The 113,826-nt window shown below is 68.9% G+C and carries 104 protein-coding genes, 1 pseudogene and 1 riboswitch (2 of these 106 running past the window's edge); of the genes and pseudogenes, 42 read left to right on the top strand and 63 right to left on the bottom strand.

The window, feature by feature from the left end; all coding sequences use genetic code 11:
- Positions 1-636 carry the 5' portion of an alpha-amylase family glycosyl hydrolase gene (locus J2Y58_RS07125; RefSeq protein ID WP_310100748.1) on the bottom strand. The gene continues 1,212 nt to the left of window position 1, outside the view, so only the first 636 of its 1,848 coding nucleotides appear in the window; its start codon is at positions 634-636; the stop codon falls past the left edge of the window.
- Positions 637-744: 108 nt separating this feature from the next.
- Between J2Y58_RS07125 and J2Y58_RS07130 the strand changes: the two genes are divergently transcribed.
- On the top strand, positions 745-1,776 hold the full coding sequence (locus J2Y58_RS07130) for a LacI family DNA-binding transcriptional regulator (RefSeq protein ID WP_310100750.1): 1,032 nt from the start codon (positions 745-747) through the stop codon (positions 1,774-1,776).
- 13 nt (positions 1,777-1,789) lie between these two features.
- On the opposite strand, the gene J2Y58_RS07135 is transcribed toward J2Y58_RS07130, so the two are convergent.
- The 5 genes from J2Y58_RS07135 to J2Y58_RS07155 all read right to left on the bottom strand — a co-directional run bounded on the left by J2Y58_RS07135 (position 1,790) and on the right by J2Y58_RS07155 (position 10,722).
- Entirely contained in the window at positions 1,790-4,711 is a 2,922-nt protein-coding gene (locus tag J2Y58_RS07135; RefSeq protein ID WP_310100752.1) for a TonB-dependent receptor, read from the bottom strand.
- Between the two features lie 153 nt (positions 4,712-4,864).
- Positions 4,865-7,606: a [protein-PII] uridylyltransferase gene (locus J2Y58_RS07140; protein WP_310100753.1), complete on the bottom strand. Its 2,742-nt coding sequence runs from the start codon at positions 7,604-7,606 to the stop codon at positions 4,865-4,867.
- 50 nt (positions 7,607-7,656) lie between these two features.
- Positions 7,657-10,233, bottom strand: a complete 2,577-nt coding sequence (gene mutS, locus J2Y58_RS07145) for a DNA mismatch repair protein MutS (protein ID WP_310101296.1) — start codon at positions 10,231-10,233, stop codon at positions 7,657-7,659.
- Positions 10,234-10,268: 35 nt separating this feature from the next.
- Positions 10,269-10,541: a type II toxin-antitoxin system RelE/ParE family toxin gene (locus tag J2Y58_RS07150; RefSeq protein ID WP_310100755.1), complete on the bottom strand. Its 273-nt coding sequence runs from the start codon at positions 10,539-10,541 to the stop codon at positions 10,269-10,271.
- Positions 10,534-10,722: an antitoxin gene (locus J2Y58_RS07155; protein WP_310100757.1), complete on the bottom strand. Its 189-nt coding sequence runs from the start codon at positions 10,720-10,722 to the stop codon at positions 10,534-10,536. Before J2Y58_RS07155 ends, J2Y58_RS07150 begins: the two co-directional genes overlap by 8 nt.
- A gap of 99 nt (positions 10,723-10,821) precedes the next feature.
- Between J2Y58_RS07155 and J2Y58_RS07160 the strand changes: the two genes are divergently transcribed.
- From J2Y58_RS07160 to J2Y58_RS07175, 4 genes are all read left to right on the top strand, one after another.
- The gene (locus J2Y58_RS07160; protein ID WP_310100759.1) at positions 10,822-11,298 is read left to right on the top strand and encodes a methylated-DNA--[protein]-cysteine S-methyltransferase; all 477 of its coding nucleotides are present in this window, start codon (positions 10,822-10,824) and stop codon (positions 11,296-11,298) included.
- Between the two features lie 43 nt (positions 11,299-11,341).
- Positions 11,342-13,615 (top strand): NADP-dependent malic enzyme, encoded by a 2,274-nt coding sequence (locus tag J2Y58_RS07165; protein ID WP_310100760.1) that lies wholly within the window; start codon positions 11,342-11,344, stop codon positions 13,613-13,615.
- Between the two features lie 46 nt (positions 13,616-13,661).
- Positions 13,662-13,934, top strand: coding sequence for a hypothetical protein (locus J2Y58_RS07170; RefSeq protein ID WP_310100762.1), 273 nt, complete (start codon positions 13,662-13,664; stop codon positions 13,932-13,934).
- An 82-nt stretch (positions 13,935-14,016) separates the two neighbouring features.
- Complete coding sequence (locus J2Y58_RS07175; protein ID WP_310101298.1) at positions 14,017-14,430, top strand: VOC family protein; 414 nt, start codon at positions 14,017-14,019, stop codon at positions 14,428-14,430.
- Positions 14,431-14,534: 104 nt separating this feature from the next.
- Here J2Y58_RS07175 and ruvC read toward each other — a convergent pair whose 3' ends face one another.
- The 3 genes from ruvC to J2Y58_RS07190 all read right to left on the bottom strand — a co-directional run bounded on the left by ruvC (position 14,535) and on the right by J2Y58_RS07190 (position 16,538).
- Positions 14,535-15,041: a crossover junction endodeoxyribonuclease RuvC gene (gene ruvC, locus J2Y58_RS07180; protein ID WP_310100764.1), complete on the bottom strand. Its 507-nt coding sequence runs from the start codon at positions 15,039-15,041 to the stop codon at positions 14,535-14,537.
- Positions 15,042-15,222: 181 nt separating this feature from the next.
- Complete coding sequence (locus tag J2Y58_RS07185; protein ID WP_310100766.1) at positions 15,223-15,966, bottom strand: YebC/PmpR family DNA-binding transcriptional regulator; 744 nt, start codon at positions 15,964-15,966, stop codon at positions 15,223-15,225.
- A gap of 29 nt (positions 15,967-15,995) precedes the next feature.
- Positions 15,996-16,538, bottom strand: coding sequence for a DUF1003 domain-containing protein (locus J2Y58_RS07190; RefSeq protein WP_310100768.1), 543 nt, complete (start codon positions 16,536-16,538; stop codon positions 15,996-15,998).
- A 95-nt stretch (positions 16,539-16,633) separates the two neighbouring features.
- On the opposite strand from J2Y58_RS07190, the gene J2Y58_RS07195 reads away from it, so the two are divergent.
- A complete protein-coding gene (locus J2Y58_RS07195) occupies positions 16,634-18,097 on the top strand; it encodes an ATP-binding protein (RefSeq protein WP_310100770.1) in 1,464 nt (487 codons plus the stop codon).
- Between the two features lie 12 nt (positions 18,098-18,109).
- On the opposite strand, the gene J2Y58_RS07200 is transcribed toward J2Y58_RS07195, so the two are convergent.
- The 3 genes from J2Y58_RS07200 to J2Y58_RS07210 form a co-directional block, all read right to left on the bottom strand.
- Positions 18,110-18,646, bottom strand: coding sequence for a PilZ domain-containing protein (locus tag J2Y58_RS07200; protein ID WP_310100772.1), 537 nt, complete (start codon positions 18,644-18,646; stop codon positions 18,110-18,112).
- Positions 18,647-18,752: 106 nt separating this feature from the next.
- Positions 18,753-19,019 (bottom strand): DUF2312 domain-containing protein, encoded by a 267-nt coding sequence (locus J2Y58_RS07205; RefSeq protein WP_184036625.1) that lies wholly within the window; start codon positions 19,017-19,019, stop codon positions 18,753-18,755.
- A 160-nt stretch (positions 19,020-19,179) separates the two neighbouring features.
- Positions 19,180-19,470, bottom strand: coding sequence for a DUF1244 domain-containing protein (locus J2Y58_RS07210; protein WP_310100773.1), 291 nt, complete (start codon positions 19,468-19,470; stop codon positions 19,180-19,182).
- Positions 19,471-19,536: 66 nt separating this feature from the next.
- Here J2Y58_RS07210 and pyk point away from each other — a divergent pair, with 66 nt between their 5' ends.
- Entirely contained in the window at positions 19,537-21,015 is a 1,479-nt protein-coding gene (gene pyk, locus J2Y58_RS07215) for a pyruvate kinase (RefSeq protein WP_310100774.1), read from the top strand.
- 217 nt (positions 21,016-21,232) lie between these two features.
- Positions 21,233-21,415, top strand: coding sequence for a hypothetical protein (locus J2Y58_RS07220; protein ID WP_310100776.1), 183 nt, complete (start codon positions 21,233-21,235; stop codon positions 21,413-21,415).
- 92 nt (positions 21,416-21,507) lie between these two features.
- Here J2Y58_RS07220 and J2Y58_RS07225 read toward each other — a convergent pair whose 3' ends face one another.
- The 3 genes from J2Y58_RS07225 to ykgO form a co-directional block, all read right to left on the bottom strand.
- Positions 21,508-21,882, bottom strand: coding sequence for a DUF4440 domain-containing protein (locus J2Y58_RS07225; protein WP_310100778.1), 375 nt, complete (start codon positions 21,880-21,882; stop codon positions 21,508-21,510).
- 64 nt (positions 21,883-21,946) lie between these two features.
- Positions 21,947-22,558 carry an HAD family phosphatase gene (locus J2Y58_RS07230; RefSeq protein ID WP_310100780.1) on the bottom strand — a complete coding sequence of 204 codons (612 nt, stop codon included), beginning with the start codon at positions 22,556-22,558 and terminating at the stop codon, positions 21,947-21,949.
- 8 nt (positions 22,559-22,566) lie between these two features.
- On the bottom strand, positions 22,567-22,692 hold the full coding sequence (gene ykgO, locus J2Y58_RS07235) for a type B 50S ribosomal protein L36 (protein ID WP_003046794.1): 126 nt from the start codon (positions 22,690-22,692) through the stop codon (positions 22,567-22,569).
- Positions 22,693-22,820: 128 nt separating this feature from the next.
- Between ykgO and J2Y58_RS07240 the strand changes: the two genes are divergently transcribed.
- Positions 22,821-23,423: a DUF4136 domain-containing protein gene (locus J2Y58_RS07240; RefSeq protein ID WP_310100783.1), complete on the top strand. Its 603-nt coding sequence runs from the start codon at positions 22,821-22,823 to the stop codon at positions 23,421-23,423.
- Positions 23,420-24,541, top strand: coding sequence for a M14-type cytosolic carboxypeptidase (locus J2Y58_RS07245; protein ID WP_310100785.1), 1,122 nt, complete (start codon positions 23,420-23,422; stop codon positions 24,539-24,541). The genes J2Y58_RS07240 and J2Y58_RS07245 overlap by 4 nt, the downstream gene beginning before the upstream one ends.
- 4 nt (positions 24,542-24,545) lie before the next feature.
- On the opposite strand, the gene J2Y58_RS07250 is transcribed toward J2Y58_RS07245, so the two are convergent.
- Complete coding sequence (locus J2Y58_RS07250) at positions 24,546-25,586, bottom strand: sodium:calcium antiporter (RefSeq protein WP_310100787.1); 1,041 nt, start codon at positions 25,584-25,586, stop codon at positions 24,546-24,548.
- 175 nt (positions 25,587-25,761) lie between these two features.
- Between J2Y58_RS07250 and J2Y58_RS07255 the strand changes: the two genes are divergently transcribed.
- Together J2Y58_RS07255 and J2Y58_RS07260 are read left to right on the top strand one after the other, a co-directional pair.
- The gene (locus tag J2Y58_RS07255) at positions 25,762-26,763 is read left to right on the top strand and encodes a beta-eliminating lyase-related protein (RefSeq protein ID WP_310100789.1); all 1,002 of its coding nucleotides are present in this window, start codon (positions 25,762-25,764) and stop codon (positions 26,761-26,763) included.
- Positions 26,763-27,704, top strand: a complete 942-nt coding sequence (locus J2Y58_RS07260) for an EamA family transporter (RefSeq protein WP_310100791.1) — start codon at positions 26,763-26,765, stop codon at positions 27,702-27,704. The genes J2Y58_RS07255 and J2Y58_RS07260 overlap by 1 nt, the downstream gene beginning before the upstream one ends.
- Here the strand turns inward: J2Y58_RS07260 and J2Y58_RS07265 are convergent.
- A complete protein-coding gene (locus tag J2Y58_RS07265) occupies positions 27,614-28,435 on the bottom strand; it encodes an NAD(P)-dependent oxidoreductase (RefSeq protein ID WP_310100793.1) in 822 nt (273 codons plus the stop codon). The two genes, J2Y58_RS07260 and J2Y58_RS07265, sit on opposite strands and share 91 nt — an antisense overlap.
- A gap of 144 nt (positions 28,436-28,579) precedes the next feature.
- Positions 28,580-31,189, bottom strand: a complete 2,610-nt coding sequence (locus J2Y58_RS07270; protein WP_310100795.1) for a glycosyl hydrolase — start codon at positions 31,187-31,189, stop codon at positions 28,580-28,582.
- A gap of 302 nt (positions 31,190-31,491) precedes the next feature.
- Here J2Y58_RS07270 and J2Y58_RS07275 point away from each other — a divergent pair, with 302 nt between their 5' ends.
- From J2Y58_RS07275 to katG, 3 genes are all read left to right on the top strand, one after another.
- The gene (locus tag J2Y58_RS07275; RefSeq protein ID WP_310100797.1) at positions 31,492-32,577 is read left to right on the top strand and encodes a glycosyltransferase family 1 protein; all 1,086 of its coding nucleotides are present in this window, start codon (positions 31,492-31,494) and stop codon (positions 32,575-32,577) included.
- Positions 32,574-33,782: a glycosyltransferase family 4 protein gene (locus tag J2Y58_RS07280; protein WP_310100798.1), complete on the top strand. Its 1,209-nt coding sequence runs from the start codon at positions 32,574-32,576 to the stop codon at positions 33,780-33,782. Before J2Y58_RS07275 ends, J2Y58_RS07280 begins: the two co-directional genes overlap by 4 nt.
- 157 nt (positions 33,783-33,939) lie before the next feature.
- Positions 33,940-36,162 (top strand): catalase/peroxidase HPI, encoded by a 2,223-nt coding sequence (gene katG, locus J2Y58_RS07285; protein ID WP_310100800.1) that lies wholly within the window; start codon positions 33,940-33,942, stop codon positions 36,160-36,162.
- A gap of 329 nt (positions 36,163-36,491) precedes the next feature.
- Here katG and J2Y58_RS07290 read toward each other — a convergent pair whose 3' ends face one another.
- The 3 genes from J2Y58_RS07290 to J2Y58_RS07300 are packed head-to-tail and all read right to left on the bottom strand — an operon-like array spanning position 36,492 to position 38,369.
- Positions 36,492-36,698 carry a hypothetical protein gene (locus J2Y58_RS07290; protein WP_310100802.1) on the bottom strand — a complete coding sequence of 69 codons (207 nt, stop codon included), beginning with the start codon at positions 36,696-36,698 and terminating at the stop codon, positions 36,492-36,494.
- A gap of 1 nt (position 36,699) precedes the next feature.
- The gene (gene tgt / locus J2Y58_RS07295) at positions 36,700-37,833 is read right to left on the bottom strand and encodes a tRNA guanosine(34) transglycosylase Tgt (RefSeq protein ID WP_310100804.1); all 1,134 of its coding nucleotides are present in this window, start codon (positions 37,831-37,833) and stop codon (positions 36,700-36,702) included.
- The gene (locus J2Y58_RS07300) at positions 37,830-38,369 is read right to left on the bottom strand and encodes an EF-hand domain-containing protein (protein WP_310100806.1); all 540 of its coding nucleotides are present in this window, start codon (positions 38,367-38,369) and stop codon (positions 37,830-37,832) included. The genes tgt and J2Y58_RS07300 overlap by 4 nt, the downstream gene beginning before the upstream one ends.
- A gap of 53 nt (positions 38,370-38,422) precedes the next feature.
- Here J2Y58_RS07300 and J2Y58_RS07305 point away from each other — a divergent pair, with 53 nt between their 5' ends.
- Positions 38,423-39,637 (top strand): carbohydrate porin, encoded by a 1,215-nt coding sequence (locus tag J2Y58_RS07305; RefSeq protein ID WP_310100808.1) that lies wholly within the window; start codon positions 38,423-38,425, stop codon positions 39,635-39,637.
- A gap of 5 nt (positions 39,638-39,642) precedes the next feature.
- On the opposite strand, the gene J2Y58_RS07310 is transcribed toward J2Y58_RS07305, so the two are convergent.
- The 3 genes from J2Y58_RS07310 to J2Y58_RS07320 all read right to left on the bottom strand — a co-directional run bounded on the left by J2Y58_RS07310 (position 39,643) and on the right by J2Y58_RS07320 (position 42,294).
- The gene (locus tag J2Y58_RS07310) at positions 39,643-40,152 is read right to left on the bottom strand and encodes a hypothetical protein (protein ID WP_310100810.1); all 510 of its coding nucleotides are present in this window, start codon (positions 40,150-40,152) and stop codon (positions 39,643-39,645) included.
- 100 nt (positions 40,153-40,252) lie between these two features.
- On the bottom strand, positions 40,253-41,281 hold the full coding sequence (locus J2Y58_RS07315) for a methionine synthase (RefSeq protein ID WP_310100812.1): 1,029 nt from the start codon (positions 41,279-41,281) through the stop codon (positions 40,253-40,255).
- Positions 41,282-41,310: 29 nt separating this feature from the next.
- The gene (locus J2Y58_RS07320) at positions 41,311-42,294 is read right to left on the bottom strand and encodes a DUF1852 domain-containing protein (RefSeq protein ID WP_310100814.1); all 984 of its coding nucleotides are present in this window, start codon (positions 42,292-42,294) and stop codon (positions 41,311-41,313) included.
- A 125-nt stretch (positions 42,295-42,419) separates the two neighbouring features.
- A riboswitch (cobalamin riboswitch) is annotated at positions 42,420-42,643 on the bottom strand.
- A 311-nt stretch (positions 42,644-42,954) separates the two neighbouring features.
- On the opposite strand from J2Y58_RS07320, the gene acnA reads away from it, so the two are divergent.
- Together acnA and J2Y58_RS07330 are read left to right on the top strand one after the other, a co-directional pair.
- The gene (gene acnA, locus J2Y58_RS07325; RefSeq protein WP_310100816.1) at positions 42,955-45,642 is read left to right on the top strand and encodes an aconitate hydratase AcnA; all 2,688 of its coding nucleotides are present in this window, start codon (positions 42,955-42,957) and stop codon (positions 45,640-45,642) included.
- 72 nt (positions 45,643-45,714) lie between these two features.
- Entirely contained in the window at positions 45,715-46,011 is a 297-nt protein-coding gene (locus J2Y58_RS07330) for a zinc ribbon domain-containing protein YjdM (protein WP_310100818.1), read from the top strand.
- A 119-nt stretch (positions 46,012-46,130) separates the two neighbouring features.
- On the opposite strand, the gene J2Y58_RS07335 is transcribed toward J2Y58_RS07330, so the two are convergent.
- The 4 genes from J2Y58_RS07335 to J2Y58_RS07350 form a co-directional block, all read right to left on the bottom strand.
- Entirely contained in the window at positions 46,131-47,522 is a 1,392-nt protein-coding gene (locus tag J2Y58_RS07335) for an amino acid permease (RefSeq protein ID WP_310100820.1), read from the bottom strand.
- Between the two features lie 163 nt (positions 47,523-47,685).
- Entirely contained in the window at positions 47,686-48,117 is a 432-nt protein-coding gene (locus tag J2Y58_RS07340; RefSeq protein WP_310100822.1) for a CoA-binding protein, read from the bottom strand.
- 46 nt (positions 48,118-48,163) lie between these two features.
- Positions 48,164-49,021, bottom strand: a complete 858-nt coding sequence (locus J2Y58_RS07345; RefSeq protein ID WP_310100824.1) for an oxygenase MpaB family protein — start codon at positions 49,019-49,021, stop codon at positions 48,164-48,166.
- 28 nt (positions 49,022-49,049) lie between these two features.
- Positions 49,050-49,562, bottom strand: coding sequence for a MucR family transcriptional regulator (locus J2Y58_RS07350; RefSeq protein ID WP_310100826.1), 513 nt, complete (start codon positions 49,560-49,562; stop codon positions 49,050-49,052).
- 224 nt (positions 49,563-49,786) lie between these two features.
- Between J2Y58_RS07350 and J2Y58_RS07355 the strand changes: the two genes are divergently transcribed.
- Both J2Y58_RS07355 and J2Y58_RS07360 read left to right on the top strand, forming a co-directional pair.
- On the top strand, positions 49,787-51,205 hold the full coding sequence (locus J2Y58_RS07355) for an amidohydrolase (protein ID WP_310100829.1): 1,419 nt from the start codon (positions 49,787-49,789) through the stop codon (positions 51,203-51,205).
- A complete protein-coding gene (locus J2Y58_RS07360) occupies positions 51,202-52,497 on the top strand; it encodes an amidohydrolase family protein (protein ID WP_310100832.1) in 1,296 nt (431 codons plus the stop codon). The genes J2Y58_RS07355 and J2Y58_RS07360 overlap by 4 nt, the downstream gene beginning before the upstream one ends.
- A 147-nt stretch (positions 52,498-52,644) precedes the next feature.
- Here J2Y58_RS07360 and J2Y58_RS07365 read toward each other — a convergent pair whose 3' ends face one another.
- A complete protein-coding gene (locus J2Y58_RS07365; protein ID WP_310100835.1) occupies positions 52,645-53,646 on the bottom strand; it encodes an NAD(P)H-quinone oxidoreductase in 1,002 nt (333 codons plus the stop codon).
- Positions 53,647-53,719: 73 nt separating this feature from the next.
- On the opposite strand from J2Y58_RS07365, the gene J2Y58_RS07370 reads away from it, so the two are divergent.
- The 5 genes from J2Y58_RS07370 to J2Y58_RS07390 all read left to right on the top strand — a co-directional run bounded on the left by J2Y58_RS07370 (position 53,720) and on the right by J2Y58_RS07390 (position 60,282).
- Positions 53,720-53,917: a DUF1192 domain-containing protein gene (locus tag J2Y58_RS07370; protein ID WP_310100838.1), complete on the top strand. Its 198-nt coding sequence runs from the start codon at positions 53,720-53,722 to the stop codon at positions 53,915-53,917.
- A 144-nt stretch (positions 53,918-54,061) separates the two neighbouring features.
- Positions 54,062-56,383 carry an ATP-dependent Clp protease ATP-binding subunit ClpA gene (clpA, locus tag J2Y58_RS07375; RefSeq protein ID WP_310100840.1) on the top strand — a complete coding sequence of 774 codons (2,322 nt, stop codon included), beginning with the start codon at positions 54,062-54,064 and terminating at the stop codon, positions 56,381-56,383.
- Positions 56,384-56,638: 255 nt separating this feature from the next.
- Positions 56,639-58,267 carry a diguanylate cyclase gene (locus tag J2Y58_RS07380; protein WP_310100843.1) on the top strand — a complete coding sequence of 543 codons (1,629 nt, stop codon included), beginning with the start codon at positions 56,639-56,641 and terminating at the stop codon, positions 58,265-58,267.
- Between the two features lie 38 nt (positions 58,268-58,305).
- Positions 58,306-58,533, top strand: coding sequence for a hypothetical protein (locus J2Y58_RS07385; RefSeq protein ID WP_310100846.1), 228 nt, complete (start codon positions 58,306-58,308; stop codon positions 58,531-58,533).
- 39 nt (positions 58,534-58,572) lie between these two features.
- Entirely contained in the window at positions 58,573-60,282 is a 1,710-nt protein-coding gene (locus J2Y58_RS07390; protein WP_310100849.1) for a long-chain fatty acid--CoA ligase, read from the top strand.
- 129 nt (positions 60,283-60,411) lie between these two features.
- Here J2Y58_RS07390 and pal read toward each other — a convergent pair whose 3' ends face one another.
- The 10 genes from pal to J2Y58_RS07440 all read right to left on the bottom strand — a co-directional run bounded on the left by pal (position 60,412) and on the right by J2Y58_RS07440 (position 70,520).
- Complete coding sequence (pal, locus tag J2Y58_RS07395) at positions 60,412-60,933, bottom strand: peptidoglycan-associated lipoprotein Pal (RefSeq protein ID WP_310100852.1); 522 nt, start codon at positions 60,931-60,933, stop codon at positions 60,412-60,414.
- 32 nt (positions 60,934-60,965) lie between these two features.
- Entirely contained in the window at positions 60,966-62,348 is a 1,383-nt protein-coding gene (gene tolB / locus J2Y58_RS07400) for a Tol-Pal system beta propeller repeat protein TolB (protein WP_310100855.1), read from the bottom strand.
- On the bottom strand, positions 62,348-63,322 hold the full coding sequence (locus J2Y58_RS07405; RefSeq protein WP_310100858.1) for a cell envelope biogenesis protein TolA: 975 nt from the start codon (positions 63,320-63,322) through the stop codon (positions 62,348-62,350). The genes tolB and J2Y58_RS07405 overlap by 1 nt, the downstream gene beginning before the upstream one ends.
- Positions 63,323-63,754 (bottom strand): protein TolR, encoded by a 432-nt coding sequence (gene tolR, locus J2Y58_RS07410; protein WP_310100861.1) that lies wholly within the window; start codon positions 63,752-63,754, stop codon positions 63,323-63,325.
- Complete coding sequence (gene tolQ / locus J2Y58_RS07415; RefSeq protein WP_310100864.1) at positions 63,754-64,446, bottom strand: protein TolQ; 693 nt, start codon at positions 64,444-64,446, stop codon at positions 63,754-63,756. Before tolQ ends, tolR begins: the two co-directional genes overlap by 1 nt.
- Entirely contained in the window at positions 64,443-64,904 is a 462-nt protein-coding gene (locus J2Y58_RS07420; protein WP_310100867.1) for a YbgC/FadM family acyl-CoA thioesterase, read from the bottom strand. The genes tolQ and J2Y58_RS07420 overlap by 4 nt, the downstream gene beginning before the upstream one ends.
- 71 nt (positions 64,905-64,975) lie before the next feature.
- Positions 64,976-65,458 carry an asparaginase domain-containing protein gene (locus tag J2Y58_RS07425; protein ID WP_310100869.1) on the bottom strand — a complete coding sequence of 161 codons (483 nt, stop codon included), beginning with the start codon at positions 65,456-65,458 and terminating at the stop codon, positions 64,976-64,978.
- Positions 65,455-67,491: a M3 family metallopeptidase gene (locus tag J2Y58_RS07430; RefSeq protein WP_310100873.1), complete on the bottom strand. Its 2,037-nt coding sequence runs from the start codon at positions 67,489-67,491 to the stop codon at positions 65,455-65,457. The genes J2Y58_RS07425 and J2Y58_RS07430 overlap by 4 nt, the downstream gene beginning before the upstream one ends.
- A gap of 177 nt (positions 67,492-67,668) precedes the next feature.
- Positions 67,669-68,955: an MFS transporter gene (locus tag J2Y58_RS07435; protein ID WP_310100875.1), complete on the bottom strand. Its 1,287-nt coding sequence runs from the start codon at positions 68,953-68,955 to the stop codon at positions 67,669-67,671.
- Between the two features lie 20 nt (positions 68,956-68,975).
- On the bottom strand, positions 68,976-70,520 hold the full coding sequence (locus J2Y58_RS07440; RefSeq protein ID WP_310100878.1) for an alginate export family protein: 1,545 nt from the start codon (positions 70,518-70,520) through the stop codon (positions 68,976-68,978).
- Positions 70,521-70,775: 255 nt separating this feature from the next.
- Between J2Y58_RS07440 and J2Y58_RS07445 the strand changes: the two genes are divergently transcribed.
- The gene (locus tag J2Y58_RS07445) at positions 70,776-71,732 is read left to right on the top strand and encodes a M48 family metallopeptidase (protein ID WP_310100881.1); all 957 of its coding nucleotides are present in this window, start codon (positions 70,776-70,778) and stop codon (positions 71,730-71,732) included.
- Positions 71,733-71,738: 6 nt separating this feature from the next.
- Here the strand turns inward: J2Y58_RS07445 and hemA are convergent, their stop codons facing one another.
- The gene (hemA, locus tag J2Y58_RS07450) at positions 71,739-72,983 is read right to left on the bottom strand and encodes a 5-aminolevulinate synthase (RefSeq protein ID WP_310100884.1); all 1,245 of its coding nucleotides are present in this window, start codon (positions 72,981-72,983) and stop codon (positions 71,739-71,741) included.
- Positions 72,984-73,077: 94 nt separating this feature from the next.
- Positions 73,078-73,908 (bottom strand): glutamate racemase, encoded by an 831-nt coding sequence (gene murI / locus J2Y58_RS07455; RefSeq protein ID WP_310100888.1) that lies wholly within the window; start codon positions 73,906-73,908, stop codon positions 73,078-73,080.
- A 137-nt stretch (positions 73,909-74,045) separates the two neighbouring features.
- Here murI and plsY point away from each other — a divergent pair, with 137 nt between their 5' ends.
- The 4 genes from plsY to topA are packed head-to-tail and all read left to right on the top strand — an operon-like array spanning position 74,046 to position 79,007.
- Positions 74,046-74,639: a glycerol-3-phosphate 1-O-acyltransferase PlsY gene (gene plsY, locus J2Y58_RS07460; protein ID WP_405053082.1), complete on the top strand. Its 594-nt coding sequence runs from the start codon at positions 74,046-74,048 to the stop codon at positions 74,637-74,639.
- Entirely contained in the window at positions 74,632-75,711 is a 1,080-nt protein-coding gene (gene dprA / locus J2Y58_RS07465; RefSeq protein ID WP_310100891.1) for a DNA-processing protein DprA, read from the top strand. The genes plsY and dprA overlap by 8 nt, the downstream gene beginning before the upstream one ends.
- On the top strand, positions 75,701-76,402 hold the full coding sequence (locus J2Y58_RS07470) for a hypothetical protein (RefSeq protein ID WP_310100895.1): 702 nt from the start codon (positions 75,701-75,703) through the stop codon (positions 76,400-76,402). The genes dprA and J2Y58_RS07470 overlap by 11 nt, the downstream gene beginning before the upstream one ends.
- Before the next feature lie 19 nt (positions 76,403-76,421).
- Positions 76,422-79,007 carry a type I DNA topoisomerase gene (gene topA / locus J2Y58_RS07475; protein WP_310100896.1) on the top strand — a complete coding sequence of 862 codons (2,586 nt, stop codon included), beginning with the start codon at positions 76,422-76,424 and terminating at the stop codon, positions 79,005-79,007.
- Between the two features lie 33 nt (positions 79,008-79,040).
- Here topA and queA read toward each other — a convergent pair whose 3' ends face one another.
- The 7 genes from queA to panC form a co-directional block, all read right to left on the bottom strand.
- Positions 79,041-80,066, bottom strand: a complete 1,026-nt coding sequence (queA, locus tag J2Y58_RS07480; protein ID WP_310100899.1) for a tRNA preQ1(34) S-adenosylmethionine ribosyltransferase-isomerase QueA — start codon at positions 80,064-80,066, stop codon at positions 79,041-79,043.
- Positions 80,067-80,084: 18 nt separating this feature from the next.
- Positions 80,085-80,756 carry a peptidylprolyl isomerase gene (locus J2Y58_RS07485; protein WP_310100902.1) on the bottom strand — a complete coding sequence of 224 codons (672 nt, stop codon included), beginning with the start codon at positions 80,754-80,756 and terminating at the stop codon, positions 80,085-80,087.
- A gap of 212 nt (positions 80,757-80,968) precedes the next feature.
- Positions 80,969-81,469, bottom strand: a complete 501-nt coding sequence (coaD, locus tag J2Y58_RS07490; protein WP_310100906.1) for a pantetheine-phosphate adenylyltransferase — start codon at positions 81,467-81,469, stop codon at positions 80,969-80,971.
- An 18-nt stretch (positions 81,470-81,487) separates the two neighbouring features.
- Positions 81,488-82,396: a farnesyl diphosphate synthase gene (locus tag J2Y58_RS07495; RefSeq protein ID WP_310100909.1), complete on the bottom strand. Its 909-nt coding sequence runs from the start codon at positions 82,394-82,396 to the stop codon at positions 81,488-81,490.
- Positions 82,393-82,632 carry an exodeoxyribonuclease VII small subunit gene (locus J2Y58_RS07500; RefSeq protein WP_310100912.1) on the bottom strand — a complete coding sequence of 80 codons (240 nt, stop codon included), beginning with the start codon at positions 82,630-82,632 and terminating at the stop codon, positions 82,393-82,395. Before J2Y58_RS07500 ends, J2Y58_RS07495 begins: the two co-directional genes overlap by 4 nt.
- 62 nt (positions 82,633-82,694) lie before the next feature.
- Positions 82,695-82,985, bottom strand: coding sequence for a hypothetical protein (locus tag J2Y58_RS07505; RefSeq protein WP_310100915.1), 291 nt, complete (start codon positions 82,983-82,985; stop codon positions 82,695-82,697).
- 123 nt (positions 82,986-83,108) lie between these two features.
- On the bottom strand, positions 83,109-83,951 hold the full coding sequence (gene panC, locus J2Y58_RS07510) for a pantoate--beta-alanine ligase (protein WP_310100916.1): 843 nt from the start codon (positions 83,949-83,951) through the stop codon (positions 83,109-83,111).
- Between the two features lie 74 nt (positions 83,952-84,025).
- On the opposite strand from panC, the gene J2Y58_RS07515 reads away from it, so the two are divergent.
- The 3 genes from J2Y58_RS07515 to pgmG are packed head-to-tail and all read left to right on the top strand — an operon-like array spanning position 84,026 to position 86,483.
- Positions 84,026-84,847 (top strand): division plane positioning ATPase MipZ, encoded by an 822-nt coding sequence (locus J2Y58_RS07515; RefSeq protein ID WP_310100919.1) that lies wholly within the window; start codon positions 84,026-84,028, stop codon positions 84,845-84,847.
- Between the two features lie 2 nt (positions 84,848-84,849).
- On the top strand, positions 84,850-85,116 hold the full coding sequence (locus tag J2Y58_RS07520; protein ID WP_310100922.1) for a DnaJ domain-containing protein: 267 nt from the start codon (positions 84,850-84,852) through the stop codon (positions 85,114-85,116).
- On the top strand, positions 85,113-86,483 hold the full coding sequence (gene pgmG / locus J2Y58_RS07525; protein WP_310100925.1) for a phosphoglucomutase/phosphomannomutase PgmG: 1,371 nt from the start codon (positions 85,113-85,115) through the stop codon (positions 86,481-86,483). The genes J2Y58_RS07520 and pgmG overlap by 4 nt, the downstream gene beginning before the upstream one ends.
- An 18-nt stretch (positions 86,484-86,501) precedes the next feature.
- On the opposite strand, the gene J2Y58_RS07530 is transcribed toward pgmG, so the two are convergent.
- Entirely contained in the window at positions 86,502-87,242 is a 741-nt protein-coding gene (locus tag J2Y58_RS07530) for a Crp/Fnr family transcriptional regulator (RefSeq protein ID WP_310100928.1), read from the bottom strand.
- Positions 87,243-87,372: 130 nt separating this feature from the next.
- Between J2Y58_RS07530 and murA the strand changes: the two genes are divergently transcribed.
- The 3 genes from murA to J2Y58_RS07545 all read left to right on the top strand — a co-directional run bounded on the left by murA (position 87,373) and on the right by J2Y58_RS07545 (position 89,519).
- Entirely contained in the window at positions 87,373-88,656 is a 1,284-nt protein-coding gene (gene murA, locus J2Y58_RS07535) for a UDP-N-acetylglucosamine 1-carboxyvinyltransferase (protein WP_310100931.1), read from the top strand.
- Between the two features lie 152 nt (positions 88,657-88,808).
- Complete coding sequence (locus J2Y58_RS07540; protein WP_310100933.1) at positions 88,809-89,027, top strand: hypothetical protein; 219 nt, start codon at positions 88,809-88,811, stop codon at positions 89,025-89,027.
- 162 nt (positions 89,028-89,189) lie between these two features.
- Positions 89,190-89,519 carry a hypothetical protein gene (locus J2Y58_RS07545; RefSeq protein WP_310100936.1) on the top strand — a complete coding sequence of 110 codons (330 nt, stop codon included), beginning with the start codon at positions 89,190-89,192 and terminating at the stop codon, positions 89,517-89,519.
- Positions 89,520-89,557: 38 nt separating this feature from the next.
- On the opposite strand, the gene J2Y58_RS07550 is transcribed toward J2Y58_RS07545, so the two are convergent.
- The 3 genes from J2Y58_RS07550 to J2Y58_RS07560 all read right to left on the bottom strand — a co-directional run bounded on the left by J2Y58_RS07550 (position 89,558) and on the right by J2Y58_RS07560 (position 92,956).
- Positions 89,558-90,784, bottom strand: a complete 1,227-nt coding sequence (locus J2Y58_RS07550; RefSeq protein WP_310100938.1) for a threonine synthase — start codon at positions 90,782-90,784, stop codon at positions 89,558-89,560.
- Between the two features lie 48 nt (positions 90,785-90,832).
- Positions 90,833-92,119 carry a homoserine dehydrogenase gene (locus J2Y58_RS07555; protein WP_310100941.1) on the bottom strand — a complete coding sequence of 429 codons (1,287 nt, stop codon included), beginning with the start codon at positions 92,117-92,119 and terminating at the stop codon, positions 90,833-90,835.
- A gap of 348 nt (positions 92,120-92,467) precedes the next feature.
- The gene (locus J2Y58_RS07560; protein WP_310100944.1) at positions 92,468-92,956 is read right to left on the bottom strand and encodes a GNAT family N-acetyltransferase; all 489 of its coding nucleotides are present in this window, start codon (positions 92,954-92,956) and stop codon (positions 92,468-92,470) included.
- Positions 92,957-93,068: 112 nt separating this feature from the next.
- Between J2Y58_RS07560 and J2Y58_RS07565 the strand changes: the two genes are divergently transcribed.
- The 5 genes and pseudogenes from J2Y58_RS07565 to J2Y58_RS07585 all read left to right on the top strand — a co-directional run bounded on the left by J2Y58_RS07565 (position 93,069) and on the right by J2Y58_RS07585 (position 98,096).
- The gene (locus J2Y58_RS07565; RefSeq protein WP_310100947.1) at positions 93,069-93,857 is read left to right on the top strand and encodes a DUF6454 family protein; all 789 of its coding nucleotides are present in this window, start codon (positions 93,069-93,071) and stop codon (positions 93,855-93,857) included.
- 77 nt (positions 93,858-93,934) lie between these two features.
- Entirely contained in the window at positions 93,935-95,869 is a 1,935-nt protein-coding gene (locus J2Y58_RS07570) for an OPT family oligopeptide transporter (protein WP_310100950.1), read from the top strand.
- Positions 95,866-96,231 (top strand): annotated as a pseudogene (locus J2Y58_RS07575) (OsmC family protein); the annotation flags it as partial. The gene J2Y58_RS07570 and the pseudogene J2Y58_RS07575, both read left to right, overlap by 4 nt.
- Positions 96,232-96,358: 127 nt before the next feature.
- Complete coding sequence (locus J2Y58_RS07580; RefSeq protein WP_310100955.1) at positions 96,359-96,742, top strand: hypothetical protein; 384 nt, start codon at positions 96,359-96,361, stop codon at positions 96,740-96,742.
- A 46-nt stretch (positions 96,743-96,788) separates the two neighbouring features.
- On the top strand, positions 96,789-98,096 hold the full coding sequence (locus J2Y58_RS07585; RefSeq protein WP_310100958.1) for a PepSY domain-containing protein: 1,308 nt from the start codon (positions 96,789-96,791) through the stop codon (positions 98,094-98,096).
- On the opposite strand, the gene J2Y58_RS07590 is transcribed toward J2Y58_RS07585, so the two are convergent.
- Both J2Y58_RS07590 and J2Y58_RS07595 read right to left on the bottom strand, forming a co-directional pair.
- On the bottom strand, positions 98,051-99,244 hold the full coding sequence (locus J2Y58_RS07590; protein WP_310101304.1) for a multidrug effflux MFS transporter: 1,194 nt from the start codon (positions 99,242-99,244) through the stop codon (positions 98,051-98,053). The genes J2Y58_RS07585 and J2Y58_RS07590 overlap by 46 nt on opposite strands.
- Positions 99,245-99,287: 43 nt before the next feature.
- On the bottom strand, positions 99,288-100,469 hold the full coding sequence (locus J2Y58_RS07595; RefSeq protein WP_310100961.1) for a Xaa-Pro peptidase family protein: 1,182 nt from the start codon (positions 100,467-100,469) through the stop codon (positions 99,288-99,290).
- Between the two features lie 127 nt (positions 100,470-100,596).
- On the opposite strand from J2Y58_RS07595, the gene J2Y58_RS07600 reads away from it, so the two are divergent.
- Positions 100,597-100,914, top strand: a complete 318-nt coding sequence (locus J2Y58_RS07600; protein WP_310100964.1) for a PilZ domain-containing protein — start codon at positions 100,597-100,599, stop codon at positions 100,912-100,914.
- 149 nt (positions 100,915-101,063) lie between these two features.
- Here the strand turns inward: J2Y58_RS07600 and J2Y58_RS07605 are convergent, their stop codons facing one another.
- The 9 genes from J2Y58_RS07605 to J2Y58_RS07645 all read right to left on the bottom strand — a co-directional run.
- The gene (locus tag J2Y58_RS07605) at positions 101,064-102,794 is read right to left on the bottom strand and encodes a glycogen debranching enzyme (RefSeq protein WP_310100966.1); all 1,731 of its coding nucleotides are present in this window, start codon (positions 102,792-102,794) and stop codon (positions 101,064-101,066) included.
- Positions 102,791-104,410, bottom strand: a complete 1,620-nt coding sequence (locus J2Y58_RS07610) for an alpha-D-glucose phosphate-specific phosphoglucomutase (protein ID WP_310100969.1) — start codon at positions 104,408-104,410, stop codon at positions 102,791-102,793. Before J2Y58_RS07610 ends, J2Y58_RS07605 begins: the two co-directional genes overlap by 4 nt.
- Positions 104,407-105,855, bottom strand: a complete 1,449-nt coding sequence (glgA, locus tag J2Y58_RS07615; RefSeq protein WP_310100972.1) for a glycogen synthase GlgA — start codon at positions 105,853-105,855, stop codon at positions 104,407-104,409. The genes J2Y58_RS07610 and glgA overlap by 4 nt, the downstream gene beginning before the upstream one ends.
- Positions 105,856-105,860: 5 nt before the next feature.
- Positions 105,861-107,123 carry a glucose-1-phosphate adenylyltransferase gene (gene glgC / locus J2Y58_RS07620; RefSeq protein WP_310100974.1) on the bottom strand — a complete coding sequence of 421 codons (1,263 nt, stop codon included), beginning with the start codon at positions 107,121-107,123 and terminating at the stop codon, positions 105,861-105,863.
- A 264-nt stretch (positions 107,124-107,387) separates the two neighbouring features.
- Entirely contained in the window at positions 107,388-109,559 is a 2,172-nt protein-coding gene (gene glgB, locus J2Y58_RS07625) for a 1,4-alpha-glucan branching protein GlgB (protein ID WP_310100977.1), read from the bottom strand.
- The gene (locus tag J2Y58_RS07630; protein WP_310100980.1) at positions 109,556-111,979 is read right to left on the bottom strand and encodes a glycogen/starch/alpha-glucan phosphorylase; all 2,424 of its coding nucleotides are present in this window, start codon (positions 111,977-111,979) and stop codon (positions 109,556-109,558) included. Before J2Y58_RS07630 ends, glgB begins: the two co-directional genes overlap by 4 nt.
- 30 nt (positions 111,980-112,009) lie before the next feature.
- The gene (locus tag J2Y58_RS07635; RefSeq protein WP_310100984.1) at positions 112,010-112,909 is read right to left on the bottom strand and encodes a YihY/virulence factor BrkB family protein; all 900 of its coding nucleotides are present in this window, start codon (positions 112,907-112,909) and stop codon (positions 112,010-112,012) included.
- Positions 112,910-113,010: 101 nt separating this feature from the next.
- Positions 113,011-113,364 carry an iron-sulfur cluster assembly accessory protein gene (locus J2Y58_RS07640; protein ID WP_310100987.1) on the bottom strand — a complete coding sequence of 118 codons (354 nt, stop codon included), beginning with the start codon at positions 113,362-113,364 and terminating at the stop codon, positions 113,011-113,013.
- Positions 113,364-113,826, bottom strand: partial view of an SUF system Fe-S cluster assembly protein gene (locus J2Y58_RS07645; RefSeq protein ID WP_310100991.1) — the 3' portion only. The gene runs 14 nt beyond the window's last position; only the last 463 of its 477 coding nucleotides appear in the window; the start codon falls outside the window, past its right edge; the stop codon is at positions 113,364-113,366. The genes J2Y58_RS07640 and J2Y58_RS07645 overlap by 1 nt, the downstream gene beginning before the upstream one ends.

Genomic DNA, 113,826 nt, shown 5'->3' on the forward strand with positions numbered 1-113,826 from the left:
GAAGCCAGGGTTGATTGCCTTCCCGTCCACCCCGCCGCGCCGCTGATAGGGATAATCGGCGCGCGACCGGTATGCGCAATCGCCGCATTCGCGGTAGCGGATCACGTCGGCGGTGTGGTTGACGATGATGTCCATATAGACCTTCATCCCCGCCGCATGCGCGGCCGAAACCAGCGCCGCGAAGTCGGCATCGGTCCCGAAATGTGGGTCGACATGCGCGAAGTCGGTGATCCAGTATCCGTGGTAACCGGCGCTTTCCTGCCCCTTCGGCCCTTGCACGGGCTTATTGCGGAAGATCGGCCCGACCCAGATCGCGGTCGCGCCGAGCGCCTTGATATAGCCGAGCCGGCGGAGCAGCCCCTTCAGGTCGCCGCCGTGGTAGAAGCCCTTGGCGGTCGGATCGTAGCCGGTGGTCAGCCGGTCGCCGGTGAGCCCGCCGCGATCGTTCGCCGGATCGCCGTTGTCGAACCGGTCGGGCAGCGCGAAGTAGATGACCTCGTCCTGCGGCAACCGTGCGCGGTAATCCTGCCCCGCCGCGGCGCGGTGATCCTGCCCCGCCGCGGCGCGGCGATCCTGCGCAGCGGCACTACCGGCCAGCATGGCCGCAACCAGCGCGCCCGCGATGATGCTTTTCATGGCGTCCCTCTCCCGTGGCGGCGTGATGCGCAGCAGCGCCCGGCTTTGCCAAGCGCGCAGCATACGTATTCACACGTCATGCGCTGCGCGGTAGGATGCTGGTTTCCGGTGAAAGCCCGCTCCCTGTCCGACCGCGTCACCTCCTTCGACATCGCCGCCGCCGCCGGCGTCTCGCAACCCACCGTTTCGCGCGCGCTGCGCGGCGACCGCACGGTCAGCGCCGCGACCCGGCTGCGCATCGCCGCGATCGCCGAGCAACTGGGCTACAAGGTCGACCGCGCCGCCTCCTCGCTGCGGCGCGGCGAGGCGAAGACGCTGGCGTTGCTCTTCTTCGAGGATCCGCTGCCCGACGCGACAGCGATCAACCCGTTCTTCCTCTCGATGCTCGGCTCCATCCTCAAGACGTGTGCGCTGCGCGGCTACGACCTGCTCACCTCGTTCCAGCAACTCTCGGCCGACTGGCACAAGGATTACGAGGACAGCCGCAAGGCCGACGGGCTGATCCTGCTCGGCTATGGCGACTGGGAGACGTACCGCGTGCGGTTGCAGCAGCTGGTCGGGCAGAAGACGCGCTATGTCCGCTGGGGGTCGGTCGAGCCGAACGGGCTCGGTTTGGTCCTGGGCTGCGACAATATCGGCGGCGGACGCGATGTGGCGCGACACCTGCTGTCGCGCGGACGACGGAGTGTCGCGTTCGTCGGCACCGCGAGCGACCATTACCCGGAATTCCGCGACCGCTATCGCGGATCGTGCGACGTCCTGCGCGCCGCCGCGCTGCCGATTGATCCCGGACTGCACGTCGACGCGCTCTCGTCGGAACAGGCCGGCTATGATGCGACGCGCCGATTGCTCGCGCGGGGCATCCCCTTCGACGCGCTGTTCGCCGCCTCGGATCTCATTGCTTTAGGGGCATTACGTGCGCTCGACGAGGCCGGGCGGCGGGTGCCCGACGACGTCGCGGTCGCCGGGTTCGACGACATACCCGCCGCCCGCCTCTCGCGCCCGCCGCTGACGACGGTGGCGCAGGATTATGCGCGTGCCGGCGCGTTGCTGGTCGACACCCTGGTACGCCAGATTGCGGGGGAGACGACCGAGAATGTCATGCTCCCCGCGACCCTTATGGTGCGCGCGTCGGCGTGAGGCGCGCCCGTTCTCAGAAGCGGTACGTCAGCCCGAGGTAATAGTCCGTCCCGTACCGCTGGTAGCGGCGCACCTGCCGCGGGTCGCCGTTGGTATATTGGAAGAACTCCTGATCGGTCAGGTTCTTGGCCTGCGCCAGGATCGTCAGCCCCTGCAACGCGCCGCTCTGGAATTCATAGCCGATCTGCGCGTCCAGGATCGTCTCGCCCTTGGCGGTGTTCAGCTCCGGGGTCGCCGAAAGCCCGCGCACCTCGGCCAGGAAGCTGGAGCGATAGCGGTACGTCGCGCGCGCCTGGAAGCCGTTCTTCTCGAAATAGGCGGTGCCGTTCAGCACCCATTTCGACAGCCCCGGCACCGTCTGCACCGTCGCCGGCGCACTGTCATACCGGACCGCGGAGTGCGTGTAGCTGCCGCTGCCGAACAGCCCGAACCCGTCGAGCGCGGCCGTGACCATCCGCAGCGGCAGCGACGCGGTCGCCTCCGCGCCCATGATCTCGCCGCGCCCCGAATTGGCCGGGTTCTTGAACAGCCCGAACTGCGCGTTCTGCGCGCGCACGATCGCCTGTTGCGCCGGGGTGAGCGACGTCAGCAGCGGCGAGAAGTCGTAGAGCACGTTGTTGTTCGGGTCGACGTAGTCGGTCAGGTGCTTGAAATAGCCGGACAAGGCGACATAGCCGCCGGCCGTGAAATATTTCTCCAGCGACAGGTCGATGTTGGTCGACTTGTACGGGCGCAGCTGCGCATTGCCGCCGTCCGACGAGAACGGGCTGCGAAGCGGGTCGGACCCCGCCCCGACGTTGCCCGGCGTGATCGCGACATTCTGCGACACGCGCTCCTGATCCAGCCGCGGGCGCACCATCGTCTGCGAGGCGCCCATCTTGATGAAACCGTTGGGGATCAGCTCGACCGAGAAGGTCGCGCTGGGCAGCACGTTGGTATATTTCGCGCCGCCGCTCACGTCCGACAGCGTCACGACGCCGCCGTTCAACCCTGCGATCCGCCCGTCCGACGATTGGTCGGTATGCACCACCTGCACGCCAAGCGAGCCCTTGATCGCCTTGCCGCCGGCCAGCCCGTCGATGACCAGCTTGGCATAGCCGGTCGTGACCTTCTCCTGTACGCTCCACACTTTCGCGAGCGATTCCGGACGGTTGTCGAATACCGGCGTCAGCAGCCCGAGCACGCCGCGCGGGTCGAGCGTCAGCATGCGCGGCACGCCCAGGAAGGCGAGCGACACCTGATCGTCGAGCACCACGTCGGCGGGCACCGCGATCGACTGCGGCGTGCCGCTGGCCACGGTGCATCCCGTGCCGCCGCCCGACGGGCAGTAGAAATAGGAGGTGAAGCGCGCCTTCTTCTCGCGTTGCGAATAATTGGCGCCGACTTCCCAGCCCTTGATGACGCCCAGCGCGCCCTGGAAGTCGCCGGTCAGGTTCGCGCGGAGCGACTTCAGGTCGTCGCTGAACTTCGGCCGGTTCTGGAAGCCGGCCTGCACCACGGCATTGGTGCCGTTATAGCCCCAGCCGCCCGGGTCGGTGATGCGGATGATGTCGGTGTTCGCATAGTCCAGCGTCGGCACGATCTGGTAGGTGCCGTTGTTCTGGCGCGTGATCGTGATCGTGTCGCGCTGCCCGGTGCCGCCATAGCCGGTGCCCGAATAGGTCTCGATCAGCTCGTCCTGCCGCGTCGCGCGCGACCAAGCGGCGTCGACGTTCAGCTGGATGACGTCGTTCAGCCGGACGTTGTTGTTCCAGCCGAGCGAGAACATGTCGGACTCGCGGTCGTTCAGGTCGTTGCGCTGCACGGTATATTGCGGCGAGAACGTCGCCTTGTCGACGAAGCCGTCGGTGACCGTGACGGTTCCCGCGGTGGGCGCGACGTTGTAGGCGAGCGGGAATTCGATCCCCCTCAGCCGCTGCGTCTCCTTGAAGTGCGTGTAGAGCGCGTCGAAGGTCGAGTGGAAATCGTCGCTCGGCGCCCATTCGATCGTGCCGACCCCGCCGTAGCGCTTGAGCATGTTCGACTGGACGTACGGCTTCGCGCCGCCCAGCACGCACGGCCCGGCGGCGTCGCCGGTGCAGTTCTGCGACAGGTTGGTGAGGCTGGGATAGCCCCACGCTTCGTAGCGGTCGTAGTTGGTCGGCGATTCCTGCGCCGCGACGCCGATCGCGATCCCGAGCGTGTCGTCGGCGAACTGGTCGACATAGGTGGCCGTCGCGCGATAGCCCCAGCGTTCGCCATCCGGGTTGCGCTTGCCGATGCCGTTCAGCTGCCCGCGGCCCGAGACGATGAACAGCCGCTCCTTGCGGTCGAGCGGGCGCAGCATGCGCAGGTCGACCGTGCCCGACACGCCCGCCGCGATCAGCGACGCATCGGCGGACTTGTAGACGTTGACGTTGCTGAAGAATTCCGACGGATATTGGTCGAACTCGACGCCGCGATTGTCGCCGACCGTCACCTGCTCGCGCCCGTTGAGCAACGTCGTCGAGAAGTCCGGACCCAGCCCGCGGATCGACAGACTCTGGTCGCGGCCCTCGACACGCTGCGCGGTGACGCCGGGCAGGCGCGCGAGCGAATCCGCGATCGACACGTCGGGCAGCTTGCCGACATCCTCGGCAGAGACCGAGTCGACGATCAGCGTCGAGCGCCGCTTGATGTCCGCCGACTTGGCGAGGCTGGCGCGGATGCCGGTGACGACGATCTCGTCCGCGCCGGTGTCGGTGCTCGTCGGATCGGGATTGGCGTCGGCATCGGGCGTCGGATCGGCGGGTGGCGTCGGCTGCTCGGCGGTGACCTTTGCGGTCGGGTTGGCGGTCGGCGCGTTCGCCTGCGGCGTGGCTTCCTGCGCCCAGGCGGGTGCGGCGACCAGCAGCGCCAGCACACTGGCGCCCGCCCAGCGGCGGCGGGCGATCGGCGATAGAGACAGGCCGTTCATGCGAAAAATCCTCCCCTGCTCCCGGCATCCGCGTTCCTGCGGACGATCCTCGGGTGTCATGGGAGGCGAACTAGGCCCGCACCGGCCGCGCCGCCAAGAAAGTCACATACGTATTCAGCGTTATGCTGGCGCGGTGTGGCGTTGCGCGACCGGTCAGGCCGCCTCCTCGTGCGGGACCCCCGCGGCGGCGGACAACAGCCGTTTCTCCAAAGCGCGCACGCGCGTGGCCGAGGCGATCTTGTCGCCGGTCAGGTCGGTCAGATAGAAGACGTCGACCGCGCGCTCGCCATAGGTGGCGACATGCGCCGAGTGGATCGTCACCTTGGAAAGAAACAGCGCATAGGCGAGCTGGTTGAGCAGCGCCGGGCGGTCGCGCGCCGCCACCTCCACCACGGTGAAGCGGTTCGACGCCTTGTTGTCGATGAGGACGTTGGGTTCGATCCGGAACGCGTCGGCGCGCGCGCGCGGCAACGGCTTGGCCTTCAGCCGGTCGGTCAGCTTGCCACGCCCGGCCAGCGCATCCTCAATCGCGGTCTTCAGGCGCGTGAGCTGCCCCGCCTCGTCGAACGGGCGCCCGAGCGGATCCTGGACGAGGAAATTGTCGAGCGCCATGCCGTCGCGGGTCGTGTGGATGCGCGCGTCGATGATGTTGCCGCCCGCGACATGGATCGCGCCCGCGATACGGCTGAACAGCCCGGGATGGTCGGCGGCGTAGACCGTCACCAGCGTCGCGCCGCGCTCCGGATAGACCTGCGCATCGATCGCGAGCTGCACGTCGCCGGTCTGAGTCACGAAGGCCGCGTTGTGCGTCAGCACGTCGTCGGGCTCGGCGATCCAATAGGGTTCGGGCAGGCGACGGACATAGGCCGCCAGCGTCCCGGCATCCCATTGCAGCGCGGTGCGCAGCCGCTCCTGCTTGGCGAGCACGCGTTCGCCGCGCCCCTTCTGCTTGTGGCCGAGCCGCAGCACCTCCTCCGCGCGATCGTAGAGGTCGGCGAGCAGCTGGCCCTTCCACCCGTTCCACGTCCCCGGCCCGACCGCGCGGATGTCGACGACGGTCAGCACCAGCAGCAGCCGCAGCCGCTCCGGGCTCTGCACCACCTCGGCGAAGTCGAGGATCGTCTTGAAATCGGTCAGGTCGCGGCGGAACGCGGTCGCGCTCATCAACAAATGGTGCCGCACCAGCCACGCGACCGTCTCGGTCTCCGCCGGAGTCAGCCCGAAGCGCGGGCACAGCCGCTCCGCCACTTCCGCGCCCAGGATCGAATGGTCGCCGCCGCGGCCCTTGGCGATGTCGTGGAGCAGCACCGCGACATACAGCACGCGCCGCGACACGATCTGCGCCATGATCTCGCTGGGCAGCGGATGCTCGTCGGCCAGCGCGCCGGCCTCCATCCGCGCGAGCAGCCCGACCGCGCGCACCGTATGCTCGTCGACGGTGTAATGGTGGTACATGTCGAACTGCATCTGCGCGACGATCCGCGCCCAGTCCGGCACGAAGCGCCCCAGCACGCCCGTCTCGTTCATCCAGCGTAGCGGCAGTTCCGGGTCGTGCGCGCCGCTCAGCAGGTCGAGGAAGCGCGCATTGGCGCGCGCGTCGCGACGCACGGCGGTGACCAGCCGCGCGTCACGCGTCGCGCAGCGCAGCGCCAGCGGATGGATCTCCATCCCCTGTTCGGCGGCCAGCGCGAAGATCTCGATCAGCCGGCGCGGATCCTGCTGGAAGAAATCATCCGACGGCAGTGCGATCCGCTTGGCATCGACCGCAAAGCCGTTCAACCGCTTGGGCGTGCGCGCCACCGTCAGCCCCAGCCGGCGGCGGCGCGAGAAGCGCTCGTCCATATGCGCCAGGAACAGCCCGGTCAGCGAGCCGACGGTGCGCGCCTGCAGAAAGTAGAATTGCATGAAACGCTCGACCGCCGACTTGCCGGGCCGGTCGGCGTAATGCATCCGCTGCGCGATCTCGCGTTGGTAGTCGAAGGTCAGCCGGTCCTCCGCGCGCCCGGCGATCAGGTGGAGGTGGCACCGCACCGCCCAGAGGAAGTTGTCGGCGCGCTGAAACAGCCGGTATTCCTCGCGCGTGAACAGCCCGACCGCGACCAGCTCGTTCGATCGCTGCACCTGGTAGGTGTATTTGCCGATCCAGAACAGCGCGTGGAGGTCGCGCAAGCCGCCCTTGCCCTCCTTGATATTGGGCTCGACGACATAGCGGGTATCGCCCATGCGGACGTGGCGCGCGTTGCGCTCGGCCAATTTATCGGCGGCGAACTGCCGCTCGGTGCCGCGGCGGACGTCGTCGTGAAAGCGCCGCGACGCTTCGTTATAGAGATCCTCGTCGCCCCAGACGTAGCGGCCTTCCAGCAGCGCGGTGCGCACCGTCACATCGGCCTTCGCCTGCCGCACCATCTCGTCGAGCGAGCGGCTGGAATGGCCGATCTTCAGCCCCAGGTCCCAGAGGGTGTAGAGCATCGATTCGATGACCTGCTCGGCCCAGGGCGTCTGCTTGCCCGGCGTCAGGAAGCCGATATCGACGTCGGAGAAGGGCGCCATCTCGCCGCGGCCATAGCCGCCGACCGCGATCAGCAGCAGCCGCTCGCCCGCGGTCGGATTGGCCAGCGGGTAGAGCCGCTGGGTCGTGAAATCGGCGAGCACGCGCAGCAACTGGTCGACCAGATACGCCTGCGCGTTCGCCGCCTCGATCCCGCGCGACGGACTGGCGGTCAGCCGCCGCGCGATCTCCGCCCGCCCCGCCTCCAGCGCGCCCTTGAGCAGCAGGCTGACCTGATGGCGCAGCGCCGCGGTGTCCTTGCCCTGCGCGGCGGCGACCTGCTCGGCCAGCAGGCGACGGTCGACGATCGCACGGCGGTTGGGGAGATGGTCGAAGCGTCCGGTCATGGGCGCGGAGATAATCGCTCGCGGTTAACGCGTCGCCCCTATTTCGGCGCTCATCCCTCCCGCGCCAGCGCCTTGAGGCGGTAGAGCGTGTCGAGCGCCTCGCGCGGGGTCAGCGCGTCGACGTCGAGCGCCTCCACCTCGGCACGGATCGCATCGCATTGCGCTTCCTCGGCCTGCGCGGCGGCGGCGAACAGCGGCAGGTCGTCGAGCCCCGCCGCCAGCCCGCCGGTCTTCGCGCGCCCTGCCTCCAGCTTCGCCAGGACGGCCTTGGCGCGCGACACGGTGGCGGGCGGCATCCCCGCCAGCCGCGCGACCGCCAGCCCATAGCTGCGATCGGCGGGCCCATCGGCGAGTTCGTGGAGCAGCACCAGCTCACCCTTCCACTCGCGCGCGCGGACGTGGTGGAGGCTGAGCGCGTCGCAGCGTTCGGCCAGCCGGGTGAGTTCGTGGTAATGCGTCGCGAACAGGCAGCGGCAGCGATTGTCCTCGTGGATCGCCTCCACCACCGCCCAGGCGATCGCCAAGCCGTCGTAGGTCGAGGTGCCGCGCCCGACCTCGTCGAGGATCACGAAGCTGCGTTCGGTCGCCTGGGCCAGGATCGCGGCGGTCTCGACCATCTCGACCATGAAGGTCGACCGGCCACGGGCGAGATTGTCCGAGGCGCCGACGCGGCTGAACAGCCGGTCGACCAGCCCCAGCCGCGCCGACGCCGCCGGAACATAGGCGCCGGCCTGCGCCAGCACCGCGACCAGCGCATTTTGGCGCAGGAACGTCGACTTGCCGCCCATGTTCGGCCCGGTGACGAGCCACAGGCGCGAGCGCTCGCCCAGCACGCAGTCGTTGGCGACGAAGCGATCGCCGCTCCGCGCCAGCGCCGCCTCGACGACCGGATGCCGCCCGCCGGTGATCTCGAAACAGGCATGGTCGGCGAAGGCCGGGCGCGACCAGCCGCCCTCAACCGCGCGCTCGGCCAGCGCGGCGGCGACGTCGAGCCGCGCCAGCGCGTCGGCAGTGGCGGCGATCGCCTCGCGCCCGGCCAGCGCCTGGGCGGTCAGGTCCTCGAGATGCGCCGCCTCCGCCGCCAGCGCGTGGGCGCCCGCCTGCGTGACGCTGGCGGCGACCTCGTGGAGTTCGGGGGCGTTGAAGCGGACCACGCCCGCCAGCGTCTGACGATGCGTGAACCCGGAGTCCGCCGCCATCAGCGGATCGGCGGCGCGCGCGGGCACCTCGATATGATAGCCGAGCACGCCGTTGTGGCGGATCTTGAGCGTGGCGATGCCGGTCTTCGTGCGGAACGTCTGTTCGAGCGCGGCGATCGCGCGCCGCCCGCCGCTGCCGGTGTCGCGCAGCGCATCGAGCGCGGGGTCGTAGCCGGCCGCGATATAGCCGCCGTCGCTCGCCTCGATCGGCGGCGCGGGCACCAGCGCGCGCTTGAGCAGGTCGATCAGTGCGCCGTGGCCGCGCAGCCGCGGTGCGACCTGCCCCAGCAAGGCCGGCGCGTCCGCCAGCTTGCCGAGCCGGTCGCCGATCGCCCACGCCCCGTCGAGCCCGTCGCGCAGCTGCCCGAGATCGCGCGGGCTCCCGCGCCCCGCCGCCAGCCGCCCGAGCGCGCGACCGATATCGGGCAGCGCGCGCAACGCCGCGCGGATGCGGTCGCGCAACGCGGCATCGTCATGGAACAGCCGGACGAGATCGAGCCGCGCGTCGATCGCGGCGCGCTCCATCAGCGGCGCGCCGAGATCGCCGGCGAGCAGCCGCGCGCCCGCGCCGGTGACGGTGCGGTCGACGGCGTCGAGCAGGCTTCCCTTGCGCTGCCCGGCGGCGGTGCAGGTGATCTCCAGGCTTTCGCGCGTCGCGGCGTCGATCGCCATCGTGTCGCGCGCCGCCGCCAGCACCGGCGGGCGCAGGAACGGCAGCTGCCCCTTGGCGGTATGGTCGAGATAGGCCACCAGACCGCCGGCCGCGGCCAGCCCTGCGCGCCCGAACTGCCCGAAGCCGTCGAGCGTCGCGACGGCGAACAGCCGCTTCAGCCGCTCCTCGCCTCTCGCGCTGTCGAAGTCGGCCTTGGGCCGCCAGACGGTCGCGGGCGCATCGCTGCCCTCTGCTGCCACCACTTCCGCGGCGCCCAGCCGCGCGAGCTCCGCGCCCAGCGAAGCGACGTCGCACGCGATCACCTCGAACCGCCCGGTCGAGACGTCGGCGGCGGCCACCGCCATCTCGCCGCCCGCGGTCTCGCCGACCGCGACGCACCAATTGGCGGCGCGCGCGTCGAGCAACGTCTCCTCGGTCAACGTGCCGGCGGTGACGACGCGGACGATCGCGCGGTGAACCAGCGCCTTCGATCCGCGCGCCTTGCGCGCCGCCTCCGGGCTCTCGGTCTGCTCGGCGATCGCGACGCGGTGCCCGGCCTTGATCAGCCGTTGCAGATAGGCGGTGGCGGCATGGACGGGGACGCCGCACATCGGGATCTTCTCGCCGGCGTGCTCGCCCCGCGACGTCAGCGCGATATCCAGCACTTGGGCGGCGACCCGCGCATCGTCGAAGAACAGTTCGAAGAAGTCGCCCATGCGGTAGAACAGCAGGCAATCCTCGGACTCGGCTTTGAGCGCCAGATATTGCGCCATCATCGGCGTCGGGGCGGGGGTGGTGGTCATTAAGAGATTTAGTCCGGGCGGCGGGCGCCGTGGCGAACCGCGGTGATGAACACCGTCTCGCCCTCGACGCGATACCGCAGTACATAAGGTGGAACCGTCACCAGCTCACGGCGGCCATTGCCAGCGAGACGTCCCCTGTCGGGAAAGTCGCGCAGACTGCTGGCCACGTCGAACAGGCCAGCGCGCAATCGCTCGGCAGCGAGACGATCGAAAACTTCGATATAAACGACGATCCGGTCGAGCTGTTCGATGGCCTGATCCGTCCAGATGACCTCAGCCATTCCGCTGCGCAAGCCACTCCTTGAACGGCAGACGTCCGGGCTTCCCCCATGTCATCAGCCATTCTCCGACGATCTCGTGCGAATGCACGCGACCCGCAGCGATGTCAGCGTCCGCACGTGCATCAGCCGCCGCGATCGCATCCGGATCGGGTTGCTCGAAAATGCCGGGCTCGTGCTTCATGGCCGCGATCATACCTGCCTGCCCGTCCGAAAACCACCCGCCACTTTGACCGCAAGCGGCGGGATGCGACCGCGAGCGGAAGCCGGTAGAAGCATCGCCATGCTCCACCGGGCCATCCTCCCCTCCCCACTCGGCGACCTGACGCTGGTCGCCGACGATTTTGCGCTCGTCGCGATCCTGTGGCCTGACGACAGACCGGGACGCGTGCCGTTGGGGGCGAGCGCCGATACACCCGACCACCGGGTGCTCGCCGCCGCCGCGGCCCAGCTCGCCGATTATTTCGCCGGCTCCCGCACCGCCTTCGACCTGCCGCTCGCCCCCCGCGGCACCGCGTTCCAGCGCGACGTTTGGCGCGCGCTGGACGAAATCCCTTATGGCGAGACGCGCACCTACGCCGACATCGCGCGCACGATCGGGCGCCCCACCGCCACCCGTGCGGTCGGCGCTGCGAACGGGCGCAACCCGATCTCGATCGTCACGCCGTGCCACCGCGTGATCGGGCGATCGGGCGCGCTGACCGGCTTCGCCGGCGGGCTGGCGGCCAAGCAACATCTGCTCGCACTGGAGCAACGCTAGGAGATATTCCCAACCGCCCGCGCATTCCGTAAGGGCTGTCGCCATGACCGACGATCGCACCCAGGCCGACGAGCGCAACGTCCAGTTCGAGCGTGAAGCATTATTGTTTCACTCGGAGGGGCGCCCCGGCAAGATCGAGATCGTTCCATCCAAGCCGATGGCGTCGCAGCGCGACCTGGCGCTGGCCTATTCGCCTGGCGTCGCGATCCCGGTGCAGGCGATCGCCGACGATCCGTCAACGGCTTACGACTATACCGCGAAGGGCAATCTGGTCGCGGTGATTTCCAACGGCACCGCGATCCTCGGCATGGGCAATCTCGGCGCGCTGGCGGGCAAGCCGGTGATGGAGGGCAAGGCGGTGCTGTTCAAGCGCTTCGCCGATGTCGATTCGATCGACATCGAGCTGAAGAGCGAAAACGTCGACCGGATCATCGACGCGATCGAACTGATGGAGCCGACCTTCGGCGGCATCAATCTCGAGGACATCAAGGCGCCCGAATGTTTCATCATCGAGCAGACGCTGCGCGAGCGGATGAACATCCCGGTCTTCCATGACGACCAGCACGGCACCGCGATCATCTGCGCCGCGGGCGTCATCAACGCCTGCCTGCTGACGGGGCGCCGGCTGTCGGAGATCAAGGTCGTCGTGAACGGCGCGGGCGCGGCGGCGATCGCCTGCACCGAACTCATCAAGGCGATGGGCGTGCGCCACGACAACGTGCTGATCTGCGACCGCACCGGCGTGATCTACCAGGGTCGCGACGACGTGAACCAGTGGCAGTCGGCGCACGCCGCCAACACCGATCGCCGCACGCTGACGGAGGCGCTGCGCGGCGCGGACGTGTTCCTTGGCCTGTCGGCCGCCGGCGCGCTGAAGCCGGAGATGGTGATCGACATGGCGCCCGCGCCGATCATCTTCGCGATGGCCAATCCGGAGCCGGAGATCCGCCCCGAACTCGCCAAGGCGGCGCGCCCCGACGCGATCGTCGCCACCGGCCGCTCGGATTATCCGAACCAGGTCAACAACGTGATCTGCTTCCCGTTCATCTTCCGCGGCGCGCTGGACGTGCGCGCAACCGGCATCAACGATGCGATGAAGATCGCCGCCGCCAACGCCATCGCCGAACTCGCGCGGCAACGCGTGCCCGAGGAGGTCGCGATCGCCTACGGCGTGCAGCACAGCTTCGGCCCCGACTATATCATCCCGTCGCCGTTCGACCCGCGGCTGATGGAGATCGTCCCCGCCGCAGTCGCCAAGGCGGCGATGGATTCGGGCGTCGCGACCAAGCCGATCCTCGACATGGCCGCCTATGCCGCGGCACTGCGCGCGCGGCTCAACCCGACCACCTCGGTGCTCAGCCTCGCCTATGAGGGCGCGAAGGCGAACCCGAAGCGCGTGCTGTTCGCGGAGGGCGAGGAGGAAGTGGTGCTGCGCGCCGCGATCGCCTTCAAGGAGGGCGGCTATGGCACCCCGGTCTTGGTCGGGCGCGAGGACGTCTACGACCGCTTGCGCGCGCTCGGCATCGCCAATCCGGAAGAATATGAGCTGCACAACAGCCGCGTCTCGCCGCTGGTGCCCAAGATGGTGGACTTCCTCTACGCGCGCCTGCAGCGCCGCGGCTTCCTGCGCCGCGAGGTCGAGCGGATGATCAACCAGGATCGCAACATCTTCGGCTCGATGCTGCTCCAACTCGGCGAAGCGGATGCGATGATCACCGGCGTGACGCGACCGTTCGCGCAGTCGATGCGCGAGATCAAGCGCGTGATCGACCCAGCGCCCGGCCGCACCGCCTTCGGCATCCATGTGCTGGTCGGCCAGTCGCACACCGTCTTCATCGCCGACACGACGGTCAACGAGCGTCCGAATGCGGAGGAACTGGCCGACATCGCCGAGCAGACCGCCGCGGTCGCGCGCCGGCTGGGCCAGGAACCGCGCGTCGCGTTCCTCAGCTATTCGACGTTCGGCAATCCCTCGGGCCAATGGCTCGACAATATCCGCGGCGCGGTGAAGGTGCTCGACGATCGCAAGGTCGGTTTCGAATATGAGGGCGAGATGGCGCCGGACGTCGCGCTGAACCCGCGCCAGCTGAAGAACTTCCCGTTCGCGCGCCTGTCCGGCCCGGCGAACGTGCTGGTGATGCCGGGGCTGCAATCGGCGAACATCTCCGCCAAGCTGCTGCGCGAACTGGGCGGCGACGACATGATCGGCCCGATGCTGGTCGGCATGGAAAAGCCGGTGCAGATCGCGCCGATGACTTCGACTGCGGGCGACCTGGTGACGCTGGCGGTGCTGGCGGCGGGAGGCATCGCGCGCTGAGGCGAGGGTGCGTGCGGGCGTGACCGCGATCGACGGAGGTGTTGCGATGACATGGACGAGGATCGGCTGGCGAGGGGTGATGTGGTCGACGATCGCCGCGCTACTGCTGCTCCCGGGCATCGCCATGCAAGTCACGCAAGAGGTGAACTGGGGGCCGGGCGATTTCGCGGCCGCGGCACTCCTCCTCGCCGCTTTAGGGATCACGATCGAAGCCGCCGTTCGGCTGCTGCACGATCCACGTCGTCGCACCACCGCGATCATCCTGTCGGCATTGGCGACGATGACGATCTGGGCGCAGGCCGCGGTCGGAGTTTGGTGACGGTTGCGGAGATCTCTGTGCGTCCCCGCGGCGCGAACGGCGCAAGCCTTCCGCAGTGACCGACGCCGATGCGGGATCGGGGATCACCGGCCTAAACCACATCACCCTTGCCGTTCGCGAGGTCCCGCGATCGGTCGCCTTCTACTGCGATGTGTTGGGTTGTACGCTGCGAGCGTCTTGGCCGGACGGCGCGTACCTCGAAGCCGGCGCTATGTGGCTGTGCCTGTCGCAAGACGATCGCGCACGCGCGACACGCAACGACGATTACAGCCACATAGCCTTCAGCATTCCCGAAACGGACTTTCCGAGGCTCAGCGAACGGCTTCAGGCCGAATGCATCATCTGGAAGGATCATCGCAGCGAGGGCGACTCAATTTACTTTCTCGACCCGGACGGCCACAAGCTGGAACTTCATGTCGGATCGCTGGAAAGCAGGTTGGCGCATTATCGCGCCCGTCAGCTGCCCGACTTTCATGTATACGACGTTGCGAACTGAGTTGTAGTGGCGGCACAAGACTGATCCTCGGCCGTCCGTGACCTGCCCACCACATCGCAAACGGCGGCTCGCAGCGGCGGATCTTTACCGACGGACCATAAGAATCACGCCCCCGCCCGCGCCCGCCGCATCATGCCCTGTGCACTGGCGACATGGTGCGCGTGGCAGATCGCGACCGCCAGCGCGTCCGCGGCGTCCGGCCCCGCCAGCTTCGCGCCGGGCAGCAGCACCGCCATCATCGCCTGAATCTGCCGCTTCTCCGCGCCGCCGGTGCCGACCACCGCCTTCTTGACGGTCGAGGGGTGGTATTCACCGATCGTCAGCCCCGCCCCGCTGGCCGCCAGCAGCACGACCCCGCGCGCCTGCCCGAGCTTCAGCGTCGATTGCGCGTTGGTGTTGCCGAGCACCTCCTCGACCGCAGCCTCGTCGGGGCGCTCGGCGCGCAGCACGTCGATCAGCGCGGCGTAGAGGTTGGCGAGCCGCCGCGGCAACGGCATCGACGGATCGGTGCGGATCTGCCCGTTGCCGACGTGGCTCAGCCGGTTGCCCTCGGCGCGGATCACGCCCCATCCGGTGGTGCCGAGGCCGGGATCGAGGCCGAGGATGATCATCGCGCTGTGTCGACAACAGGAAGCGTGACGGACACTGCGTTTTTCGGATTGGGAACCATCAGCAGGATTAGCCCGCTGGCAAGACCGGCGATCCCCCAACCAAGGGATCGCCGTCGCAGGTCAAGGCTCCCGCGCACCAGGCAGTAAAGTGCCGCAGCAAGCTGAAGGAAAAACCAGAGGCTCACCCCAGCTTCGCCATCACCTCGTCGGACACCTCGTAATTGCCCCAAACCGTCTGCACGTCGTCGTCGTCGTCCAGCGCGTCGATCAGCTTGAACAGCGTCGCGGCATCGGCCTCGCTCACCTCGACCATCGTCTGCGGGCGCCACGCCAGCTTCGCGCCCTCGGCCTCGCCCAGCACCGGCTCCAGCGCCTTGGCGACCTCGTGCAGCGATGCCTGCTCGGTCCAGATCTCGTGACCTTCCTCGCTGGAGGTCACGTCCTCGGCACCGGCCTCCAGCGCCGCCTCGAACACCTTCTCCGCGTCGCCCGCGCTCGCCGGATAGTTGATGAGCCCCATGCGGTCGAAGCCGTGGCTCACCGAGCCGCTCGCGCCCAGATTGCCGCCGTTCTTCGACACTGCGGTGCGCACGTTCGTCGCGGTACGGTTGCGGTTGTCGGACAGCGCCTCGATGATCAGGCTGACCCCGCCCGGGCCGAAGCCTTCGTAGCGGATTTCCTCGTAATTTTCCGTGTCGCCCTTCGACGCCTTGTCGATCGCGCGCTGGATATTGTCCTTGGGCATCGACTGCGCCTTGGCGGCGTTCACCGCGGCGCGCAGGCGCGGGTTCATGTCGGGATCGGGCATCCCCATCTTCGCCGCGACGGTGATTTCGCGGCTGAGCTTGGAGAACATGCCGGAGCGCTTCTTATCCTGCGCGCCCTTGCGGTGCATGATGTTCTTGAACTTGGAATGGCCTGCCATGGTCGCCTCTGACGGATAATCCCGTGCCTTTAGGCTCCGGGACCACCATTCGCCAAGCGGTCGATTTTCGCCTCCAGCCCCGCCAGCCGCTCGGCGACGATCAGGTCGAGCTTCTCGTGCAGCCGCAGGATCTCCAGTTCGGCGCGCAGGTTCGTCTCATAGTCCAGGCTGGCGGCCAGCCGGTCCTTCGACGCCTGCCGGTTCTGGCTCATCATGATGACCGGCGCCTGCACCGCCGCCAGCGTCGAGAGCATCAGGTTGAGGAAGATGTAGGGATACGGGTCGAACTGCATCCCGAAATGCGCGAGCACGTCGGTGTTGAGCAGCATCCAGCCGAGCAGCACCACCGTGAAGCCGATGATGAACCCCCACGATCCGCCGACCGCCGCGACCTTGTCGGCCAATCGATCGCCGAAGCTGGCGCGCAGGTCGGCCTCGTCGGCGGCGTCGCGGCTGACGGTCGTGCCGGCGTCCATGCTGTCGAGGACACGGCGTTCCTCGTCGTCCAGCGAGTGGCGCGGCTTGCCCAGCAGGCGCAGCGCGAGGTCGGCGATCGGTTGACGGTGTGCCATCCACGGCTCCTTTTCCGGACGGGCCTTAGCCGCGCACCGAACCGCCGCAAAGCGCTTGCTCAACCGGCCCCTGATCGGCCAAACGGGGCGCGATCATGACCGTCAGCGTAGACATGGGGCACGACGAGCGCGGCGCGCCCGTGACCATGGACCTCGAAGAACTGCTCGCCACCCGCTTGCTCGTGCAGGGCAATTCCGGGTCCGGCAAGTCGCACCTGTTGCGCCGGCTGCTGGAGAAGAGCGCCGGACAGGTGCAGCAGGTGGTGATCGACCCGGAAGGCGATTTCGTCACCCTTTCCGACCGCTACGGCCATGTCGTGATCGAGGGCGCGGATTATGCCGAGCGCGAGCTGGCGCGAATCGCCGCGCGCCTGCGCGAACACCGCGCCAGCGTGGTCCTGAGCCTGGAGGGGCTGGAGGCGGAGGGGCAGATGCGCTGCGCCGCCGGCTTCCTGGGCGCGCTGTTCGATGCGCCGCGCGAACATTGGTATCCTGCGCTCGTGGTCGTGGACGAAGCGCAATTGTTCGCGCCCACGACCGGCGGCGAAGTCGCCGAGGACGTTCGCCGCGCCTCGCTGTCGGCGATGACCAACCTGATGTGCCGCGGGCGCAAGCGCGGCCTGGCGGGCGTGATCGCGACGCAGCGGCTGGCGAAGCTCGCCAAGAACGTCGCGGCGGAAGCCAGCAACTTCCTGATGGGGCGTACCTTCCTCGACATCGACATGGCCCGCGCCGCCGACCTGCTCGGCATGGAGCGCCGTCAGGCCGAATCGATCCGCGACCTCGCGCGCGGCACGTTCATGGCGCTCGGCCCGGCGGTGTCCCGGCGACCGATCACGGTGAAGATCGGCACGGTCGAGACGCAGGCGCGCAGCGGCAGCCCCAAGCTGGTGCCGTTGCCGCAGGCCGATTCGGTCGACCTGCAATCACTGCTCGACGTCACGCCGGAGGCGGCACCCACGCTTCCGATGACCTTCGACCCGCGCCCGCGGCGCGTGCCGGCCGAGGAACTGCTCTCCGACATCGAAACGCCCGCCGTCCCTGCGGTGCCCGCCCCCTCGCTGCCCGATCGCAGCGAGGAAGAGGTCGAGGCGGTCTATGCCGAGGTGTTGCGCGCGATCGTGACCGACGGCGAGAGCGCCGGGCGCCCCGCGGCGGTCCTCTATCAGGATTTCCAGGTCCGCTGCCGGATGGCGGGGATCGCGAAGCCGGCACTCGACTTGCCCGCGTTCAGCCGCCGGCTGTCGTGCGCGCGCGCCGGCATCTTCGATCCGCAGGCGGAGGAATGGGCGAGCGTGCTGGCGCTGGCGGGCGGGCTGCCCGACGACATGCTCGGCGCGTTCCTGCTGGTCGCCAAGGCCGCGCGAGACGGCGCGCCGTGCCCGTCCGACGTCGCGATCGCCGAGACCTACGGCACCAGCTCGATCGGGCGGGTCAAGCGGCTGATCGGCTATATCGAGGGTCGCGACCTGTTCGTGACGCGCACCGATCTGGGCGGCCGCCGCTCGATCACGATCCCGCACCTGGGATGGACGACCGCGGCGGCCGAGGCCGCCTGATCGCGAGGGTGGTCAGGGCGTCTTGAGCGCCGCCTCGATCTGCTGCGCCGGGGCGGACAGCATCCCGTACACCGAATGCGCGGCAATGCCGGCCAGCGTCAGCCCGACCAGCACCAGCACCAGGAACTGGAACATCGACGCGAAACTGCGCGAGCGTTCCACCTGGCGCGCCATCTGCGCCTCGTGCGCCAGCCGCCGCTCAGCACGCCGGTCTTGCTCGGCGTTGCCGCTGTCGTTGCTGCGCGCCGGGCGGCTGGCGAGCCGCGGTTCATCGATCAGCGCCTTGACCGACAAACGGTCCTGCGAGCGCATCCCGAAAAAGCGCCCCTTGTTCCACTGCACGCGCCCGACGATCACGATCGTGCCGCGCCGGATCTCGACATAGCTCCCGACGGCGGGCGGAGTGTCGCACCCCGCCATCAGCCCGCGCGACGACACGTTGTGGATCACCACGTCGCACCATTGCGACTCCACCCGCATCCGCGACGGGATGAGGACGGTGATCCGCTCCTCCCGCGGTCGGAAGCCGGTTTGTAGAGCCGCCAGCACTGTCGTCGTTCCCCCGCATCCCGTTGCCGTCCGCAAACGTATACGTGGCGGGACCGAACATAGTCTTAACGCGAGCGACCGGCGGCGCGTCGTTTACCAAACCAGATCAGATCATGCCGAGCGCCTGCATGTACACTTCGAGGATCGACTGTTCCTCCTGATACTCTTCGCGCTTTTTCTTACGAATTTGCAGGATCTTGCGGATCGCCTTGGCATCGTAGCCGCGGCTCTTGGCCTCCGCCATCACATCCTTGATGTCGTCGGCGATGCCCTTCTTCTCTTCCTCCAGCCGCTCGGCCCGCTCGATCAGCAGCCGGAGCTCGTCTGCCGCTACCGAGCCGCCGCCCATGCCCTCGCCACGCTCTTCCGCCATCGTACATCCCCGAAATGATTGACGCCGCCCGCAGCGCCCGACGCGAATCGCGCGGGACGGGGACGGCGTGGTGGATACCCTGATTGGGTGCGGCGGCGCGTCTACGCCCGCGCGCGCCGATGCTCAAGGGTGTCGCGGCGTGCGCTATGCAGATGCGCGCTCAGGCGTTCTTCTTCACGCTTTCGGCCATGCGCGCCAGCTGCTCGGGCGTGGCGTCGCCCTGATGCTGCGCCTTCCACGCGGCATAGGGCATGCCGTAGACCGCCTCGCGCGCGTCGTCCTTGTCGAGCGCGCCGGCCTCGCCCACCCAGTCGGACAGGCAGTTGCGACAGAAGCCCGCGAGCCCCATCAGGTCGACGTTCTGGGCATCGGTGCGATGCCGCAGGTGCCGCACCAGCCGCCGGAACGCCGCCGCCGCTACGGCATCGTCGAGGGTGTCGAGCCGATCCATGTTGTCTCCATCATTTGATCCTGTCGCGTTACTCGCTAAGGCCATGCCGGCAAAGCAGGAAGGCGCATGACCCTGAACCCGAATCACATCGCTCCGCGCTCGCGCAAGGTCCGCGTGCTCGCGACGCTGGGCCCCGCCAGCAATACGCTGGAAATGATCACAACCCTTTTCCAGGCGGGCGCCGACGCGTTCCGCGTGAACATGAGCCACGGCGATCAGCAATCGAAGGTCGCCGTCATCCAGGCGATCCGTTCCATGGAGGAGCGGTTCAACCGCCCCACCACGATCCTGGCGGATCTTCAGGGGCCGAAGCTGCGCGTCGGCAAGTTCGACGGCGGGCGCGTGACGCTCGCGCATGGCAGCACCTTCACGCTCGACCATGATCCGACGCCCGGCGACGCCACGCGCGTTCGCCTGCCGCACAAGGAGATCTTCGCCGCGATCGAGCCGGGCGCGCGCCTGCTGCTCGACGACGGCAAGCTCGTGCTGCGCGTCACCGACCACGACGAGAGCCGCATCGTCACCACCGTCGAGGTCGGCGGCCCGCTGTCCGACAACAAGGGGCTGAACGTTCCCGACGTGGTCGTGCCGATGGCGGCGCTGACTGAAAAGGACCGCTCCGACCTTGCCTTCGCGATCGACCAGGGCGTCGACTGGATCGCATTGTCGTTCGTCCAGCGCCCCGAGGATCTGTGGGAAGCGCGCAAGTTGATCGGCGGCAAGGCCGCGCTGCTCGCCAAGATCGAGAAGCCGGCCGCGATCGAGCGGCTGGAGGAGATCGTCGAGGCATGCGACGGCGTGATGGTCGCGCGCGGCGACCTGGGCGTCGAACTGCCGCCGCAGTCGGTGCCGCCGCTCCAGAAGCGCATCGTCGAGACGGCGCGCCGCATGGGCCGCCCGGTCGTGGTCGCGACGCAGATGCTCGAATCGATGATCCAGTCGCCATCGCCGACCCGTGCGGAAGTGTCCGACGTTGCCACCGCGATCTACGACGGCGCCGACGCGATCATGCTGTCGGCGGAAAGTGCGGCGGGTGCGTGGCCGGTCGAATCGGTCGCGATGATGAACGCGATCGGCGACGCGGTGGAGCGCGACCCGATGCACGGCGACCGCATCCACTTCACGGTGATGCGCCCCGACCCGACCACCGCCGACGCGCTGGCGGAGGCGGCGAAGAACATCGCCGACACCGTCTCTGCCTCGGCGATCATCTGCTTCACCATGTCCGGGTCGACCGCACGCCGCATCGCACGTGAGCGGCCGGCGGTGCCGATCCTGGTGCTGACCCCCAGCACCGATACCGCGCGACGGCTGGGGCTGCTGTGGGGGACGCACAACGTCCACACCCGCGACGTCGAGTCGTTCGAGGAGATGGTCGCCAAGGCCAAGCGCATGGCGCTGCGCCAGGGGATCGCCAAGGCCGGCGACCGCGTGATCGTGATGGCGGGCGTCCCGTTCCGCACGCCGGGGTCGACCAACGTGCTGCATGTCGTGCAGATCGTCGGCGACGAACTGAAGGACTATCGCGCCCCCGACGCGCATTGACCGCGACGATAGCCGCCGTCCGTGCAGGCCCGTCACTTCGGTGGAAGTGGCGGGCTTTTCTGTAACCTTTGTGCGAGCGCCGGAGCGATAGAACACTTCGGCGCAATTCTTCGCCAATTGCAAACTTTCCCACCGGCGGCGGCGAAAACGTCCAATCGGTCAGGGCGCGACACGCGCATGGGTCGCGCGGGACGGGCGGGGACGACGAATGACGACGATGGCGACAGTGGCGAGCGAGGATCGGTTGCGCCTGGATCTTGCTGCGGCGCGCCGTGCGTCCACGATGGTCACCGACCCGCTCTCCACGCAGATGCTGCACAGCTACATCTCGGAGCTGGAGCGGAGATTGTATCCGATGGACGGCGGGTTTTCGATCAGGCTGTTCGGCGCCAACGGGTAAAGCAGAAGGTGCCGCCCGCGTCCGCGGACGGCCGGCGGGCTAGCCGGGGCGAGAACCTGAAGGGTCCCAACCCCGACCTCGTCTGACCGCCGCTAGGCGTCGGCGGCGCGCGCGTCCGCGGTCAGCGGCGGCGTCTGCTGATGCTGCACGACCTTCCACACCTCATGCTCCAGCCGACGATAGGTGGAGGTGCAATGCGCGACATAGCGCTCCTCGCCCTTCGTCGCCTCGATCCCGTAGGCGATGACGATCAATCCTTCCTGCGGCCGCACGATCCGTCCGTCGTTGAAGGTGACCGAGTCCCAGCGCGGGGTGTTCGATACCGCGTCCACCGCGGCCCCGCTTTCCAGCACGTACGGCGGCTGCGGCACGACCATCAGCGCCGATTCGTCGATCGACTCGCGATAATGTTCGGCATCGCCGGTCCACAGGCTTTCCTCGAACGCCCAGACGCGATCGTCTTCCATGATGCACTCCCGTTCAGGTGACGGGACGGAGAAAGCCGCGGTGCGCCCGAACGTTCCGCGCCGATCAGCGCAACAGGCCGTGCTCGACCAGCGCGGCGCGCACCGTCGCGGCGTCGCGGAACAGGTGCGCGTGGATGCCGACCGCCGCCGCGCCGGCGATGTTGGCGGCATTGTCGTCGATGAAGAACGCCTCGCCCGGCGTCAGCCCGAACCGGTCGAGCGCCAGATGGTAGATCGCCGCGTCCGGCTTCACCAGCCGCTCGTCCCCCGACACCACGATATCGCGAAAACGATCGAACACCGCCGCCTCGCGCGCACGGAAGGGTGGGAAGAATTCGTGGCTGAAGTTGGTGATCGCGAACAGCGGCACGCCCGCTGCGTCCAGTTCCTCGACGATTGCGATCATGCCGGGGATCGGCCCCGGAATCTGCTCGCCGAAACGCGGCCCCCACAACGCGATCATGTCGGCATGATCGGGGAAGCGCTCGGCCAGTTCCGCGCTGGTCTCCGCAAACGGGCGACCGGCATCGTGCTGGAAATGCCACTCGCGCGTGGCAACCTCGTTCAGGAACACGTCGAGCGCCCGTTCGTCATCGAACAGGCGCTGGTACAGAACCCGCGGGCTCCAGTCGTACAGGACGTGCCCGACGTCGAAGATCACCGACGTCGGCTGCATCGCGGTGCTCAGCCCTGACGGGCCTTGAACCGGCGATTCGTCTTGTTGATGACGTAGGTACGGCCGCGGCGGCGGATCACGCGATTATCGCGATGACGGTCCTTGAGCGACTTCAGGCTGTTGCGGATCTTCATGGCTGCGCTTCTTTGGAAACTGGGAAAGCGCGCCGCCTAAGGGCAGAGGCGCGGAAAGTCAACCGAGCGGGAGCTTGCGGCGCGGGCGCGCGTTGCTATGGCGAAACGATCGTCTTGGGGGTGTGGTCATGCGTCGCGTGGTTCTTCTGGCTTTGTCGCTTTTCCCGCTGGCGGCGTGCGCCACCGGGCCGCAGCGGTTTCCGGTCCAGGCCACCCGCTTCCACTATGATGCGGTGGCGCAGCGCGGAACGATCGCGGTCGAGCCGCTGCCCGGCCCCAGCTCCGCCAGCCTGGAATATAAGACGTACGCCGCCGCGGTCGAGGCCGAGCTGCTGCGCAACGGCTTCACCAGCCCGGCGCCCGGGGCGCGGCCGGACTATATCGCGACGGTGGGCTTCACCCGCGCCGAACGCGGGCTGCCGCCGCGCCGCTCGCCGATCCAGATCGGGATCGGCGGCGGGGGCTATTCGGGCGGATGGCGCGGCGGCACCGGTCTGGGCGGCGGGGTCAGCTTCCCGGTCGGCGGCGACGGCGGCGGGCGGCTCGGGCTGGTGACCGAACTGGCGGTGCGCATCCGCCACGGCGGCGATGCGATCTGGGAGGGGCAGGCGCAGTCGCTGACCGATACCAGCGCGCCCGACGCCGACGCCGCCTCCGTCGCGCGGCGGCTGGCGGGCGCCTTGTTCAAGGACTTCCCCGGGGATTCGGGACGGACGGTCGAGGTAAAATGACGCTTGAGCTCAACGCCGCCTTCGACGGCGGCAACATCCGTGTGGTCGCGATCGAGGGGTCGGGCGACGACTGGACCTGCGACCTGGAGATCGTGCGCGATCACCAGTCGGATTTCTTCCAGTGGTTCTATTTCCGCGCTGCCGGCCTCCGCGGCAAGCGTGTCACGTTCCGCATCCTGAACGCCGGCCAATCGGCCTATCCGTTCGGCTGGCCCGGCTATCGCACGCGCGTCTCGACCGATCTCGACCAATGGCGGATGATCGACACCCGTTTCGACGGCGGCGTACTCGCTTTCGACTGGACGGGTCAGGGCGATCTGGCGTGGTTCGCCTATTTCGCGCCATATACCATGGAGATGCACGCGCGGCTGGTGGCGCGGATCGCCGCGCGGCCGGGCGTCACGCACCGCCAGCTCGGCACCACGCTCGACGGTCAGGCGATCGACTATCTCCGGGTCGGGCGCGGGCCGCGGCAGGTGTGGCTCTATGCGCGCCAGCATCCCGGCGAATCGATGGCCGAATGGTGGATGGAGGGCGCGCTCGAGTGGCTGACCAGCCCCGCCGCCATCCCGCTCCTTCGTGACGCCACCGTCCATGTCGTCCCCAACATGAACCCGGACGGCACGCGCCGCGGCCATCTGCGCACCAATGCCGCGGGCGTGAACCTGAACCGCGAATGGCACGCTCCCTCCGCGGAGCGCAGCCCGGAGGTGCTGTGCGTCCTGCGCGAGATGGATGCGACCGGGGTCACCTTTGCGATCGACGTCCACGGCGACGAGGCGATCGCCGCCAATTTCATCGCCGGCTTCGAAGGCATTCCGTCCTGGAACGAGGCGCGCGGTGCGGCTTTCACCGAATTCGGACGCCGGCTCGCCGCGCACACCCCGGATTTCCAGACCGCCCTCGGCTATGACAAGGCCGCGCCCGGCACCGCCAACCTGTCGATGTCGACCAACCAGCTCGCGGAACGGTTCGGCGCGGTGTCGGTGACCCTGGAGATGCCCTTCAAGGACCACGACGCCCATCCCGATCCCGAATTCGGATGGAGCGGCGAGCGGTCCAAGGCGCTGGGTGTCGCCTGCCTGGAGGTGCTCGCGGAGCTGCTGCCGACGATCTGACCGGTCACACCATGGCGAGCGCGGCGGTGCCCATCGCGAACAGCACGATCACCGCCGCGGAATCGACGCCCATCTTCCAGATCGTCCGGTCGCGGTGTTCGAGCAGGCCGACCATGAACACCCCGATCAACCCCGCGCCGAGCAGCGCCGAGATCGTCTCGAACCGTCCCAGCGTGTCGATCATCGGCCCGCCGCGGTAGATGGCGTCGCCGAGCGGGAAGAGCGCCAGGTTGACGAAATTGGTCCCCAGCACCTGCCCGAACGCCATCTCCGGCCGCCCCAGCTTCAGCGCCGCGACGATCGTCACCAGTTCGGGCAGCGAGGTGGCGGTGCCGATCAGCCCGAAGCCGACGATCGCGCTGGTCAGCCCCAGCTGCTGCGACAGCGCGTCGCCGACCGCCGACAACGCGTACCCCGCCACCAGGATCAGCACGCCGTCGATCGCCACCCGCACCCACAAGCCGGGCAGTCCGACGTCCGGGACCGCATCCTCCGGCTCCGCGCCATCGTCCTCGTCGCCCTCCACCGACCAGGGCGAGCGACGGTCGTGCCCGGTCGCCAGCCAGAAGGAGAAGACCGCCGCTGCGCCGATCGCCAGGCTGCCCGCACCGATGCCGATGCCGGGGATCAGCACGTCGCCCAGCGTCACCACGACCGCGATCAGGATCAGCACCATCATGCACAGGGCTGCCATCATCATCGTCGACGGCTTCGCGACGATCGAGGTCACCGCCGCGCGCCCGACGAACCCGTCGACCACCGCCAGCAGCAGCACGTTGATCGCCGCCGAACCGAGCAGGTTGTTGACCGCCAGCGCGGGGCGGCCGAGCTGCGCGGCGGTGACGGTGTTGGCGACCTCGGGCAGCGAGGTGATCCCGCCGAGCAGCAGCATCCCGACGAACGCCTGTTCCAGCCCGGTACGCGTCGCAATCGCATCCAGGTGCCGTGTCAGCCGCAACCCGGAGAACCAGATGACGCCCGCCGCCGCCAGGAAGATCAGGACGTTGATCCAGAGCGGATAGCCGGCGGCGTCGGACAAAGGCATGGACCGCCAATCGCCGCCGCGGCGCGCGGTTCCGGTAATTGCTCCAGATCACAATATCATAGCCGCAACCGATCGATCGATTGCGCCGTTCGGCGGCGCAGTGGCAGGCAGGCCGGCCGGTAGAGACCGACACGCCATATTGACCCGCCCCGCCCTCTGCCCGAAGGCGCCGGCCATGCGCTTCTTTTCCGACAACGCCGCCCCCGTCCATCCCGCCGTGCTGCGCGCGATCGCCGCGGCGGACGCGCTCGACACCGCCTATGACGGCGATCGCTGGTCCAAGGCGCTCGACGAGCGCTTCTCGAGCCTGTTCGAAACCCCGGTGCGTGCGATGTGGGTGCCCAGCGGCACCGCGGCCAATTGCCTCGCCCTCGCCGCGCTCTGCCCGCCGCACGGATCGGTGGTGTGCCATCGCGAGGCGCATATCCAGAACGACGAATGCGGCGCGCCCGAATTCTATACCCACGGCGCCAAGCTGCTGCTCGCCGAGGGCGACGGCGCGAAGCTGACCCCGGCCACCGCCGCCGCCGTGCTCGACCGCCAGCGCTACGACGTCCACCAGCAGCGCCCGCACGCGCTGTCGATCACCAACGCCACCGAATACGGCCGCGTCTATACCCCCGCCGAAGTCGCGGCGCTCGGGGCGCTGGCGAAGGAACGCACGCTCGGCTTCCACATCGACGGCGCACGCTTCGCCAATGCGGTGGTCGCGACCGGCGCATCGCCCGCCGACCTGACGTGGCGCGGCGGCGCAGATGTGCTCAGCTTCGGCTTCGTCAAGAACGGCGGCATGAATGCCGAGGCACTGGTCTTCTTCGACCACGATCTTCACGACGCCACGCTCTATCGCCGCAAGCGCGCCGGGCATCTGCTGTCGAAGGGTCGCTATCTGGCCGCGCAGCTGCTGGCGATGCTCGACGACGACGTGTGGCTCGACTGCGCACGCGGCGCCAACGCCGGCGCGGCGCTGCTGGCACAGGCGGCGGGGGATCGGCTGCTACACCCGGTCGAGGCCAACGAGGTGTTCCTGCGCGTCACCGCCGCGGAGGCCGCGTCCCTGCGCGCCGCCGGGTTCGACTTCTACGATTGGGGCGCGGGCGAGGCGCGGCTGGTGGTCAGCTGGAACCAGCGCGCGGAGGACATCCGGCCGCTCGCCGACGCGATCGCCGCGCTCTGATGGCGCCCGCCGATCCGCCCAACAGCACGCGCGCCGGCGTGCTGATCCCGTTCGCGCTGGTGGTGCTGATCTGGGGCTCGACGTGGATCGTCATCCGCGATCAGCTGCACGGCGGCGCGGTCGCGGTGCCCGCCAGCTGGTCGGTCAGCTACCGCTTCCTCGTCGCCGGCCTCACGCTGGCCGCGGTCGCCGCGTGGCAGCGCGTGCCCGGCACCCGTGCGCTGTTCGCGCAGGCCGCCTTCTGGCGGTTCGCCGCGATTCTCGGCGTCGCGCAGTTCGTGCTGAACTTCAACTTCGTCTATCGCGCGGAAGAGCATATCACCTCCGGGCTGGTCGCGGTCATCTTCGCACTGCTGCTCGTTCCCAACGCGCTGTTCGCGCGCATCTTCCTGGGGCAGAAACTCGGTCGCCAGTTGCTGGTCGGCTCGGGCATAGCGATGAGCGGGGTCGCGCTGCTGTTCATCAAGGAAGCGCGCGGCGACCCCGGCGGGCCGACCGAATCGCTGATCGGCATCGCGCTCACGCTGTGCGCGATCCTGTCCGCGTCGACCGCCAACGTCATGCAGGCGACCAGAACCGCCGCGCGCTTTCCCATGACGCCGACGCTCGCCACCGCGATGCTGATCGGCGCCGGCGTCGACGCCGCCTGGGCCTGGGCGACGACCGGCGCGCCGGTGTTCGACGCGCGCCCCGGCTATGTCGCGGGCGTGCTGTACCTGGGCATCATCGCCTCCGCGCTCGCCTTCACGCTCTATTTCCGGATCATTCGCACGATCGGCCCCGCAAAGGCCGCCTATAACGGCGTGATCGTGCCCGTCATCGCGATGCTGCTGTCGACGGTGTTCGAGGGCTATCGCTGGACCCCGCTCGCGGTCGCGGGTGCGGTGCTCGCCGCGATCGGGCTGGTGGTGGCGTTGAGGGCGCGCAGGCCGGCGCGGTAATCGGGGAAGCGCAGCCGCCAGCCCAGCACGCGTTTTGCCTTGCCGTTCGCGACCCGCCGGTTCTCGGCATGGAAGCCGCGCGCGGCGGGCGACAGCGCCTCCAGTGGGACGATGTCGGGCGGCGGCAGCCCCAGCAGCCGCGCGGCATATTCGACGACATCGTCCTGCGGCGCCGGAGCGTCGTCGGCCAGGTTATACGCCCCCGCGGGTGCGGCGAAGCCCGCCACCACCCCGCTCGCCAGATCGGCGACGTGCACGCGGCTGAACACCTGCCCGGCGATGCCGGTACGATGCGCCTGCCCGCCCGCCACCCGCTCCAGCGGCGAGCGCGCCGGCCCGTAGATGCCGGGCAGGCGGAAGACGCGCGCCCCTGCCGCCAGCCACTCGGCATCCGCGGCGTTGCGCGGCCCGCGCCGCCCGCGATCGGCGGGCGCGCGTTCGTCCACCCATGCCCCCGCTGTATCGCCGTAGACGCCGGTCGACGAAAGATAGCCCAGCCACTTTCCCGCCAGCACGTCTCGGTACCGCAGCAGGACGGGATCGCCGGCATCGTCGGGCGGCGCCGACGACAGCACGTGCGTGCTCGCGGCCACCCCCGTGCGTACCGCCGCTTCGTCGTCGAAGCGGATCGTCCCATCGCGCCCGTCACGCGTGGTGGCGAGGAGCGGCGCCCCCGCCGCCTGCGCCACCGCACGCGCCGCATAGCCGAGACCAAAGACGAACAACCGCACCGGCGCTCCTTTATCCGATAGACCCGCACCCCAACGCACGACAGGGCCGGCCGTTCGCTTCGCCGGTTCCGCGGCACGGGGGCTGACGCAAAAAGGGGCGATGCCGCGGCACCGCCCCCTCCTCGCCGACCAGCTGGGTGCGGATCAGACGAAGCCGAAGCTGCCGCCGGTGAACGCCAGATGGTCGGCGGTGACGCCCGCGACCAGGATCGTGTCGCCGCCGCCCAGCTCGATCAGCGCGCCGCCATGGACGTTGCTGACGGTCGGGGCCGCGCCGAAGTGCCAGGCGCCGAGGTCGATCGTGTCGCCGCGCGCGAAGTCGGCGATCACGTCCTTGCCCGAGCCTTGTGCGAACACGAAGCGGTCCGCGCCGCCGCCGCCGTACAGCGTGTCGTTCCCCGCGCCGCCGGTGACGACGTTGTTGAGCGCATTGCCGCGGATCACATTGTCCAGCGCATTGCCGGTGGCGGCGATCGCCGCGCCGGTCAGCGTCAGGTTCTCGATATTGTTGCCAAGCGTCCAGTCGATCGACGACAGCACCGTGTCGATGCCGCCCTGCCCGTTGGTGTACCATTCGGTCACCTTGTCGCCGGCATTGTCGACCACGTAAGTATCGTTGCCGATGCCGCCGTCCAGCGTGTCGGCGCCGGTGCCGCCGTCGAGGTAATCATTGCCCTCGGCGCCCTCCAGCCGGTCGTCGCCCGCGCCGCCGTACAATTTGTCGTCGCCGCCCCAGCCCTTGATCCAGTCGTTGCCCGCCAACCCGGACAGCGTGTCGCCGAAGTTGGTGCCGTACAGGTTGTTGTCGAGCGCATTGCCGGTGCCGACCCGCGCATTGCCGCTCAGGTACAGCGCCTCGACGTTCGCGGCGAGCGTGTAGTCGACCGCGCTATAGACGGTGTCGAACCCGCCCGCCGCGCCGGCCGCCTCGACGATCGCGTCGCGTGCGTCGTCGACGATATAGGTGTCGTCGCCGCCGTCGCCCTGCATCGTGTCGACGCCCTGCCCGCCGTCGAGCCGGTCGTTGCCAGCCCCGCCGTACAGCCAGTCGTTGCCCGCGCCGCCGTACAGCTGGTCGTTGCCGGCATTGCCGCGCACCCAGTCGTCGCCGCCCATGCCGTACAGCGTATCGTCGCCGGCGGTGCCGTTCAGCCCGTTGTTCAGGTTGTTGCCGGTGCCCACGCGCGCGTCGCCGGTCAGGTACAGATGTTCGACATTGGCGGTCAGCGTATAGTCGATCGAGGCGTAGACGCTGTCGACGCCGCCCTGCCCGTCGCTATTGAACTCGCGCACCACGTCGCCGGCGTCGTCGACGACATAGGTGTCGTTGCCGATGCCGCCCTCCATCACGTCCGCGCCGGCGCCACCGTCGAGATAGTCGCTGCCTTCATGCCCCGCCAGCGTGTCGCGGCCGTTGCCGCCGAACAGCGCGTCGTCGCCGCCATAGCCCTTCAGCACGTCGTCGCCGTCCAGCCCGCTCAGCACGTCGCCGGCGTTGGTGCCGTTCAGCGCGTTGTTCAGCGCGTTGCCGGTGCCCTTGGTCGCGCCGGTGACGAGGAACAGGTTCTCCACATTGTCGCTCAGCGTGTGATCGACCTTGGCATAGACGGTGTCGACGCCTTCGCCCGCGCGCTCGACCACCTTGTCGCCGCGATCGTCGACGACATAGGTGTCGTTGCCGGTGCCGCCGACCAGCGTGTCGGCACCGGTGCCGCCGTCCAGCCGGTCGTCGCCCGCGCCGCCGTACAGCTTGTCGTTGCCGGCCGCGCCGTACAGGTCGTTGTTCTGTGCGTTGCCGGTGATGACGTTGTCGCGCGCGTTGCCCGACCCGCGGATCGCCGCGCCCGTCAGCGTCAGCGCCACGTCGGTCGCGCCCAGCGCCCGGTCGGTCGCGGAGGTGATCGTCGCCGACGCATCGGGCACCGACACCTTGTCCAGCATCGCCAGATAGGCAGCGGCGGCGTTCTTATACTGCCCGCTGCTCAGGTCGCCCTTGAACGCCGCGTTCGACTCCCAGTAATTCTGGTAGACCATGTCGTGATCGGCCATCCACTGCATGGCCAGCTTCACGAACTGCGGATTGTCGCTGTTCAGGCCCCATTCGCCGATGGCGGTTTCCTTGCCGTGCGCCGCGGCGAAGTCCTGCTGCCATTGCAGGCCGTACGGCTGCTTGACCATCCAATCGAACGCGCGGGCGCCGTCCTTGTCATGCCACGCGGTATTGTAATACATGTCGACGCCGATCACGTCGACATACTTGTCGCCCGGATAGGCGGTCTCCGGGTTCATGTCCCAGGTGTCCATCGCCGGGCACCATTCGAAAACGAACTTGTCCGACACGGTGCGCGCGACATCCACGAACTTGCGGAACGCCGCGATATAGTTTTCGGCGTCGCCGACGGCGGACGACGAATTCCAGTTCTTGCCGTTGAATTCCCAGCCCAGCCGCACGTAGATCTGGCTGTCGCCTTCGGACGACGCCGCCAGCTGCTTGGCCATTTCCAGGAACTTCGCGTCATACTTGCCCGAACCCGCGTCGCGCAGCGTCGCGCCGTACGGCACCAGCGGGATCGACCACATGATCGACACGTCCTGCTGCGCGAACATATCCGCCTGCCACTTCACCGACGACAGCCAGTCACCCCAGCCCGCGGTACCGCCATGCAGCTGGATCGCGTCGATCCGGCCACCGGCCCATGCTTGATCACCCAAGTAATCGGCAACGCTGAAAGCGTTGTAGATCGACGTCAACATGCGATTTACTTCCCACCCATGCCTGATATTCCCCCGAATATCAGGACACGCCCCAGCAACGCCTTTATAGATACGGTTGGTGACGTGTTAACCATGTTGCCAACGCTTGGGCGCTGCCATGCGTCCGCTCGGCGCGGCGATGGAGAACCGGCGACCGGCACGCCCCGGGGTTGCGTGCGGCGGAACCGCCCGTCTAGAAGCCGTTAGCAGCGCCGCCGCAGCGTGCGCGACGGCAGCAAGGGGGTCGACGGAATGACGCACGGCGATGCGCGCAAGCGACCCATGACCTGCCGGGTCGCGTCGTGACCGGCACCGTCTTCATCAACGGCCGGTTCCTTACCCAGCCGATGAGCGGGGTGCAGCGATACGCGCAGGAGATCGTCACCGCGCTCGACGTGCTGGCGGGCGAGGCCGCGCTGGCGCAGCGCTTCGTGCTCCTCACCCCCCCGGGCGCGCGACCGCTCGACCTGCGCCACATCGCGACGCGTGCCGTCGGTACGCGCGGGGGGCACCTGTGGGACCAGCGCGACTTCGCCCGCGCGTCGCGCACCGGCACCGCGCTGTGCCTCGCCGCCAGCGGCCCGGTCCTGAAGAAGCGCCAGGTGGTCGTCATCCACGACGCCTCGGTGCAGCGCCACCCCGAATTCTTCGGCAAGCCCTACGTGCTGCTCCATACCCTGCTCGACCAGCTGCTCGCGCGCCGCGCGACCATCGCGACGGTGTCCGAGTTCTCGCGCGGCGAGCTGGCCGACGTGCTCCCGCTCGCCGCGCGCGACATCGTGGTCGCCCCCAACGGTGCCGAGCATCTCGCCATCGCGCCCGACGCGGGCGTGGTCGAGCGGCTCGGGCTGACGCGCGGCGGCTATTTCCTGACGCTGGGCAATCTCACCGCCAACAAGAACCTGGCCGTCGCGCTGCGCGCGCTCGCCCGCCTGACGCCCGGCAGCGCGAAGCTGGTGGCAGTGGGCCGGCTAGACCGTGCGGTGTTCGGCAACGCCGGCCTGCCCGAGCCCGGACCCGACGTGCTGCTCCCCGGGCGGCTCGACGACGCGGAGGTCGCCGGGCTGATGCAGGGCGCGCGCGCGCTGATCTTCCCCAGCATCTACGAGGGCTTCGGAATTCCCCCACTGGAAGCGTTCGTCAACGGCTGCCCGGTCCTCGCCAGCACCGCGCCCGCTGTGCAGGAGGTCTGCGGCCCGGCCGCGGACTATTTCGAGCCGCACGACGATGCGACGCTGGCGGCGCTGATGCGGATGCTCCTCGACGACGCCGACGGCGCGCTGCGCCGCGACCGGCTGGACAAGGCCCGCGACCGCGTCGCGCGCTATAGCTGGCGGAACTCGGCGCGCATCCTCGCCGATGCCTGTGCAAGGGTGGCTGCGGCATGAAGATCCTGATCGTCAACGTCCTCTACCCGCCGCACAAGGTCGGCGGTGCGGAGAAGTCGGTGTCGCTGCTTGCCGAGGCGCTGGTGCGCGCCGGCGACGAGGTGGTCGTCGCCACGCTCGACGACATCGCCGCGCCCGCGGTCGCGGTCGAGAACGGCGTGAAGGTCCACCGCCTGCCGATGGACAATCTTTATTGGCCCTATGACGCATCGGCCCCCGCGCAGCCCAAGCTCAGGCGGCTGCAATGGCACGCGCGCAACCGCTGGAACCGCACCGCCGCGCGCCGCTTCGCCGCGATCCTCGATGCCGAGCGCCCCGATGTCGTCCACTGCAACGTCGTCACCGGGTTCAGTGCCGCGATCTGGCCCGAAATCACGAAGCGCGGCCTGCCGCTCGTCCAGACGCTGCGCGATTACGGCGTGATGTGCACCCGCTCGGCGCTGTTCAAGAACGGCGCGAACTGCGCCACCCGCTGCCTTGAGTGCCGCGTGCTCACCGCCCCGGCCAAGACCGCCTCGCGTCAGGTCGATCAGCTCGTCTCGAACAGCGATTACGTCATCCGCCGCCACCATGCCGAGGGTTACTTTCCCGGCGTGCCGGCGCGTCGAATCTTCAACATCGTGCCGCTTGACGAACAGCCGCGCGATCCGCCCGCGCCCGACGCGCCGTTCGTCTTCGGCTTCATCGGCCGCGTCGAGGCGGAAAAGGGCATCGACGTCGTGCTGGAGGCGACCACCCGCGTCACCCGCGCCGACTGGCGGCTGAAGATCGCGGGGGTCGGCGTCCCCGATTACGTCGCCGAGTTGAAGGCACGTTACCCCGATCCGCGCATCGAATGGCTCGGCTTCTCGCAGGCCGCCGATTTCTACCGCGCGATCGACACCGTGCTGATCTCCTCGGTCTGGCCCGAGCCGCTGCCGCGCACGCTGATCGAGGCGCTGTCCTATGGCCTGTCGGCGATCTGCGCCGAGGCGGGCGGCATTCCCGAGATCGCCGATCTGGCCGCGCACGCGATCACCTACCAGCCGACCGATGTCGAGGCGCTCGCCGCCGCGATGGACACCGCGCTTGGCGATGCGGAGGCGTGGCGCGCGGGCGGCCTGCGCGACCCGGATGCGCTGAACTGGTTCGCAGAGGACCGCATCGTCGCCGAGAACCGCGCCGCCTATGCCGATGCGATTGCGTCGGTCGGAACGCGTTGCTGATCGACCCTGTCGATCATACCATCCACCTTTTCGCATTTTCCCGATCAACACGCCTCGGCTACCACTCGTGTCACAGACCGCAGGGGAAAGGTCGTGCGCGCCCGTGCGTAAGGGCAGCAGCAGACCCGGAACACGGTCGCGAGAGGAGTGAGCAATCATGGACGCCATCACCGAGGGTAGCCCGATCAACGACCCCAAGAAGCAGCCGGCCGCGATGCGCAAGCTGCTGGGGCATACGTCGCGGGACTGGTGGCCCGAATCGCTGTCCATCGACATCCTGCACCAGCAGGGCAAGTCGGGCAGCCCGTACGGCGACGAATTCGATTACGCGGCCGAGTTCCTGAAGCTCGACCTGAAGGCGGTGAAGGCCGATCTGACCGCGCTGATGACCGACAGCCAGCCGTGGTGGCCGGCGGATTACGGTCACTACGGCCCGTTCTTCATCCGCATGGCCTGGCACTCGGCCGGCACCTATCGCACCGGCGACGGTCGCGGTGGCTCGTCGGCGGGGCAGCAGCGGTTCGCGCCGCTGAATTCGTGGCCGGATAACGGCAACCTCGACAAGGCGCGCCGCCTGCTGTGGCCGATCAAGCAGAAGTACGGCCGTGCGCTCAGCTGGGCCGACCTGTTCATCCTTGCCGGCAACGTCGCGATCGAATCGATGGGCGGCCCGACCTTCGGCTTCGGCGGCGGTCGCGCCGACGTGTTCGAGCCCGAGAAGGACGTGTACTGGGGCACCGAGGAGGAATGGCTCGGCCAGACCCGCATCGACGAGGAAGCCGGGCTCGCGCTCGAAAGCCCGCTTGCCGCGATCCAGCACGGTCTCATCTACGTGAACCCGGAAGGACCGGGCGGCTGCCCGAACCCGATGGGCTCGGCCCGCGACATGCGCGAGACGTTCGCGCGCATGGGCATGAACGACGAGGAGACCGCAGCGCTCACCGCCGGGGGCCATACCTTCGGCAAGGCGCACGGCGCGGGCGATCCGAAGCTGGTTGGTCGTGAGCCCGAAGGCGCCGACATCGCGGCGCAGGGTCTCGGCTGGGCGTCGACGCACGAAAGCGGTATGGGCGATCACACGATCACCTCGGGGATCGAGGGCGCGTGGACGCCGACCCCGACGACGTGGGACATGACCTATTTCGACATGCTGCTCGACCACGAATACGAACTGACCAAGAGCCCGGCGGGCGCACATCAGTTCCAGCCGGTCGGCAACCCCGAGGACACGCTGGCCCCGGCTGCGCATACGCCCGGCAAGAAGGTGCCGACGATGATGACCTCGGCCGACATGGCGCTGAAGGTCGACCCGAAGTACCGCGCGGTCATGGAGAAGTTCCGGGCCGATCCGGCCTACTTCGCCGACGCATGGGCGCGTGCGTGGTTCAAGCTGACGCACCGCGACATGGGGCCGAAGATCCGCTACCTGGGCACGGAAGTGCCGCAGGAGGATCTGATCTGGCAGGATCCGATCCCGGCGGTCGACCACCCGTTGATCGACGACGCCGATGTCGCCGCGCTCAAGGCCAAGCTGCTGGACAGCGGGCTGTCGGTGCAGGATCTGGTCAAGACCGCCTGGGCCTCGGCCTCGACCTATCGCGGTTCGGACAAGCGCGGCGGCGCCAACGGCGCGCGCATCCGCTTCGCGCCGCAGCGCAACTGGGAGGTCAACGAGCCGGAAAACCTCACCCGCGTGCTTGGCGTGCTGGAGCAGGTGAAGGCCGACTTCGACGCATCGGCCACCGGCGGCAAGAAGGTGTCGATCGCCGACCTGATCGTGCTCGGCGGCTCGGCGGCGGTCGAGAAGGCGGCCAAGGACGCCGGCCATGATGTGACCGTCCCGTTCACGCCCGGCCGCGCCGACGCGCTGGAGGAGCAGACCGACGCCGAGAGCTTCGACGTGCTCGAGCCCAAGGCCGATGGTTTCCGCAACTACCTCCAGGTGCAGTTCAACGTGCCGACCGAGGAGTTGCTGATCGACCGGGCGCAGCTGCTGGAGCTGACCGCGCCGCAGATGGCGGTGCTGGTGGGTGGGCTGCGCGTGCTGGGTGCCAATGCGCTCGGCACCGAGCACGGTGTGTTCACGAAGCGCGTGGGTCAGCTGACCAACGACTTCTTCGTCAACCTGCTCGACATGAACACCGCCTGGAAGCAGGTCAGCGACGAAAGCGACCAGGAGTTCGTCGGCACCGACCGTACGACGCACGAGCAGAAGTGGACCGCGTCGCGCACCGACCTGGTGTTCGGCTCCAACTCGCAGCTGCGCGCGCTGTCGGAGGTCTATGCCTGCGCCGACTCGGGCGAGAAGTTCGTCGCCGACTTCGTGAAGGCGTGGACAAAGGTGATGAACGCCGACCGATTCGATCTGGTCACGCATTGATCGATCGGCTACCAAGCGCTTGAAGAATCGGGAGGGACCGGGCGGCGCCATCGGCTGCTGCGCGGTCCCTTCCCTCGTCTACCGGCCGAACAGCCCTTCGGGTCGCCCGATGGCTGCCTCAGTCGGGGCCGCCGACGTGCCCCCCACGTCGGCGGCCGAACCTTCCAGAGAGGCTAGCTCTTCTCTCCTCGTTATCCCCGCGAGGGCGAGGATCCAGAACCGCTGACGCCCAGGCTCTTGCGACAACCTGCGCGTCGGGTTTCCCGCCTCCGCGGGAATGACGGTGGAGTGGGGCGACGGGACGCACCCGCCCCCACTTCGCCCTCCCCCTACTTCTTGCCCTCGTCCTTGCGCGCGTTCGCGAACAGCACCGCCGCGGCCACCGCCGCCGATCCGATGCCGACCCCCAGCCACGTCTTGGCGGGGTTCCAATGCCCCTTGCGCTGATGCGCCGCGGCGCCCGGCGCGCCGGCTTCCTCGTGCGCCTTCGCCGCGGCGGCGGTCGCCAGGATCTCGTTGGGTTGCTCGTCGCTCACGTCACTCTCCTTTTGGCGCGTCATACCGCGCGCGAAAGCCATTGGCGAACGCCGCCAGCCGCCGGTCCGAGATGGCGGCGCGCAGGTCGGCCATCAACGCCTCGTAGAAGGCGATATTGTGCTCGGTCATCAACATCGCGCCCAGCATCTCCCCGGCACGCACCAGATGGTGCACATAGGCGCGCGTCCACGTCGTGCACACAGCGCACGCGCATTCCGGGGCAAGCGGCCCCTGATCCTCGGCGAAGCGCGCGTTGCGGATGTTGATCGGCCCGGTTCGCGTGAACGCCTGCCCCGTCCGCCCCGAACGCGTCGGCATCACGCAGTCGAACATGTCGACCCCGCGTTCGACCGCGCCCACGATGTCGGTCGGCTTGCCGACGCCCATCAGGTAGCGGGGGCGGTCGGCGGGCAATTGCGCGGGCGCGAAGTCGAGGCACCCGAACATCGCGGCCTGCCCCTCGCCGACCGCCAGCCCGCCAATCGCATAGCCGTCGAACCCGATATCGATCAGCGCGTCCGCACTCGCCTTGCGCAGCCCTTCGTCGAGCGCGCCCTGCTGGATGCCAAAGATCGCGTTGTTCTCCGCGTGCTCGCCGCCGCCGTCGAACGCGTCGCGGCTGCGCTTGGCCCAGCGCATCGAGCGCTCCATGGCGGCAGCCTGCACCTCGCGCGTCGAGGTGGTCGGGACCAGCTCGTCGAACGCCATAACGATATTGCTGCCCAGCAACCGCTGAATCTCGATCGAGCGTTCCGGCGAGATCATGTGCCGCGTCCCGTCGAGGTGCGAGGCGAACGCCACGCCCTCCTCGGAACGCTTCGTCAGCGCCGAGAGGCTCATCACCTGATAGCCGCCCGAATCGGTCAGGATCGGCTTGTCCCACCCCATGAAGGCGTGCAGCCCGCCGAGCCGCGCCACGCGTTCGGCGCCGGGGCGCAGCATCAGGTGATAGGTGTTGCCCAGGATGATGTCCGCACCCGCACGTTCGACGTCGGCGGGCTTCATCGCCTTGACGGTCGCGGCGGTGCCGACCGGCATGAACGCCGGCGTGCGGATCACCCCGCGCTGCATCGTGATCGTGCCGGTGCGCGCCGCGCCGTCGGTCGCCGCGACCTGGAAAGCGAAGCGCGTCATCGCCGCCGCCGCTTGCCGGCGTCGGGCGCATCGGCTTTCTTCTCCGGGCGACGCCCCGCGGTCGGCCCCTGCGCGTCGATCGGCATCGTGCGATACGTCAGCAGCTCCGCCCGGCTGATCGCATGGTCGCCGTCGCGGTCGTAGCGCGCGAACAGTCGCGAGAAATGGTCCTGCAACTCCGCCAGCGTCACCGCCTCGTCATTGTCGCGGTCGACCTCGTACGGACTCGGCAACGCCGCGCGATCGCCCAGGTAGCGCAGCGCCCAGTCGCCGAACGCGATGTAGCGCAGCTTGCCGGTCTTGCCCGGATCGAACGCCGCGAACGACGTGGCGAGACAGTCGTCCAGCTCGTACCGCTCGACCCGCGCGTCGCCATCCGCGTCGCACGCCGCGATCATCATCGCGGCCGGTTCGACGACCATCGTCGCCGGCGTCTGCGGGGTGGCGGGCAGCGGCGCGCGGACGGTGATGTCGCCTTCCTGCGGCGCGCCCTGCGCAGGCGCCGCGGCGAGCAGAAGCAACGCAAACGGAATCATGATCGCTCCGTGGCAGAAGCGCGGGCACATCGCCAGCATCTTGGGGCTGTGCCATGAGCGATTCGATGCGAGCGACGGCGGCGACAGGGGCAGGGTTGGTGGGGGCGGCGGCGCTGGCGTTATGGCCGTGCGGCGCGCCGGCGCAGACCCAGCGCCCGACCGGCTACCCGCGGTCCGCCAACGAGCGGGAGGGGGGGCCGGTGACCACATCGGCAGTCTACACCGCCGACGTCATCGCCGATGTCGCCGGCGGCCGCGCGCGCGGGGTTCGCTACCTCGACAACCTCGACCTGCAAGTCGCGGTCGATGCGGAGCGGCTGGTCGGCTGGCGCGGCGCGCGCGCCTTCGGCTACATTCTTCACAACAACGGCGCGCGCTTCTCGCCCGCGCTCGCCGGCGACTTCCAGATCGCCTCGAACATCGAGACGGGCGTGCGCGCGACACGACTGTTCGAAGCGTGGCTGGAACAGGACATCGGTCGCAGCGCCTCGGTGAAAGCCGGGCTCTACAATCTGAACTCGGAGTTCGACACCACGCTGTCAGGCACCCTGTTCTTGCTGTCCTCGCACGGCATGGGTCCCGACATCGCGCAATCGGGGCGGCGCGGGCCGTCGATCTTCCCGGTCACCTCGGTCGCGGTGCGCGGCGAGGTCGCGCTCGACGATCGCTGGCTGGTGCGCGCCGCCGTTCTGGACGCGGTGCCCGGCGACCCGGCGCACCCGGCCGCCACCGCGATACGCCTCCGGCGGCGCGACGGCGCGCTGGTGATCGCCGAGCTGGCGCGGCTGGGCACGCGCACCAAGCTGGCGGTCGGCAGCTGGCGGTATCTGGCGCGCCTGCCGCGGCTTCAGGACGAACCGCGCGAAGGCGACGGCAGTCGCGGCGCCTATGCGCTGGTCGAGCACCAGCTGCACGGCGCGGTGCGGGGCGGCGCGGGCGTCAGCGGGTGGCTGCGCTACGGCGTCGCGGACCGGCGGTACAACCCGGCCGCACAATATCTCGGCGGCGGCGTCGTGCGCACCGGCATCGGTGCCGCCCGCCCGGACGACCAGATCGGCCTGTCCTTCGCTGCGGTGTCGTTCGGCTCGCGCTACCGCCGGATAGAGCGGACGGGCCCCGGCGAGTTGATCGTCGAGGCCGCCTATCGCCTCGTGGCGCGCTCGTGGCTCGTGATCGAGCCCGACGTGCAATGGGTCGCCAGTCCGGGCGGCCGTCGCGACGTGCGCGATGCACTCGTCGTGGCGTTGCGCATCAAGATCGGGCGGTAGCGCCGCTACCCGTCGCGCCAGCGTGCCACCGCCGCGTCATAGTCGGTGCGTGCCGCCTCGCGCGCGTCCTCCAGCGCAGCGCGCTCCGTGCGCCAGCGTTGCTCGAGCGCGCGCTGCTCGCGCTCCAGCGCGGCGAGTCGCGCCGCCAGCGCGCGCCGCTCGTTCTCGATGGCGGCGCGCGCCCGCTCCAGCGCCGCCTCCGCCGTTTCCAACGCTTCCCGACTCGGACGCGGCGCGGCGGCCGGCTTGCGCTTCGCCGCCATCGTCTTCTTGCGCGGCGCCGGCGCCGCGGCGAGCTGCTCCTCCGCGGTGCCGCGCGATCGCTTCACGACCTCGCCCGGCGCCGCGAGCGGCGCCTCCATCAATGCCGGGTCGGTCACCTCCTCCGCCACTCCGCGCGCGAACAGGTCGACGTCGGCACCCCACGCCGCCAGCGCCGCCTTGCGACTCGGCGCCGCGACATAGGCGTCGTGGAAGCCGGCGGCGGTCCGGAACACCTTCAGCTTGCGCGCCATCGTCCCTCGCTCCTCACCGGCGGCGCTTACCCGCACCGCCCGGCGAGAACGAACGCGCCGCGCACCCCGCCGTGCCGCACCTGTCGTTATCCGCTGCCGCTCAGGCCGCCAATTCCTTGCGGACGATCTCGGCGCCGGCGCCCAGCGCCTTCAGCTTGCCCCGTGCGACGGCGCGCGACAAGGGAGCCATCCCGCAGTTCGTCGCCGGATAGAGCTTGTCCGCGTCGACGAAGCGTAGCGCATGGCGCAGCGTAGCGGCGACCTGTTCCGGCGTCTCGATGGCGTCGGTCGCGACGTCGATCGCGCCGACCATCACCTTCTTGCCGCGAATCAGTTCGATCAGGTCCATCGGCACGCGCGAGTTCTGGCACTCGAGCGAGATGATATCGATGGTCGACTTCCGAAGGTTGGGGAAGGTTTCCTCATACTGGCGCCATTCGGAGCCGAGCGTCTTCTTCCAATCCGTGTTGGCCTTGATGCCATAGCCATAGCAGATGTGGACGGCGGTTTCGGCCCTCAGCCCCTCCGCTGCGCGCTCCAGCGTGGCGATGCCCCAATCGTTCGCCTCGTCGAAGAACACGTTGAACGCGGGTTCGTCGAACTGGATGATGTCGACGCCGGCCGCTTCCAGCTCGCGCGCTTCCTCGTTCAGGATGCGGGCGAACTCCCACGCCAGCTTCTCGCGGCTGCGATAATGGGCGTCGTAGAGCGTGTCGATCATCGTCATCGGCCCCGGCAGCGTCCACTTGATCGGCCGAGCGGTTTGCGCGCGCAGGAACCGTGCATCGTCGACGAAGACCGACGTGGGCCGCGAAACCGCCCCGACGACCGTCGGCACGCTGGCGTCGTAGCGGTTGCGGATGCGCACGGTCTCGCGCTTCTCGAAATCGACACCGTCCAGATGCTCGATGAACGTCGTCACGAAATGCTGGCGCGTCTGTTCGCCATCGCCGAGGATGTCGATACCTGCCTGCCGTTGGTCGTCGACCGCCAGGCGCAGCGCGTCCTGCTTGCCCGCAACGAGATCCTCGCCTTCCAGCTTCCATGGCGACCACAGGGTCTCGGGCCGGGCGAGCCAGGAAGGCTTGGGCAAGCTGCCCGCGGTCGTCGTCGGCAACAATGTCGTCATGATGCAAATACCTTCGTGCGGGAGGGTGGTCAGAGGCCGCAGGTCGCGGACCAGCGCTGGAGCGCGGCACTGTGCGGCTTGATGAAATGCTCTTCCGCGAACTTGCCTTGTTCGACGGCAAGCCGGCTGCGCTCCTCGCGATCGTAGACGATGCGGGTCATCGAATAGTCCTGATACTTCAGGCTGGGCTGATAATACTCCGCTGCCACCGAATTCCCGTTGTAGATCTCTGGGCGATATATTTTCTGAAAGGTCTCCATCGTGGCGATCGTGCTGGCGAGTTCGAGGTTCGTGTAATCGCTGACCAGATCGCCGGTATGGTAGAACGCGAACGGCGCGACGCTGTGCGGCGGCATGAAGTACCGGACCTTCATGCCCATCTTTGCAAAATACCGATCGGTGGGCGAGAAGGTGTCGTTGCTATACTCGACGCCGAGGATCGGATGCACGTTGGCGGTCCGGTGATAGACTTCCTTGCTCGAGACGCTGAGACAGATGACCGGGGCTTTTTGGAAGTTGTCGCGATAGGCGCTTGAGCCGAGGAAATGCTTGAACAGGTTGCCGTGCAGATCGCCGAAGCCTTCCGGAGCGCCGGCACCTCCGGCGCTGAGGTGGTTGGGCAGAACGACGCTGAAGTCGTAATCCCGCACGTACGAGGAGAAGTTGTTGCCGATCATGCCGTCGCTGCGCTCGCCGCGCGTCCTGTCGATGACGGTGGTGTGCAGGATCTCGATCAGCGGGAAGGCTTCGTCACCCGCCCCGTCCCCCAGCGTGAGCGCGGCCGAAACGATCTTCAGCTCCAGCGCGTAGCGATCACCCGTGGGATTGTCCCAGTGCATCAGCGCGTTGAAGCGATGATCAATCATCACCAGCGTATTGCGCAGATTTTCCCGGCGGCTTGTTCCCCGCGCAAGATTGGCGAAGTTCGTGGTGATGCGCGTGCTGTCGGCCGGACGATAATCCTCGTCGAACGGGATGCTGCTGATCGAGAATGTGAACCCGCTATTCGTCATGACTCACCCAGGCTTTGCGGGCGGGAGGTCAGGCGAAAGCGCGCAAGGCGTGAACAGCCTCCGATGGCGGGAAGCCACGGACCGTCGCATCAAGCGCGATCCACCGGAGGAACCCCCGTCCGAGGAACGTTATGGCGTCGAACGGCAGGTCTCCTGGCTCACGGGTCAACGCGGTGGCTCCGGTCTTCCCAGGCTCCTTGCGGGAACCCAGTGACACGAAATGGAGCCGCCACTCGCCGCTTACAGTTGCGGGGGCAGCGCCGGACTCTGCCCCGAAGGGCACCACCGGCTTCCCGTCTTAGCCCCATCGCCATGCCTGGAATGGGGAACCTCGACAGGTTTGTTCAACACCAATCCGCACCAACTGTCAACGTCATATAAAGATATCCTTATATCTTGATGAGTGTGCGGCAGCAGGTTCGTCGGCCTCGACTTCCGAGCGGATGGCGATGGAGCAGGAGAATCGCGGGGTGCGTCATGCTAATGAGATCCTGCGCAAGCCCGCGGTCGCCTGATAGGAAAGGACCGCGCGCCCCCCTTTCGCACCTGCGGCACCACTGCTATCGCCCGCGGCGATCGAGAGTTTCGCTCCCGTCGCCGCCCGCCCGCGCCCCTGGCACGCCGCGCCCGACGACGGCCCTTGAAGAAAGGACCATGCCCATGACGGCCATCGGCCAGGATACGTTGAACGCCCGCCAGACGCTTCAGGCCGGGGGCCAGTCCTACGACTATTTCGCGCTGAAGAGCGCCGAGGAGAAGTTCGGCGACATCAGCCGCCTGCCCTTCTCGATGAAGGTGTTGCTGGAAAACATGCTCCGCTTCGAGGACGGCGTGACCGTTACCGAGGCCGACATCAAGGCGATCGTCGATTGGCAGCAGGAGCGGCGTTCGGACCGCGAGATCCAGTATCGCCCCGCGCGCGTGCTGATGCAGGACTTCACCGGCGTGCCGTGCGTGGTCGATCTTGCCGCGATGCGCGACGCGATCACGAAGCTGGGCGGCGACGCGGCGAAGATCAATCCGCAGGTCCCCGTCCACCTCGTCATCGACCACTCGGTCATGGTCGACGAGTTCGGCACGCCCAAGGCGTTTGAGGACAACGTCGACCTCGAATATGCCCGCAATTCGGAGCGCTACGAGTTCCTGAAGTGGGGCAGCAAGGCGCTCGACAATTTCAAGGTCGTGCCGCCGGGCACCGGCATCTGCCACCAGGTCAACCTTGAGTACATCGGCCACGCCGTCTGGTCGTCGCAGGAAACCGGCGACCACGCCAAGGGTCAGGCGAAGATCGCCTATCCCGACACGCTGGTCGGCACCGACAGCCACACCACGATGATCAACGGCCTGGGCGTGCTCGGCTGGGGCGTCGGCGGGATCGAGGCCGAGGCCGCGATGCTTGGCCAGCCGGTCTCGATGCTGATCCCCGAGGTCGTCGGCTTCAAGCTGACCGGCAGCCTGCGCGAGGGCATCACCGCGACCGACCTCGTGCTGACGGTCACGCAGATGCTGCGCGCCAAGGGCGTGGTCGGCCGCTTCGTCGAATTCTACGGCCCGGGCCTCGACCAGATGACGCTGGCCGATCGTGCGACGATCGCCAACATGGCGCCCGAATACGGTGCGACCTGCGGCTTCTTCCCGGTCGACGACAAGACGCTCGACTACATGCGCCTCACCGGCCGCCCGGACGAAGTCGTCGCGCTGACCGAGGCCTATGCCAAGGCGCAGGGCATGTGGCGTCACGCCGACAGCCCGGACCCCGTGTTCACCGACACGCTGGAGCTGGACATGTCGAGCGTCGTCCCGTCGCTCGCCGGCCCGAAGCGCCCGCAGGACAAGGTCAGCCTCGACACCGTCGACGAGGTGTTCAACGGCGACCTGTTCAAGCTGTACCACAAGGAAAAGCCCGCGCGCGTCGCGGTCGATGAGCGTGGGCATGACATCGGCGACGGCGACGTCGTGATCGCCGCGATCACCAGCTGCACCAACACCTCCAACCCGTCGGTGCTGGTCGCCGCGGGTCTGGTCGCGCGCAAGGCGAACGCGCTGGGGCTGAAGCCGAAGCCGTGGGTGAAGACCTCGCTGGCGCCCGGGTCGCAGGTCGTGACTGACTATCTCGACAAGGCAGGGCTGTCGGCGGATCTCGACGCGATCGGCTTCAACCTCGTCGGTTATGGCTGCACCACCTGCATCGGCAATTCGGGGCCGCTGGCCGCGCCGATCTCGAAGGCGATCAACGAGAACGATCTCGTCGCCGCCTCGGTGCTGTCCGGCAACCGCAACTTCGAAGGCCGCGTGTCGCCGGACGTGCGCGCGAACTTCCTCGCCTCGCCGCCGCTCGTCGTCGCCTATGCGCTGAAGGGCACGGTGACGACCGACATGAACGACACGCCGATCGGCCAGTCCACGGACGGCGCGGATGTGTACCTCCGCGACATCTGGCCGACCAACCAGGAAGTCTCGGACCTCATGGCCGCCAACATCGACGACGGCATGTTCCGCGCTCGCTATGGCAACGTCTATGCCGGCGACAGCAAGTGGCAGGCGATCGACGTCACCGGTTCGGACACCTACGCCTGGCGCGCGGGCTCGACCTATGTCGCCAACCCGCCGTATTTTGAGGGCATGGAGATGACCCCGGCCCCGGTGACCGACATCATCGACGCCAAGCCGCTGGCGATCCTCGGCGACTCGATCACCACCGACCACATCTCCCCGGCCGGTTCGATCAAGGCGGACAGCCCGGCGGGCAAGTGGCTGCAGGAGCATCAGGTTAGCCGCGCCGACTTCAACAGCTACGGCGCGCGCCGCGGCCACCACGAGGTCATGATGCGCGGCACCTTCGCCAACATCCGGATCAGGAACGAGATGGTGCCGGGCATCGAGGGCGGCATGAGCCGTTACGACGGCCAGGTGATGCCGATCTACGACGCTGCGATGCGCCACAAGGCCGACGGCACCCCGCTCGTGATCATCGCGGGCAAGGAATATGGCACCGGCTCGTCGCGCGACTGGGCGGCGAAGGGCACCAACCTGCTCGGCGTGCGCGCGGTCATCACCGAAAGCTTCGAGCGCATCCACCGCTCGAACCTGGTCGGCATGGGCGTCCTGCCGCTCCAGTTCGCCGAGGGCGTGACCCGCGAGACGCTGAAGCTGACCGGCGACGAGACGTTCACGATCGAGAACGTCGCGAAGCTCCGTCCGCGCCAGGACGTCACCGTCACGCTGAAGCGCCAGGACGGGTCGACCGAGCAGTTCCAGACCCGCTGCCGGATCGATACCGTCAACGAGCTGGAATATTTCCTGAACGGCGGCATCCTGCAGTACGTGCTGCGGAACCTCGCTGCGTAAGCGGCGGCGGCCAGGGTGTTTTGGGAAGGGAGGGCCTTTGGTCCTCCCTTTCCTTTTAGGGGGGGTGATGGATTGAGCGACGAATACGTCTACGACGAGGCGACCGGCGAGTGGGTGCCGGCGGGCCAGGTGACGGCCGCGGCGCCGGCTGACGGTGTCGAGGTCCGTGACTCGGTCGGCAACCTGCTGGCGGACGGCGATGCGGTGACGCTCATCAAGGACCTGAAGGTCAAGGGCACCAGCCAGACGCTGAAGCGCGGCACCGCGATCAAGTCGATCCGCCTGACCGGCGACCCGCAGGAAATCGACTGCCGCTTCGACGGGATCAGAGGGTTGGTCCTGCGCGCCGAGTTCGTGAAGAAGCGCTGAGCCGACTCCTATCCGTCATCCCCGCAAAGGCGGGGATCCAGACGCGCAGGTCCATCGATAGAAGCGCGGAGGTCGGTGGTTCTGGATTCCCGCCTGCGCGGGAATGACGGAGGAGAGGCTCACGCCAACACGGCCCGCTTCCGCCCCCACACGAAATACAGCACCAGCCCTACAATATTCCACAGCAGAAAATACCCCTGAGTCTTCGCGGGCAGGCTGAAGAACAGATACACGCACCCCAGCACGCCCAGCGTGCCCACGACATTCGCCATCGGCGCGCGGAACGTCCGCTCCGCCTCCGGCGCGCGTCGACGCATCACCATCATGCACACGCATACCGCGACGAACGCCGCCAGCGTGCCGGCATTCGCCAGCGCTGCGATCGCATCGATCGGCATCACTCCCGCGATCACCGCCACCAGCGCGGCGGTCATCAGCGTGATCCGCACCGGCGCCCCGCGCCGCGACACCTTCGCCAGCCCGGCGGGCAGCAACCCGTCGCGCGCCATCACGAAGAAGATCCGGCTCTGCCCGAAGAGAAAGCCGAGGAGCACCGTCGGCAGCGCGATCACCGCACTCGCCGCCAGGAACGTCGCGAAGCCCGGCCGCCCGATATCGCGCAGGATCAGCGCCAGCGGCTCCGGCGAACCCGCGAAGCGCGTGTAGCTGAGCGCCCCGACCGCCGCCACCGCGACGCCGACATAGATGACGATACACCCGAACATCGACCCGATGATGCCGATTGACAGGTCGCGCCCCGGGTTCTTCGTCTCCTCCGCCGCGGTCGAGATCGCGTCGAAGCCGTAGAAGGCGAAGAAGATGATCGCCGCCGCCGCCATCACCCCGCGCTCTTTGCCGTCCGGGTCGACCGACGCGGCAAAACCGTGCGGCATGAACGGGTGGAGGTTGGCGGCGTCGAAATGCGGCAGCGCCACGACGACGAACACCGTCAGCGCCACCAGCTTCACCGCCACCAGCACTGCGTTCAGCGTCGCGCTCTCCTTCGTCCCGAAGCACAGCAGGCCCGCCACGACCGCGATGATGAACACCGCGGGCAGGTTGACGATCCCGTGCAGCTCCGGCCCGTTGGTCAGCGCGACCGGAAAGCCCAGTGGCGTCAGCAGCGCCGAGGCATAGCCCGACCAGCCCACCGCGACGGTCGAGACGACCAGCGAATATTCGAGGATCAGCGACCACCCGATCACCCAGGCGATCACCTCGCCCAGCACGACATAGCTGTAGGTATAGGCGCTGCCCGATGCCGGGATCATCGTCGACATCTCGGCATAGGCAAGCGCGGCGCACGCGCAGATCGCGCCCGCGATCACGAAGCTGAGCATCACCGCCGGCCCCGCACGATCCGCGCCCACGCCGATCAGCGTCAGGATTCCGGTTCCGACGATCGCACCGACGCCCAGCGCGACCAGATGCGGCCACGACAAGGTGCGCGCCAGCACCGGACCGTCGCCATGCTCGATCGCAATCGGCTTGCGCCGCAACAGACTGGACATGCACTCCCCTTTTTCGTGGTTCGGGAGAGTTGTAACAGGAGTGACGATTGCTGGGGAGGGGCTGGTCTCGCCGCGGCGCACATCCGGAACGTCTGACGTCTCGCTTCGAGCTTCAGACCCGCGCGTCTGGTTCCTGCCGGCCCGGGAATGACGGCAGCGGAGGTTACACCCCGATCCGCGCCACCCCCAGCCGCGGTATCTCGATCGCCGGGCAGCGGTCCATCACCACCTTCAGCCCCGCGGCCTCGGCGCGCGCGGCGGCGGCTTCGTCGATGACCCCGATCTGCAACCACACCGACTTGGCGCCGATCGCGATCGCCTCGTCGACCGCCGCGCCGGCATCCGACGAGCGGCGGAAAATGTCGACCATGTCGATCGGATCGCCGAGCTGCGACAGCTCGCGGAACACGAACTCGCCGTGGACGTGCTCGCCGGTGATCTGCGGATTGACAGGGATTACGCGGTAGCCGTGCGCCTGCAACGCCGCCATGACGCCATAGGATGGCCGTGTCGGGCGATCCGATGCGCCGACCAGCGCGATCGTGCGGGTTTCCTCCAGCAGCGTCCTGATCTCGTCGTCGGTCGTCAGCGGCATGATCGGCTCCTTCCGCCGTTCAGAACGACGCGAAGCGACGATCGGTTCAGGACGCGCGCAATGCCCAGCGCAGCACGCGGCTCATCCCGTCCGCCCCCGCGCGGATCGCGGGACGGGCGAGCGGCGCGGGCCGGCGATCGTGCAGCGCCGCCGCCCAGTCGGGCAGCAGGTCGAGCGCCGCCGCCGCCGCTATCGCCAGCCCGGCGGCCTGTGCGCGGTCGGGTCCCGGGGCGAGCAGCGCGTCGGCGACCTCGCGAACGCGGTGATCGCCGCGCAGCGCCGGGCGGACGGTGCGATAATAAGCCGCGATGTCGGCACGCGAGCGCGGGACGTCGCGCGCGCCCAGCCGCTCGGCGACGATCGCGACATCGGCCACGTAGCGGTCCTGCTCCGCGGGCGACAGCGCGGCGTCGCGGTAGCGCAGATAGCCGCGCAGGAAACTGTCGGTCTCCGCGACATGCACCCACGTCAGCAGCGCGGGATCGTTCGCGTCGTAGCGTGTGCCGTCCGGCAGCGCACCGTGAATGCGGTCGTGGATCGCGCGGACATGCGCGATCGTGCGCTCGGCGGCGGCGGTCGGCCCGTAGGTGGTGACCGCGATGAACTGCGCGGTGCGGCGCAACCGGCCGAGCCGGTCACGGCGGAAGTCGCTATGATCCCACACCCCCGCCAACGCGCCGGGGTGGAGCATCTGGAGCAGCAGCGCCGAGATGCCGCCGATCATCATCGCGGAAAAGTCGCCGTGGACCCGCCACGCCGGGGACGTGTCGGCGATCAATCCATGGTCGCCGGGCGGGCGGGCGAGATCCAGCTCGCCGCTGCCCACCATTTCGCGCAGCGCCTGCGCGATCGAGGCACGGGCGCGGTCGACCGCCGGTGCGATCATCGGGTCGACGATCGACATCGGCGTGCGCCTCGTGCCCTCTGCCGGGTCAGCCCTCGGCCGCCGCCGCCTTGCGACGCCCGCGACCGCCGGTCGCCGGGGCCGGCTCGCTCGCCGGCGCGCTCTCGCCGCGGCGCTCGCCGGGCTTGCGGCCCAGGCCGATCTTCTTAGCCATGTCGCGACGCGCTTCCGAATAGCTTTCGGCGACCATCGGATAGTCGGGCTTCAGGCCGTAACGCTGGCGATACTCGTCCGGGGTCAGTCCATGGCCGGCCAGATGGCGGCGCAGCGTCTTGTAGGGCTTGCCGTCGATCAGCGAGATCAGGTGATCCTTCGACGCCAGCGACTTTCGCACCGACACGGCCGGCGTATATTCTGCGGTCGGCTCTTCGGGAGCGGCCGGCGCAGTCGACGACGACAGGTTCGTCACCGCATCATGCATGGTGCGCAGAAAAGCCGGAACGTCTTCACCCGATGCGCGGGTGTTGGGATTGGCGAGCCATGCGATGGTCAGTTCGGTGGCAAGCTCAACCGCATTGGCAGTGATGGTATCGTCGGACATGGGGGGCTCCCTTACTTACGCTTGACGCCCTAATCAGGGTTTCGACGGAGGTCAACGCGATCTCCGAGGCGACGTCAACATAGATCTATTTGCTTCGACAAATATCGCGCCGGAACCTTTTCGATCGTGCGCTTGATCAATGAAGACCGCATGGTTGCTTGACCCTGAACCGCGCCCACGTCCATGATCGGGACAAGCAAAGGGCGAATAAAAGGGGTCACGACATGAAACCGGATCGCGCGCGGCGCGCATTGCTGTCGGTCGCGTTGCTGGCGGTGCCGCTGGCGGCATGCGCCACGGCGAAGGACAAGCCGGCGACCGCCGCGAAGAAGGCGCCGCCGGTACGCTACGCGCGCGACCCGTACCCTTCCACCTATCGTGCCTATCCCGGCACGCCGACGCTGGTCCGCAACGTCACGGTCTTCGACGGCGAGGGCAACCGCATCGATGGCGGCGCGATATTGTTCGCGGACGGCAAGGTCGTGGCGGTCGGCCAGACGCTCGACGCCCCCGCCGGCGCGACCATTATCGACGGGCAGGGCAAGTTCGTGACGCCAGGCGTCGTCGACATCCACAGCCACCTCGGCGACTATCCCACGCCCTCGGTCCAGGCGCATTCGGACGGCAACGAGGCGACCGCGCCGGTCACCGCCGACGTCTGGGCCGAACACAGCGTCTGGCCGCAGGACCCCGGCTTCGGCCGCGCGCTGGCCAACGGCGGCGTCACCACGCTCCAGATTCTGCCTGGCTCGGCCAACCTGATGGGCGGGCGCAGCGTGGTGCTGAAGAACGTCTACGGCCGCACGATGCAGGCGATGAAATTCCCCGGCGCGCCCTATGGGCTGAAGATGGCGTGCGGCGAGAACCCGAAGCGCGTCTACGGCTCGAAGAACCGCGAGCCCTCGACCCGCATGGGCAATGTCGCGGTCGATCGCCAGACCTGGGCGAAGGCCGCCGCCTACAAGCGCAAGTGGGACAAATATGAGGCGGAGGGCGGCGACATGCCCGACCGCGACATCGGCATGGACACGCTGCGCGGCGTGCTGTCGGGCGAGATCATGGTCCAGAACCATTGCTACCGCGCCGACGAGATGGCGATCGTCCTCGATATGGCCAAGGAGTTCGGCTATCACGTCACCGCCTTCCACCACGCAGTGGAGGCGTACAAGATCGCCGACCTGCTGAAGGCCAGCGGCACCTGCGCGGCGGTGTGGGCCGACTGGTATGGCTTCAAGATGGAAAGCTACGACGGGATCGGCGAGAACCTGGCGATTCTCGAGAATGCCGGCGCCTGCGCGATGATCCATTCCGACGACGAGAACGGCATCCAGCGGCTCAATCAGGAAGTCGCCAAGGTGCTGTCCTCGGCACGCCATTCGGGCATCCGGATCAGCGACGCGGCTGCGTGGAAGTGGCTGTCGCTCGGGCCCGCCAAGGCGCTCGGCATCGACGGGCAGACCGGCAGCCTGAAGCCGGGCAAGATGGCCGACGTCGTGCTGTGGAACGGCAATCCGTTCAGCGTCTACACCCGCCCCGAGAAAGTGTGGGTCGACGGTGCGCTGCTCTACGATGCCAATGATCCGAAACGTCGCCCGGTGAGCGACTTCGAACTCGGTCAGCCCGGATCGGGAGACGTCAAGTGAGGCGCGCGCTTTTCCTCCTCGCCACGATGCTGGCCACCCCGGCTGTCGCACAGACGACCGCGATCACCGGCGGCACCGTCGCGATCGGCGACGGCTCCGCACCGATCGAGGGCGGCACCGTGGTCATCGCCAACGGCCGCATCGTCGCCGCCGGGCGCGGCGTCGCGGTGCCCGCGGGCGCGCAGGTGATCGACGCGACCGGCAAATGGGTATCGGCGGGCGTCGTCTCCGCGCTGACCGACCTCTCGCTGGTCGATGCCGACGGCGTGCAGGAAAGCAACGACGCCGGCGCGCGCAACTCGCCCTTCAAGGCGGCGATCGACGTGTCGCTGGGCGTCAACCCGGCAGCCGTGAAGGTCGCCAACGAGCGGCTGGGCGGCGTCACCCGCGCGATCGTCACCCCCAATGCCGGCGGCTCGATCTTCGCCGGCCAGGGCGCGGTGATCGACCTGGGCGCCGATCCGGCCGCCGTCACGCGTCCGCGCGCGTTCCAATATGTCGAACTCGGCGAGGACGGCGGCAAGCTGGCCGGCGGCAGCCGCCCCGCCGCGCACGCGATGCTCCGCGACGCCTTCGCGCAGGCGCAGGACTATCGCCGCAACCCCGCCGCCTTCGACGGCCGCTCGCGCGAGGCGCTGGTGACGCGCAGCGACGCCGCGGCGCTGCTGCGCGTGCTCGACGGCGAGGTGCCGCTGCTGGTGCATGTCGAGCGCGCCGCCGACATCCGCAACGTGCTGGCGCTGACCCGCGACTATCCGAAGCTCAGGCTGGTGCTGGCCGGCGTGACCGAAGGCTGGGTGGTCGCACGCGAGATCGCGGCGGCGAAGGTGCCGGTGATCGCCGCCGCGCTCGCCGACCTGCCCGCGCAGTTCGAGAACCTCGCCGCGACCGAATCGAACGTCGGCCGCCTGCGCGCCGCCGGCGTGCCGGTCGCGCTCGCCTCGACCGGCGCGTCGGGCGGCGACCATGTGCTGCGGCAGTTCGCCGGCAACCTTGTCGCGATCGCCCGCATTCCCGGTGCGACCGGGCTCGACTGGGGGCAGGCGTTCGCGTCGATCACCAGCGGCCCGGCCGAGGCGATCGGCATGGCCGGCGAGATCGGCTCGCTGCGCCCCGGCCGCCGCGCCGACGTGGTGCTGTGGGACGGCGACCCGCTGGAGCTGTCGTCGGTGCCGGTCGCGACCTGGATCGACGGCGTCGCGCAACCGATGCAGTCGCGCCAGACCGAACTTCGCGACCGGTACCTGACGCCTACCGAAGGCGCGCTGCCCAAGGCCTACGAGCGGAAGTGAGTGGTCGACGCGATGGGATGACGTCTCATACAGGACGTCATCCCCGCGGAGGCGGGATCCAGACGTGCAGGCCTGCGCGAGGGCCGAAACGTCAGAGGTTCTGGATTCCCGCCTGCGCGGGAATGACGAAGAGCGTTGGCGAAAAACTCACGCCATCGTCAGCACGATCTTGCCCACATGGCTCCCCTCTTCCATCCGCCGGTGCGCGTCCGCCGCCTGCGCGAACGGAAACGTCCGGTCCATCACCGGCTTCAGCTTGCCCGCCGCCGCGAACGGCCACACCGTGCGCGCGATCTCCTCGGTCACCAGCGCCTTGAAGCCCGCGTCGCGCGCGCGCAGCGTCGAGCCGGTCAGCGTCAGCCGCCGTTTCATGATCTCGAACAGCGGCACCGTCGCCGAACTCCCTCGCTGCACCGCGATCGACACGTGTCGCCCGTCCTCGGCCAGGCATTGCAGGTTGCGCGGCACGTAATCCCCGCCGACCATGTCGAGCACCGCCGCGCACCCGCGCCCGCCGGTGATCTCCCTGACCCGCGCGACGAAATCCTCGGCCTTGTAGTCGATCGCATGATCCGCGCCCAGCCGCAGCGCCGCCGCCTGCTTCTCGGGCGACCCGACCGTCACGATCACCTCCAGCCCGAAGAGGTTGCCGAGCGTGATCGCCATCGTCCCGATCCCGCTGGTCCCGCCGTGCACCAGCACCGTATCGCCCTCGACCGCGAACGCGCGCTCGAACAGGTTCGTCCAGACGGTGAACAGCGTCTCGGGCAGCGCCGCGGCCTCCGTCATCGTCAGCGCATCGGGCACCGGCAGGCATTGCGCGGCGGGCGCCACCGCATATTCGGCATAGCCCCCGCCCGCGATCAGCGCGCAGACGCGGGCGCCCAGCATCCCGGGATCGACACCCTCGCCCTGCGCGACCACCTCGCCCGCGATCTCCAGCCCCAGCGTCGAGGGGGCACCGGGCGGCGGCGGGTACAGCCCCTGCCGCTGCATCACGTCGGGCCGATTGACCCCCGCCGCCGCGACGCGCACCAGCACCTCGCCGTCGCCGGGCACCGGCACGTCGCGGCGTACCGGCGCCAGCACCTCGGGGCCGCCCGCCTCGTGGGGGTCGATCGCCAGCATCGTATCGGGCACGTCGGTCATGTGCTGCGAAACCCCTTTTTTGTGGTCAGGGTTCATATTGACTCCGCACCCCCCAGCGTCAACGATGCTGCCCGTGGACCTCGACGACATCCTGGGGGCGCGCCCCGACGATCCCTTGACCGCGCTGCTGCGCGAGGATCTCGACCGGCTGTCGCTGGCGGAGCTGGAGGCGCGCATCGCTGCGCTGGAGGGCGAGATCGCGCGCGCGCGCAAAAAGATCGAAGGCGCCGTTAACCATCGCGCAAGTGCCGACGCGTTATTCAGGAAATAAGGTCGACGCCGGCAGCGGACGACAGGTTGCCGGGGTACGCGGTCGAGACGTGGTGAACGGGGGGTGCTTGATGCGGCCCGCCATCATCACGACATTCGTGGCAAGAGGTCGCGTGGCTTCACGCGGCCTGCAAGGAGTAACCTGATGCCGTCATTCGCCAGCGCCCTCGAGACCACGCTGCACAAGGCACTCGAGGCCGCCTCGTCGCGCCGCCACGAATATGCGACGCTCGAACATCTGTTGCTCGCGCTCATCGACGACGAACATGCGGGCCAGGTGATGTCCGCGTGCGGCGTCGACCTGGGCGAGCTCAAGACCACCGTCGCGCACTATCTCGATACCGAATTGGGCGCGCTGAAGGTCGATGCCGCGACCGACCCCTCCCCCACCAGCGGGTTCCAGCGCGTCGTCCAGCGCGCGATCCTCCATGTCCAGTCGTCGGGCCGCGACGAGGTGACCGGCGCCAACGTGCTGGTCGCGCTCTTCTCCGAACGCGAAAGCTACGCGGTCTACTTCCTGCAACAGCAGGACATGAGCCGGCTGGACGCGGTCAGCTTCATCAGCCACGGCGTCGGCAAGGGTGCCGCCACCCCCGAGGCGACCAGCGCAAAGGGCACGCCCGAGGAAGAGAAAAAGGACAAGCCCGAGGCGCCCGGCAAGAAGGGCGAGAGCGCGCTCAAGCAGTTCACCGTCGACCTCAACGAAAAGGCGAAGATCGGCAAGGTCGATCCGCTGATCGGGCGGTCGGCGGAGGTCGACCGGACGGTGCAGATCCTGTGCCGCCGCTCCAAGAACAACCCGCTCTATGTCGGCGATCCCGGCGTCGGCAAGACCGCGATCGCCGAAGGGCTGGCGCGCAAGATCGTCGAGGGCGAGGTCCCCGACGTCCTCAAGCAGGCGGTCATCTATTCGCTCGACATGGGCGCGCTGCTCGCCGGCACCCGCTACCGTGGCGATTTCGAGGAGCGGCTGAAGGCGGTCGTCAACGAGCTGGAGAAGCTGCCGCACGCGGTGCTCTTCATCGACGAGATCCACACCGTCATCGGCGCCGGTGCCACCAGCGGCGGCGCAATGGACGCGTCGAACCTGCTCAAGCCGGCGCTGTCGGGCGGCACCATCCGCTGCATCGGCTCGACGACCTACAAGGAGTTCCGCAACCACTTCGAAAAGGACCGCGCGCTGCTGCGCCGCTTCCAGAAGATCGACGTGAACGAGCCGACGATCGAGGACACGATCAAGATCCTCGCCGGGCTGCGCTCGGCGTTCGAGGAGCATCATTCGGTCAAGTACACGCCCGACGCCATCAAGTCGGCGGTCGAGCTGTCGGCCCGCTACATCAACGACCGCAAGCTGCCCGACAAGGCGATCGACGTGATCGACGAGGTCGGCGCGATGCAGATGCTGGTGGCGCCGAACAAGCGCAAGAAGACGATCACGGCGAAGGAGATCGAGGCGGTGATCGCGACGATGGCGCGCATCCCGCCGAAGAGCGTGTCGACGGACGACAAGAAGCAGCTCGAGACGCTGGAGACCGACCTGAAGCGGGTCGTCTTCGGGCAGAACATGGCGATCGAGAAGCTGTCCTCGGCGATCAAGCTGGCGCGTGCGGGGTTGCGTGAGCCGGAGAAGCCGATCGGCAACTACCTGTTCACCGGGCCGACCGGCGTGGGCAAGACCGAGGTCGCCAAGCAATTGTCGACGATCCTCGGCATCCCGCTCCAGCGCTTCGACATGTCGGAATATATGGAACGCCATTCGGTCAGCCGGCTGATCGGTGCGCCTCCGGGCTATGTCGGGTTCGACCAGGGCGGCCTGCTGACCGATGCGGTCGACCAGAATCCGCATTGCGTGCTGCTGCTCGACGAAATCGAGAAGGCGCATCCGGATCTGTTCAACATCCTGTTGCAGGTGATGGACAACGGTCGCCTCACCGACCAGCACGGCAAGACCGTCGATTTCCGCAACGTCATCCTCATCATGACGACCAATGCGGGCGCGGCGGACATGGCGCGCGAGACGATCGGCTTCGGTGCGCTCACCCGCGAGGGCGAGGACGAGCAGGCGGTGCAGAAGATGTTCTCGCCGGAGTTCCGCAACCGCCTCGATGCGATCGTCCCGTTCGGTTACCTGCCGCCGGAAGTCGTGGCGCGCGTGGTCGACAAGTTCATCCTCCAGCTCGAACTGCAGCTGGCCGACCGCGACGTCCACATCAAGCTCGACGAGGAGGCCAAGACCTGGCTGACCGAGAAGGGCTATGACAAGCTGTACGGTGCCCGCCCGATGGGCCGCCTGATCCAGGAAAAGATCAAGCAGCCGCTCGCCGAGGAGTTGCTGTTCGGCAAGCTGGTGCACGGCGGCGAGGTGACCGTGCACATGAAGGACGGCGCGCTCAGCTTCGCGATCGAGCCGGCCGCACCCAAGAAGCCGGGCAAGAAGGGCAAGGCGGCCCCGGCCGCAGCCGACTGACGGCGCCGCCGACGGGCCGGGCACCTTGCCCGGCCCGTTAACCTTTACGCGGCCGCAGCGGCGACGATTTGTCGCGGTGACGATCGGCCAACCCGCTGGGATAACGGCCTATCGGTCGTCCTCACGGGCGGCGCGGCGGTCGCGGACGATGTAAGATTATTTACGAATGCCTTCCCTGCATTAACGATCTGTTTGCACTTTCCCGACTAGCTTCCGCGCATGTCGGGGGGGATGGTTCATCGCTGGCTAACCATGGTGGCGACGCTGATCGCGGCCATGTCGCTGTGCCCGGCGGCGGCCTCGGCGCAGACCGACGTGGCGATCGCCACCTGCTTCCGCCCCGCGCTCCCCGGCGACCGCCCCGCCGCCATGTTCGCCACCCCCGCCGCATTCGCATGCGCGAAGCCGCAGCGCGGCGCCGGCCCAGGGGATTTCTGGGTGCGCTCCGCGATCCTGCCGCCGGTCGACGCCGCCGTTACGGTCCGCTCCGGCAGCCTGTGGCAGGACGCCGTGACATTGTACGTCCGCTACGCCGACGGCTCGGTCCGCACGACCGGCTTCACCAGCGCCACCGCGTGGCGGCACCTCGCGCTCGGCGCCACCTTCGCGCTGCCGCTTCCGGAGAGCGACGCGCGTCCGGTGCAATTGCTGTGGCACGTCCGCGGCGCGGCGAACCTGCGCGGGCTGGTGCTCGATCCGCATCTCGTCTCCGCCGACCTGGCGCAGCGGTACGAACTGCAACTCGCCGCCTTCTACGCCGCGTTCGTGGGGCTGGCGGCGGCGCTGCTGATCTTCAACGCCGCACTCGGCGTCGCGCTGCGCCAGCACTTCCACCCGCCCTATTGCGCGATGGTGATCTTCCTGATCGGCTATGCCGCCAGCAGTTCGGGGCTGCTCGGCGAGCTGACCGGCATGGACAACAACCTGCGGCTGCGTCTGAACGTGCTGCTGCTGTCGGCGACGCTGTGCAGCGCGATGGTCTTCGCACGCCGCTTCTTCGCGCCCGACGTGACGCGCGGCTGGCTGCGCCCCGCGATCGACCTCAGCATCGCCGCGCTGGTGGTCACGTCGCTCGCCTATGTCGCGTTCATGCCGTGGCACGCGCTGCTGCTCGACCGGCTGATCTCGGCATCGTTCCTCGCGACCCTGCTGCTCACCTTGCCGCTGCTGTGGCGCGGCTGGCACGGCAAGGATCGCTATGCGCGCGCCTTCTCGATCGCCTGGGGGCTGCCGCTGCTCACCGCCTCGGCGCGGGTGATGCAGGCGCTCGGCGTGATCGACTGGAACTTCTGGATCGACAATTCGACGCTGATCGCGATGGCGCTGGAGGCGTGTTGCAGCGCGCTCGCGATCGCCTGGCGGCTCAAGCAGCTGGGCGAGGAACGCGACGAGGCGCGCGAGCAGGAGATGCGCGCGCGGCTGCTCGCCGACAGCGACGCGCTGACCGGCCTGATGAACCGCCGCAGCTTCCTGCGCGAGGCGATCGGGCGGCATGACCGCCACCTGCTGGTGCTGGTCGACATCGACCATTTCAAGCAGGTCAACGAGACGCTCGGCCATGACGGCGGCGACCAGGTGCTGCGCGTGTTCGCCGATGCGTTGCGCCGCGCGGCACCCGCCGACACGCTGGTCGCGCGGATCGGCGGCGAGGAGTTCGCGGTGCTCGCCCCCGCCGCGGCCACCGCGCTGCCCGAAGCGATTCTGACGACGATCCGCACCGCCACGATGCCGTTCGACCTCGCCGTCACGGCATCGCTCGGCAGCGGGTGCGGGTCGATCGTCGACGAAACCGAATGGAAGCGGCTGTACGGCCGTGCCGACGACGCGCTGTTCGCCGCCAAACGCGCCGGGCGCGACCGGCTGCGCTGGGCGGAAGCCGCCTGATCTGCTAGGATCCGTCCTGTCGAGAGAGGGACGACATCATGCCGCAGCCGCCGAATTACCGCCGTCGCCGAATCGTGCTCGTCGCTGCCGCCGCGCTGCTTCTGGTCGGGGCGAGCCACCGCGCGCCGATGATCGGGAGGTTCTCGGTGACGGTCGAGGACGACCTGATGCCGCGGTTCGAGGCTGAGTGGGCCCCGCCGGCCGCGCTGGCGATCGCCGCGGCGGGTCGGCTGGGGGCATTGCTCGGCACCAACCGGACACGCTGACCGCTTGCGCGGGCCGGTTTGTTGCTTACAGTCGTGTCAATGACTGGAGAGCATGCCTGGCGCACCGCCTATCGCCATCCCATCGCCTGGGATTCCGATTACCCGCCGCTGTCGATGCCGGCCTTGTTCGAGGCGTCCGCCGCGCGCCATGCGGAGCGGCGCGCGATCGATTTCCTCGGCCGGCATTATACCTATGCCCAGCTTGCGGACGGCGTGCGCCGTGTCGCCACCGGGCTCGCCGCGCTCGGCTACGGCAAGGGCGACCGCATCGGGCTGTTCCTGCCCAACGTGCCGCATTACCTCGCCGCCTATCACGGCGCGCTGCGGCTCGGCGCGACGGTGGTCAACTTCTCGCCGCTCTATTCGGTCGACGAACTGTGCCACCAAGTGGAGGACTCGGGCACGCGGGTGATCTTCACCGTCTCCGCTACCGCATTGCTGCCGACCGCGCTGAAGGTGCTGGAGAAGAGCGGGCTGGAGCGGCTGGTGGTCGGCTCCGTCGCCGGCGTCCTGCCGCCCGCCAAGTCGCTCGCCTATCGCCTGTTCAAACGCCGTGAGACCGCGGAGCGACCTGCCGACCCGCGCGTCGTCGCCTTCTCCACGCTCATCGCCAACGACGGCGCCTTCGCCCCGCCCGCGATCGACGCCGGGCGCGACGTCGCGCTGATCCAATATACCGGCGGCACCACCGGCGTGCCGAAGGGCGCGATGCTGACCCACGCCAACGTCAGCGCCAATGCGCGGCAGGTGTCGCAGCTCGATCCCGAACCCGACGCGCCCGACCGCATCCTGGGCGTGCTGCCGCTGTTCCACGTCTTCGCCAACACCTGCGTCATGAACCGCACGATCGTGACCGGCGGCGAGATGGTGCTGCTGCCGCGCTTCGACGCCGCACAGGCGCTGGCGACGATCACGCGCACCCGCCCGACCTCGCTGCCCGGCGTACCGACGATGTACCAGGCGCTGCTCGACCATCCCGCGCGCGCGAAGACCGATTTCTCGTCCCTGCGCGTCTGCATCTCCGGCGGCGCACCGCTGGCCGCCGAGCTGAAGACGAAATGGGAAGCGACCACGCAATCGACGCTGATCGAGGGCTATGGCCTGTCGGAGAGCAGCGGCGTGCTGACCACCAACCCGTATGAGAACGGCGCGAAGTCGGGGACGATCGGCCAGCCGCTGCCCGCGACGCGCATCCGGCTGGTCGACAAGGAAGACCCGACCCGCCCGGCCCCCGAGGGCGAGCCCGGCGAGATCGTCGCGATGGGGCCGCAGATCATGGCCGGCTATTGGAACCGTCCCGATGCCGACGACACGACCTTCGCCATCGACGCGGAGGGACGCCGCTGGCTGCGCACCGGCGACGTCGGCACGATCGACGCCGACGGCTTCATCGCGATCGTCGACCGGTTGAAGGACATGATCTCGGTCGGCGGGTTCAAGGTCTTCCCCAGCCAGATCGAGGCGGTGCTCTACCACCATCCCGCGGTGCGCGAGGCGCTGGTGATCGGCCTGCCCGACACCTACCGCGGCGAACTCCCGCGCGCCTATGTGACGCTCAACGAAGGCATGGAGGCGGACGGCGCGACGCTGGCGGCGTGGCTGAATCCGCAGCTCGGCAAGCACGAACGCGTCGACCGCGTGGTGGTCCGCGCGACGATGCCCAAGACGATGATCGGCAAGCTCAGCCGCAAGGACCTGATCGTCGAGGTCAAGGCCGAGATGGAAAACCCGCCGATCACCCCGGCGTGAATGAACGTAACAGCCCTCTCCCCTGTGGGGAGAGGGTCGGGTGAGGGGCAGGTGCCTCGCAGAGAGGTAGGTCTCGGTGAGACACCTACCCCTCACCCCAGCCCTCTCCCCGGAGGGAGAGGGAGCAGGTTACCCCCCGACGACTACCGTCACCGCGCGCCGGTTCTGCGCCCAGCTCGCCTCGTCCGATCCCAATGCCACCGGCCGCTCCTTGCCATAGCTGATCGTGGTGATCCGCGACGGGGCGATCCCGCGCGCGGCCAGGTAGTTCTTCGCCGCATTGGCGCGCCGGTCGCCCAACGCCAGATTGTACTCGCGCGTGCCCCGCTCGTCGGCATGGCCCTCGATCGTGATCGTCACGTTGTTGTACCGCTGCAACCACTCGGCCTGCGAATCGAGGATCCCGCGCGCGGTCGCGTCGATGTCATACTGGTCGAGCCCGAACAGCACCGTATCGCCCTGCGTCGAGCGCTTGAAATCGGCCGCCGAGCCCGGCGTCACGCCGCCGTTGGGATCGGCCGCGCCGGTCCCGGTCGTGGGCGCCGGCGCCGCCCCCGGCGCGGGCGGCAGCACCTCGGGGCGCTTCTTGGAACAGGCGGCGGTCGCGACCAGTGCGGTCGCCATCAGCAGGGTGGTCGTCAGGCGGGCCATCGGCGTTCTCCTCTTCTATCGTTCAAACACTATCACGGACGCAGCGGTCCCCAGGCGGGATCCGATCCGTCCAGCGGCGTGGGCACGCGACGCTCGTTCACCCCGGTCAGGTCGACCGACCACAGATCGGCCTTGCCGGCGTTGCCGCGCCCCTGTCGGAAGAACATCAGCACGCGGCCGTTCGGGCTCCACGAGGGACCCTCGTCCTGCCAGCTGTTGGTCAGCAGCTTCTCGCCCTGCCCGCTCGGGCTCATGATGCCGATGCGGAACGCGCCCTGGATCTTGGTGAACGCGATCAGGTCGCCGCGCGGGCTCCACACCGGCGTCGCGTAGCGGCCGCCGCCGAAGCTGATCCGCTGCTGGTTCGATCCGTCCGCGTTCATCACGTACAATTGCTGGCCGCCGGAACGATCGCTCTCGAACACGATCTTCGATCCGTCGGGCGAATAGCTGCCGCCGGTGTCGATCCCCGGCGAGGTGGTCAGCCGCTGGGGCGTGCCGCCCGCGGCGGCCACGCGGTACAGGTCGGTGTTCCCGGCCTGCGCCATCGAGAAGAGGATGTAGCGGCCATCGGGCGAGAAGCGCGGCGCGAAGGTCGTCGCGACATTCTGCACCACCAGCCGCTGCCGCCCCGATCCGATGTCGTAGACGTAGATCGCCGGCGTCTTGCCGACATAGCTCATATAGACGATCGACTGCTGGTTCGGCGCGAAGCGCGGCGTCAGCACGATCGACGAGCCCGCGGTCAGGAAGCGGCTGTTTGCGCCGTCCTGGTCCATGATCGCCAGCCGCTTGATGCGGTTCGCCTTCGGCCCGGTCTCGCTGACATAGACGACGCGGCTGTCGAAATAGGCGCCCTCGCCGGTCAGACGGGTGTAGACCATGTCCGCGCACTTGTGCCCGGCGCGCCGCCAGTCGGACGGCGGCACCACGAACCCCTGCCGCGCCAGCTGCGTCTGCGCCGACACGTCATACAGATAGCAGCCGACCGTCAGCGTCCCGTCGCCGTTGGCGCGGACGTATCCCTGCACCAGCGCCTGCGCACCCGATCCGCCCCAATAGTCGAACGCCGGCGCGGTCACCTCCGGAAACGCGATCGCGCGCATCCGCCCGGGCGCCAGCGGCGTGAACAGCCCGGAATTGCGCAGGTCGTTGGCGACGATGTCGGCCAGCTGTCGCCCGAGCTGGTCGGTGGCGCCCGCCGCGGTCTGCACCACCGCCTGCGTCGGCATCGGCGGGATCGCGATCGGCATCGGCGCGGAGATGCCGCCGGTCACGTCGACCTCCAGCGGCGGCGGCGTCTGCCCGGCGGGGGCTGCGGCCGCCGCATTCGGGTCGGCGACGGGGGCGGGCACCTGCTGCGCCAGCGCGGGGGTGGCAACGAGCGTGGCGAGAAGGAGCAGCCGGTATCGCATCACCGCAGTTTCCAATTATAGTTGATGTTGCTCCACCCCCCGTTGGCGGTGGCATAATATTCCGCAGGCAGCTTCAACGGCGAACAGCCCTTGAACGCCGCGATCCCCAGATCGACCACGCGCCGCGCATACCGGCGGTTGTCATCGTCGACGCCGTTCTGCCGCACCACGGTCGGCGTCGCCGACAGCGATCCGTCGCGGTTCAGCCGCAGGTTCAGCGTCGTCACGATCTGGTTCGCGCCCGGGCCCGGATCGACCTGCCGGTCGGCGCACGGCTGGATCTGCCGCGCGATCGCCTGCTGGATCGCGGCCAGCGCGCGGCCGTCGACGCGCGCGGCCGAGGGCGGCGCGTCGTTGGGCTTGGCATCGCTCTTCTCCGCGGTCAGCCCTTTCAGGAAATCGCTGCCCAGCCGGCTGCCGCGGGGCTTCTCGCCCTTGGCGGTTTCGGTCTTGCCCTTGCCTTTCGATGCGGCGGGCGGGGTCTTCGCCTTGCTCGACGACGCCGCGGCGCTTTCCTGCTTCGTCGGCGCGGGCTTGGCCGGCGCCTTCTCCGCCGCCGGAGGTGCCGGCTTGGGCTTGGGCTGCGGCTTGGGGACCGGCTTCGGCGCGGGCGCCGGCTTGGGTGCGGGCTTCGGCGGCGCGGGCTTGGGCGGCGCCGGTTTGGGCGCAGGCTTCGGTTCGGGGGCCGGCGCGGGTTCCGGGACCGGCGCGGGCGCGGGCTGCGGCGGCGCCTCGGCGGGCGGCGGCGCTTCCTCGGGCTCGCCGACATCGGGGGCCACCGCCTGCGACGGCGCTTCGGTCTGCTGCGGCGCCGCGGCCTCCAGCGCGACGTCCTTGACCAGGCTGACCTCGACCGGCGTCTGCTTCAACTTGATCGGATTGGGGGTGGTGAGAAAGCCGACCGACAGCACGCCGAACAGCAGGACATGCCCTGCCACGGCAATACCGACACCGATCTTCTCCCCACGCTCCACTTATTCGTCGCCTACCGTCACCAGCGCGACCCGATTGAGTCCTGCGCGGTTTAATTCGCCCATCACGCGCATCACGCGGCCATAATCGAGTCCCCGATCGGCCCGCAGGAACACCTGCGGCGGCTCGCCCGCCTTGCCCGTCTCGGCGATCGCGGCGAGCCGGCCGGGCAGCGCGTCGGCGGCGACTTCCTCCTTGGCGATGAAAATGCTGCCTTTTTCGTCGAGCGAGATCTCGACCGGCTGCAGCTCCTGATCCAGCGGCTTGGCGCGGCTGTCGGGCAGGTTCACCGGCACTCCCTGCGTAAGTAGCGGAGCCGTCACCATAAAAATGATGAGCAAGACCAGCATCACGTCGACCAGCGGCGTGACGTTGATCTCCGCCATCGGCGCGCGCCGCCCCTTCCCCCGCGCGGAAGGCAGGTTCATCGCCATCAGCGTTCGCCGTCGAGCTGCCGCGAAAGCGTCGCGTGGAAACCGTCCGCGAACCGGTTCAGCCGCGCCTCTATCCGGTTGATAGAATGGCTGAAACGATTGTACGCGATCACCGCCGGGATCGCCGCGAACAGACCGATGGCGGTGGCGAACAGCGCCTCGGCGATCCCCGGCGCCACCACCGACAGGCTGGTGTTCTGCTGGCTGGCGATCGCGGTGAAGCTGCGCATGATCCCCCACACGGTGCCGAACAGCCCGACGAACGGCGCCACCGACCCGACCGTCGCCAAGACGTTGAGACGATCGGACAATTGGTCGATCTCCCGAGCCACCGCGGAGCCCATGACGGTCGCCAGCCGCTCGCGCGTGCCCTCGCGGTCGATCTTCTGCCCCTGCGTCGAGCGCCGCCATTCGGTGACCCCCGCATTCAGGATCCGCGCGGAGGGGAGGTCGGTGTGCGTCTGCGACTTGTAGAAGGCGTCGATGTCCTCGGCCTTCCAGAAATCGCGCTCGAACGCCTCGGTGCGCTGGCGCGTGCGTCCCAGCTTCAGCCAGAAGCCGATGATGATCGCCCAGGTCCAGATGCTGGCGAACAGCAGCCCCAGCATCACCGCCTTCACCACCCAATCGGCCTGCAGGAACAGCGCGATCGGCGACAGCGTGGCCGCGTCGGTCTGCAAAATCGGATTCACGGTGTGTCTTCCCCCAATGACGCGAGGCGGCGGAACGTGTCGACCCAGGCGGCGGGCTGGCGACGCGGCCGCCCGTCGGGGCCGACCAGTGCCGCGGTGACCGTCGCTTCAGCCAGCATTTCCGCCGCGCGCCTGACTGTCTGATGAATGACGACGCTGGCCGCCCGGATCTGCACCATGCGGCTTTCGATCAGCAGCGCGTCGTCGAGCCGCGCCGGCGCGCGATATTTGATCGCCAGATCGGTGATCGCGTAGGCGCCGCCGCCGCTATCGAAGGTCGCGCGCTGGTCGATCCCGCCGACCCGCAGCATGTCGGAGCGTGCGCGCTCCAGATATCGCAGGTAATTGGCGTGATAGACCACGCCCGACAGGTCGGTGTCCTCGAAATAGACGCGCAGCGCGAAGAGGTGCCTGCTCCCCTCGAAACGTCCCTGCGCGGGCTGATCCACCGCCGTCATGCCCGCGGCTGTTAACCCATGGGGCGCGGACGGGAAAGCCGGAAAGGCACCCGGCGGTCGCGAAGCGCTGCTCAGGCCGCGACGAAGCTGTTGATCGAGCGGTCCTTTCGCACCTTCGTCCCGTCGAAGATCGTGCCGTTCATCGCGATCCACACGCCCGGCCCCGCCACTTGCGCGGTGGCGAAGGCCATGCCGAGATTGAAGGTCGCGTCGCTGTCCGCGAAGCGCGCGGGGGCGAGCGCGCCGACCAGCACGATCGTCTTGTTCGTCTTTCCGGCGAGCACGCGCGCGGTGTCGGTCATCGTGTCGGTGCCATGCGTGATGACGATCCGTGCTTCTTCTGCCTCCAAAATAGCAGTCAATATGAGCGCCCGGTCGCCGTCGGTGAGCTCCAGACTGTCTTTGCGTAGCAGTTCGCGCACCCGAAACGGCATCGCGACGCGCGCCGTCTTGAGCAGGCGTTCGACCACGCTGTCGCCGATCTGATATTCGCTGAGCGCGTCGAAGTAGAGCTTGTCGATCGTGCCGCCGGTGGTGAGGATCAGCACGCTCACCGCGCGTCCTCCAGCAGGCCATGGCGGACCAGCATCGCGACCGGATCGGCATCGCGCCCGCGGAAGGCGCGGAAGCTTTCCGCCGCCGGCCGCGTCGCGCCGCGCGCCAGCACTTCCTCGCGCAGCGCGGTGCCGGTCGCGCGGTCGATCAGCCCGTTCTCCGCGAACCGGCCGAACCCGTCCGCCGCCAGCACCTCCGCCCAGAGATAGCTGTAATAACCCGAGGCGTAGCCGCCCGCGAAGATATGGCTGAACGCGTGCGGGAAGCGGTGCCATTCGGGCGGGCGCAGCACCGACACCTCGTCGCGCACCGCATCGATCACCTCCATCGGGTCGCTGCCCATCGTGCCGAGGTGGAGCAGGAGGTCGAACAGCGCGAATTCCAGCTGGCGGACGATGAACATCCCCGACTGGAAGCGGCGTGCGGCGACCATCCTGTCGAACAGCTCCGGCGGCAGCGGCGCGCCCGTTTCGTGATGCCCCGACATCGCGGTCAGGATCGCGCGATTCCAGGCGAAATCCTCCATCAGCTGGCTCGGCAACTCGACCGCGTCCCATTCGAACCCGCTGGTCCCGGCGATCGACGGCCGGTCGACGCGCGTGAACAGGTGGTGGAGGCAATGGCCGGTTTCGTGCAGCAGCGTCACGACGTCGTTGTGGCTCAGCAGCGACGGCTGTTCCGCGCCCCTGGGCGCGAAGTTGCAGACCAGATAGGCCACCGGCACACGGACGGTGTTGCCGTCGCGCAACCGCGGCCGTGCCTGCGCCATCCACGCGCCGCCGCGCTTGCCGGGGCGGGCGTGGAGATCGAGGTACAGCCCGGCGAACACCTCGCCGCTGTCGTCGGCGACATCGTAATAGCAGGCGTCGGGATGGTAGAGCGCCACGTCGTCGCGGCGCTGAAGCGTCAGCCCGAACAACTGCCCGAGCAGCGACTGCCACCCGGCGGTGACGCGCTCGACCGGGAAATAGCCGCGCACTTCCTGCTCATCGACCGCATAGCGCGCCTGCCGCAGCTTGTTCGCGACGAACCCCGCGTCCCACGGTTGCAGGTCGGCGATCCCCAGTTCCCCAGCGGCGAAGGCACGCAGCGCAGCCAGGTCGCGTTCCGCAGCGGGCCGCGCGCGCTGGCCCAGGTCGCGCAGGAAGGCGAGCACCTCGCCCGCGTTCGGCGCCATCTTCGTCTCCAGCGACAGGGCGACCGGATCGGTGAAGCCGAGCAACGTGGCGGCCTCGCGCCGCAAGTCCAGGATGCGCGCGATCCGCGGACCGTTGTCATAGTCGCCGGCATTCGGCCCCTGATCCGAGGCGCGGGTGCCGTAGGCGCGGTACACGTCGGCGCGCAGGTCGCGGTCCTCGGCGAAGGTCAGCACCGCGTTCACGCTGGGCTGCTGGAGCGTGACCAGCCAGCCATCGAGCCCCTTGGCCTGCGCCGCGGCGGCGAACATCGCCTTGTCGGGTGCGGAGATCCCCGCCAGTCGCGCCACGTCGGTGATGTGCAGCGTCCAGGCGTCGGTCGCGTCCAGCACCGCGCTGCCGAACTCGGTGGACAGCGACGACAAGGCGACCGACACGTCGGCGAAGCGCGCGCGCTGTTCATCGTCGAGCGCGACGCCTGCGAGCCGGAAGTCGCGCACTGCATGTTCGACCGCGACGCGATCGGCCTGCGGCAGGTCGGCGAAGCCCGCGGACGCCTCCAGCGCGGTCAGCACGTCGTAGAGGTCGCGGTTCTGCGCCACGGCCATGAAATGGGCGACGAGCTTCTCCTGCCCCGCGGCGTGCGCGGCGCGCAGCTCGGGCGTGTCGGCGACGCCGCGCAGGTGCGACACCGCCGACCACAGCGCATCCACCCCCGCCTCGGCGCGCTCCAGCGGCAGCCACGCTTCCCCGAAGGTCGTCGGACGATCGCGCGTCACGGTCGCGACCGCCTCGGCATGCCGCGCGATCGCGGCGTCGAGCGCGGGTGCGATCGCCTCGGGCGTCAGTGCGGTGAAATCGGGGAGGACGAGCGGGTCGAGCAGCGTGTCGGTCATGCGCACCGATGTAGCGATGCGGTGGCGGGAGGGAAACCACTGCCCCCGACGAACATTCGTCATCCCGGCGAAAGCCGGAGTCTCGTTGCGACGGCATCCGGCAAGAGCGGCACGTCGCCCCAGCTTTCGCTGGGGCGGCGCCCTCGTGCGGAGGAGATCAAACGCGTGGCCGCATCCTCAATCCTCGCTGATGAGGCTGTTCCGCCCGGTGTCGCGCATGCGCAGGTAGACCAGCAGCGAGATGCCGATCATCACGGTGACGTACCAGTAGAAGCCCTGCTCCCACCCGTGCTTCTTGAAGCTGAGCGCGACATATTCCGCGGTGCCGCCGAAGATGGTGTTCGCCAGCGCATAGGGCAGCGCCACGCCCAGCGCGCGGATGTGCGCGGGGAACAGCTCGGCCTTCACCACGGCGTTGATCGAGGTGTAGCCGGTGACGATGATCAGCGACGCCATCACCAGCAGCCCGGCGGTGACCGGGTCGCGCGTCGCCGCCAGCGCGGAAAAGATCGGGTAGGTGAACAGCACGCCCGCCACCCCGAACGCGACCATCAGCGGCTTGCGCCCGATCCGGTCCGACAGCCCGCCCGCGATCGGCTGCAGCAGCATGAACACGAACAGCGTCACCGCATTGATCTGGGTCGCGACCTCCTTGGAGAAGCCGCTGGTATTGACCAGGAACTTCTGCATGTAGATCGAATAGGCATAGAAAGCGAGCGTGCCGCCGGCGGTCAGCAGCATCACCAGCGCTGTTTCGCGCGGGTGGTTCTTCAGCAGCGCGAGGAACCCGGACTTGGGCGCGTCATGCGCCTTGGCGTTCTTGAAGCTCTCGGTTTCGGCCAGGCCACGCCGCAGGTAGAAGACGACCACCGCCAGCACCGCGCCGATCGCGAACGGGATCCGCCAGCCCCACGCCTCCAGCGCCGGCTTGTCCATCGCCGCCTGCAGGATCAGCAGCACCATGATCGCCAGCAACTGCCCGGAGATCAGCGTGACGTACTGGAACGCCGAGAAGAAGCCGCGCCGGTCCTTGCCCGCCATTTCCGACAGGTACGTGGCGCTGGCGCCATATTCGCCGCCGACCGAAAGCCCCTGCATCAACCGCGCCAGCACCAGCAACGCCGGCGCGGCCAGACCGATCGCCTCGTAGCCGGGCGTCAGCGCGATGATCAGCGAGCCCGCGCACATCAGCGTGACCGACAACGTCAGCCCCGCCTTGCGCCCCTTGCGATCGGCATAGATCCCCATGATCCACGCCCCGATCGGGCGCATGACGAAGCCGACCGCGAACACCGCCGCCGCGCTCAGCAATTGCGCGGTCTGATCGCCCGACGGAAAGAAATGCGGCGCGAAATAGAGCGTGAAGGCCGAATAGACGTACCAGTCGAACCATTCGACCAGATTGCCGGTCGACCCGCCGATAATCGACCTCAACCGTAGACTGCTATCCGGCGCTCCCGCCATTTTCCTCTCCCGTCAGATACTTAGAAACGCAGACTGATCCATCCTACCAGAAAGTCGGAGTTCTTGTATCCCGCGTTCGACAATGCGTCCTTCACCATCAGGTGTTCGTAGCGTCCCGTCAACGAAATGCGCGGCGTCACCGTCCACACCGCCTGCGCACGGATCAGATCGGCGGTGTGCTTGCCCGCGACGTTCTGCGTCCCCGCAAACGCCGCGCCCGACGCGCGGTACACCGCCTCGTCCTCGTTCGGGCGCCATGCCATCGTATATTCGGCGGTGACGCGCAGGCTCTTGACCGGCTGTACGGTGATATTGGGGGAGATCGCCAGCAGGTTGGCCGGCGTCAGGAACAGCTGGTAGCTGTAATAAATGTTGTTGCCGTACAGCCCGCTGGGCGTGCGCAGCGTGCCGCGCCCGGAAGCGCCGCCGCCGCCGCTGGCATAATCGACGTGCACGCCGACGCGCGGCGCGTCCGAACTCGCCGCGATGCGCCACGTCTGCGCGATGAACGCCTGCCAGGCGCTGATCGAGCGATCGCCGAAGCTGCCGCCCTGGTGGTTCACCGTCCAGTCGATCGTCGCGCGGTCGATCTCGCCGTACAGGTGCAGGCCGTAGAACATCCGCTCCTCGCGCGCGGTCTGCCGCCCCCACACCGCCGCATCGCTGCGCAGCCGCCAGACGAACGGGTCGAGGAACAGCTTAGATTTGCCCAGGAAGGTCTGCGGTACGACATAGCCGAACGTCGCTCCGCTGAAACGGCGCGCGGAGTCGGTGCGGTCGTCACCCAGCCCGCCCTGTCCGTAGTTGACGAAATGAAGGTCGAACACGTCGGCGCGCACGTGCTTGCCACGCGCGTAGCCGCGCACCCCGTCGAGCACGAAATGCAGTGTCGGATCGTCGCGCACCGCGGTCAGCAGGTTCGGCCCGTCGGAAAATTCCTGCCGTCCGCCGCGCACCCCGACCTCCGCGCCGCCGATCGAGCCCTTCACCTCGCCAAACCCCTGCTGCAAGGTCAGCCGGTTGCGCAGGTTCGCGCCGGGCGTACCCAGGTTCAGCCCCTGCAATCCGGCATGCGCCAGTTCGCCATAGACGCGGACATGCTCGCCCAGGTGCAGGTCGGCCCCGGCGAACACCCGCGTGCGGTCCTGCCGCTGCGCCGCGCGGTCGCGCAGGTCGGGGTTGGTGGTCTCCTGCACGCGGTAGCGCAGCTCGCCCGACAGCGTCAGATACACGTCGCCGCTGTCGGTCAGCGGCAGGTACTTCAGCCGGTCGAGTGGATCGTCGCGCTTGGCGGGGTCACGCATCCCGCGCCAGTCCTCCGCCCAGCGCGACACGTTGAACTTGCCCGGCACCGTGCCCTCGCCGTCGCCGGTCGCGGGATAGCCGATCGCGGACGGCGTGGCGGGCGCCTGCGTCGGCGTCGGTGCCTCGGGCTTGCCGGGCGCGGACGCCGTGGCGGGTGCCTGCGTCGGTGCCGCCGCCTGTGCTGCGGCGGGCGCCGGGCAGGCGGCGGCCGCGACGACCATCGGCAGCAGCGCGAAGGCGCCAGGGTAGTTGCTGTGCATTGCGTCCTCTTTTTCGCCCGTCTTCCGGCGTGCGGAACATGCCGTGCAGCGGCGCGATCGCCCGGATTCCTATTTCCCCTAGCGCGGAAAGATGAATCGACCGGTCAACTTTTCGGCAAATTGCCTGACGCAGATCAACACCCCCGCCGTGCCGCGACCGTTGTTGCCACCGCCGCGCGACACCCTGTACGGTCGAACGCGACGCCGCCGGACCGCTCCGCCGCGCGTTGCACCTGCCACACCGAGTGCCTGCGTATGTTGTTCCGCCTGTTCGCCGCCCCGGTTGCCGTCCTGCTGACGCTGGCCGCGCTGCCCGCCGCCGCCGCGCCCAGCCTTCTGGAGGTCGATCAGCGGCTGGCGGCGATCGCCTGGCGGCTCACCACCGCCAACGTTGCGCTGTGCCGCGAGCGGCAGCCGGTGATCGGCGCCACGCTCCACGCCGCCGACCAATATCCGCCCGCACTGCGCGATGCCTTCCCCACCCCGGTCGCGGTCGAGCTGGTGGTGCCGGGCACGCCCGCGGCGACCGCCGGCGTGGCGGCGAACGACGGGGTGGTGGCGATCGACGGTCGCGCGCTGCCCGCCCCTGCCGCGGGCGACGCGCTGACCAGCGCCACCCGCGACGCGGCGCAGGCACGGATCGCGGCGCGCGCGCCCGACGCGCCGCTCCCGCTGACGCTGCGTCGCGACGGCGCGGACCGGCAGGTGACGGTGCACCCGCGCGCCGGGTGCCGGGTCGAGTTCGAAGTGCTGACGGGCGGCAAGCTGGGCGCCTCGTCGGACGGGCGCGTGGTGCAGGTGGGCGGGGCGCTGTTCACCCGCTTCGGCGACGATCAGATCGCGGTCGTCGTCGCGCACGAACTCGCGCATGCGATCCTGCGCCACCGCGTCCGGCTGGAGGCGGCGGGGGTCAAATGGGGGCTGCTGTCCGAGTTCGGCCGCAACGCGCGGCTGTTCCGCCATACCGAGACCGAGGCCGACCTGCTCGGCGCGTATCTGCTGCGCAACGCCGGCTGGGATCCGCAGCTGGCGGTCACCTTCTGGCGCGAATACGGCAGCAGGATCGACGGCGGCATGTTCCACAGCCGCACGCACCCGTCGTCAAAGGACCGCGCCAACGCGATCGCCGCGGAACTGGCGACGATGCCGCCGAACGCGCCGCTACCTTATCTGCCGCCGCTGCTCGAACAACGCGACGCGCCGCTCCGGTAACCCCGCTCAAGCGGCGATTCGCAGCTCCAGCCGGTCCCAGATCTCGACCAGCGCATCGACCAGCTCGCGCATCATCGCCTCGCTGTGCGCCGGGCCGGGCGTGAAGCGCAGCCGTTCGGCGCCGCGCGGCACGGTCGGGTAATTGATCGGCTGCACGTACACGCCGTATTCGGCGAGCAGGATGTCGCTGATCTTCTTGGCCTTTACCGGATCGCCGACCATCACCGGCACGATATGCGTCTCGCCCGCCATCACCGGCAGCCCGGCGTCCGACAGCATCGCCTTCAGCGTCGCGGCCGCCGCCTGCTGCCCGTCGCGCTCGGCGCTCGACTGCTTCAGGTGCCGCACGCTCGCCAGCACGCCAGCGACCAGCACCGGTGACAGCGAGGTGGTGAAGATGAACCCCGGTGCATACGACCGGATCACGTCGACGATCGTGCGGTCGGCCGCGATATAGCCGCCCATCACCCCGAACGCCTTGCCCAGCGTCCCCTCGATGATCGTCAGCCGATCGGCCACCCCGTCGCGCTCCGAGATGCCGCCGCCGCGCGCGCCATACATGCCGACCGCATGGACCTCGTCCAGATAGGTCAGCGCGTTGTACTTGTCGGCCAGATCGCAGATCGCCGCGACCGGCGCCACGTCGCCTTCCATCGAATAGACGCTCTCGAACGCGATCAGCTTGGGTGCCGCAGGATCGTCGGCCGCCAGCAGTTCCTCGAGATGTGCCAGGTCGTTGTGCCGGAACACGCGCTTCTCGCATCCCGAATTGCGGATCCCCGCGATCATCGAGGCATGGTTCAGCTCGTCCGAATAGATGATGCACCCCGGCAGCACCTTGGCGAGCGTCGACAGCGTCGCCTCGTTGGAGACATAGCCCGAGGTGAACAAGAGCGCCGCCTGCTTGCCGTGCAGATCGGCCAGCTCGCCCTCCAGGTCGATGTGATAATGCGTGTTGCCGCCGATGTTGCGCGTACCGCCCGAGCCGGCGCCGACGTCGTGGAGCGCTTCCTCCATCGCCGCGATCACCTTTGGGTGCTGGCCCATCGCGAGATAATCGTTCGAGCACCAGACGGTGATCGGCTTCGGGCCGTTGTGCCCGGCGAAGCAGCGCGCATTGGGGAACATCCCCTTGTTGCGGAGAATGTCGATGAACACGCGATACCGACCCTCGGCGTGCAGCCGGTCGATCGCCTGGGTGAACACGCGCGAATAATCGACGCCGCGCGCTTCGATGCTCTCCGTCTTCATGACCCGCCGATTACTCCCGATGGACCACGAAGGCCAGCGCAGAACCGCACTCTCTATAATCGAAAAGGGTGGACAAATTGCCCTACCCGCCGCCTCACAGCGCCTCCGCCGCCACGAAGCCCCGCGCCGCGAGCGCGTCGGCGATGCGCCGCTCGCGCTCGCCCAGCCGCGTGAAGACCAGCCGATGCGCGGGCGCCGCAACCGGCCACGCGTGTCCCTGGGTCAGATAGGCGATGCGCCGCGCGATCCCCGCGCCGCCGTCGACGAAGCGCACCTGCGGCGCGACCGTGGCCATCTCGCGCTCCAGAAGCGGAAAGTGCGTACAGGCGTTCACGATCACGTCGATCCGCCCCCCCCCCGGTTGCGCGAACAGCCCGCCCAGCTCGGCGGCGATCGCGTCCGGCGCCGGCGCGGTGCCCGCCAGCTTCGCCTCCGCCAGCTCGACCAGCGCCGCCGAGCCGTGGCGGAGCACCGTGCAATCACCCGCGAAGCGCGCCGCCAGATCGTCGACATAGGGCTGGCGCACCGTCGCCTCGGTGCCGAGCACGCCGATCACGCGCGTTTCGCTCATCGCCGCAGCGGGCTTGATGGCGGGCACCGTACCCACGACCGGCACGTCGAGCGCGGCCCGCACCGCCGGCAGCGCGATCGTCGAGGCGGTGTTGCAGGCGATCACGACCAGGCGCGGCCGATAGCGCTCGACCAGCCGCCCGAGCAGCGCGGGCACCCGCGCCGCAATCTCCGCCTCGCTGCGCGTGCCGTAGGGGAAGCCGGCCGAATCGGCGGCGTAGACGATCGGCGCCGTCGGCAGCAGTTCGCGCGTCGGCGCCACCACCGACAGCCCGCCCACGCCGGAATCGAAGAACAGGATCGGCGCGGCGTCCGTCACGGCGTCCGTGACGGCGGGGGTCATGGCGGGGGTCATGGCGCCGCCTACGCCGGATCGGTCGTATCGGGCAACGCTGCCCGGTGGCGTACCCGAAATGTTTCGGCTAAGGAGCGGCGAAACAGGGGGACGCGACGCTGCCGACCGAGATCATCTGGATACCGCCGGTGGCGGCCTTGCTGATCGGCTACCTGCTGGGGTCGATCCCGTTCGGGGTGGTGCTGACGCGCATGACCGGCGCGGGCGACCTGCGCACGATCGGTTCGGGCAACATCGGCGCCACCAACGTGCTGCGCACCGGGCGCAAGGGACTGGCGGCGGCGACCCTGCTGCTCGATCTCGCGAAGGGGCTGGTCGCGGTGCTGCTGGTCGCATGGATCTGGCCGGACGAGGCGCCGCTGGCGGCGGCGGGCGCGCTGATCGGGCATTGCTATCCGGTCTGGCTGCGCTTCCGCGGCGGCAAGGGCGTGGCGACGCTGATGGGCATCGCGCTGGGGCTCGGCTGGCAGGTCGGGCTGGTGTTTGCGGTCATCTGGCTCGGACTGCTCGCGATCGCGCGCATCTCCTCGCTGGCCGGGATGGCGGCGGCGATCAGCACGCCGGTGACCGCCGCGGTGCTCGGCCGTTTCGACATCGTGCCGCTGTTGATGGCGCTGGCGGCGATCGTGCTGTGGAAGCACCGCGCCAATATCGCGCGGCTGGTCGACGGCACCGAGCCGCGCGTCGGCGGCGCGAAGCCCGTCGCGGCCGACGATTCCGCGAGTGGATGACGCCGGCGCACGGCTGCGGCTGATCCGCACGCCGTCGATCGGCCCGGTCGGCTACCGGCAATTGCTCGCGCGGTTCGGCAGCGCCGCGGTGGCGCTCGATGCGCTCCCTGATCTTGCGAGACGCGGCGGCGGGCGCGTGCCCGAGCCGCCATCGATCGCCGCGGTGGATCGCGAGCGGCGGCTGGTCGAGGCGCTTGGCGCGCGGCTGCTGTTCCTCGGCGACCCCGACTATCCCGCGCTGCTCGCCGAGATCGACAATGCGCCCGCGGTGTTGACGGCGCGCGGCGACCTGTCGCTGGCGCGGCGCACGCCGGTCGCGCTGGTCGGCGCGCGCAACGCCTCGGCCGCCGCCTGCCGCTTCGCGCGCAGCCTCGCGCACGACCTGGCCGTCGACGGGGCGACCGTCATCTCGGGCCTGGCGCGCGGGATCGACACCGCCGCGCACGAGGGCGCGTGCAACACGACCATCGCGGTCATCGCCGGCGGGATCGACGTCGCCTACCCGCCGGAGAACGCCGCCTTGCAGGAGCGGATCGCCGCGGAGGCGCTGTTGATCGCCGAGATGCCGCCCGGCACCGAGCCGCGCGCGCGCCACTTCCCGCACCGCAACCGCATCATCGCCGGGCTGGCGCTGGGGACGCTGGTGGTAGAGGCCGCGCCGCGATCGGACTCGCTCATCACCGCGCGGCTGGCGGGCGAGCAGGGGCGCGAGGTGATGGCGGTGCCCGGTCACCCGTCCGATCCGCGCGCACAGGGCTGCAACACGCTGATCCGCGACGGCGCGACGCTGATCCAGACCGCCGCCGACGTGCTGGAACAGATTCGCCCGATCGACGCCCGCGCCGCCGTCCGCGCGCCCGCCGGCGGGTGGGGCGCACCGCCGCCGGAGGACGCGAGCGACGCCGAGCGCGCACGCATCGAACGGCTGCTCGGCCCGGTCCCGGTCGCGGTCGACGAGCTGGTCCGCCAGGCCGATTGCGCGCCTGCGGTGGTGCAGATGGTGCTGCTGGAGATGGAGCTGGCCGGACGGCTGGAGCGTCATGCCGGGGGAAGGGTGAGCCATGCCGGGTGAGATCGTGACGATCGGGGCGATCCTGAAACGGACGGCGGCCGTCGTCCGCGGCGACCGCAGCACCTTCGTGTCCCTTCTCGTCATCGACGCAGTTTTTTCGGTCGCCTTTGCGGTGGTGCCGGGCAGCGGCTGGCTCCTCGGCCTCTGTTCGACGGTGGCCGATATCTATCTCTCATTGATCGCGACGATCTGTGTTCTAGAACGTCTCGACCTGACGCCGTCTCAGCGATCGCCGCTGCCGTCGCCTGGCCGTGTCGCCGCGGCGACGCTGCTGTTCGTCCTGGTCGCGCTGCCGGTCTTGATCGGATTTCTCCTGCTCATCGTACCGGGCTTGCTGCTCGCCGCGATGTGGTGCCTGGCGCTACCGGTTCTCGTCGCCGAACGACTTCAGGTGCTTCAGGCGATGCAGCGCAGCTGGCGACTTGCCGAGCCACGCTCGGACGTGGTGATCGGGCTGATCGTGCTGACATGGTTGCCGCTGCTGGTCGCCATGCTGCTGGACTGGGCGGTACTGACGCCGCTGCTGGGCCAGCCGATTGGCGATGCCGTCACCAACATCGTCGGCGCGGCGCTCACGATCCTCGGTGCTGCGCTTTGGGCGGTCGCCTATGCCGCCTGCCGCGCAGAGGAAGACGCCGCCGCCGACTTGACGCCCCCCGCCGACCCCCGCCACCCTCGCGCGTACACGTAAGGCTACCCACCTAAGGCATATGCAGCTCGTCATCGTCGAATCGCCGGCCAAGGCCAAAACCATCGAGAAGTATCTCGGTTCGGACTATCGCGTGCTCGCCAGCTACGGGCACGTCCGCGACCTTCCGCCGCGCGACGGCTCGGTGAACCCCGACGAGGGGTTCGCGATGGAGTGGGAAAACTACGCCGACAAGACCAAGCAGCTCAAGGCGATCGCCGACGCCGCCAAGACCGCCGACCGCCTGATCCTGGCCACCGACCCCGATCGCGAGGGCGAGGCGATCTCGTGGCACGTGCAAGAGGTGCTCGCCAAGCGCAAGGCGCTGCCCAAGGACGTGCAGCGCGTCACCTTCAACGCGATCACCAAACAGGCGGTGACGCAGGCGATGCAGGCGCCGCGCGATCTCGATACCGACCTGATCGACGCGTACCGGGCGCGGCGCGCGCTCGACTATCTCGTCGGCTTCACGCTGTCGCCGGTGCTGTGGCGCAAGCTGCCCGGCGCAAAGTCGGCCGGGCGCGTCCAGTCGGTCGCGCTGCGGCTGATCGTCGACCGCGAGCGCGAGATCGAGGCGTTCCGGGCGCAGGAATATTGGTCGATCACCGCGGCCATGGAGCAGGACGGAATGCCGTTTTCCGCGCGGCTGGTGCAATGGCAGGGCAAGAAGCTCGACCGCCTGTCGATCGGTGCCGAGGGCGACGCACTGAAGGCGAAGGCCGATGTCGAGGCCGGCAATTTCTCGGTCCAGTCGGTCGAGACCAAGCCCGCGACGCGCAACCCGCCGCCGCCCTTCACCACCTCGACGCTCCAGCAGGAGGCGGCGCGCAAGCTCGGTTTCTCCGCCGACCATACGATGCGAATCGCGCAGCAGCTCTACGAGGACGGCGCGATCACCTATATGCGGACCGACGGCGTGCAGATGGACGGCAGCGCCATCTCCGCCGCGCGGGCCGCGATCGCCGATCGCTATGACGGCGGCTATGTGCCGGACAAGCCGCGGCAGTACCAGACCAAGGCCAAGAACGCGCAGGAAGCGCACGAGGCGATCCGCCCGACCGACTTCTCAAAGGACCGCGTCGGCGGCGGCGACCATGCGCGCCTGTACGATCTGGTCTGGAAGCGCGCGCTCGCGTCGCAGATGGCCTCCGCGCGGATGGAGCGTACCACGATCGAGCTGGCGGACGGCACCGGGCGCAACCTGCTGCGCGCCACCGGGCAAGTGGTGCTCTTCCCCGGCTATCTCGCGCTCTACGAAGAGGGGCAGGACGACAAGGGTTTTCGTGGCGGCTCTGCCCAACAGGGCGACGCCGAGGACGAAGACGCCAAGCGCCTGCCGCGGATGCGCGAGGGCGACAGCCCGGCCAAGAAGGACATCGTCGCCGAGCAGCATTTCACGCAGCCGCCGCCGCGCTTCTCGGAAGCGTCGCTGGTCAAGCGGATGGAGGAACTGGGGATCGGTCGTCCGTCGACCTACGCCTCGATCATCAAGACGCTCAAGGATCGCGCCTATGTGCGGGTCGAGAAGAACCGCTTCTTCGCCGAGGAGAGCGGGCGGCTGGTGACGGCGTTCCTCGAGCGGTTCTTCGAGAAGTACGTCGGCTTCGACTATACCGCCGGGCTGGAAGAGGAGCTGGACGACGTGTCCGGCGGCCGCGCGCAATGGCAGGCGGTGCTCGAGGCGTTCTGGCGCGATTTCAAGCCGCGCACCGCCGAGGTGATGGAGCAGAAGCCGAGCGAGGTCACCGCCGCGCTCGACCAGTTCCTCGCGCCGTACCTTTTCCCCGAAAAAGCCGATGGCAGCGATCCGCGGCTGTGCCCGGCGTGCCATGCCGGGCAGCTGGCGCTGCGCGGCGGCAAGTTCGGGGCGTTCATCGCGTGCAGCAACTATCCCGAGTGCAAGTACACGCGTCGCTTCGCGCAGGGCGGCGACGCCGCGGCCGAGGACACCGGCCCCGAGCAGCTCGGCCACGATCCCGAGACGGGGCTGCCGGTCGAGCGCAAGAGCGGGCGTTTCGGCCCGTACATCCAGCTCGGCGAGGGCAAGGAGGCGAAGCGCGCGTCGATCCCGAAGGACATCGGCGACCTCGATCTGGAGATGGCGCTGCGTCTGTTGCATCTTCCACGTACGGTCGGGCAACATCCGGAAACCGGGCAGCCCATCACCGCCAGCATCGGGCGCTACGGGCCGTACCTGTTGCACGACGGCAAATATGCGCGACTTTCGTCGACCGCCGAGGTGTTCGAAACCGGCATGAATGCCGCGGTGGTCAAGCTCGCCGAGGCGGCGGCGGGCGGCGGTCGCCCCGCGCGCGGCGCGGCGCGCGCCCCGCTCAAGGTGCTCGGCGCCCATCCGCGCACCGAGGCGGAGCTGAAGCTGATGGAGGGACGCTACGGCCCCTATGTCACCGACGGCACGACCAACGCGACGCTGCCCAAGACGATCGCCCCCGACCAGCTGACGCTGGAGGAAGCCGCGCAACTGATCGACGACCGCGCCGCCGCCGCGCCCGCCAAGCCGAAGAAGAAGGCCCCGGCCAAGAAGGCCGCTGCGAAAAAGCCGGCTGCCAAGAAGGCGCCAGCGAAGAAGACCGCCAAGAAGGAATGAGCCCCTCCCCCTCCGGGGAAGGGCTCGAGACCCTCACGGCAACAGCAGCGACGCGTCGCCGTAGGAATAGAAGCGATATTCCTGCGCGATCGCATGCGCATACGCCGCCTGCATCCGCTCCAGCCCCATCAGCGCCGACACCAGCATGAACAGCGTCGATCGCGGCAGGTGGAAATTGGTCATCAGCCCGTCGATGCCGCGAAAGCGATAGCCCGGCGTGATGAAGATTGAGGTATCCCCCTCGAACGGCTGGATCATACCGTCCGCGTCGGTCGCGCTCTCGATCAGCCGTAGCGAGGTGGTGCCGACCGCGATCACGCGTCCGCCGCGCCCGCGCACCGCGTTCAACCGCGCGGCGGTCGCGGCATCGATGCGGCCCCATTCGGCGTGCATCCGGTGGTCGGCGGTGTCCTCCGCCTTGACCGGCAGGAACGTGCCCGCGCCGACGTGCAGCGTCAGCGTCGCATGATCGACGCCCGCCTGCGCAAGTGACGCCAGCAGCGCGGGCGTGAAGTGCAACGCGGCGGTCGGGGCGGCGACGGCGCCGGGTTCGGCCGCGAACATCGTCTGGTAATCATCCGCATCGCGCGCATCGGTGTCGCGCTTGCCCGCGATATACGGCGGCAGCGGCATCCGCCCGGCACGCTCCAGCAGCAACTCGACCGGCTCGTCACCGGCGAACTCCAGCGCCCAGCTGCCGTCCTCGCCGCGGTCGTGCGCGGTCGCGGTCACGCCGTGGCCGAAGTCGATCGCGTCGCCGTCGCGCAGCCGCCGCGCGTTGCGCACGAACGCGCGCCACCGCCTTGCCCCCTCACGCTTGTGGAGCGTCGCGCCGATCGCCGCCACGCCGCGCGTCCCCTCCAGCTGCGCCGGGATCACGCGCGTGTCGTTGAAGACCAGCAGGTCGCCGCTGCGCAGCTGCGCCGGCAGGTCGGACACGATCCGGTCCGCCAGCCCCTCGGGCGTGACCACCAGCATCCGTGCGGCATCGCGCGGCGCGGCCGGGCGCAGCGCGATCCGCTCGGGCGGCAGCGCGAAGTCGAACAGGTCGACGTTCATGCGATCAGCGGCGGGGCTTCAGCGGCGGACTGGGCGCTTCTTGGGCGCCGGAGCCGGCGCGGTCGCCCCTGGCAGCGTCGGAAGCGTCGCGGGCAGGGCCGGCGCCGCGGCGGCCGGTTGCGGCTGGTAGGCCGGGGGATTGTCGGATGCGATGTAGGCGTGGACGATGCGCGACGGGTTCTGCGGCGGCTCGCCCTTCTCGATCGCGTCGACGTAATTCATGCCCGACAGCACGCGCCCGAACACGGTGTATTTCTTGTCGAGCTGGAAACGCGGTTGCAGCACGATGTAGAACTGGCTGTTCGCGCTGTCCTCCTTCTCGGCGCGCGCGGCGGCCACCGCACCGCGGACGTGCGGCAGATAGTTGAACTCGGCCGGCAGGTCGGGAAGCGTGCTGCCGCCGGTCCCGTCACCCTTGGGATCGCCACCCTGCGCCATGAAGCCGTCGATGACGCGGTGGAACGTCAGCCCGTCGTAGAAATGCTGGCGGGTGAGCGTCTTGATCCGATCGACCATCTTGGGCGCGACGTCGGGGCGCAATGCCACCTCCACCCGGCCGCCGGTCGAGAGATCGAGCACCCAGATGTTGGTCTTGTCCGATAGCGGCGGTGCGGGCAACCGCTCCTGCGCGGCACCGGGCTGGGACACGATCGCGGCAAGCGCGGCGGCGAGAAGGGCGAACGGGCGCATCGGGTCTTTCGGATCAGGTCGTGAGGTCAGCGCGGCGTTAGACCAAAAAGCCGCTTGCGCCAAACTGAACGCGCGGGGCCTCCACGTCCGTCATCCCCGCGGAGGCGGGGATCCGGACGCGCAGGTCCGCGCAAGTGTCGAGACGTCATAGGTTCTGGATTCCCGCCTGCGCGGGAATGACGGGAAAAGGGGTGCGACCGGCGAAGGAAGCCTCAGCTCCCGCGCCGCCCGTCCCGCTCGACCCGCGCCACCACCTCCGCACACACCGCGGGGCTGACGAACTTGCCGATGTGGCCGCCGAACACCGCGATCTCCTTGACCAGCCGCGAGGCGATCGGTTGCAGGCCGACGTCGGCCATCAGAAAGACCGTCTCGATCCGGTCGTTCAGCTGCTGGTTCATCCCCGCCATCTGATATTCGTATTCGAAGTCGGCGACCGCGCGCAGCCCGCGGACGATCATCGTCGCCCCTTCCCGCTCGGCGAAGTCCATCAGCAGCGAATCGAACGACACCACGCGGATGTCGCCGCCGATCGCATCCACCTCTCGCTCGACCATCGCCATGCGTTCGGGCAGCGTGAACATCGGCGACTTGCCCGGATTGGTGGTCACCCCCACCACCAGCCGATCGACCAGCTTCGCACCGCGCCGGATGATGTCCATATGCCCCAGCGTGATCGGATCGAAGGTGCCGGGATAGACGCCGATACGCATGGGAGACCCTTTCCGGCGTCAGCCGCGGCGGTCGATGACGAAGCGCGCGATCGCGCGCAGCAGGTCGGCCTCCGTGCCGTAGCTGCGCAGATGATCGATCGCCTGGTCGACCAGCATCCGCGACTGCTGCCGCGCGCGATCGACGCCGAGCAGCGAAACGAACGTTTCCTTGCCCTGTTCGCCGTCCTTGCGCAGCTTCTTGCCCGCCAGCTGCTCGTCGCCTTCGACGTCGAGCAGGTCGTCGACGATCTGGAAAGCGAGGCCCAGATCGTGGGCGTAGCCGCGCAAATGCCGCCGTCCCTCGGGTGCGACGCGGCCGAGGATCGCGCCGCCTTCGACCGCGGCGCCGATCAGCGCGCCGGTCTTCATCTGCTGGAGCCGGGTGACGGTGTTGAGGTCGAAGCGGGTGCCGTCCGCCTTCAGGTCCATCGCCTGCCCGCCCGCCATCCCCGACGGCCCAGAGGCGCGCGCGAGATCGGCGATCAGCTCGGCGCGGACGAACGGGTCGGCGTGCGTCGCGGGATCGGCGAGCACCTCGAAGGCGAGCGCATGGAGGCAGTCGCCCGCCAGGATCGCGGTCGCCTCGTCGAACGCCTTGTGGACGGTCGCCTTGCCGTGGCGCAGGTCGTCATTGTCCATCGCCGGCAGATCGTCGTGGATCAGCGAATAGACGTGGATCGCCTCCAGCGCGGTCGCCACGCGCCCCGCCGCGTCGCGCGACACGTCGAACAGCCGCGCGGTGGCGAAGACGAGCAACGGGCGCAGCCGCTTGCCGCCGCCGATCGTGGCGTGGCGCATCGCCCGGTACAATTCGGCGCGCGGGTCGTTCGGGATCGGCAACAGCGCGTCGAAGCGCCGGTCCATTTCCGCCGACACTTCCTTCAGCGCCGCCTTGAGCTGCGGCGAGGCGTTGGCGGCGACGTTCATCCGGCGGCGAACGGCTCGGTGTCGGTCGGCTTGCCATCCGCACCGGTTCGGATCGCCTCGATACGCGCCTGCGCGGCGTCGAGCCGGTCGGCGCAGCGCTGCCGCAGGACGCTGCCGCGCTCGTACAGGCGGATCGCCTCCTCCAGCGGGGTGTCCCCGGATTCGAGCCGCGCGACGATCTCCTCGAGCTCGCGCAGACCGGCTTCGAAGGACAGCGTCTCGGTCGAATTCTCCATGACCGGGCTATGCGCCGGGCGCACGCAGGCGGTCAAGAAGATGCCGCAGGTTAGCCCGACGATCAGGCCGCGCGGCGCTGCATCCCGCCGAGCAGGTCGCGGGCCGCGCGCTGTGCGGTCGCGATCTCGCGCGCGGTCATGTCCTCGGCGATATCGGTGCGGGCGCCGGCGGCCGCATCGTTGCCGCGCGCGGCCGACAGGTTGAACCACATATGCGCCGCGATCAGGTCCAGCGCGGCACCCGACGTGCCGGTGGAATAGGCGACGCCCAGTTCATAGGCGGCATCGGCGTCGCCGCGGGTCGCCTCGGCAGTACGGCGGGCCAGTAAGGCGGTATCGAAATCGGTTACCATCGGATCACCCCTCAATCCTTCAATGTGAGGAGGGGTGTGCACCGATTCGGCTCACCAAATGGTTAAAGCAGCGATCATCAAAATCATTCCATGTGAACGACTTGCTCGATCACAGCCAGACGATCATTGAGGGTCGACGGCGAGATTGTCGATCAGGCGCGTGTTGCCGAGCCGCGCCGCCGCCAGCAATTGCCGCCGCCGCCCCGGCGCAGGATCACTCTCCAGCGTCTCGGCATCGACCAGCGCCACATAGTCGACGACGAACCCGGCGGCGGTCAGCGCCGCGGTGGCATCGGCGAGCGCCTTGGCCGCGTCGCCCCCGGCCAGCACCGCGCGCGCGGCGACGCCCAATGCGCGCGGGAGCGCGACCGCCTTCTGCCGCTCCTCCGGCAGCAGATAGACGTTGCGCGACGACAGCGCGAGCCCGTCGTCCTCGCGCTGGGTCGGCACGCCGGTAACCTCGATGTCGAAGTCGAGGTCGGCGACCATGCGGCGGATCACCGCCAGCTGCTGGAAATCCTTCTCGCCGAAATAGGCGCGGGTCGGTCGGACCTGGTTGAACAGCTTGGCCACCACCGTCGCCACGCCGTCGAAATGACCCGGGCGCGCGGCACCGTCCCAGCCTTCGCTGACGCCCGACACCGACACGCTGGTCGCAAAGCCGGCCGGGTACATCTGCTCGACGGGGGGCAGCCACAAAAGGTCGCAGCCGGCATCGGTCAGCATCGCGATGTCGCTGACCTCCTTGCGCGGGTATCGCGACAGGTCCTCGTTCGCACCGAACTGCTTCGGATTCACGAAGATCGAGGCCACCACGAACGTGCCCGGGCGCCGCGCCGCCTCGACCAGCGCGATATGCCCGGCGTGGAGCGCGCCCATCGTCGGCACCAGCGCCACCTCGCGCCCCTCGGCACGCGCCGCCGCGACCGCGGCGCGCAGCCCGGCGAGATCACGATAGACTTCCACCCGTTACCCCTCGAAACTCGCAAGGACCGGTTCTATGGTCGCGGCAGGACGCAATCAATCGAGGATGCGACGAATTGTCCGAAACGGGGCTGGAAGGGCACGGCGCACGTACGCACGTCATCGTGTTCGCCAACGAAAAGGGGGGCACGGGCAAGTCGACGACCGCGGTCCATGTCGCGATCGCGCTGGCCGCCAAGGGCGCGCGCGTCGGGTGCATCGACCTGGACCATCGCCAGCGGACGCTGGGGCGCTACCTCGACAATCGCGAGGCGACGGTCAAGCGCGCCGGAACCGACCTGGCGGTGCCCGACCACGCGACCGGCGACGGGCGCGCGGACGGCAATTTCGCGGACCTCTACCGCCGCTTCGCCGACGGCTACGACTTCATGGTGATCGACACACCGGGCCGCGACGATCCCGCGGCGCGGATCGCGGCGGCGCTGGCCGATACGCTGGTCACGCCGATGAACGACAGTTTCGTCGACTTCGACCTGATCGGGCAGGTCGATCCGGAGACGTACAAGGTCGTGCGCCCCAGTTTCTATTCGGAGCTGATCTGGGACGCGCGCAAGGCCAGAGCGCGTGAGGACGGGACGACGATCGACTGGGTCGTGCTGCGCAACCGCCTGCAATATCTGGAGGCGCGCAACATGCGCCGCGTGTCGGAGGCGCTCGACCAGCTCGCGCGCCGTGTCGGGTTCCGGATCATACCGGGGCTGGGCGAGCGCGTGATCTACCGCGAGCTGTTTCCCAAGGGGCTGACGCTGCTCGACGCCAAGGAGTTCGGCGGCATGGGGCTCAGCCACGTCGCCGCGCGGCAGGAATTGCGCGAGATGATGGCGGCGCTGGCGCTGCCCGAGGTTCCTGCTACCAGGACGACAGGGCAGGCCGCCTGACGATGCTGACCAAGTGGATCGTCGCCGCGCTGATCGTGTGGGGCGTATGGATGCTGCTGCGCAAGCCGGCGAGGAAGAAGCGGACGCCGATCGGCGAGGCGCGCCGCGTGCTCGGCGTCGATGCGCGCGCGGGCGAAGGCGAGATCCGTGCCGCGCACCGCCGGTTGATGAGCGACCTCCACCCCGATCGCGGCGGATCGGAGCAGCGCGCGCGGCGCGTCAACGCGGCGCGCGACACGCTGCTGGCCGCGTTGAAGGACGTGCGGTGACGCATCGCCTGTCGCCCGAGATCCTGCGCGCCTACGATATCCGCGGGCGCGTCGGCGACACGCTGACCGCGGCGGATGCGCAGGCGGTGGGGCGCGGGTTCGGAACCCGGCTCCGGCGCGCGGGCGGGCGGCGGGTGGCGGTCGGCTACGACGGGCGCACCCATTCGCCGATGCTGGAGGCGGCGCTGGTCGCGGGGCTGACCGCCTCGGGGATCGATGTCGTGCGGATCGGCATCGGGCCGTCCCCGATGCTCTACTACGCCGCCGCGACGCTAGAAGTGGACGGCGGCATACAGGTAACGGGCAGCCATAATCCCGCCGAGGACAATGGCTTCAAGCTGGTGATGCAGGGCAACAGCTTCTGCGGGGCGGACGTGCGCGACCTCGCGCGACTGGCCGAGACCGGCGACTGGGAGGAGGGCGCGGGCAGCGTCACCAGCGCCGACGTGTTCGACCTGTACGTCGGCCGGCTGCTCGCCGGCTATGCCGGGGGCACGTACCGGATCGCGTGGGACGCGGGCAACGGCGCCGCGGGCCCGGCGATCGCCAAGCTGACGCAGCAATTGCCGGGCGAGCATCACCTGCTGTTCTGCGACATCGACGGCACCTTCCCCCACCACCATCCCGATCCCACGGTGGAGGACAATCTCGCGCACCTTCAGGCGCTTGTCGTCGAGAAGAAGCTCGATTTCGGACTGGCTTTCGACGGCGACGGCGACCGGATCGGCGCGGTCGACGCGCACGGCCGAGTATTGTGGGGCGACGAGATCCTGTCCGTTCTGGTCGCACCGCTGCTCGCCGAGTTGCCCGGCAGCACGATCGTCGCGGACGTGAAGTCGAGCGATGCCCTGTTCGAGCGCATCGCCGCGCTGGGGGGCCGGCCGGTGATGTGGCGGACCGGGCATAGCGAGATCAAGACGAAGATGAAGGAGCTCGGTGCGCCGCTCGCCGGCGAACTGTCGGGGCATATCTTCTTCGGGCATGAATATTACGGCTTCGACGATGCGCTCTACGCCGCGGTGCGGCTGATCCGCGCCGTCCACCTGTCGGGCCGCTCGCTGACCGAGCTGCGCGCCGAGACGTCGGCGCGCGTCGCCACGCCCGAATGGCGGGTGCGCGTCGCGGAAGCGCGCAAGGTCGCGGTGGTCGAGGAAGTCGCCGCGCGCCTCGCCGAGCAAGGCGCGCGCGTGACCGTCACCGACGGCGTGCGGGTATCGAGCGACGACGGCTGGTGGTTGCTGCGCGCCTCGAACACGCAGGCCGCGCTGACGCTGCGTGCGGAGGGTCGCGACGCCGCGGCGCTGGAGCGGCTGGTGGCGGCGATCGATGCCGAACTGGCGGCCAGCGGGGTGCGCCGCGGCGCCTGACTTCCTGCCCGGCGATGCTCAGGCGCGCTGCGGCACCGGCAGCCACGACAGGTCGATCGCGGTGCGCCGCTCGGCACGCTCGGCGGCGCGGCGCAGCCCCTGGTCATCGAGGATCGTCACCCGCCCACCGCTGCGCGAGATCAGCCGCTGCTCCTCCAGCTGGCGCAGCATCCGGTTGACGTGAACCGCCGTCAGGCCGACCGCGTCGCCGATCTCCTCCTGCGTCAGCCCGGGCGCGAACGTATCGACGATCGCCGGGTCGGCGCGCCGCAACCGTTCGCGCAGGTCGAGCAGCACCGCGGCGACCCGCGCCCGCGCCGACGTCTTCGCGACCGCCGCCAGCCGGTCGGCGATCGCGACGTGCTCGGCCTGCTCCATCGCCGCCAGCGCCAGCGCGAGGCGCGGATGGCGCAGCATCGCCCCGGCCAGCTGCGTCCGCTCGATGGGCGCGACGACGCTGTCGACGATCGCGACGAAGGTCTGCTGCGCCTGCCCGAACGCAAACGTCTGCGTGCCCAGCAGGTCGCCCGGGAACAGGAAGCGCAGGATCTGCCGGCTGCCGTCGCCCAGCAGGACATAGCCCATCATCATCCCGCTCTTCAGCGCGAACAGGTCGGTCGACCGTTCGTTCTGGCGCACCAGCGTCGCACCGCGCCGCAGCGGTCGCTCGCGCTCGGTCAGGTCGACCAGGGCGCTGCGTTCGCCGGCATCGAGGGGAAGAAAGTCGCCGATCCGATCGGCGATGCTAGGCGCTGGCACGCAAGGGTAATCCTCAAGAAAGGCTCGGGATCGTTACGCGGGCGTGGCACGCACCCGCATTAAAACCGATCAACAGTCCGACCCATCCGCTCGCTTGGCGCGGACGCAGCGGCGCGATAGAGCGTGGGTGATGGACCGTATCATCATTCGCGGCGGCAAGCGCCTGACCGGCAAGCTGCCCATCTCCGGCGCGAAGAACGCCGCCCTCACCCTGATGCCATGCGCGCTGCTCACCGACGAGCCGCTGACGCTGCGCAACCTGCCGCGGCTCGCCGATGTCGACGGTTTCGGGCACCTGCTCAACCAACTCGGCGCCTCCACCCGCGTCGAGGGCAGCAGGCCCGACGAGTTCGGCCGCGTCATGACGATCCGCGCCGGGCAGCTGACCTCGACCGAGGCGCCGTATGACATCGTGCGCAAGATGCGCGCGTCGATCCTGGTGCTGGGGCCGATCCTGGCCCGCGCGGGCCAGGCGCGCGTGTCGCTGCCCGGCGGGTGCGCGATCGGCAACCGCCCGATCGACCTGCACCTGAAGGCGCTGGAGGCGATCGGCGCCACGCTGGAGATGAGCGCGGGCTATGTCACCGCCACGGCCGCCGGCGGGCGGCTGTCGGGCGGCGCTTACGCCTTCCCGGTCGTCTCGGTCGGCGCGACCGAGAACGTCGTGATGGCCGCGGTCACCGCCAAGGGCAGCAGCCGGATCGAGAATGCCGCGCGCGAGCCCGAGATCGTCGACCTGTGCCGCTGCCTGATCGCGATGGGCGCGCGGATCGAGGGCGTCGGCACGGGCACGCTGGAGATCGAGGGCGTCGACGAATTGCACGGCGCGACCTATGCCGTGATGCCCGACCGGATCGAGGCGGGCAGCTATGCCTGCGCGGTCGCGGCCACCGGCGGCGCACTGGAGCTGACCAACGTCGACGCCGCCAGCATGGGCGCGACACTGGATGCGCTGCGTCAGGGGGGCGTCGGCATCGAGGAACGCCGCGGATCGATCCTGGTCACCTCGGAGGCGGAGCTGAAGCCGCTTTCCCTGTCCACCGCGCCCTATCCCGGCTTCGCCACCGACATGCAGGCGCAGTTCATGGCGATGCTGTGCCGCGCACCGGGCACCAGCACGCTGACCGAGACGATCTTCGAGAATCGCTACATGCACGTGCCGGAGCTGGCGCGGATGGGTGCGGACATCAGCGTGCGCGGGCGCACCGCCGAGGTGAACGGGGTCGAGCGGCTGGTCGGCGCACCGGTGATGGCGACCGACCTGCGCGCGTCGATGAGCCTCATCATCGCCGGGCTGGTCGCGGAAGGCGAAACGACCGTGTCGCGGGTCTATCACCTCGACCGCGGCTACGAGCGGCTGGAGGAAAAGCTGCAGGCGGTCGGCGCGGATATCGAGCGCGACGGCGGCGGTTGATTCCTCGCTTCGTCGGGTCGCGTTAACGGTTCGTCAACCAATCTCGATCAAGATCGGCTACGGGCGTTGACGGACGGGCGTGTGCCCGCTCCTTTCGCGGCCTGCGGCGGCACGAGTCGTCCGCACGCACCCGAAGGGCGGGATGGGACGCGATGCCGGGACCAGCGACGACGAACGCCACACCGCGCGAACAGCTCGAGCGCATCCTGTGGACCGCGCGCAGCGCCGGCTCGTCGCTCATCATTTCGCGCGGGAACGACCCTGCGACGATCCGCCAGTTGCTCGACGAAGGGCTGGTTCGCGAACGCCTCGGCCATCTGGTCCTGACGTTGAAGGGCCTGCAACGACGCCGCGCCTGCGCGCCGTATTGAAGGCCATCCCGAGATCCCCGTCATTCCCGCGCAGGCGGGGATCCAGAACCTCTGACGCGCGCGCTTCTATCGACGGACCTGCGCGTCTGGATTTCCGCCTACGCGGGAATGACCGGGTCTGGTGATTGCGGACGTTGCGCTGGAAGCGTTCGGCGGTAGCTTGTGATCGTGAAATCCGACGAACTACGCAGCCGTTTGGCGGCAATCTTAGCCGTTGAGGAAGCAGAGCCGACGGACTGGTCGGAAGTCGAACGGTTGGCGAGCCAGCTTCAACGTGAACTGCCAATCGACGCCACGCCGGAGGCGGTGCATCGCTACCTGGATGATTCCGACATTCGCTCTCGCGACAACTCATATGGGGCGAGGCAGCGACAAGACGTTCGCAGGTATGTCGATCATGGGGAATATGACGAAGGCATCCCTGTTCCGTGGTGGGGATGCGCCCTTGTCCTTCTGGGTGCCGCGGGCATCGTTAAGTGGCTGCTGATGTAGCTGCGCGGTTGTCCGCAAGTGGGCGTAAGCGGTCGCTCCTACAACGCGTCGAAGTCGATCGCCCCATGCCGGTCCAGCCGCTGCTCGGCCGGCGGCAACGGATACTTCAACCCCGTCGCGCAATTGAACAGCACGACCTCCTCGTCCTCGTCCACCAGCCCGTCGCGCAGCGCCTGCCGGTATGCCGCCAGCGTTGCGCCGCCTTCCGGACACAGCAGCAGGCCGTCGCGGCGTGCGCAGTCGTCGACCGCCTTCACGATCGCGGGATCGCCGACCGCCAGCGCCTTGCCGCCGCTCTCGCGCACCGCGCGCAGGATCAGGAAGTCGCCCACCGCGCGCGGCACGCGGATGCCCGCCGCGATCGTGTGCGCATCCTCCCAGCGCTCGGCATGTTCCTCGCCCGCCTCATAGGCGCGCACGATCGGCGCACAGCCGGCGGCCTGTACCGCAAACATCCGCGGGCGCTCCGCGCCGATCCAGCCCAGTCGCTCCAGTTCGTCGAACGCCTTCCACATCCCGATCAACCCGGTGCCGCCACCGGTCGGGTAGAAGATCGCCTTGGGTAGCCGCCAGCCGAGCTGCGCTGCCAGCTCCAACCCCATCGTCTTCTTGCCCTCGATCCGATACGGCTCCTTCAGCGTCGAGAAGTCGAACCACCGCCCCTCTGCCGCACCCTTGCCGACGATCGCGCCGCAATCGTCGATCAGGCCGTTGACGCGCCACACGTTCGCGCCCTGTGCGGCGATCTCGCGGACGTTCACCTCCGGCGTGTCCTCCGGGCAGAAGACGATCGTCTCGATCCCGACCCGCGTGGCATAGGCCGCCAACGCCGCGCCGGCATTGCCGTTGGTCGGCATCGCGATCCGCGTGACGCCCAGTTCCTTGGCCATCGCCACCGCCATGACGAGCCCGCGCGCCTTGAAGCTGCCGGTCGGCAGGCGCCCCTCGTCCTTGACCCAGACGTTCGCAGCCCCGGTACTGGCGGGGATCGGGATCAGCGGAGTCTCTATTTCCCCGAGGCTTACGACGTTGCGGGTCTGGCGCACCGGCAGCAACTCCCGCCACCGCCACAGGTCGGTCGCGCGCGCGGCGAGCGTGTCGCGCGGCACAGCGGCGCGGATCGCGTCCAGGTCGTAGCGGACCAGCAGCGGGCGTCCGGCGCGCGACAGATTGTGCAGCCGGTCCGCCTCGTACCGCTCGCCGGTCAGCGAGCATTCGAGATGGGTGACGAACGTCGGGCGATCGGCAGTGAGATTGTCGTTCATGGGTCGAGGTTTAGCGGCGGCGCCAAGGTCCGTCACCCCGTGCGGTCTTCACTCCAGGATGTGCATCCACATCGGCTCGCCGGTCAGGCTCTGCGACCCGCGCAGCCGCTCCAGCGCCGCCGCGACGCAGCGCTCCGGACCCTCGTGGGTGACGATCGCGACCAGCACGCTGCCGTCGCTGTGCGCGCCGCGCTGGATCAGGCTCTCGATCGAAACCCCTGCATCGCGCATCGCCGCGGCGATCTCCGCCAGCACGCCGACCCGGTCGGCGACCGCGAAGCGCAGGTACGCGCGCCCGCGGCGTTCGCCGCTGTCGGCGGCACCGCTCGCCGCCAGCGCGTCGGCGGGCATGGCATAGGGTGGGCCGAATTCGCCGCGCGCGATGTCGATCAGGTCGGCGACCACCGCGCTGGCCGTCGGCCCCTCGCCCGCGCCCGCGCCCTGGAACAGCAGGCGACCGACGAAATTGCCCTCTGCGACGACCGCATTGGTCGCGCCGGTGACATGCGCGAGCGGATGATCGTTGGGGACCAGATGCGCATGGACGCGCTGGAACAGCCCGTGCGCATCGGCTTCGGCGACCCCGACCAGCCGCACACGGTAGCCGAGCGCCGCCGCCTCGGCGATGTCGGCGGCGAGCAGGTGGCGGATGCCGCTGACGCGCACGTCGCCGAACGCGGGCGCGGTGCCGAACGCAAGGCTGGCGAGGATCGACAGCTTGTGCGCGGCGTCGACGCCGTCGATGTCGAAGGACGGATCGGCCTCGGCAAAGCCCAGCGCCTGCGCCTCGGCGAGCACCTCTGCGAAGTCGCGCCCTTCCGCCTCCATCTTCGACACGATGAAATTGCAGGTGCCGTTGAGGATGCCGTAGACGCGCGCGATCGCATTCGCCGCGGCCCCCTCGCGCAGGCCCTTGATGACCGGGATGCCGCCCGCAACCGCCGCCTCGAACTTCAGCGGCCGGCCCGCCGCCTCGGCGGCGCGCGCCAGCTCCAGCCCGTGGTGCGCGAGCATCGCCTTGTTGGCGGTGACGAAGCCCTTTCCGGCCGCCAGGGTCCGCCGCGCAAGCGCCAGCGCCGGGCCGTCCGATCCGCCGATCAGTTCGACCACAACGTCGGTATCGACATCGGCAAGCGCGGCGGTGTCATCGACCCAGTCGAAGCGCGACAGATCGACACCACGGTTCTTCGCGCGATCGCGCGCGGACACCGCCACGACCTCGATCGGGCGGCCGGCGCGGCGGGTAATCAGCTCGCGGTTCTCGTCCAGCACGCGGATCACCCCGCCGCCGACCGTACCCAGCCCTGCCAATGCCACCCGCAACGCCTGCGCCATGCTCGTCTTCCCTTGTTCGGAGCGCATGCTGCTAAGCCGTCGCCGCCGTGCTGTCGAGCCGACCACGATTCCGGTTACGATTGCAGCCGATGCAATCATCAGATGAATTATTGCACTTGCGTTAGTACGTGGTGCGGCGCACAAAAGCCGTGCCTTTCAGGCATCCTCTCCTAAAAACTTTCATAGCCGGGCCCTGCCCGGCTTTTTTTTGGCCTTTATTCCGGCTAGGCAGCGATTCGCCGCACCGGAGAGCGCGGGAAAACGGACGAAAACAGGATAGGATGCGCCGGTCGAACCGGCAGCGGACGCGGGGGAGCGATCGGCGGATCGCTCCCCCAGCGGGATTTCCTAGTCTGCCAGTGACCTGAACATCACCAGCGCATCGACCAGGCCGAGCACCGGATGACGGAACGCACGCGGCAGCCGCCCGACGGTCGCGAAGCCGAGCGCCTGCCATAGCGCAACCGCGCGCGTGTTGCTCTCGACGACGAAATTGAACTGCATCGCGGTGAAGCCCCGCGCGCGGGCGCGATCGAAGGAATGCGCCGCCAGCGCCCGCGCGACGCCCCGGCCGCGCGCAGCGGCGGCGACGGCATAGCCGGCGTTGGCGACATGATCGCCGCCCCCCTGCTGGTTCGCGCGCAGATAATAGCTACCGAGCAGCGCGCCGCGCTCCTCCAGCACGAACGTCTCGCGATCCGGCGCGCACCAGTACGCGAGCGCGCCGTCGTCGCTCATGTCGAGCGGCAGCGCGTAACTATCCCCGGCGCGGATGATCGGCAGGATCAACGCGGCGAGGCGTGCGGCATCGTCGGCGGTGGCGGGACGGATCCTCATGCGGCGGATAACATAGGTGACACATCCCCCTCATCAAACCGCAACGTGAATGGCGCGGCGCTGACATGCTTCGCTGCCATGGGCGGCGCGAGCGGCAAGCGGGAGCGCGGGAATGGAACGCCGGACGGTGCGATCGGGACTGACCGCGATCATGCTGCTGCTGTCGAGCCTGTCGGTCGCCGCCGCACCGGAGCCGTTCAGCGACGCGATCGAGGGCGCGCGGTTCCGCGGCGCGACGGTGCTGGGCGGCGAGGTCTTCCATGTCCAGGGGCTGGCGCTGCAAGACGGGCGCGTATGGGTGACGTCGGTCGACCGGCGGACGCGGCGCGGCTGGCTCCACCTGTTCGATCGTGCGACCGGGCGGCTCGTCCGGCGCATGGAGGTGACCGACGGCGCGCGCTACCATCCCGGCGGCATTTCGATCGATGGGCATTCGTTATGGGTGCCGGTGGCGGAGTTGCGTGCGAACAGCTCGGCGACATTGGTCGAAGTCGACACCGATACGATGCGGGCCAAGCGGCGTATCACGATCGCGGATCACCTGGGCTGCGTCGCCGCACACGGCCGGTGGCTGGTCGCCGGCAATTGGGACAGCCGCGCGCTGTACGTCATCGACCGCGACGATCCGGTGCATGTCCGCGTCGTTCCCAATCCCTCGGGCACGCGGTACCAGGACATGAAGTTCGTCGGCGGCAAGCTGGTGGCCGGCGGGCCGCGGACCTGGTGGAGCGGGACGATCGACTGGCTCGACTGGCCGGCGCTGACGCTTCGACGATCGTTGCAGGCCGGCGGCTATACGGCCGAAGGCATGGCGGTGGAGGGGCGCGACCTGTACCTGGCGCCGGAGGACGGCCCGACCCGGCTGTACCATTTCCGGCTGGAGACGGGCACGCGGGCGTAGCCCCGCGGGAACGTTTCGGGTCAGCCGGCCACCGGCGGGGCGTGCGCGACGCGCAGGACTGTGCCAGACGGGTGCGCATGAGCACCCTGCCCCGTTCTCCTGCCGAACTCACGCTGCGCGGCGTGCTGCTCGGCGGGGTCATCACCCTGCTGTTCACCGCCGCCAACGTCTATCTCGGTCTCAAGATCGGGCTGACCTTCGCCACGTCGATCCCCGCCGCGGTGATCTCGATGGCGGTGCTGAGAGCTTTCCGCGACTCGTCGATCCTGGAGAACAACATCGTCCAGACCGTCGCCTCCGCGGCGGGAACGCTGGCGGCGATCATCTTCGTGCTGCCCGGGCTCGTCATGATCGGGTGGTGGCAAGGATTTCCGTTCGTCACCACCGCCGCGATCACCGCCAGCGGCGGGGTGCTCGGGGTGATGTTCTCGGTACCGCTGCGCCGTGCCCTGGTGGTCGACACCGCGCTCCCCTATCCGGAAGGGCGCGCCGCCGCCGAGGTGCTGAAGGTCGGCGAGGAAAGCCGCCACGGCGGCGCGGAGAGCGCCAAGGGACTGTCCGCGATCGTCGCGAGCACACTGGCCGCGGCCGGCTTCTCGATCCTGACGCAGACGCGATTGCTGGCCGCCGAGGCCGCGACCTACTTCCGCGCCGGCGCAGGCGCGACCGGGGTCAGCGCGGGGCTGTCGTTCGCGCTGCTCGGCGCAGGGCATCTGATCGGCCTGTCGGCGGGTATGGCGATCCTGCTGGGGGTCGCGGTCGGCTGGTGGATCGTGCTGCCGATCCTGACCGCCGCCGCGCCGCAGACCGGCGACGTCGCGACGTGGGCGAATGCGGTATTCCGCAGCGACGTGCGCTTCTTCGGCGCCGGGGTGATCGGAGTCGCGGCGATCTGGACGCTGCTGCGGATCGCCGGGCCGGTGATCGGGGGGCTGCGCGCCGCGATCACCGCCGAGCGCGGCGCGGGCGTCGCGCTGGAGGAACGCGACCTGCCGATCGGCGTCGTCGCGGGAGTGAGCCTCGCGATGCTGGCGCCGGTCGCGCTGCTCCTCCATTCGGTCGTCGCGGGGGGGCCGCTGGCGGGTCGCGAATGGGCGCTGATCGTCGGAAGCCTGATCTTCGTCGCGGTCATCGGCCTCGTGATCGCCGCGGTGTGCGGGTACATGGCCGGGTTGATCGGCGCATCGAACTCGCCGGTATCGGGGATCGGAATCCTGTCGGTGATAGCCGCGGCCACGTTGCTGGTCGGCTTGTTCGGGCGCGCTGGCCCGCCCGAGCAGACGCAGGCGCTGGTCGCCTATGCGCTGATCGTCACCGGCATCGTCTTCGGCGTGGCGACGATCTCGAACGACAATCTTCAGGACCTGAAGACCGGACAGTTGGTCGGCGCGACGCCGTGGAAGCAGCAGGTGGCGCTGGTGATCGGCGTCTGCTTCGGATCGGTGGTCGTGCCGCCGGTCATGCAGCTGCTCTATACCTCGTTCGGCTTCGCCGGCATGCCGGGCGCGAGCACCAACGCGCTGGCCGCCCCGCAGGCGGCGTTGATCTCCGCGTTGGCGCAGGGCGTGCTAGGCGGCAACCTCAACTGGACGATGATCGGATGGGGCGCGCTGGCGGGCGTGGCGGCGATCGTGCTCGACGAGGCGCTGGGGCGCGCGGGGCGATTGCGGCTGCCGCCGCTGGGCGTCGGGCTGGGCATCTACCTGCCGATGAGCGCGACGCTGACCGTCGTAGTCGGCGCGGTGATCGGGCATCTCTACGACCGGGCCGCCGATCGCAGCGCCGATGCGGAAGCGGCCAAGCGGCTGGGCGTGCTGACGGCGACTGGCATGATCGTCGGCGAAAGCCTGTGGAACGTGGTCTTTGCGGGCATCGTCTACCAGAGCGGAACCGAGACGCCGCTGGCGCTGGTCGACGGGTTCGAGGGGCCGGCGCTGATCCTGGGAACCTTGGTGTTCGCAGGCACGGCGTGGTGGCTGTACCGGCGCACGCGGCGGCTGCACGCGGCATGACGCGTGTGCGCCTGCGCTGGACCGGGGATCGCGGCACCGGCACCGCGCGCTATGCCGGCTATGCGCGCGACCATGAGATCAGCGCCGCGGGCAAGCCGCCGATCGCCGGCTCGTCCGACCCGCGCTTCCGCGGCGATGCGGCGCGCTGGAACCCCGAGGAGCTGCTGCTCGGCGCGATCAGCGCGTGCCATCAATTGTGGTATCTGCATCTGTGCGCCGATGCCGGGGTGGTGGTGACCGGCTATGTCGACGAAGCCGAGGCGGTCCTGACGCTGGATGGCGACGGCAACGGCCGGATTACCGCCGCGACGCTGCGCCCGCAGGTCACGATCATCGCCGGCGACCCCGCGTTGGCCGCGGCGCTGCACGAGGAGGCCGGTCGGCGGTGCTTCGTCGCGCGATCGTTGGCGTTTCCGGTGCGGCACGAGGCGGTTATCGTCGCCGGATAGGTATGGTGGCGTTAACCATCCGGCGGTAGGATCGCCCACGATGATCGACCGTTCCGCCATCCTTCGCAGGCGACCCGCGTGGTTCGCGGCGCTGGCGGCGTTGGCGATCCTCGTGCGGATGCTGGTGCCGGTCGGCTTCATGCCGCAGGTGGCGCACGGGCAGGTGGCGATCGTCGCCTGCCCCGGCGTGGTCGCCGCGCACGGCCATGCGCACGAGACGCCGGGCCACGACGGCTTCGCCAAGCCGTGCGCGTTTGCGGCGGTGTCGCTGGCCGCCGCGATCGTCGCCGTCGCGGTATTGCTGTCCCTGCCGTTGGTGCGCGTCGTGCATGCGGCGACGGATGGTGCTTCTTTCTCTTTTGCGTTCACAAGGCGTTGGCGACCTCCGCTGCGTGCGCCGCCCGCGATGTTCTCGATCCGCTGAAAAACAGTCACGGCCCGGCGACTCGGGCCGATCGAGGATGATCGTCATGTCCCCTTCCCGTCCGGCCGCGATCGCGGCCGAACTCCAGCGCGCGGTGTGGCGCTGGCATTTCTTCGCCGGCGTGCTGGTGCTGCCGTTCCTGCTGTGGCTGGCGGTGACCGGCGCGCTGTACCTCTACAAGCCGGAGATCGAACGGCATTTCTATGCCGAGTGGATCCATGTTGCCCCGGGGAAACCCACGCTGCCGCTGGAGACGATCGCGTCGCGCGTCGGCGCGGCGGTGGGCGGCACGGTGACGCAGGTGCAGAAGCCGTTGATTCTCGACGAGAGTTGGCGGGCGACGGTGCGGCGGCCGGACGGGACGATCCGGATGGCGTTCGTCGACCCGGCCGACGGGCATGTGTTCGGGACCACGAACCCGGGCGGAATCATGCAGACCGTCAAGCACTTGCACAGTCTCGCGCTGGCCGGGTGGGTCGGCAATTGGATGATCGAGATCGCCGCGGGGTGGTCGATCGTGCTCGTCGTCAGCGGTCTGTACCTGTGGTGGGGACGCGGGCGGACCGTTTCGGTGCGCGGCGGTGCCGGCGGACGGCTGTTCTGGCGCGATCTGCACGCGGTGACGGGGCTGTTCGGGGGCGGGTTGATCCTGTTTCTGGCGGTCAGCGGGATGCCGTGGAGCGCCGTGTGGGGCAAAAATATCCAGGCAGGGGTAGCGGGCGCGGGCTGGGGACGACCCGCGGTACCGTCGGGTGACCCACATGCGGGCCATGACCTCCCCTGGTCGATGGAACAGCATGCGATGCCGATGGGGGGCATGCGGCGCGTCACCGCCGATCAGGCACTGGCCGCGGCACGGGCACATGGAATGGCGCCGGACTGGACGCTGACGTGGCCGGCGGCCGCGAACGCGCCGTATCTGGTCAGCGCGACACTGGGACCGGCCGGCGCCGCGCATGTCGTCTATGTCGACGCGGGCAGCGGGCGCGTGGTGCAGGACGCGCGGTTCGGCGACTTCGGCCGGCCGGCGCAGGTGATCGAATGGAGCGCGGCGGTCCATCAGGGCAAGGAATATGGCGAGGCCAACCGGCTGGTCATGCTGTTCGCGTGCGCCGCGCTTGCGCTGCTGACGATCACCGCGCCGGTGATGTGGTGGAAGCGCGGGCCGCGCGGGCGGACCAACCTGCCCGATGCGCGCACCGGCGCGGGGCTGCTGGCGATCATGGGGGTGGCGGGCATCGTCTTTCCGCTGACCGGGCTGACGATGCTCGCCGCGCTCGCCTACGGGCGCGGGTCGGCGTGGGCGCGTCAGGCGAGCCGCGCGCGGAACAGCTGCCCTTCCTCCACGACGTAGACGATCACGAACCCGGCGACCCCGATCGCGAGATAGCCGAGGGTCAGCGGGAGCGTGGTGCCGGCATAGGATTGGCCGATCGCCGATCCCACCAGCACCGCCCCGACGCTGGTGACGAATCCTTGTACCGACGAGGCGGTGCCGGCGATCCGCCCGACCGGCTCCATCGCCATCGCGCCGAAGTTGGACCCGCACAGGCCGATGCATGTCATGCTGAGCGACTGGAAGAAGATGTAGCTGACCAGCGTCTCCCAACCCATTTCGACCACCGCGAGGTGCAGGAGCGACAGCACGATGAGCGCCATCACCGCGGTCTGCGAGATCAGCCGCGTGCCGAGTCGTTCGACCAGCCGGCTGTTCATGAACGAGGCCACGCCCATCGCGCCCGCGCAGATCGCGAACAACAGGGTGAAGCGGTCGCCGGCGCCGAATTCGTCGACGAACACCTGCTGCGCGGTCGACACGAAGGCGATGATCCCGCCGAAGGTGAGCGAGGCGGCGAGCGCATAGCCGATCGAATAGCGATTGGTGAGCGTCAGCCGGTAGCTGCTGGCGAGATTGGCCAGCGAGATCGCGGTGCGACGCTCGACCGGCAACGTCTCGGGCAGGCGGGCGAGCGTCCATAGCAGCACGAGGCCGGCGAAGCCGCCCAGCGCGTAGAAGACGAACCGCCACGGCCCGATCATCAACAGCCCGTGGCCGATCGTGGGCGCGAGGATGGGGACGAGGAAGAAGATCATCTGCGCCACCGACATGGTGCGCGCCATCGCGCGGCCCGAGGCGTTGTCGCGCACCACCGCCACGGCGATGACGCGCGTGGAGGCCGACATCAGCCCTTGCAGCACGCGCGCGCCGAGCAAGGCGCCGAACGTCGCGGAGGCGGCGGCGAAGATGCTGGCACCGACGAAGCCGATCAGCGTCGCCACCAGCACCGGCTTGCGCCCGTAGCGATCGGCGAGCGGGCCGTAGAACAGCTGCCCCACCCCGAAGCCGAGCACATAGGCGGTGACCACCCATTGGCGGTGGTTGGCCTCCAAGATCGACAGGTCGCGCCCGATGTCGGCGAGCGCGGGGAGCATCAGGTCGACGCCGAGCGCATTGACCGCCATCACCGCGGCGACGAAGGCGACGAATTCGCCGGGGCGCATCCCCGGCGGGGCGGCATGGGGCTTCATGCGGTCATATCCGTAATCAATCGAAGGGCTTGTCGATGCTGGGCTGCGGCGGGGTGAACCATGCCGCCCCAGCGTCCGTGACGTGGAAATGATCCTCCAGCCGGATGCCGAAGCGGCCCGGCACGACGATCATCGGCTCGTTGGAAAAGCACATGCCCGGCGCGAGCGGCGTCGTGTCGCCGCGCACGAGATACGCGGGCTCGTGGATCGACAACCCGATGCCGTGCCCGGTGCGGTGCGGCAGCCCGGGCAGGCGATAGTCCGGCCCCAGCCCCTCGCGCACCAGCACGGCGCGCGCGGCGGCGTCGATCGCCTCGCACGGCACGCCGGGCGCGACCGCGGCGAAGGCGGCTTGTTGCGCGGCGTGTTCGATGTCCCAGATCGCGCGCACCTCGTCGGCGACGGGGCCGAAGGCGTAGGTGCGGGTGATGTCGGAATGATAGCCCTGGACGCGGCAGCCGGTGTCCACCAGCACCACGTCGCCCTCCGCCAGCGCCCGGTCGCCGGGCAGCCCGTGCGGATAGGCCGTCGCCTGTCCGAATTGCACGATGCAGAAGGTCGACCCGCCGCCGCCGAGCGCGCGGTGCGCGTCGTCGATGAAGCGCACGACCTCGCTCTCGCGGATGCCCGGCGCCAGGATGCGCGCGGCGGCGGCGTGGACCGCGAGCGTCATCTGCTTGGCCTGCGACAGCAGCGCGAGTTCGGCGGGCGACTTGATGAGGCGGCAGCCGTCGATCGCACGGGCGCCGTCGATCGTCACCAGCCCGGTACGCTCGAGCTTGCGCGCCCGGCCGAAAAACAGCAGCGGGTCGAGCGCGAGCGTCGCCCCGGCGGGCAGCGCATCGGCGACGAGCTCGACCGGATCCTCGTCCTCCTCCCACAGCAGCAGGTCGGCCTCGATGGCGAGCTCCGCCTCCAGCGTGCCGCGCTCGAACGCCGGACAGATCAGCTTCGGCGTGCCTGCGACGGGGAGCAGCAACGCGACCAGCCGCTCGCTGGGGCTCCACGGCACCCCGGCGAAGTAGCGAAGCGAGTCGCCGGCCTGCACCAGCAGCGCATCGGCGCCGAGGCCGGAGGTGAGCGCGCGGGCACGGTCGAGGCGCGCGGTGCGCTCCTGCACGGTGATGGCCGGCGCGGCATCCGCCCAGGGACGCAACGCCGCAAGTTCCGCCGATGCCGTCGAGCCGCCGATCGTCATGTGTCGCTCCGCCATAATGGGTCAGCACCACCGCAGGCGACAGCGGCGCCATAACATAGGTGGTTACCGCTTCTTTACTTTCGCGCGGCTACAGCCGGGACGAGACAAGAAGAAGTGAGAAGGGGCCATGGCATCCAAACCGCTGATCGACAACCGTCGCGAACCGCGTATCCCGGCCGAGTGCCGCGGGCTGGCGCGGCTGGCCGTGTCGATCGAGATCCTCGACGCATCGGCGGCGGGCATCCGGGCGCGTACCACGCTGCCGCTGGCGGTGGGGACGCTGTTGAAGCTGACGCTGCCGGGGAGCGCGGAGCGCCATGCGCGGATCGCGTGGGTGGACGGCAACGCCTTCGGGTGCGAGTTCATGAAGCCGCTGAACGCGAAGGAGTTGCGCGACCTCGTCGACGCGACCGCGAATGCGGCACCTTACGCGATCTGCCATTAGAAGACGACCGGGGCGTTCCTAGAGAATATCCAAGCGACGCGTACCGTTCGTCTTGAGCCTGTCGACGCGTGAACCGACCGCCTGCCTCGGCAGGCAGTCGAGGGTAACGTGTTGCGGGGCATGTGCTTCGACAGGCTCGGCACGAACGATTATCGAGGGTCGAGCGTGACCGTCCGCGCACGGCGGTCGACCGTGATCGTCGCGTCGCTCAGCCGAAGGACGAAGCCATTGGCACCGTCCCAATCCGCGTCGCGCATCGGCTGGCCGTCGAGCCGCCGCCACGTCGCGTCGCGCGGAATCCGTGCGTCGGCGAGCGACGGGCAAGCCGCGCGACGGCGGGCCAGGTCCGCGACGTAATCCTCCAGCGCGGTGTCGCGGTTCGCCCAGTTGAGCCACAGCAGCTCGTCCTGCGCATAGCCGTTGTTGTTGCCGCGCTGCGTGCGGCCGAATTCGTCCCCGGCGGTGAGCAGGATCGTGCCGCGGGTGGCGAAGAGCGTGGCGAGCAAGGCGCGAGCGTCGCTGGCGCGGGCGGCGCGGATCGCCGGATCGGCGCTGTCGCCTTCCTCGCCATTGTTCCACGCGATTTCCCCGGCGTGACCGTCGCGATTGTGCTCGCCGTTGGCGTGGTTGTGGCGCTCGGCATAGGAGACGGTATCGGCGAGCGTGAAGCCGTCGTGCGCAGCGACGAAGCCGACCCCGCGCGTGCGGTCGCCGAACACGTCGCTCGACCCCATCAGCCGCGTCGCCAGCGCGCCCGCGCCGCCGTCGCCACGCCAGAAGCGGCGGACGTCGTCGCGGTAGCGGTCGTTCCATTCGAGCCAGTCGGCGGGAAAATTGCCGAGCTGATAGCCGCCCGGGCCGATGTCCCATGGCTCGGCGATCAGGACGCGGTAGCGGAGCAGCGGATCGGCGGCGATTTCGGCGAAGATCGGCGCCGCACGGTCGAAGCCGGGGCCGCGCGCCATGACGGTGGCGAGGTCGAAGCGGAAACCGTCGACGCCGGCCTGGCTGACGAAGTGGCGCAGCGTGTCGAGCGCGAGGGCGCGGACCGCGGGGTTGGCGAAGTCGAGCGTGTTGCCGGTGCCGGCGTCGTTGATGAGCGTGCCGTCGGGCGCGCGCGCATAGGCTGCGTCGTCCAGCCCGCGCAGGGAGAGCGTCGGGCCGAGCACGTCGCTTTCGCCGGTGTGGTTGAAGACGAGGTCGAGAATCGTACCGATGCCTTCCGCGCGCAGCGCGGCGACCGTTGCGCGCAGCTCGGCAATGCCGCCGGGGGCCAGGCGCGGGTCGAGCGCCATCGGGACGACCGGGTTGTAGCCCCAGCCGTTCGACAGGCCGAGCGGGGGCAGGTGGCGCTCGTCGATCCAGGCGACGATCGGCATCAGTTCGACCGCGGCGACGCCGATCCGCTTCAGGTGCGCGATGATCGCAGGGTGCGCGAGCGCGGCGATCGTGCCGCGTTGCTCGGGCGGAACGTCGGGATGGCGCATCGTGAAGGCGCGGACGTTGACCTCGTAGATCAAGTCGCCGGGCTGGAAGACGGGTACAAGGTCGAGCGCGGGAAGCGGTGCGGTGACGACCGCCCTGGGAACGAGCGCGGCGGTGTCGATGCGCGGCTCGCGCAGGTGCGGGTCGTAGGCGAACCGGCGGTCGAGCGTCACCGCGTGCGGGTCGACCAGCAGCTTTGCGGCATCGGCGGCGGTGCGGAAGCCGTAGCGGGCGCCCTCGCCCGCGTCGGGGACATGGACGCGCCAGTCGTCGCCGTGGGGTTGCATCGCGATGCGGCGTTCGGCGTCGCCATCGAACAGGCAGAGCCAGACCATGTCGGCGGCAGGGGCGCGGACGGCGAAGTCGACGCCGCCAGCGGCCAAGGTGGCGGTCACGTCACGACGTCGGGCTGCTCGCGTCCCGTGTGCGCGCGGATGCCGGCGATCGCATCGGCGGCGGCGACGATGTCGGCGAGCATGGCGCCGGTTTCGGCATCGAGATCGCCGTCGGCGGGTTCGTAGCGTTCGAGGTAGACACGCAGCGTCGCGCCGCTGGTGCCGGTGCCCGACAGGCGGAAGACGACGCGGCTTCCGCCCTCGAATAGCACCCGCACGCCCTGGTTCCGGCTGACCGAGCCGTCGGTCGGGTCCTCATAGGCGAAGTCGTCCGCTTCGGCGACGGTGAGCGGGCCGAACGCGGTGCCGGGGAGCGTGGCGAGCTTGCCGCGCAGCTCGGTCATCAGCGTGTCGGCGGCGGCGCTGTCGACGCCCTCGTAATCGTGGCGGGCGTAGTAATTGCGGCCGTATTCCGCCCAATGGTCGCGCGCGATCCGGTCGACGCTCTTGCCGGTCGCGGCGAGGATGTTGAGCCAGAGCAGCACCGCCCACAGCCCGTCCTTCTCGCGGACGTGGTCGCTGCCGGTGCCCGCGCTCTCCTCGCCGCAGATCGTCGCCAGCCCTGCGTCGAGCAGGTTGCCGAAGAACTTCCAGCCGGTCGGGGTCTCGAACGACGGAATGCCGAGCTTTGCCGCGACGCGGTCGGCGGCGGCGCTGGTCGGCATCGAGCGCGCGATGCCCTTCAGCCCGCTCGCATAGCCGGGCGCGAGATGCGCGTTGGCGGCGAGCATCGCGAGGCTGTCCGACGGCGTGATGAAGCGGCCGCGACCGATGATGAGGTTGCGGTCGCCGTCGCCGTCCGACGCCGCGCCGAAGTCGGGCGCATCGGCGGCCATCATCGTCTCATGGAGTTCGTGCGCGTGGACGAGGTTTGGGTCGGGGTGGTGGCCGCCGAAATCCTCCAGCGGGGTGCCGTTGCGGACGGTGCCGGCGGCGAAGCCCAGGCGGCGCTCGAGGATCTCGGTCGCGTACGGGCCGGTCACCGCGCTCATCGCGTCGAACGCCATCGTCAGACCCGCGGCGCGGATCGCGTCGAAATCGAACAGCGTCTCCATCAGCGCGGCATAGTCGGTGACGGGGTCGACGACCTCGACGGTCATCCCCTCGACCTCCACCTCGCCGAGCGTGTCGAGGTCGATGTCGGGGGTATCGGCGGCGCGCCATTCGTCGATCGACAGCGTGCGGGCGTGGATCGCCTCCGTCACCTTTTCGGGCGCGGGGCCGCCGTTCGCGACGTTGTACTTGATCCCGAAGTCCTCGTCGGGACCGCCGGGATTGTGGCTGGCCGACAGCACCAGCCCGCCGAGCGCGCCGCGCGTGCGGATCACGTTGGAGGCGGCGGGCGTCGACAGGATGCCGCCCTGCCCGACCACGACGCGCGCAAAACCGGCGGCGGCCGCCATGCGGATCGCGGTCTGGATCACCTGCCGGTTGAGGTAGCGGCCGTCGCCGCCGATCACCAGCGTCGCGCCGTCCTTGCCCTCAACCACGTCGAAGACCGACTGGATGAAATTCTCGGCATAGTTCGGCTGCTGGAAGACCTTCACCTTCTTGCGCAGGCCCGAGGTGCCCGGCTTCTGGTCGGTGAACGGCGTGGTCGGAACATTACGGATCATGCGGTCAGCAGCTCCCGGTAGAGGTCGGCATAGCGGCGTCCGCTGGTCGCCCAGGAAAAGTCCGCCGCCATGCCCGCCCGCTGAATCGCGGCCCAGCGATCCGGCGTGCCATATAGTCGTATCGCAAGCGCAATGGCCTGCGCCAGTGACTCGTGCGTGACGGTGTCGAACTGGATGCCGGTCGCCACGCCCGCATCGAGCGCGGCGGCGTTGGCGTGGATCACCGTGTCGGCGAGCCCGCCGGTGCGCGCCACCACCGGCACGCAGCCGTAGGCGAGGCCGTAGAGCTGGGTCAGCCCGCACGGCTCGAACCGCGACGGGATCAGGATCGCGTCGGCGCCGCCCTGAATCAGGTGCGACAGCGCCTCGTCATAACCGATCCGCACCCCGACCCGGCCGGGATGGCGCGCCGCCGCAGCGGTGAAGGCGTGTTCGAGCCAGGCGTCGCCTGAGCCGAGCAGTGCCAGTCGCCCGCCCATCGCGACCAGCGCGTCGACGGTGTCGGCCAGCACGTCCATGCCCTTCTGCCAGGTCAGCCGCGTCACCACGCAGAACAACGGACCGTCGCCCGGTTCAAGCCCGAACGCCGCCTCCAGCGCGCGCTTGTTGGCGGTACGGTGCGGCAACGTGGCGGCGTCGAACCGCTCCGGCAGCGCGGCGTCGGTGGCAGGGTTCCACACCGCCGGGTCGATGCCGTTGACGATCCCCGAGACGCGCGCGCGCCGCGTGTGAATCAGCCCCTCCAGCCCCATGCCGAAATCGGGACGGAGGATCTCGGCGGCATAGGTCGGGCTGACGGTGGTGATCGCGTCGGCGGCCTCCAGCCCGGCCTTGAGGTAGCCGACCCCGCCGTAATATTCGACGCCGTCGACCGCGAAGGCGCGATCGGGCAGCGCCAGCGAACCGAAGATGCCGGCGTCGTAGCGGCCCTGAAAGGCGATGTTGTGGATCGTCATCACCGAGCGCGCGATGCGCCCCCCGGCAGGGGCGAAGCGCAGATAGGCCGGCGCCAGCCCGCTCTGCCAGTCGTGCGCGTGGAGGATGTCGAAGCGGAAACCCTTGACCGCGCCCGACGCGAGATCGGCGGCGGCGCGCCCGAAGGCGGCGAAGCGGCGCCAATTGTCGTCCCAGTCGCGCCCGGAGGGATCGCCGTACGGCCCGCCCTCGCGCGCGAAATAGCCTGGTGCGTCCAGCACCAGCAGCGTGTGCCCGCCGATCGTTCCCGACAGCAACCGTGCGGGTGCGCCGAGCAGGTCGGGCCAGTCGTGGAGCGCCGCCGATCCCTTCACCGCCGCCATCACGCGCGGATAACCGGGGACGAGCGTGACGACGCCCACGTCGTGCGGCGCCAGCGCGGCCGGCAGCGCGCCGACGACATCGCCCAGCCCGCCGGTTTTGACGAGCGGATAGGCCTCGGACGCGACCGACAGGACCGAGATCGACATCAGGCCTACAGCTCCAGCCGGTCGATCATCGGCTGCGTCACCAGGCACACGCCCTTTTCGGTGCGGCGGAAGCGCTGGCCGTCGAGTACCGGATCCTCGCCGACCACGAGCCCGTCGGGGATGATGACGCCGCGGTCGAGCACCACCTTGGTCAGGCGCGCATTACGGCCGATGCGGCAATGCGGCAGCACGACCGCCTCGTCGAGGAACGAATAGCTGTGCGCGCGCACGCCGGTCGAGATCAGGCTGCGGTGCACGTTCGAGCCCGAGATGATCGTGTCGCCGGCCACCAGGCTGGAGACCGCCTGCCCGCGCCGCCCCTCTTCGTCGTGGACGAACTTGGCGGGCGGAGTCAGCTCCGAATAGGTCCACAGGGGCCATTCGCGATCGTACAGGTCGAGCTGCGGCACGACGTCGGTGAGGTCGATGTTCGCTTCCCAGTAAGCGTCGACGGTGCCGACGTCGCGCCAATAGGCCGCGGGCTCCTCGGGCGAGCGGACGCAGCTGGCCGAGAAGCGATGCGCGTGCGCATGGCCGTGCTTGACCAGATACGGGATGATGTCCTTGCCGAAGTCGCGGCTCGACCCTTCGGTCGCGGCGTCGCGGCGCAGCTCCTCGATCAGCTTCCTCGTGTTGAAGACGTAGATGCCGAGGCTGGCGAGCGCGACATCGGGCTGGCCGGGGATCGACGGCGGATCGGCGGGCTTTTCGACGAAATCGACGATGCGGTCCTGCTCGTCGACATGCATTACGCCGAACGCGACCGCCTCCATGCGCGGCACTTCCATGCACGCCACCGTCACGTCGGCACCGCTGTCGCAATGCTGGCGGAGCATGATCTCGTAATCCATCTTGTAGATGTGGTCGCCCGCCAGGATGACCATGAATTCGGGCGCGCTCTCCGCGATGATGTCGATGTTCTGGTAAACGGCGTCGGCGGTGCCTTCGTACCATTGGAATTCGCTGATCCGCTGCGATGCGGGCAGGATATCGAAGCTTTCGTTGCGTTCCGGGCGCAGGAAGTTCCAGCCGCGCTGGAGGTGCCGGATCAGCGAGTGCGCCTTGTACTGGGTGGCGACACCGATCCGGCGGATGCCGGAGTTGATCGCATTCGACAGCGCGAAGTCGATGATCCGGCTCTTGCCGCCGAAATACACCGCCGGCTTGGCGCGGGTGTCGGTGAGTTCCTTCAACCGGCTGCCGCGTCCCCCGGCCAGGACATAAGCCATCGCGTCGCGCGCCAGCGGCTGGCCTCTGCGTTCGTCCACGTCAGGCTCTCCTTCCCTGCATCTTTACTATCGATTCATCGAACGTTAACCATGATGTCACGTCACCGACGCCAAGAGACGCGGGCGATGTGAGTGCGTGCGTAGCCAGAACAACGCTACCTTCGAGAGGATCGCCGATGCACCCCGCCTGCCAACCCCGTACCGCCGACGGTTTGATCCGCGGCGTCGCCTGCGCGCTCGTGCCCTCGCTGCTGGCGTGGGGCGCGATCTTCGCGCTGGTCGGCCGGATCGTCTGAGCCGCACTCACGACGCCGGTTCCCATTCCAGCATCACCGTGGCGAGCGGTGGCAGCGTCACGTCGGCATAGCCGTCGGCTGCCACCACCCCGCCGAGATTGCCGAGCCCCGATCCCCAGTAATCGTGCGCATCGGAGTTCAGCACCTCGCGCCAGCGGCCGTCGTGCGGCAGCGGCACGCGGTAGGGCATCCGTGCCACCGGGGTCATGTTGACGATGACCGCGATCGGCGGGGCGCCCGGGGCGCTGCGCAGCCAGACGAACACCGAATTCTCGGCATCGTCCTGCACCAGCCAGCGGAATCCCTCCGGCTCGCAATCGCGGGCGTGGAGCGCGCGCTTCTCGCGGTAGAGGCGGTTGAGGTCGCGCACCAGCTTGCGCACGCCGTCGTGGGCCGACGAATTGAGCAGATCCCAGTCGAGCGCGCGCTCTTCGCTCCATTCCGCGCGCTGCGCGAACTCCTGCCCCATGAACAGCAGCTTCTTGCCCGGATAGCCCCACATCATCGCGTAATAGGTGCGCAGATTGGCGAATTTCTGCCAATCGTCGCCGGGCATCTTCGTGAGCATCGAGCCCTTGCCATGGACGACTTCGTCATGGCTGATCGGCAGGACGAAATTCTCGTCGAAGGCGTAGACGAGGCCGAAGGTGATCGCGGCATGGTGATGCTTCCGGTGGACCGGCTCGCGCGCCATGTACTTCAGCGTGTCGTGCATCCAGCCCATGTTCCACTTGAACCCGAAGCCGAGCGCGGTGCGCGGCGCCTCGTCATAGGCGGGGGCGGAGACGCCGGGCCAACTGGTCGATTCCTCGGCGACCGTGAACACGCCGGGGTGACGGGCGTAAAGCGCGCGGTTGGCGGCGCGCATGAAATCGACCGCCTCCCAATTCTCCCGACCGCCTTCCGGATTGGCGATCCACTCGCCGTCCTTGCGCGAATAATCGCGGTACAGCATCGAGGCGACCGCATCGACGCGCAAGCCGTCGACGTGGTAGCGCTCGGCCCAGAACAGCGCGTTGTTGACGAGGAAGGCGGACACTTCGCGGCGCCCGAAATTGTAGATCGCGGTATTCCAGTCGGGATGATAGCCGAGGCGCGGATCGTCATGCTCGTAGAGGGCGGTGCCGTCGAAGCGCGCCAGGCCATGCGCGTCGACGGGGAAATGCGCGGGCACCCAGTCGAGCAGCACGCCGAGCCCGGCGCGGTGCGCGCCGTCGACGAAGCGTGCGAAGCCTTCGTGGTCGCCGAACCGCGCGCTGGGGGCATAGAGGCCCGTCGTCTGATAGCCCCAGCTCGGATCATAGGGATGCTCCGAGATCGGCATGAATTCGATGTGGGTGAACCCCATCGACACCGCATAAGGGATCAGCCGCTCGGCGAGTTGATCCCAGGAGAGGAACCAGCCGTTCTCGTCGCGCTGCCAGCTGCCGGCATGGACCTCGTAGATGCTGATCGGCGCGCGGCGCGGGTCGACCGAGGCCCAGGCCTCGCGATGCGCGGCATCGCCCCATTCGTGGTGCATCGGCGCGGTGGTGAGCGAGGCGGTCTTCGGGCGCAACTCGGCGGCGAAGGCGTAGGGGTCCGCCTTCAGCGGCTGCAGGGTGCCGTCCGGGCCGGTGATCGCATATTTGTAGGCGCGGCCGGCGCCGATATCCGGCAGGAAGATCTCCCACACGCCGGTGTCGCTGCGGCGGCGCATCCCGTGGCGGCGCGGATCCCAGTCGTTGAAGTCGCCCACTACGGCGACGCGGCGGGCGTTGGGCGCCCAGACCGCGAAATGCACGCCCTCCGCGCCTTCGTGCGCGATCAGGTGCGCACCGAGCTTGTCGTGGAGGCGGAAGTGCGTGCCCTCGTTCATCAGGAAGTCGTCGGTGGGGCCGAGCACGGGGCCGAAGCTGTAGGGATCGGTGACCCACCATTCGGCCCCGCCGCCGGTCGCGACGTAACGCAGCGGCTGCGGATCGCCGTCGATCACGCCCTCGAACAACCCGCGGTCGTCGACCCGCGTCAGCGTGCCCAGCGAAATGCCGGCCAGCGTGCGCGCCTCGGCGGTGGCGGCGCCGGGGATCCAAACGCGGGCAAACGTTCCCTGCGGTCCCGCATGGGGGCCGAGCAGCGCGAAGGGATCCTCGTTGGTGCCGTCCAGCAGCGCGTCGATCGCGGCGGCGGGCGGCTTCACTTCACGCCCCAGATCTCGGTCGCATATTCACCGATCGTCCGGTCCGAGGAGAACCAGCCCATGTTCGCGACGTTGCGGATCGCGCTGCGGTTCCACCCGTCGCGGTCGACCCAGCGCGCGTCCACCTCGCGCTGCGCGGCGGCATAGGCGTCGAAATCGGCCGCCACCATGAACCAGTCATGGTCGTACAGCCCGTTCATCAGATCGCGGTAGCGGTTGTGATCATCGGGAGAGAACACACCGGCGGCAATAGCGTTCACCGCCTGCGCGAGTTCGGCGGAATTTTCGATGGTCTGGCGCGGGTCATAGCCGCCGGCACGCCTGTCGGCGACCTCGTCCGCGGTCAGGCCGAAGATCACGATATTCTCCGCGCCGACATGGTCGCGGATCTCGACGTTCGCACCGTCGAGCGTGCCGATCGTCAGCGCGCCGTTCAGGGCGAACTTCATGTTGCCCGTCCCCGACGCCTCCATGCCGGCGGTCGAGATCTGTTCGGACAAATCGGCGGCGGGGACCATCCGCTCGGCCAGGCTGACGTTGTAATTGGGAACGAACGCGACCTTCAGCAGCCCGCCGATCGACGGGTCGGCGTTGACGCGGCGCGCGACGTCGCCGGCCAGCTTGATGATGAGCTTCGCCTGATGATAGCTCGACGCCGCCTTGCCCGCGAACAGCTTGACGCGCGGCGTCCAGTCACGCTCGGGATGGCTGCGGATCTGGTCGTACAGCGCGACCGTCTCGATGATGTTCAGCAGCTGGCGCTTGTATTCGTGGATGCGCTTGATCTGGACGTCGAACAGCGCCGACGGATCGAGCCGCAGCCCCATCTCCGTGCGGAGATACTCGGACAGCGCGACCTTGTTGGCGCGCTTGACCGCCGCGAAGCGCTCGCGGAACGCGGCATCCTCAGCGAAAGGGACGAGTGCGGTCAGTTGCTCGGCCTGGTCGGTGAAGCCGTCGCCGATCGCCTCCTTGATCAGCGCGGTGAGCCCGGGATTGCATTCCTGCAACCAGCGGCGCGGGGTGATGCCGTTCGTCTTGTTGTTGATCCGCTGCGGATAGAGGCGGTGGAGGTCGGCGAAGACGGTGGTCTTCATGAGACCGGTATGGAGCGCGGCCACGCCGTTGACGCTGTGCGCCCCGGCGAAGGCGAGGTTGGCCATGCGGACGCGGCGCTCCCCGCCCTCGTCGATCAGGCTGATCGCGGCGATCGCGCGGTCGTCGATGCCCGGCACCTTGCGCGCGGCGCGCAGCAGCTTGGCGTTGATCGCATAGACCAACTGCATGTGGCGCGGCAGCAGCCGTTCGAACAGCGGTAGCGGCCAGCTCTCCAGCGCCTCGGGCAGCAAGGTGTGGTTGGTGTAGCCGAAGGTTCCTTGCGTGATCTCCCACGCCTCGTCGAAGCCGAGCGCGTGCTCGTCGAGCAGCAGCCGCATCAGCTCGGCGACCGACACCGCGGGATGGGTGTCGTTGAGCTGGATCGCGGCCCGATCGGCCAAGGTGCGGATGTCGCCGAAATACTGGACGTGGCGGCGGACGATGTCCTGGATCGAGGCGGAGGAGAAGAAATATTCCTGCCGCAGCCGCAATTCCTGCCCCGCGGCGGTCGAATCGTTGGGATAGAGCACGCGCACCAGCGTCTCGGCGCGCAGCTGATCGGCCATCGCGCCGGCGAAGTCACCCTGGTTGAAGGCGTCGAGCTTGAACGGATCCAGGCTGCGCGCCGTCCACAGCCGCAGCGTGTTGACGCGCCGCCCGCGCCAGCCCACGACCGGCGTGTCGACCGCCATCGCCTCGACCATCTCGCCGGGCTTCCACGTCACCGCGCCGCTCTCGTCGCCGTGCACCTCGCCCCCGAAACCGATGACATAGGCGCTTTCGCGTCGGCGGAACTCCCACGGATTGCCGTATTGCAGCCACGTCTCGGGCAGCTCGACCTGCCAGCCGTCGTCGATCCGCTGCCGAAACATGCCGTTCACGTAGCGGATGCCGTAGCCGTAGGCGGGCAGGTCGAGCGTGGCGAGACTCTCCATGAAGCACGCCGCCAACCGCCCGAGCCCGCCGTTGCCGAGCGCGGCGTCGGGCTCGATCTCCTCCAGCGCGGCGAGGTCGACGTTCAACTCGCGCAACGCCGCCGCCACCTCGTCGCGCGCCGACAGGTTGGCGAGCGCGTCGCGCAGCAGACGGCCGATCAGGAATTCGAGGCTGAGATAATAGACGCGCTTGGCACCGGCAGCGTGCGCCGCCTTGGTAGAGACCATCCAGCGCTCGATGATCTCGTTGCGGACGGTCAGGATCGTCGCCGCCAGCCAGTCGTGCGGGCGCGCGGCCTGTTCGTCCTTGCCGATGCGGTGCACCAGCGTGTCGAGGATATTGAGCGCCAGCGGCCCGCGCGTCTGCTTGATCCCGGTGTCCGTCACGCCACTGCCCCCTGTTCGTTCGCGCTACGCCTAAGCGGTGGTCGCGTGACCGGCAACGCTTTCCGCGGATCGCCCGCGATAGGCCTGCACGTCCAGCGCGGCGCCGAGCAGGAAGGCGTAGACGCTGAGCCACAGCCACGTCAGCGCGACGATGATCGCCCCCAGCGAGCCGTAGGTCGCGCCGTAATTGCCGAAATTGGCGACGTAGATGCTGAAGCCGGTGGTGGCGAGCAGCCACACGATCGTCGCGGTGACCGTCCCGGGCGTCGCCCAGCGCAACCGTGCGCCGTGGCGGTACGGGCCGAAGCGGAACAGCAGCGAGGCGCCGGTGATGACGATCGTGGCGAGCAGCGCATAGGTGGCGATGCGAATCAACGCGAGGACCACGCCCGGGAACCACGGGATCAGCGTGCCGACGAAGGCGACCACCGCGCTGGCAGCGATGCCGATGAAGATCAGCATGATGCCCCCGAGCACGATCGCAAACGAGGTGAGCGTCCAGATGACGAAGCTGCGCTTTTCCTTGACTTCGTAGGCGACGTTGAGCGCGGTCATCATCGCGGTCGCCGCCTTGCTGCCGCCGTACAGCGCGATCAGCAGCGCGACGATCAGGCCCAGCCCCTTGCGCCCCTGCGATCCGGAGGTGACGATGTCGAGTTGCTGCCCGATCAGCGTCGCGACGTCGCCGGGCAGCGAGACGAACAGCGCGCGAATGTCCTGCTGCACCGTCATCGGATCGGCGAAAAGCCCGTAGGTGAAGACGGTCACCGCCAGGATCGGCGCGATCGAGGAGATGATGTAGAACGCCGCCCCCGCGGCGATCAGCCCGAGATTATCGTCGTTGGAGGCGACGTAGGCGGCCTTGACCTGCGCCCACCAGTCACGACGGAAGGAGCGCCAGAGGTCGGCCGAGGACAGGTCGATCTTCATTACGGGGGCGAACGCAACAACACGGCGTAGGCTCCCGGACGATGAATTATCCTGCGTCGGTCATGATGCGGTCGTCCCTGCCTGCGCCGGAATATCGCGCGTCAGACCGTGAAGCTCTCGCCGCAGCCGCAGGCGCCCTTGGCATTGGGATTGTTGAAGACGAAGCCGGCGGTGAAATCGTCCTCGACCCAGTTCATCGTCGACCCGATCAGATACAGGATCGACCCGCCGTCGACGAACAGGACGCCGCCCGGCGTGTCGATCCGCTCGTCCATCGGCTTGGCCTCCGTGACGTAATCGACCGAATAGGCGAGCCCTGAGCACCCGCGGCGGGGAGTCGACAGCTTGACGCCGATCGCGCCCTCCGGCGCCTTCGCCATCAACTCCGCGATGCGTGCCTCGGCGGTCGGGGTGAGCAGCAGCGGCGCGGGGCGCTGGCGCAGCGTGGTAGCCATCACAGCATCCCCAGTTCGAGCCGCGCGTCGTCCGACATCTTCTGCGGATCCCATGGCGGATCCCAGACGAGATTGACGTCGGCGAAGGCGATGCCGGGCACCGCCGCGACGCGCATCTCGACTTCGCCGGGCATCGACTCGGCGACCGGGCAATGCGGGGTCGTCAGCGTCATCGTCACCGCGGCGTGACCGTCCTCGGTCACCTCGACGCCGTAGATCAGCCCGAGATCGTAGATATTCACCGGGATTTCGGGGTCGAAGATGTCCTTGAGCGCGTCGATCACCGCCTCGTACAGCGCACCGCCTGGTTCGTGCGGGGCATCGCCGGACGGCTTCTGTGCGAGGAAGCCGGACAGATAGTCGCGCTGACGCTCGCCGCCCGGCTGATCCGGGCCGCTATCCACCGCGTCGGAGACCTGCGCGCGCGGCGGCTTGTCGACCGCCTCGACGGTTTCGCTCCTG

This window comes from Sphingomonas sp. BE138, assembly GCF_031456125.1.
GTDB lineage: Bacteria > Pseudomonadota > Alphaproteobacteria > Sphingomonadales > Sphingomonadaceae > Sphingomonas.

Excerpts from the sequence above, each read along its gene's own strand:
- J2Y58_RS07135 (WP_310100752.1), bottom strand. The coding sequence starts at position 4,711 with ATGAACGGCCTGTCTCTATCGCCGATCGCCCGCCGCCGCTGGGCGGGC.
- J2Y58_RS07140 (WP_310100753.1), bottom strand. The coding sequence starts at position 7,606 with ATGACCGGACGCTTCGACCATCTCCCCAACCGCCGTGCGATCGTCGAC.
- mutS (WP_310101296.1), bottom strand. The coding sequence starts at position 10,233 with ATGATGGCGCAATATCTGGCGCTCAAAGCCGAGTCCGAGGATTGCCTG.
- J2Y58_RS07150 (WP_310100755.1), bottom strand. The coding sequence starts at position 10,541 with ATGGCTGAGGTCATCTGGACGGATCAGGCCATCGAACAGCTCGACCGG.
- J2Y58_RS07155 (WP_310100757.1), bottom strand. The coding sequence starts at position 10,722 with ATGAAGCACGAGCCCGGCATTTTCGAGCAACCCGATCCGGATGCGATC.
- J2Y58_RS07160 (WP_310100759.1), top strand. The coding sequence starts at position 10,822 with ATGCTCCACCGGGCCATCCTCCCCTCCCCACTCGGCGACCTGACGCTG.
- J2Y58_RS07165 (WP_310100760.1), top strand. The coding sequence starts at position 11,342 with ATGACCGACGATCGCACCCAGGCCGACGAGCGCAACGTCCAGTTCGAG.
- J2Y58_RS07170 (WP_310100762.1), top strand. The coding sequence starts at position 13,662 with ATGACATGGACGAGGATCGGCTGGCGAGGGGTGATGTGGTCGACGATC.
- ruvC (WP_310100764.1), bottom strand. The coding sequence starts at position 15,041 with ATGATCATCCTCGGCCTCGATCCCGGCCTCGGCACCACCGGATGGGGC.
- J2Y58_RS07185 (WP_310100766.1), bottom strand. The coding sequence starts at position 15,966 with ATGGCAGGCCATTCCAAGTTCAAGAACATCATGCACCGCAAGGGCGCG.
- J2Y58_RS07190 (WP_310100768.1), bottom strand. The coding sequence starts at position 16,538 with ATGGCACACCGTCAACCGATCGCCGACCTCGCGCTGCGCCTGCTGGGC.
- J2Y58_RS07195 (WP_310100770.1), top strand. The coding sequence starts at position 16,634 with ATGACCGTCAGCGTAGACATGGGGCACGACGAGCGCGGCGCGCCCGTG.
- J2Y58_RS07205 (WP_184036625.1), bottom strand. The coding sequence starts at position 19,019 with ATGGCGGAAGAGCGTGGCGAGGGCATGGGCGGCGGCTCGGTAGCGGCA.
- J2Y58_RS07210 (WP_310100773.1), bottom strand. The coding sequence starts at position 19,470 with ATGGATCGGCTCGACACCCTCGACGATGCCGTAGCGGCGGCGGCGTTC.
- pyk (WP_310100774.1), top strand. The coding sequence starts at position 19,537 with ATGACCCTGAACCCGAATCACATCGCTCCGCGCTCGCGCAAGGTCCGC.
- J2Y58_RS07220 (WP_310100776.1), top strand. The coding sequence starts at position 21,233 with ATGGCGACAGTGGCGAGCGAGGATCGGTTGCGCCTGGATCTTGCTGCG.
- J2Y58_RS07225 (WP_310100778.1), bottom strand. The coding sequence starts at position 21,882 with ATGGAAGACGATCGCGTCTGGGCGTTCGAGGAAAGCCTGTGGACCGGC.
- J2Y58_RS07230 (WP_310100780.1), bottom strand. The coding sequence starts at position 22,558 with ATGCAGCCGACGTCGGTGATCTTCGACGTCGGGCACGTCCTGTACGAC.
- ykgO (WP_003046794.1), bottom strand. The coding sequence starts at position 22,692 with ATGAAGATCCGCAACAGCCTGAAGTCGCTCAAGGACCGTCATCGCGAT.
- J2Y58_RS07240 (WP_310100783.1), top strand. The coding sequence starts at position 22,821 with ATGCGTCGCGTGGTTCTTCTGGCTTTGTCGCTTTTCCCGCTGGCGGCG.
- J2Y58_RS07245 (WP_310100785.1), top strand. The coding sequence starts at position 23,420 with ATGACGCTTGAGCTCAACGCCGCCTTCGACGGCGGCAACATCCGTGTG.
- J2Y58_RS07250 (WP_310100787.1), bottom strand. The coding sequence starts at position 25,586 with ATGCCTTTGTCCGACGCCGCCGGCTATCCGCTCTGGATCAACGTCCTG.
- J2Y58_RS07255 (WP_310100789.1), top strand. The coding sequence starts at position 25,762 with ATGCGCTTCTTTTCCGACAACGCCGCCCCCGTCCATCCCGCCGTGCTG.
- J2Y58_RS07260 (WP_310100791.1), top strand. The coding sequence starts at position 26,763 with ATGGCGCCCGCCGATCCGCCCAACAGCACGCGCGCCGGCGTGCTGATC.
- J2Y58_RS07270 (WP_310100795.1), bottom strand. The coding sequence starts at position 31,189 with ATGTTGACGTCGATCTACAACGCTTTCAGCGTTGCCGATTACTTGGGT.
- J2Y58_RS07280 (WP_310100798.1), top strand. The coding sequence starts at position 32,574 with ATGAAGATCCTGATCGTCAACGTCCTCTACCCGCCGCACAAGGTCGGC.
- katG (WP_310100800.1), top strand. The coding sequence starts at position 33,940 with ATGGACGCCATCACCGAGGGTAGCCCGATCAACGACCCCAAGAAGCAG.
- tgt (WP_310100804.1), bottom strand. The coding sequence starts at position 37,833 with ATGACGCGCTTCGCTTTCCAGGTCGCGGCGACCGACGGCGCGGCGCGC.
- J2Y58_RS07300 (WP_310100806.1), bottom strand. The coding sequence starts at position 38,369 with ATGATTCCGTTTGCGTTGCTTCTGCTCGCCGCGGCGCCTGCGCAGGGC.
- J2Y58_RS07305 (WP_310100808.1), top strand. The coding sequence starts at position 38,423 with ATGAGCGATTCGATGCGAGCGACGGCGGCGACAGGGGCAGGGTTGGTG.
- J2Y58_RS07310 (WP_310100810.1), bottom strand. The coding sequence starts at position 40,152 with ATGGCGCGCAAGCTGAAGGTGTTCCGGACCGCCGCCGGCTTCCACGAC.
- J2Y58_RS07315 (WP_310100812.1), bottom strand. The coding sequence starts at position 41,281 with ATGACGACATTGTTGCCGACGACGACCGCGGGCAGCTTGCCCAAGCCT.
- J2Y58_RS07320 (WP_310100814.1), bottom strand. The coding sequence starts at position 42,294 with ATGACGAATAGCGGGTTCACATTCTCGATCAGCAGCATCCCGTTCGAC.
- acnA (WP_310100816.1), top strand. The coding sequence starts at position 42,955 with ATGACGGCCATCGGCCAGGATACGTTGAACGCCCGCCAGACGCTTCAG.
- J2Y58_RS07335 (WP_310100820.1), bottom strand. The coding sequence starts at position 47,522 with ATGTCCAGTCTGTTGCGGCGCAAGCCGATTGCGATCGAGCATGGCGAC.
- J2Y58_RS07340 (WP_310100822.1), bottom strand. The coding sequence starts at position 48,117 with ATGCCGCTGACGACCGACGACGAGATCAGGACGCTGCTGGAGGAAACC.
- J2Y58_RS07345 (WP_310100824.1), bottom strand. The coding sequence starts at position 49,021 with ATGTCGATCGTCGACCCGATGATCGCACCGGCGGTCGACCGCGCCCGT.
- J2Y58_RS07350 (WP_310100826.1), bottom strand. The coding sequence starts at position 49,562 with ATGTCCGACGATACCATCACTGCCAATGCGGTTGAGCTTGCCACCGAA.
- J2Y58_RS07355 (WP_310100829.1), top strand. The coding sequence starts at position 49,787 with ATGAAACCGGATCGCGCGCGGCGCGCATTGCTGTCGGTCGCGTTGCTG.
- J2Y58_RS07365 (WP_310100835.1), bottom strand. The coding sequence starts at position 53,646 with ATGACCGACGTGCCCGATACGATGCTGGCGATCGACCCCCACGAGGCG.
- clpA (WP_310100840.1), top strand. The coding sequence starts at position 54,062 with ATGCCGTCATTCGCCAGCGCCCTCGAGACCACGCTGCACAAGGCACTC.
- J2Y58_RS07385 (WP_310100846.1), top strand. The coding sequence starts at position 58,306 with ATGCCGCAGCCGCCGAATTACCGCCGTCGCCGAATCGTGCTCGTCGCT.
- J2Y58_RS07390 (WP_310100849.1), top strand. The coding sequence starts at position 58,573 with ATGACTGGAGAGCATGCCTGGCGCACCGCCTATCGCCATCCCATCGCC.
- pal (WP_310100852.1), bottom strand. The coding sequence starts at position 60,933 with ATGGCCCGCCTGACGACCACCCTGCTGATGGCGACCGCACTGGTCGCG.
- tolB (WP_310100855.1), bottom strand. The coding sequence starts at position 62,348 with ATGCGATACCGGCTGCTCCTTCTCGCCACGCTCGTTGCCACCCCCGCG.
- tolR (WP_310100861.1), bottom strand. The coding sequence starts at position 63,754 with ATGGCGATGAACCTGCCTTCCGCGCGGGGGAAGGGGCGGCGCGCGCCG.
- J2Y58_RS07420 (WP_310100867.1), bottom strand. The coding sequence starts at position 64,904 with ATGACGGCGGTGGATCAGCCCGCGCAGGGACGTTTCGAGGGGAGCAGG.
- J2Y58_RS07430 (WP_310100873.1), bottom strand. The coding sequence starts at position 67,491 with ATGACCGACACGCTGCTCGACCCGCTCGTCCTCCCCGATTTCACCGCA.
- J2Y58_RS07435 (WP_310100875.1), bottom strand. The coding sequence starts at position 68,955 with ATGGCGGGAGCGCCGGATAGCAGTCTACGGTTGAGGTCGATTATCGGC.
- J2Y58_RS07440 (WP_310100878.1), bottom strand. The coding sequence starts at position 70,520 with ATGCACAGCAACTACCCTGGCGCCTTCGCGCTGCTGCCGATGGTCGTC.
- J2Y58_RS07445 (WP_310100881.1), top strand. The coding sequence starts at position 70,776 with ATGTTGTTCCGCCTGTTCGCCGCCCCGGTTGCCGTCCTGCTGACGCTG.
- hemA (WP_310100884.1), bottom strand. The coding sequence starts at position 72,983 with ATGAAGACGGAGAGCATCGAAGCGCGCGGCGTCGATTATTCGCGCGTG.
- murI (WP_310100888.1), bottom strand. The coding sequence starts at position 73,908 with ATGACCCCCGCCATGACCCCCGCCGTCACGGACGCCGTGACGGACGCC.
- J2Y58_RS07470 (WP_310100895.1), top strand. The coding sequence starts at position 75,701 with ATGCCGGGTGAGATCGTGACGATCGGGGCGATCCTGAAACGGACGGCG.
- topA (WP_310100896.1), top strand. The coding sequence starts at position 76,422 with ATGCAGCTCGTCATCGTCGAATCGCCGGCCAAGGCCAAAACCATCGAG.
- queA (WP_310100899.1), bottom strand. The coding sequence starts at position 80,066 with ATGAACGTCGACCTGTTCGACTTCGCGCTGCCGCCCGAGCGGATCGCG.
- J2Y58_RS07485 (WP_310100902.1), bottom strand. The coding sequence starts at position 80,756 with ATGCGCCCGTTCGCCCTTCTCGCCGCCGCGCTTGCCGCGATCGTGTCC.
- coaD (WP_310100906.1), bottom strand. The coding sequence starts at position 81,469 with ATGCGTATCGGCGTCTATCCCGGCACCTTCGATCCGATCACGCTGGGG.
- J2Y58_RS07495 (WP_310100909.1), bottom strand. The coding sequence starts at position 82,396 with ATGAACGTCGCCGCCAACGCCTCGCCGCAGCTCAAGGCGGCGCTGAAG.
- J2Y58_RS07500 (WP_310100912.1), bottom strand. The coding sequence starts at position 82,632 with ATGGAGAATTCGACCGAGACGCTGTCCTTCGAAGCCGGTCTGCGCGAG.
- J2Y58_RS07505 (WP_310100915.1), bottom strand. The coding sequence starts at position 82,985 with ATGGTAACCGATTTCGATACCGCCTTACTGGCCCGCCGTACTGCCGAG.
- J2Y58_RS07520 (WP_310100922.1), top strand. The coding sequence starts at position 84,850 with ATGCTGACCAAGTGGATCGTCGCCGCGCTGATCGTGTGGGGCGTATGG.
- murA (WP_310100931.1), top strand. The coding sequence starts at position 87,373 with ATGGACCGTATCATCATTCGCGGCGGCAAGCGCCTGACCGGCAAGCTG.
- J2Y58_RS07540 (WP_310100933.1), top strand. The coding sequence starts at position 88,809 with ATGCCGGGACCAGCGACGACGAACGCCACACCGCGCGAACAGCTCGAG.
- J2Y58_RS07550 (WP_310100938.1), bottom strand. The coding sequence starts at position 90,784 with ATGAACGACAATCTCACTGCCGATCGCCCGACGTTCGTCACCCATCTC.
- J2Y58_RS07555 (WP_310100941.1), bottom strand. The coding sequence starts at position 92,119 with ATGGCGCAGGCGTTGCGGGTGGCATTGGCAGGGCTGGGTACGGTCGGC.
- J2Y58_RS07560 (WP_310100944.1), bottom strand. The coding sequence starts at position 92,956 with ATGAGGATCCGTCCCGCCACCGCCGACGATGCCGCACGCCTCGCCGCG.
- J2Y58_RS07565 (WP_310100947.1), top strand. The coding sequence starts at position 93,069 with ATGGAACGCCGGACGGTGCGATCGGGACTGACCGCGATCATGCTGCTG.
- J2Y58_RS07570 (WP_310100950.1), top strand. The coding sequence starts at position 93,935 with ATGAGCACCCTGCCCCGTTCTCCTGCCGAACTCACGCTGCGCGGCGTG.
- J2Y58_RS07580 (WP_310100955.1), top strand. The coding sequence starts at position 96,359 with ATGATCGACCGTTCCGCCATCCTTCGCAGGCGACCCGCGTGGTTCGCG.
- J2Y58_RS07585 (WP_310100958.1), top strand. The coding sequence starts at position 96,789 with ATGTCCCCTTCCCGTCCGGCCGCGATCGCGGCCGAACTCCAGCGCGCG.
- J2Y58_RS07590 (WP_310101304.1), bottom strand. The coding sequence starts at position 99,244 with ATGCGCCCCGGCGAATTCGTCGCCTTCGTCGCCGCGGTGATGGCGGTC.
- J2Y58_RS07595 (WP_310100961.1), bottom strand. The coding sequence starts at position 100,469 with ATGACGATCGGCGGCTCGACGGCATCGGCGGAACTTGCGGCGTTGCGT.
- J2Y58_RS07600 (WP_310100964.1), top strand. The coding sequence starts at position 100,597 with ATGGCATCCAAACCGCTGATCGACAACCGTCGCGAACCGCGTATCCCG.
- J2Y58_RS07610 (WP_310100969.1), bottom strand. The coding sequence starts at position 104,410 with ATGATCCGTAATGTTCCGACCACGCCGTTCACCGACCAGAAGCCGGGC.
- glgA (WP_310100972.1), bottom strand. The coding sequence starts at position 105,855 with ATGTCGATCTCGGTCCTGTCGGTCGCGTCCGAGGCCTATCCGCTCGTC.
- J2Y58_RS07635 (WP_310100984.1), bottom strand. The coding sequence starts at position 112,909 with ATGAAGATCGACCTGTCCTCGGCCGACCTCTGGCGCTCCTTCCGTCGT.
- J2Y58_RS07640 (WP_310100987.1), bottom strand. The coding sequence starts at position 113,364 with ATGGCTACCACGCTGCGCCAGCGCCCCGCGCCGCTGCTGCTCACCCCG.